Below are 110,355 nucleotides of genomic sequence, written 5' to 3'. Positions count from 1 at the left end.
GGCTGCCGCGCGACACCGCGCTGTTCGTGCCGGCCGGGCTCGGCGCCTGGTGCCGGCGTCGCGGGTTCCACCGCACCACCGAGCTCGACTGGTGGGAGGCCGTCGAACTGCCGGCGCCCGACGGCGCCGTCCGGCTGGACTTCGTGCCGGCCCACCACTGGTCCAAGCGGACCCTGACCGACACCTGCCGCACGCTGTGGGGCGGCTGGCTGCTCACCGACCCGGCGGGGCGCCGGGTCTACTTCGCCGGCGACACCGGCTACGGGCACTGGTTCGCGGAGATCGGCGCCCGCTTCCCCGGCATCGACGTGGCGCTGCTGCCGATCGGCGCCTACGACCCGCCCTGGCTGCTGCGGGCCGTGCACACCGACCCGGAGGAGGCGGTGCGCGCCTGCCGCGACGTCGGCGCGGCCCGGATGGCGCCGATGCACTGGGCCACCTTCGCGCTCTCGGCCGAGCCGCCGCTCGAACCGTTGACCAGGGTGCGGGCCGCCTGGCGGGACGCCGGCCGCCGCCCCGAGGACCTGTGGGACCTGCCCGTCGGCGGCTCCCGGGTGCTGGGCGGGACCGGCGACCAGTCGATCAGTTGAGCTTGGCCGGCGCCGGGTGGCCGCCGCGCGGGTGGCGCAGTCGGCGCCAGGCGGGCGGCGCGGCGGCGATCAGCAGCGTGAGGACGACCGCCGCGAGCACTCCCTGCCAGGGGTGCGGGAAGAGCGCCCCGCCCAGCATGCCGAGCAGCTGGTAGGTGGCCGCCCAGGCCAGCGCGGCCGGCAGGTCGGCCCGCAGGTAGGCGCGCATCGGCATCCTGGCCAGCAGGCAGGCCAGCATCACCGGTATCCGGCCGGCCGGGACCAGGCGGGACACCAGCAGCACCGTGGTGCTGCCGGCCGCGAGCCGCGCCCTGGCCCTGGCCAGACGCTCGGGCGCCACCTGCTGGTGCATCCGGTCCAGCCAGCGGGAGCCGTTGCGGGAGCGCACGCCACGCCGGCCGAGCCAGTACAGCAGCGCGTCGCCGAGGAAGGCGGCCGCCGTCGCCACCAGGAACACCAGCAGCGTCGGCAGCGCGGGCCGCGGGTGGTGCAGGGCCACGGCGGCGGCCGAGCTGACGAGCGCCCCGGTGGGCACGACCGGCAGCAGCGCGCCGAGCAGCACGAGCAGGAACAGCGAGGGGTAGCCCACCACCTGCGGGGCGGGGTTGGTGGAGACGGCCTCGGTGGCGGCGGCCGTCGCGGCTATCGCGCTCACCGGCCGGTCACCGCCAGCCGGACGCTCTCGCCGTGGCCGAGCCGGTGCACCCGCACCCCGGGCGCCAGCCGCGCCGCGTGCCGCACGAACTCGTCCCCCGGCGAGTGGAACTCGTACGCCCGCACCGCCGCCATGCCCACCGGCCAGAACGTGCCGTAGTGCACCGGCACGGCGCTGTGCGGGCGCAGCGCGACCAGCGCCTCGGCCGCCCGCTCCGCGTTCAGATGGCCGTGCCCGAGGCGCGGCCCCCAGCCGCCCACCGGCAGCAGCGCCGTGTCGACCGGGCCCGTCTCCGCGGCCATGGCCTCGTACAGGTCGGTGTCGCCCGCGTAGTACGTCCTCGCCTCCCCCTCGATCACATAGCCGAGCGGCTGGACCCGGCGCGGGAGGAACGGCAGCCGCCGCCCGTCGTGCGCGGCCGGCACCGCCCGCACCGTCACCCCGCCCACCGGGACGCTGTCCCCCGGGGTCAGCTCGCACACCTCGAGCCCCGCGGCAAGCCGCCGCAGGCGCGGCACCGCGCGCAGCGCGCCGCGCGGCAGCACGAGCAGCGCGCCGGCGGCGACCCGGGAGAGCGAGCGCAGGTGCAGGTGGTCGGCGTGCAGGTGGGAGACGAGCACCGCGTCCGCGCGGTGCGCGGCCGGCGGCGGCAGGGCGCCGCGGCGCCGCCACAGGTGGGCGCAGCGCAGCGTGAGCACCGGGTCGGTCAGCACCGTAGTCCCGGAGTCCCGCACCGTCGCGGTGGCGTGGCCCCACCAGGTGATCTCCACCGGCATCAGGAACTCCTCCCGGCCGCCGGACGCTCCTCGGACGGCCGTCGCCTTCCAGGATGCCAGGCCGCCACGCGGCCCCGGCCGGGGCCGCGTCGACGGTCCGCGGTCGGTCGGCGAGGCCACCGTGCCCGGTGGGGCGAAGGGGACGCCAGGGGACGATTTGGCGGGGCAGGGAGAATGGGAGAGCGGTCGTCGAAGCCAGCAAGGGAGGAGGCGTGATGCCGGTCACGGCCTGGCGCGCGGGTGCCGCGCTGCTGCGGGTGCTCGCGGTCTGGGCGGTCAGCACGCTCACGATGGTGCTGCTCGCGCTGCTGCTGCCCGGTTTCCGCCTCCAGTCGGCCGACGGCGACAGCCTGACCCGGCTCGGCCTCACCGCCGCGCTCGGCGCCGGCTTCTTCGGCCTGCTCAACGCGCTGGTGTGGCCCTGGCTGGTGCGCGCCCTGCTGCTCGTGCCGGCGCTGGTGCTCGGCCTGCTGGTCTTCCTGCTCAACGGCTCCCTGCTGCTGCTCGCGCTCAGCGCGGTCCCCGAGGGGCGGGGCGCCGCCAGCCCCGCCGTCGCCGCCGTGGTGGCGGCCGTGATGTCCATCGCCTCCTCCGGCACCAGCACCCTGCTCGCCGTCCGCGACACCGGCGCGCAGCGCCGCAGGATGCGCCGGCTCGCCGGCTGGCGCGCCACCCGGGGCCAGCCCGCGCCCTCCTCCGGCACCCCCGGAACCCCCGGGACCGTCTTCCTCCAGCTCGACGGCGTCGGCTACGAGCTGCTGTGCGAGGCCGTCGCCGGCGAGCGCCCCCTGATGCCGACGCTCGCCGCCATGTGCGGCACCACCCACCGGCTCACGCCCTGGCGCACCGACTGGTCGAGCCAGACCGGCGCCTCCCAGCTCGCCATCCTGCACGGCAGCAACGAGGACGTGCCCGCCTTCCGCTGGTACGAGAAGGAGACCGGCGAGCTGATCGTCAGCAACCGGCCGTCGAGCGCCGCCGAGCTCCAGCGCCGTGCCACCGCGCGCAGCGGCCACCCCGGGCTGCTCGCCCACGACGGCGCCAGCCGCGGCAACCTGTTCAGCGGCGGCGCCGACCAGGTGGCGCTGGTGCTCTCGGTGGCCAGGCGCGGCCCGGGGCAGCGCTCCCGCGCCGGCTACTTCGCCTACTTCTCCGACCCGGCGCACGCCGCCCGCACCGCGCTCTCCTTCCTCGCCGAGCTGGTGCGCGAGGTCGGCCAGTCGCTCGGCGCCCGGCTGCGCGGCGAGCGCCCCCGCGTCGCCAGGGGCGGCCTCTACCCGCTGATCAGGGCCTTCGCCACGGTCGTCCAGCGGGACGTGGTCACCGCCGCCGTAGCCGGCGACGTCATCAACGGGCGCACCGCCGTCTACGCCGACCTCGTCGCCTACGACGAGGTCGCCCACCACTCGGGCCCGCGCGGCCGGGACACCCGGCAGGTGCTGGCCGGCATCGACCGGTGCGTGGCCGCGATAGCCCAGGCCATCAGGTACGCGCCGCGCCCCTACCACCTGGTGCTGCTCTCCGACCACGGACAGAGCCAGGGCGAGACCTTCAGGTCCAGGTACGGCCTCTCGCTCGAGGAACTGGTGCGCGCCGGCTGCGGCCGGCCCCCCGTGCCGCGCCAGGCGTGCAGGACCGGCGCCGCCGGGGAGCGCGAGCCGGCGGGCGCCGAGGCGCGCGGGGTGGCCAGGGCCGCGCTGCACCGCCCGGAGGAGCCGCCCGAGCCGCCCGGCGGGCCGGCGCGCGGGCGCGGCGCGCCCATCGTGCTCGGCTCGGGGAACCTCGGCCTGATCTCCCTCCCCGACCTGCCAGGACGGGCCTCCGCCGAGGCGATCACCGCCCGCTACCCCGACCTGCTGCGCACCCTCGCCGACCACCGGGGGATCGGCTTCCTGCTGGTGCACAGCGAGCGGCACGGGCCCGTGGTGCTGGGCGCCGGCGGCGCCCAGCACCGGCTCGCCACCGGCGAGGTGCTCGGCGCCGACCCCCTCGCGCCCTTCGGCCCCGGTGCGGCCGACGCCGTCCGCCGCACCGCCGGCTTCCCGCACGCCGCCGACATCATGGTGAACTCCGCCGTAGACCCGGACACCGGCGAGGTGCACGCCTTCGAGGACCAGCTCGGCTCACACGGCGGCCTCGGCGGCGAACAGAGCCGGGCCTTCCTGATGTCGCCCCTCGCGCTGTCCCCGCCCGACGCCGAGCTGGTGGGCGCCGAGGCCGTCCACCGCGTGCTGCGCCGCTGGCTCGCCGAGGCGGCGGCCCACCCCGCCGAACCCCGCCCGCGGGCGACGACCGGCACGCCGTCCTAGGCTGGTCACCGGCGTCCGACGCGGAGGAGGGACACACCATGGCACCGCAGCCGTTGACGGAGCTGGAGATCGCCGAGTGCCTGAGCGGCCTGCCCGGCTGGACCGTGCGCGACGACCGGCTGGAGCGCGACTACACGCTCGCCGGCCACCTGCCGGCCGTCGCGCTGCTCACGCACGTCGCCGCCGTGCAGGAGGAGCTGAACCACCACGCCGAGCTGACCGTCACCTACAACCGGCTCCACGTCGCCGTCAACACCCACAGCGTCGGCGGCAGGGTGACCGAACTCGACGTCCAGCTGGCCCGCCGCATCGAGGAGATCGCGCCCGCGCACGGCGTGCGACCCTAGGCCCTGTCGGGCCGATCTTTCCGGGGCCGCGACGCCATACACGGCACCTCGCTGCGTTACCGAATCGCGCGAATACGGCCAAGTATGAGCTGCGATCCGGCGCCTTGCGACGCACCGCGTCTGACGCCGCGGCCTGATCCGAAAAGATCGACCGGACAGGACCTAGGCCTTCTGCCTCGTGCCGGAGGCGAGGTCGGCGCGGACTTCGAAGACGAGTTCGCGGCCGTCCTCCTCGTCCCACTGCTCACCGACCTCGACGAAGCCGAACCCGGCGATCGTGGCCAGGGACGCCACGTTGTCGGGACTGATCGTCGCCCGCACGGTCGTGACCACGGATTCGCCGGCGGCCCGGCGCAGCAACTCGACCAGCATCGCCCGGGCATAGCCCCGGCGGCGGAAGTCAGGCGCGACCGAGTAACCGATCTCGACCATGCCCGCCTCGTCGGGCGGCCCGTGGAACCCGCAGTGCCCGACGACGACACCTTCCTCCCCGATCACCGCCTGCCGCGCCATCCACCGCGCGTGACCGGGGTCCGCGGCGATCTGGCCGAGCCGGAACCGCCACAGCCAGCGAGCCCTGTCGGTCACGAAGTAATCGCTCAGGGGAACTCCCGCCGCCCTGCCGGCCGCGGACAGGTCCCCTTCGAGCAGCGCGGACATCGCTCCGCCGGACAGTTCCACGAAGCGCACTCGTGCGTCCTGGTGGTCGGCTTCATCTTTCACCGTGCAGATGGTCACGGATCAACCGGCAGGCGTCCAGCGGATTTGCCCCGGCCCTTCTCGTCAGCTCCAGTCGAAGGTGTCCGGATCGGGGCCGAAGCGGGTGCCCCGGTCCAGGGTCGCGAACGCGGCCAGGTCGTCCTCGTCGAGGTCGAAGTCGAAGACGTCGATGTTCTCCCTGATCCGGGACGGCGTCACGGACTTGGGGATCACCACGTTGCCGATCCGCAGGTGCCAGCGGAGCACCACCTGGGCCGGGGTCCGGCCGTGCTTCTCGGCGATCCGGCCGATCACGGCGTCGTCGAGCAGCCCCTTGCCCTGGCCGAGCGGCGACCACGCCTCGGTGGCGATGCCGAGCTCCGCGTGCAGGGCGCGCAGCTCGGACTGCTGGAGGTAGGGGTGCAGCTCGATCTGGTTGACCGCCGGCACCACGCCCGTCTCCTCCACCACCCGCCGCAGCTGCGGCGGGTGGAAGTTGGAGGTGCCGACCGCCCTGGCGCGGCCGGTCTCGGCCAGCTCGCCGAAGGCCCGGAGGATGGTCACGTAGTCGTCGCGCATCGCGCGCGGCCAGTGGACGAGGTAGAGGTCGACGTAGTCGAGCCCGAGGCGGGCCAGGGAGGCGTCGAACTCCCGCAGCACGGCGTCCCGGGTCCAGGTCTCCGACGCGCTGTTCCACAGCTTGGTGGTGACGAACAGCTCGCCACGGTCCACCCCCGAGGCGGCCAGCGCCCGCCCCGTGCCCTCCTCGTTCCCGTAGATCTGCGCCGTGTCGATGCTGCGGTAGCCGGCGGCCAGGGCCTGGGCCACGGCCGTCTCCGCCTGGTCGTCCGGGACCTGCCAGACGCCGAAGCCGAGTTGCGGCATCGCCACACCGTTGCCGAGGGTCACGTTCGGGACGCTGCTCACGGGGTACCTCTGTCCTTTTCGTGCGAGTTGGTGCGAACTTCCGGTGGGATCTCTCGGCCCATCGTCCCCGACCGGCCCCCGCGCCGCATCACGCGGGCCGAGGAGAGACAATGGCGAACGTGCGCAGACTGGCCCGAATGATCGACCCCTTCATCGTGCTGCTGTTCGCGACGGTCGGGCTGGCCGCGTTGTTCCCCGCCAGCGGCCGGGTCGCGGACGGCGTGGACGACGCGACCGTCGGCATCATCGGGCTCCTCTTCTTCCTCTACGGCACCCGGCTCTCCACCCGCGAGGCCATGGACGGGCTGCGTCACTGGCGGCTCCACCTGACGATCATCGCCTGCACCTTCGTCGTCTTCCCGCTGCTCGGCCTCGCCGCGCGCGGCCTGGTGCCGTGGCTGGTCAGCGACCCCCTCTACCCGGGCCTGCTGTTCCTGTGCCTGGTGCCCTCCACGGTCCAGTCCTCCATCGCCTTCACCTCCATCGCCCGGGGCAACGTCGCGGGCGCCATCGCCGCCGGCTCCTTCTCCAGCCTGCTCGGCGTGATCGTGACACCGCTGCTCGCCGCCGGCCTGATCGGCGCCAGCGGCGGCTTCTCCCCGGACACGCTGCTGGCCATCGGCGGGCAGCTGCTGCTGCCCTTCGTGCTCGGCCAGCTGCTGCGCCGCTGGATCGGCGGCTTCGTCAAACGGCACCGGCGGGTGCTGTCCCTGGTGGACCGTGGCTCGGTGCTGGTCGTCGTCTACGCGGCGTTCAGCGAGGGCATGACGCAGGGCGTCTGGGGGGAGGTCAGCTGGCGGCGTCTGGTCGCGCTGTTCGGCGTGCTGGTGGTGCTGCTCGCGGTGATGCTGCTGCTGACCACCTGGGGCTCGCGGCGGCTGGGCTTCGAGCGGGACGACCGGGTGGCGATCGTCTTCGCCGGCTCGAAGAAGTCGCTGGCGGCCGGCCTCCCGATGGCCGGCGTGATCTTCCAGGGTCAGGCGGCGATGGCGGTGCTGCCGCTGATGATCTTCCACCAGCTCCAGCTGATCGTGTGCGCGTTCATCGCCCGCCGCTGGGCGCGCCTGCCGGCGCCCGGCTCGAAGGAACCCCGGCCGACGACGACCGTGGTCGCCCAGGAACCGGCCCACCGCTGAGTGGCGCTACCGCTCCACGGCGCTGAGGATGCGGTCCGCCACCAGGGCCGGTTCGTCGGTCGGCAACGCGTGCCCGGCCCGGGGCACGATCTCGACCCGGGCGGCGGGCACGGTCCTGCCGAGGCGGTCGGCGACCTCGCGCGAGTCGTGCATGGCGCTGCGTGCCCCGAGCAGGAAGAGCGCCGGGGCGCGCACCAGGCGTAGTTCCTCGTCCGAGAAGACCGGTGGCACGGGAAGCGCACGGCGGAACCCCCGCGAGGCGCGCATCAGGCCCATGAGTTCACGCTCCAGGATGGCGGAGTTGCCGACCAGGCGTGCCAGACGCGGGCGCAGTGGTCGCGGTGCCGTCGCGGCGAGACCGCCGGCGATCAGCCAGGCGTAGAAGCGCGGGCCGAAGTCGGCGAAGCCCGCCGGGTCCACCAGGGTGAGGCCGCCCGCGTGGTCGGGGTGGTGGATCTGGTGGTTGAGGGCGAGCCAGCCGCCGTAGGAGCAGCCGACGATGTGGGGAGCCGTGGCCTCCGTCGCGACCAGGAGTTCGTCCAGCCAGGCCGCGCCGTCCCGACCGCCCTCGATCGGGGCGGTCTGCGTGCTCGCGCCCGGTTCGCCGAGGGTGTCGACGGCGATGACCGGATGGCGTCGGGCCAGCACCTCGACGTACCGGTGCCACATCAGCGCGTTGCCCCCCGATCCCGGGAGCAGCACGATCGGCTCGCCGTGCCGGGGGCCGGTCCGGTAGACGCGGGTGGTGCCGAAGGCGGTCGGGATGTCGAGCGCGGTGCGCGGCCCCGGCCACAGGCGGGCCAGGGCTCGCTCGTAGGCGCCGTGGTAGCGGGCCCTGGCCTTCTCGTCCTTGAACTCGCTCAGCTTCATGATACAGGTGTATCACATTTTATGATACGGGTGTACCGCGAGGGAGGTGGGCGCCGTGCCCGTCCGGGTCGATCACGAGGAGCGCAGGCGGCAGATCGCCGAGGCGCTGCTGCGCATCGCCGACACGCAGGGCCTGCAGTCGGCCAGCATGCGGGCCGTCGCCGCGGAGGCCGGCGTCTCGCTGCGGCTGGTGCAGTACTACTTCACCACCAAGGAGGCGCTGCTGCTTGACGCGCTGGACAGGCTCGGCGGCCAACTCCGGGCCCGCATGGAGAGGTGGATCGCCGCGGCGGGGGCCCCGGCCACGCCGCGCGGCGTCGTGACCGCGGTCCTGTCGAGCATCCTGCCGACCGACCAGGAGAGCCGCCGGATCACCAGGACCTACGCCGCCTACTACACGCTGGTCCTCAGCGATCCCGAACTGACGGGGAGGCGCGGCACCGCCCAGCCCGACCTGCTGGAGTCCTTCCTGGTCAAGCAGGTCCGCGCGGCACAACAGGCCGGGGAGATCGACGCGGGCAGGGACCCCGAGATGACCGCCGCCGGCTTGCTGGCCATGGTCAACGGCCTGGGCTCGAGCGTGCTGGGCGGCCAGCGCTCCGGCGAGTCGGCGCTGACGATCCTCACCCGTCATCTGGACGAGCTGTTCCGATCGCCGTGACGGCGACCCGTCAGACCGCGGCGGCCTCCGGGAGGATCACACGGTCCGCGCCCGCGTAGACGTTCATGGACGTGCCGCGCAGGAAGCCGACGAGGGTGAGTCCTGACTCCTCGGCCAGGTCGACGGCGAGGGAGGACGGCGCCGAGACGGCGGCGAGGGCCGGGATGCCGGCCATCACCGCCTTCTGGACCAGTTCGAAGGAGGCCCGGCCGGAGACCAGCAGCACCGTGTCGGTGAGTGGCAGCAGCCCCTGTTCCAGGGCGCGGCCGACCACCTTGTCGACCGCGTTGTGGCGGCCCACGTCCTCCCGGACGTCGAGGAGTCGGCCGTCGGCCGCGAAGAGGGCGGCGGCGTGCAGGCCGCCGGTGCGGTCGAAGACGCGCTGCGCGGACCGCAGCCGGTCGGGGAGCTCGGCCAGCAGGCCCGGGTCGAGGCGCGGGCCGCCGGTCAGCGGCAGCGGCCAGCGGGCCGTGGTCCGCACCGCGTCCAGGCTGGCCTTGCCGCAGACGCCGCAGGACGAGGTCGTGTAGACGTTCCGCTCCAGCGTGATGTCCGGCAGCGGGACGCCGTCCGCGAGGCGGACGTCCAGCACGTTGTAGGTGTTGCCGCTGCCGTCCGGGCCCTGGGCGCCGGCGCAGTAGGTGATGCGGGCCAGCTCCTCGGGCCGGCCCAACACCCCTTCGCTGACGAGGAATCCGGCGGCGAGCGCGAAGTCGTCGCCCGGCGTGCGCATGGTGACGGCGATGGCGCGTCCGTTGACCCGGATCTCCAGGGGCTCCTCACCCACCAGGGTGTCGGCCCGCCGGCTGACGGCACCGTCCCGGATCCGGACGACGCGGCGGCGTTCGGTGACTCGTCCCATGGGTTCATCATGCCCCGAAGCGAGCCGGAAAGCGCCCGCTGTGTACGGGATACCGTCGACAATCGACCGAAACGCGTCAGCCGTCGGCGCGTCTGCTCTCCGGCGGGCCCAGGTAGCTGGGGCGCAGCCCGCCCGTGTCGACGACCAGTTTCTGCAGCACCACAGTCGGGTCCACCATCCAGAACCGCAGCACGTGCCGCCCCGGCTCCGCGATGGTGTGCTCGGTGGTGGTGATCCGGACGTTGTCCGAAGTACCGTGCTCCCACTGCCGGTTCATGGAGGTGTCGTCCGCGCCGCTGACCGCCGTGACGTTCACCGGGACCGGAGCGGCGCCGTCGAACGAGACCGCGTAGCTCAGGCCGTCCGTCGGCAGCACGTTGTTGCGCGGCGAGAGGTAGGCGAGCACCCGCACCCGGCCCGCCGTGAACAGGGTCAGGTCGTACTCGAGTCGCGGGCCGCGGCCGCCCGGGGTCTGGCGGTCCGCGGTGACCGGGAACGGCGTGACGCCGTCGCCGGTGCGGCCCAGGTCGGGGACGCGCTGCCAGCGGACTCCGGCGCCGCCCACCGCCCGGTCGAAGTGCCCGGCCTCGATGGAGACGTAGCCGTTGGCCTCGACGAAGCCGGCGAGCCGGCGCAGCGGCACGCCCGGGTTGGTGACCACCGCCGTCACCTCGACGCTCGCGCCGCCGGGCCCGGTGACGGTCAGCGGCACCCGGGTGGTGCCCAGCGGAGCCGCGCCGAAGTCCACCGTGACCTCGGCCCGCACCTGGCTGGTGACGGTGCCGGCGGCGGGGGAGACCCGCAGCCACGGCACGCCGGGTTCGATCCGGAAGTCGAACGGCTGCCGGCCCCGGTTGAACACCTCGACATACTGGGCGGGTTGCGACTGGTAGGGGCTGAACTCGGGGAGCACGGCCGGGCCCTGGGCGGCCGGCCACCACTCGGCAGAGCCGTCGATCGCCACGCCGAGCTCGGCGCCGGCCGGCGGGTCGATCCTGCGCACCGGCGGGAACACCTCGTCCGGCAGCGCCACGTGGTCGGGGGTCTGCGGCTGCTGCCACGGCGCGTCCTGCCCGTAGCGGGCGACGTCGCCGTAGCCGATCTTCGGCTGCGTCTGGAAGCCGGCCCACTTCCCGTCCCGCAGCGTGTTGTTGTAGTAGTCCGACATCGCCTGGTCATCGGCGAACCTGGCGTCCGTGTCGTCGGCGAGCTGGTTGGCGGCGGCTCTGCCCTGCCGCGCGTAGTGCAGGTTGGTGAACTCGGCGGCCCGCAGGGCGTAGAGGTTGGCGGTCGCCTCCACCTGGTACTGCACCAACTGGTAGTACGCGTCGTGGTACTCGACGGGCAGTGCCTCACCGATCCGCTGCGCCCGCGCGTCCAGCTCCTCCCACTCGGCGGTGACCCGCTCCAGCTCCCGGTAGTCGGTGAGGCTGAACGGCGTCGCCTGGTCGTCGTAGACGATCGCGGAGGCGTCGGTGGCCGGGTCCTTCGTCGGGTCGACGGTGATCCGCCGGTTGAGCAACTCCGGCTTGCGGCGCGCCTGGAGGACGCCGTAGTCGTGCAGGACCCCGGCGATGGCCTCGGCGTGCCGGCGGCCGAAGTTCTGCTCCGCGTACTGGCGTTCCCACTCGCCGAGCCGCTCGATCGGCCAACGCTCCGGGTCCCAGGCGTAGTCCAGGAAGAACTGCAAAGGCAGCTCCTCCGCCTTCAGGTCGCCGACGTTGACCACCCAGAGGCGGTCGATGCCGTACCGGTACGACAGGTGTAACTGTTCCCAGGTGGAGGCGAGGTTGACGGTGTCGACCCACTTGTAGTTGCGGCCGCCGCCTACGTAGTCGAAGTGGTAGTAGAGGCCGTAGCCGCCGGACCGCTCCGGCAGCCGGGGGTCGGGGACCTTGCGCATGTTGCCCCAGTTGTCGTCGCAGAAGACGACGGTCACGTCGTCCGGCGGGCGAAGACCCTGGTCCCAGTAGCGCTGCACCTCCTTGTAGAGCGTCTGCACCTGGGGGATGGCGGTCAGGTCCTCGGCGCCGGTCACCTCGGCCAGGATCTCGCGCTGCGCGGCCAGGATGGACTCCATGAGTTCGATGCCGTCCCCGTCGGGCAGGCTGACGTCGCCGTTGCCGCGCATGCCGAGCGTGACCACGCCCTCGAAGTCCTCCTCGACCATGCGGCGCACGCCGTCCGCCCAGTAGCGCCTGATGGCCTCGCCGTTGCGGCGGAAGCTCCACTCGCCGGTGCCGCCGTACGGGTCGCTCCCGGGGGTGACGACGTTCCCGGCCGCGTCGCGCCGGGCCGGGACCGCGTGCCGGTTCCACTCCTCGATGCCGCGCATCATGGGAGCCTCGTGCGAGGTGCCCATGACGACGCCGTACTCCCTGGCGGTCGCGTGGTTGGCCGGATCGTCCTCGGCGAAGGCGCGGCCCCAGACGGCGGGCCACAGGTAGTTGGCCCGCAGCCGCAGCATCACCTCGAACACCCGGGCGTAGAAGGCGCTGTTGAAGCCGTTGGGGAAGTCGGGGGCGTGGCCCGGGCCGAAGAACGCCGGGGCCCAGGTGCCGAGCGCCGGGTTCTCGTCGTTGATGAAGAAGCCGCGGTACTTCACGGCTGGGGTGCCCTGGGTGAACCGGCCGGGCAGCAGGTAGACCCGCTCGTGGCGGGGGACCGGCACGTCGTCCCACCAGTGCCACGGCGAGACGCCGAGCTGGCGCGAGGTCTCGTAGACGCCGTAGATGGTGCCGCGCTGGTCGCTCCCGGCGATCACGAACGCGCGCCGCACCCCGGGCAGCGGATTGTGCACGAGCTGCTCGCGGGTGGTCTCCCACTTCCCGGCGATGCCGGCGATGTCCACCTTCCCGGCGGCGACCAGCTGGTCGATCAGCGGGCTGCGGCCGATGGTGCCGACGATGACGAGCTCGTCCTGGCCGGCCGGCGCCCGGTCGTGGCTGATCTCGGGGGCGGCACCGGTGACCCGTTCGAGGTCGGTCCGCAGGTCGCGCACCGCCCGCAGCACGCCCGGGTGGTCGGCCGAACTCACGACGATCGGGACGGTCCTGCCGTCGGTCGACAGGGGCAGGCTGCCCGGCTGCCAGACGGTGGAGACGAAGGTGCTGCGCCGCTCTGTCGCCGGCGGGGTGGCGACCGCGCCGGCGGGGGCGGCCGCGGCGACGGTGGGTGCGGTGCCGGCCGCCGTCACCGTGAGCGGCAGGAGACCGAGGAATGCGCGACGGCTCGTCATGATCAATCTCCGTGCGGGGATCCGATAATTCTCGGGATGGTTCCGGAAGATGCTGGCCGTGACTCCGGACGAAGCTAACGACGGGGCATGCCCAGGTCAATACTCGGTTCCCGACTGTCATGGCGGTGGTCCCGAAAGGGAGTTGGGGTCATGCCGGGCGGCACGCGCACCCCTCCGAGGTCTGAAAACCTTTCGGGCCGCCCGCGGCGGCCGGGTCCACATCCCGACCACCTGGTTGACGCCCACGTCGGGCGCTGTTCCACTGAGAGCATGAGCGGCGAGCGGCGCCTGACCACCCGCGACCACATCGACTTCGGTCGCGTGTGGTCCGCCGCGTGTCGCCGCGCCTGACGCGGCCGACCGCCCCCGCCCTGCCCGGCGTGGCCGCCTGACCGGTCGATCCCCGCCGCCCCGCGCGGCCCGGCCGTCCCTCCCCAGCGCATCCGCCCTGTCGCATCCCGCCTTCGAAGGGGCCCATCGCCATGCCCGTCGAATTCCTCGGTATCGCCGCCACCAACGACGGCTCGGAGACCACCGCGCGCTCCGGCGCCGCGTTCGACCCGGGCTACACCCTCCGCCTCGCCCGCGCCCACGAGGACCACGGCTGGGACCGGGTGCTGTTCGCCTACGGATCCGGCTCCCCCGACCCGGCCACCGCGGCCGCGTTCCTGGCCGCCCGGATGGAGCGGCTGAACATCCTGCTCGCCCACCGGCCCAACGTCTCCTATCCGACGTTCGCCGCCCGCTCCTTCGCCACCCTCGACCAGATCAGTGGCGGCCGCCTCACCGTCCACTTCATCACCGGCGGCAACGACCACGAACAGCGGCGGGAGGGCGACACCCTCACCAAGGACCAGCGGTACTCCCGCACCCGCGAGTACATCCAGATCGTCAAGAAGATCTGGACCAGCCACGAGCCCTTCGACCACGAGGGCGAGCACTACACCTTCCACGACTACGTGAGCGACGTCTTCCCCGTCCAACAGCCGCGCCCCGGCGTCTCGTTCGGCGGCTCCTCGGCCGCCGCCCTCGCGGCCGGCGGCGCGGAGGCCGACATCTACTGCCTGTGGGGCGAGCCGCTGGCCGAGACCGCCCAGCAGATCGAGGCGGTGCGGCAGGCCGCTGCCGCCGCCGGCCGCCGCGAAGTACCGCGCATCCAGGTCGCGTTCCGGCCCATCATCGCCCCGACCGAGGAACTCGCCTGGGAGAAGGCGTACCGCACGGTCGGCGCGATCAGGCAACGGCGCGGCGGGGACGGCGGGTTCGCCCCCGAGAACACCGGATCGCAGCGACTGCTGGCCATCGCGGAGCGGGGCGAACGCTACGACCGCGCGCTGTGGACCCCGACCGCGGCCGCCACCGGCGGCGCGGGCAACTCCAACGCCCTGGTCGGGACCCCGGAGACGGTCGCCGCAGCGCTGTTGGATTACTACGACCTCGGAGTGGACATCATCTCGGCGCGGGGTTACGACCTGCTCGGCGACGCCATCGACTTCGGGCGACACGTCATCCCCCTCGTCCGCGAGGAGGTGGCCAGGCGCGACGCGGAGTTGGCGGCCCGGCGCGCGCCGGCCGCCGCGGCCGGATGAGGCGCCCGGGGGCCGCGCGAGCGGACGTGACCGGCGCATGCTGACGGGCACCGAAAGACCGAGGGGCGGCGGGCAGGATGGGTGACGGAGGTCTCGCGACCGACTGTCCCGCCCCGCCGCCGCCCGCCCCGACCGAACCCCCGGTCGCCCCGGCTTCCGCCGCGTGGCTCCCCGTCCCGCCCGGCTGGCTGTTGACGTCCCGGCTCCACATCGATCTGCTCCGGGTCTGCAGCTCCTACCAACGAGGTTGATCGACCGCGGCGACCCGCCGCGAGCCGTCGCTCCCGCCTGCCCGGGCGAACCCCTCCCGCCGCTCGCCCGGCCGGCGACCTCCCGCCCGTTCCCGTCCGCGCCCGCGAGGGAGAACCATGTCCACGTCCCGTTCCACGACGTCGTCGCGGCCCGTCTGTCCGCCCGAGCCCGCCATCAGGGGCCGGATCGGTCCCGACGCCGACCACGGCTTCTACCCGGTGGCCCACCGCTACCACCTGTACCTGTCGCTCTCCTGTCCCGGCTGTCTGCGCATCGCCGTCACCCACGCCCTGCTCGGCCTCGACGACCGGATCTCCCGCACCCTGCTGCCGCCCGTGCCCGACGGCCCGGGCGCCGGCTACGCGGCGCTGCGCGCGCCCTACGAGGCGACCGCCCACGGCTACCGCGGGGCCGCCAGGGCCCCGGTGCTGGCCGACCGTTGGACCGGCCGCGTGGTCAGCAACCACACCCCCGACATCCTGCGCGACCTCTGCCTGCGGTTCGGCGGCGCGGGCGGGCCCGACCTCTACCCGGCGACGGCCGAGCGGGAGATCCGGGAACTCGACCTGCTCTGCGAGCGGGACATCGGCGCGGCGGCGCAGCGCGCCGGGCAGGCCGGCGGCGACGACGCGAGCCGGGCCGCGGCGCTCGATATCCTGCTGGGCGCGCTCGGCGCGCTGGAGGAACGGCTCGCGACCGGGCCCCACCTGGTCGGCGACGCGCTGACCGCCGCCGACGTCCACCTGTGGGTGACGCTGGTGCAGTTGGACACGGTGCACCGCTGGCACCTGGACGCGGAGGCGGTGCACCGGATCGCCGCGCACCCGCGGCTGTGGGCGTTCGCCCGCCGGCTGCTGGCGAACCCGGCCTTCGCCAGGCAGCTGCGTCTCGAGGAGATCGAGCGCCGCCACCACCACGACTGCCGGGGTCTCGAGGCCGCCGGCGCGGCCGTCCAGATCATCGACTGGACGGCCACCGACGACCTGCTGGCCTCGCCGGCCAGGCAGCGCCACCCGCGCTGAGCACTCCGGCCGAAGCCGGCGCCGGTCCGCGCCTCTCGGGGGGAGCCGCGGTGATCGCGGGGCGGCTCCACGGGGGGCGCGCCAACGGCCACGGCCGGCCGGCGGTCGCCCCTCCCCGCGCGGTCCGGCGAAGCGCTCAGCGCCCCGGCATCTCGGCCGGTTCGAGCAGGCGGCTGGTGGAGCCGTCCGGGGCCACCGGCAGCTCGCCGTCCACGGTGATCCGACGCAGCGAGCGCTGGTGGCCGTCCGAGTCGTCGACGGCGTAGTGCTGGGTGGCGCGGTTGTCCCACATGGCCACGTCCCCGGCCCGCCACTGCCAGCGGACCGTGTTCTCCGGGCGCTCGATGTGCCCCTGGAACAGCTCGAACAGCAACTGGGAGTCCCTGGCCCGCACTCCCGCCAGGCGCTGCACGAAGTTGCCGAGCAGCAGGGTGCGCTCACCGGTCTCCGGGTGCACCCGCACCACCGGGTGCTCGGTGCGGAACCGGGTGGCCGCGAACACCTCGCGGAACCGGGCCAGTTGCTTGGCGTCGGCCTCCGGTCGGACGGCGGCGTAGTCGAACTCGTTGGTGTGGATGGCCCGCAGGCCGTCGGCGAGCGCCCGCAGCGGCTCGGGCAGGCCGGCGTAGGCGGCGGCCGTGTTGGCCCAGACGGTGTTGCCCCCGTAGGGCGGGATGGTGATCGCCCGCAGGATGGAGAACGCCGGGTAGGCCGGCACGAAGGTGACGTCCGTGTGCCAGCGGTTGGCCCGGTCGCCGTGCTCGGAGTCGACGGGGAACGCGTAACGCCCGTCGGCCGCCGGCACGGTGGGGTGCGCGAAGAGCGGGCCGAAGAGCCGCCCGAACGCCTCGTGTCCCTCCTCGTCCAACTCGTGCTGGTCGCGGAAGAAGATCACCTTGTGGGCCAGCGCGGCGGCCCTGATCTCGGCCACGGTCGCGGGCGTCAGGTCGCCGCCGAGCCGGACGCCCTCGACGACGGCGCCTATCCGGCCGCCGAGGCGGGTGATGCGAAGAGTGGGGGGTGCGGTGGTCATGCGCGGGCCCTTCGTGCGGAGGTGCGACTCTGCCTCGATCTTGTAAAACGCGTGGCGCGATAAACCCGTTTCCGGCGTCGGGGAATTCACTTCCCGGTCCCTCGCCGGCGCGGCCCCGGTCCGGTACCGTGACGGGTTGAATCCATTCAGCCGGAGAGCGTGGAGTGCGCCATGCCCCGCACGCCCAACCGCAGAAGCGTGATCCAGACCGCCATCGGCGCCGCCGCCCTCGGCGGACTCGCCGCCGGCCGCGCCGGCGCCGCGGCGGCCGCAGGACCGTCCGTCACCGTGCGCGGCAGCACCCTGCTCGACGCGACGGCCCTCTACTTCGTCTCCTACGACGGCCTGGTCAACAACAACGCCTTCCAGAAGCACGGGCTGCTCACCCACAACGGCCACCAGTACGCCGTCTGGTACGCCGCCGACCGCCAGGCCACCGTCGCCCGACGCGCCCTGACGTCCACCACCTGGTCGAAGACCACCGTCGGCCACGCGCTCACGGCAAACGACTCGCACAACGTCATCTCGGCCGGCGTCTCGCCGGCCGACGGCCGGCTCCACCTCGTGATGGACTCGCACAGCGGCGGCTACTTCTACGTCAAGTCGGTGGCGGGCCTCGCCGGTTCACCGGCCGCCCACCCCTGGCGGGCCGACCGCTTCGGCCCCGTCCAGACCAGTATGGACGGCACCGCCCTCACCGCCACCCTCACGTACCCGCAGTTCCTCGTCTCGCCGGCCGGCCGGCTCCAACTCAGCTACCGCACAGGCTACTCGGGCAACGGTCAGGCCGCGCTCGCCGAGTACGACGGCACCCGCTGGACCAACCTCGGCGCCTGGTCGAGCGCCACCGGCACCTACACCACGGGGTACGGCAGCAGCGGCTCCCGCAACCTCTACCTCCACGGCCTCGACTACGGCCGCGACGGCCGGCTGCACGTCTTCGGCACCTGGCGCGAACAGTCGACCGCCGTGACCTGCGGCGCCAACCTCACCAACCATGACACGGTCTACCTGCGCAGCGCCGACGCCGGCCGCACCTGGACCAACGCGACGGGCGCGGTCGTCGGCACCACGGGCGCCCAGCTCGTCTCCGTCAACTCACCCGGCCTGGTGGTCGATCCACTGAGCCCCGACCACGCGCTGATGAACCAGGAGTCCCAGGCCGTCGACTCGGCCGGCCGGCCGCACGCGCTGATCAGCTACGTCCCGGGACGATTCGGGCAGTGCGTTCGCGACTACGTGGCCGGGCGGATCGCCAACGCCTACAACTTCCACGTCCACCAGGACGCGGCCGGCGCCTGGCACAAACGTGAGATCCCGGTCCCGCTGCGGTCGAGCCAGCGCTCCCAGTTGGTGTTCGACGCCTTCGACAACGCCTACGTCGTCATGCCGTACGTCCGGGTCGTCGCCGCCTCGGCCGCCAGCGGCTGGACCGACTGGACCCTGCTCCACGACGGAACCTCGACGCTCAACGCCTTCGGCGAGGTCGTCGTCGACTCGACCCGCGTCCCCGTCGACGGCGTGCTCTCCGTGCTCTACCAGGAGCGCTCCACCGGCACCACGCCCTCGCCGCTGCGCGTCATCGACTTCCAACTCCCGCGCGGCTGATACGTCCGTTCGCATTGAGCGGCCGGCTCAGGCCCGGCTCCGCACGAGCAGCCGGTCGGAGAGGCCGAGGCGCGCCGTGAGCGCCGCACGGCCCGCGGCCGTGACGAGCACCGCGCGGGTCGAGCCCACCCGGGAGACCCAACCGGCGTCGAACGCGTGTCGGCACAGCGCGGCGCCCACCGCGCCCGCCAGGTGCGGGCGGCGCTCCGTCCAGTCCAGGCAGGGCCGGACGGCGGGGCGACGGCCGCCGGCCGGGACCGTGACGCCAAGATCCCCGAGCCAGTCGTGTCCCGCGGCGGTGAGGCCGAGCCCGTGCGCCAGGTCCAGCAGGCCCCGCTCGACCATCGCGTCGGCGATCGCCACCCCGACCGTGCCCGCCAGGTGGTCGTAGCAGGTGCGGGCGTGCGCCAGCGCGTCGCGCCGGCCGGCGGCCGACAGGGTCGCGGGCCGCTCGGCGCGCCGGGGCGCGAGCGCCGCCAGGTCCTCGACGAGCTGGGCCACCTCGGGGCCGGCGAGCCGGACGTACCGGTGCCGCCCCTGCCGCTCCTCGGCGAGCAGGCCCCCACCCACCAGCGCGTGCAGGTGCTCGGTCGCGGTGGAGGCGGCGACGCCCATGTGCCGTGCCAGCTCCGTCGCGGTCCACGCCCGGCCGTCCAGCAGCGCCAGGCAGAAGCCGGCGCGGGTGCCGTCGGCCAGCAGCCTGGCCACGGCGGCCAGGTCGGGGCCCGAGGCGCGGGCCTGCGTGGTGTCCATGAGGCCATTGTCGCCGACGACGCTTCGGCGGCGGCCGAAGCGACCCAGGCCCCAGCGTTCCGGGCCATGAACGTCGCGCCACGGGACGCCCCCCACGTCACGATCGAGCCGAGCATCCTCTACTTCGGGACGCCGGTCGTCCTGCTGTCCACGGAGAACGAGGACGCCTCGGTCAACCTCGCCCCGATGTCGTCCGCCTGGGCCCTGGGGCGCCAGCCTCGCCGCCGAGTACCTGGCCGCCTACCCGACCGGGTCGCCGCCATGGTCCTCACCTCGCCCGGCACGCTCTGGGCCCCCGTGGCGAGGTCGACATCTGGGACCGCCTTACCGCCGAACAGGAGCGCCGCATCGAGGAGTTGGAGAACAACCCGCGACTGGTCGCCTGGTCGCTGCTGACCGGGGTCAACCCACGGGCCGCCCACGCGCTCGTCCCGGACGCCGAGATCGACCCGCTCTTCGCCGAACTCCTCGACATCGCCGCCCCGGCCGCCGCCTGCGACCCCACCCGGCCGCCGACGGTCACCTCCGCCGCCCTGCCCGGCTTCTACGCCAACCAACTCGTCAGCGCCGACCAGTCGACGGTCCCCGACCCGCGCCCCGCGCTGCGCTCCAGCCACGTCCCCACCCTGGTGCTGCGCGGCGACTGCGACTACAAGCGACCCGAGATCGCCGCCGAGTACGCCGAAGTCCTCCCGGAGGCCCGGCTGGTGACCATCCCCGACGCCGGCCACGTCATCGAGTCCGACCAGCCCGACGCCTACCGCGAGGCCATCCTGGGCTTCCTGACGCCCCGCCAGTGAGCGTGCCGGCGGCTCCTATTCGAGATGCGGGGCGGAGCGCGCCATGACATTCTCCGCCCCATGGACCGGGAACAGATCTCCAGGCTCGCCCACGCCGACCATCCGGTCGCGGCGCCGCTCGACGACGACGCCGTGCGTGGCCTCCTCGACCACGGCATCCGGCGCGGCGACGAGCGCGTCCTCGACCTCGGCTGCGGCCGCGGCGAATGGCTGCTGCGCGCCCTCGCCGCGCACCCCGGACTGCGCGCCGAGGGCGTGGACACGGCTGAGAGCGCGCTGGCCGAGGCCCGCGCCGCCGCCCGGCGGCTCGGCGTCGACGACCGCCTCACCCTCCACCACCGGGACGCCGCCGACTTCCCCGCCTCGCACGCGTTCGACGTGGTGCTGTGCGTCGGCGCCACCCACGCCTTCGGCGGCCTGCTCCCCACGCTGGCCGCCGCCCGCTCCCACCTCACGCCGGGCGGCCGGGTCCTGGTGGGCGACGGCTACTGGGCGCACCGGCCCACGCCCGAGGCCGTCGAGATACTCGGCGACCTCGCCGACCTGCCGACCACCGTCGACACGGTCACCGCGGACGGCTGGACCCCCGTCCACGGCCACCTCAGCACCCGCCGGGAACTCGACGGCTACGAGTGGTCCTGGACCGGCTCCCTCGCCTCCTGGGCCCTCGACCACCCCGACGACCCGGGCGCCGCGACCGCCCTGACCCGCGCCACCACCCACCGCGACCAGTGGCTGCGCGGCTACCGCGACGCGTTCGGCTTCGTCTGCCTGGTGCTGCGGCCGACGAACGGCTGACCGGAGCGGGGCCTGGCCTTGGTGGCGTGGCGGGCGGCCTTGTAGGTCTCGGGCAGGAAGCGGTGCTCGATGGCGGCGCGCTTGGTGGCGGCGTCGCCGCCGACGATCTCGGCGCGGCCCTTCATCATGGCGACGAAGCCCTGGCGGGCGACTTCCCGGCGGCTGTTCTTCTTCATGCCGGGCCCGAACGCGGTGTTGTCCATGCCGGCTCGCGCGTGGAAGTCGCTGTCGGTGGCGCCGGGCATGAGCGTGGTGACGGTGACGCCGTGGTCCTTCAGTTCCTCGCGCAGGCCGAGGGCGAACATGCGGGTGAAGGCGCGGGAGGGCCCGTACACGGTCTCGTAGGGGGTGGGCAGGGTCGCGGACAGCGACGAGGTGATGAGGATCCTGCCCTCGTGGTGGGCGGCCATGTGCCGCGCGACGTGCTTGGCGAGGTGGACGACCGAGGTGACGTTCAGGGAGATCAGCGAGAGTTCGTCGTCCAGATCGGTGTCGAGGAACCCACCGCCGATGCTGCGTCCGGCGTTGAGCACCGCGGCGGCCAGCGGCCGGCCGGTCTCCTCCACGGCCCGCCACACCGTCTCGACTCCGTGCGCCTCGGCGAGGTCGGCGCGGACGGGGACGACCTGGGCGCCGTCGCGGGTGAACTGCTTGGCGGCCTCCTCGATCCTCGCACTGCGGCCGGTGGCGACCAGGTCGAAGCCGCCCCGGGCGCACAGGCGGGCGATCTCGTAGCCGATGCCGTTGGAGGCGCCGGTGACCAGGGCCAGCGGGCGGGGGGAGGGGGTGCTCACAGGCTGCTCCTGTCGTCGGAGGGGGAGGGCGGACGGGGGGCGCCGTCCGGCTCGGGGCGGTGGGGGGCGGGAGTGTTCCAGTCGGCGAGCAGGCGCCATGCCTCCTGGGAGGCGCGGTCGGGGGCGGGCATGTAGAGGAAGAGGGTCTGGTCCTCCTCGCCGGGCGGGACGAGGGCCTGGTAGTCGATGGTCAGCGCACCGACCGTCGGGTGGTTGAAGCGCTTCTGGCCGTGGGTGCGGGTGAGGACCCGGTGGTCGTCCCACCAGCGGCGGAAGTGCTCGCTCTTCATCGTCAGCTCACCGACCAGTTCGGCGGTGCGGGCGTCGTCCGGGTACCGGCCGGCGTCCAGGCGCAGGATCGCCGTCATCTCCGCGGCCAGCCGCGCCCAGTCCACGTACAGCTCGCGGGCCTCCGGCGACAGGACGATCCAGCGGGTGAGGTTGCGCTCCCGGTAGGGCATCGCGTCGAAGTCGGCGATCAGGATCCGGCACAGGTGGTTGGTGGCCAGGATGTCGCCGCGTCGGCCGAGGACGAAGGCGGCGTGCTCGTGGAAGGAGTCCACGAACCGCCGCAGACCGGGGCGGGCGCGCTGCACGCTGGGCGGCGCGCGCCGGGCGCGGCGCCCGGGCCGGACCTTGACCAGGTCGTGCAGGTGCGACCGCTCCGCCTCGTCCAGACGCAGCGCCTGGGCGACCGCGTCGAGGACGTCGTCGGAGGGGGTGATGTCACGGCCCTGCTCCAGGCGGGTGTAGTAGTCGGCGCTCACCCCGGCGAGCTGGGCGACCTCCTCGCGGCGCAGTCCCGGCACGCGGCGGTAGGCACCGCTGGGCGGGAGGCCCACCGACTCGGGGTCGACACGGTCCCGGCAGCGGCGCAGGAACTGGGAGAGGTCCACGTTGCCGGCCATGGAACCATCGTCCCGCCGCGGTGGGGGCGCGGCGAGCGTGGTGGGTGGGTCGGCTTGTCCCAGGAAGCCGCGTCCCGGGAAGCCGCGTCCCTGGGGCGAAGCGGCCCTGGAATCGCGGGCCGAAGGCCGTTCCGGTGGTGATTTCGTGGCTGAGGCGCCCGGTGGACCGGGCCCGACCGGGCTCGACCCGGCGCCGACTCTCCGAGATCGACCACGACGCAAGGACCTCTCTCATGACCACTTGGCTGATCACCGGCTGCTCCACGGGCTTCGGCCGCCAGCTGGCCGCCACCGTGCTGGCCCGCGGCGACCGGGCCGTCGTCACCGCACGCCGCCCCGAGCAGGTCGAGGACCTGGTCGACGCCGCGCCCGACCGGGCCCTCGGCCTGGCCCTGGACGTCACAGAGCCCGCCCGGATCCAGGCCGCCGTCGCCGCGGCCGAAGACCGCTTCGGTGGCGTCGACGTGCTGGTCAACAACGCGGGCATCGGCTACTTCGCCGCGGTGGAGGAGAGCACCGACGACGAGGTCCGCCGCATGTTCGAGGTCAATGTCTTCGGCCTGTCCGCGATGGTCCGGGCCGTGCTGCCCGGCATGCGGGCCCGCCGCAGCGGCACCATCGTCAACTTCTCCTCGATCGGCGGCCTGCGGTCCTTCCCGGCCGTCGGCTACTACAACGCGACCAAGTTCGCCGTCGAAGGGCTTTCCGAGGCCCTGTGGCAGGAGGTCGAACCGCTCGGCATCAGGGTGCTGCTGGCCGAGCCAGGACCGTTCCGCACCGACTGGGCCGGCCGCTCCGCGAACGAGACCCCGCCCGAGCACGAGATCGCCGACTACGCCGCCACAGCGGGTGCCGCGCGTGCCTCCTTCCGCGAGAACACCGGCCGCGAGCCCGGCGACCCGGCCCGCGCCGCCGAGGCGATCGTCACCGCGGTCACCGCCGACAACCCGCCACACCGGCTCCTGCTCGGCAGCCCCGCCTACGACATGGCGCTGGAGAAACTCGACAAGCTGCGCGCCGAGTTCACCGCCTGGGAGGACCTCGCCCGCGGCGCGGACTTCCCCGCCCAGCGCTAGGGCCAGCCTCCCGTTCGCCCCGCCAGGTCCTCGACTCGTCGGTACGGCGGGCGGCGGGCGGCGGGCGGCGGGCGGGGGCCCAACGGCCCCCGGCCACCGCCCGCCGGCCCTCGGCGGCGCGGGTCAGTCGAACAACCGCTCGGCGGCGCGCAGGGTGTGTGCCGCGACCGTCCGGCCGAGCCGGACACCGGCCTCGTCCGCCGTCCTGGTGTGGATGCCGGAGAACACCCGGGCGTCGATGTTCTCCCGCGACAGCTGCCGCCAGGTGGTGTAGGTGCGGGTCACGCCCGGCGCGGTCGGGCTGGTCAGCTCGAACGGCGCGGTGCGGGCGCCGACCAGCGCGGTGAGCACGCCCTCGGCCGCGCCCGAGTAGGTGCCGTGGCCGCTCGGGTAGTCCGGGTGGGACGGCGTGACGTGCAGCGGGGTCCAGTCGGCGTCGCCCGCCGCGCGCAGCGCGGTGACCGGGCGCCAGGCCAGGTAGGCGTACTTGCTGTCGGACGTGGCGATCGCGGTGTCCACCAGCGCCACGTGGAACAGCGCCACCAACTCGGCCCGCTCACCGAGGTCTTCCGCCGACCGGCTGAGCGCGACCCGCAGCGGCTCCGTGTAGAGGGTCAGCGAGGAGCCGTACCAGAACGCGGCGGTCTCCGTCTGGTGCTCGGTGCGCACCGTGCTGTCCGCCGAGCCGTAGGCCGCGACCTCGGCCAGGTCGGCCCGGTGGCGTGCCGAGTCGACGGTGGGCGGCGGCGCGAGCCGGTACTGGTCGCCGTCCGACAGCAGGAAGGGCCGCGCGTTCCTGGTGCCGGCCTGGAGCGCGGGGCCGAAGGCCGGCGGCGTCGGCTGCCAGACGCCGGGCGCCGGCTGCGGCACGGGGAAGGTCACGTTGACCGAGGCCGGGTCGAGGCCGTCGCCCTCGCGGTCGGCCAACAGCGCCCGGGCCTCGGCGCGACCGGCCGCCAGGCCGGCGTCCTCGGCCGGGCCGTCGGGCACCCGGTCCAGGGTCTCCGCCAGCGCGGCGTCCAACTCGGTGGCGCGCGCGGGGGCGAGGGCGCTCAGCGCCTCGTGCACCGCGCCGGCCAGGGCGGCCTCCTGGAACTCGGCCCGGCCGTCACCGCGGAGCGCCCGCGCGGCGGCCGTCCAACCGATGGCCCAGGTGCGGTTGTTGGTGACCTGGGTGGACGCGCCGGCGGCGGCGACGGTGTCCGCCGTCACGTCGTACCACTCGACGGCGACGTCCACCGGCTCCTCGGCCGCGGTGGCGGCGCCGGACGGCAGGGCCAGGGCGCCGACGGCGGCCAACGCGAGGGCCGCGGGGAGGCGTACGGGCAGGCGTGCGGGAGTTCTGCTCAACGAAGGCTCCAGAGACGGAGATTGACGAGGGGGACGGCGGCCACCGCGCTCGTCATCGTCGCACCCCGATATTGCGCGGTCCTGGCCTCGCGTGACGCCGCCATTGCGGTTCGCGGCATCTGTGATTGGCTGGCCCCCGACTCGAACCGATGATCGTGAACGAAGGTACGTGATCCCCATGCCCCGTGTCGCCGTCACCGGCGGGAGCGGCAAGCTCGGCCGCGCCGTCGTCAGGGAGTTGCTCGACCACGGCTGGGACGTGGTCAACCTCGACCGGGCGGCCCCGGCCGAGCCGCTGTGCCCGTTCGTCCGGGTCGACCTGACCGACTACGGTCAGGTCGTGGGGGCCCTCACGGCCGTGGACGACCGCTACGACCGCGTCGACGCCGTGGCCCATCTCGCGGCGGTCCCGGCGCCGGGCCTGGTCCCGAACACGGCCGTCTTCGGCAACAACATCACGTCCACCTACCACGTCTTCACCGCCGCCCGGCTCGCCGGCATCCGCAACGTGGTGTGGGCGTCCAGCGAGACGGTGCTCGGACTGCCCTTCGACACCCCGCCGCCCTACCTCCCGGTGGACGAGGAGTACCCGGCCCGGCCGGAGAGCAACTACTCGCTCGCCAAGCACCTCGAGGAACAGCTGGCCGCGCAACTCTGCCGCTGGGACCCGACGTTGACGATGGTCGGCCTGCGTTTCTCCAACGTGATGGACGTGTCGGACTACGCCCGCTTCCCCTCCTTCGACGCGGACCCTGGGCTGCGCCGCTGGAACCTGTGGTCCTACATCGACGCCAGGGACGGCGCCCAGGCCGTCCGCAGGGGCCTGGAGTACCGGACGCCGGGCGCCGAGGTCTTTGTGATCGCCAGCCCCGACACGGTGATGTCCACCCCCTCGGCGGAGCTGGCCGCCGCCGGGTTCCCGGACGTCGAGGTCAGGACCGAACTCGGCCGCCACGAGTCGCTGATGTCCACGGCCAAGGCCCGCCGCCTGCTGGGCTACGCGCCGTCGCACAGCTGGCGCGACCACGTGTAGACGAGTAAGTCTGATCTCCGGTCAGTGGTCATATGCGATCAGTGACCGGGTGATCGGGGCCTTGGTTGCGTTGCTGTGCCACATCACGGCGGCCATCGCGAGGATGCGCTGAGCAACGCGAATCGCGACTCCGGCGCAGCTGCGGCCGCCATGGTCTTCGAGGTCGAGCTGGCCTGTGAGGGGGGCGTTCACCGACTCGATCAGTTGCCGCGCCTTCTTGAGCATCGGTTCGCCGTAGCGGGCCTTCTCGTCCTTGCGGGACGGTCGCAGGAGCGTGACGCCATGCTCCCCCCAGCAGCGTCTCGAAGGCTCGTCCGGCGAGGCCCTTGTCACTGATCAGCAGGATGCCATCGTGCTCGGCGACCACGTCTGCCTCGACTTCGAGCATCGAGGCCAGCACCTCGCGCTCGCCAATCTTCGGATCGGCCAAAGCCCACAGGATCGGCATCCCGGACGGAGTGCACACTCAGCCCCCAGTAGAACCGCGAGTGGCTGGCGCAGTACCCATAGCCCGCCCATCCGGCCAGGTCCGAGCGTTTCACCGTTGGCCGCGACATCCCGCAGGGCCCGGGGTGGAGTCCACGATCCAGCAGTCGTCCAGCCAGAAATCGCTCGACTTCGACAGCATCCGGATGACCCGCTTGACCCAGGCCGAGCGCGGACCGCAGCCGCTTGTCGTAGCCGGACTGCTGAGGGAGGTACGGGAACATCCCGGTGAGGTGCTTGCCGGCGTAGCGCAGCCAGTGCGTCTCGGACGTGAAGCCGAGCAGCGACTGGGCGAGCGCGAGGCACACAAGCTCGGAGTCGGTCAACACCGAGGGCCTGCCCAGCCGTCGTGGTCCCGCCAGCTCGTCGTCGATCTTCACGTACAGGGCGGTCAGAAGGGTCTCGATGTCGTTCGTCACACAACGATCAACGAGACCCTTCTCCTTTGCGCCCGCAGGACTTCAGACCTACTCGTCCAGCCCTACCAACCGAGGCGGGGAGGGGCCGCTCAGCATTCGTTACGGCGCGGGAGCGGCCCCCGCTCACAACCGGCGGGTGAACTCCTGGCGGTCGGCGAAGTTCTCGTAGCCTGCCCGTTCGAAAGCCATGATCATGGCGGTGTTGGCCGCGTCGCAGTCGCCGCGGATCTCCTCGGCGCCCGCTTCGACCAGCAGCCGCGTGCCGCGCGCCACCACCGCCGTCGCGTAGCCGTTGCCGCGGCAGGCGGGAGACACAGCCACCAGGCCGATCACCGCGGTCGAGGCGTTTCGGGCGGGGAGGCTGAGGGCAGCCGGCGTGCCGTCCGGAGCGTAGCCGAGTTCCCACCACGAGGGCTCGTACGAGAACTCCTCCATGTCCGCGAAGAGGCTCTCCGCCGCACGCCGGGCGCCATGCCGGGCGACCCTGGCAGCGAGTTGGGCGTCGGCGCTGGTCGGCAGCGCCTCGGCGAGGAGAGCGATGAACGGTTCACGGCCCAGACTGGGCAGGGAACGCCAGGTCAATCGGTCATCATGCGAAGTGAGTTCTACCCCGGAGCGGTGGCGGAAGCGGCGACCGTCACGGGCCCGCTCGAAGCCCGCCAGACGGAGAAGCTCGGCGCGCCGTTCCGGCTCCGCCTGGTACTGCGGCGGCTGCGTCGGCGAGTCGATGACGTGCTCCAGCTCCGTGGCGCCGAGCGAGTCGGCCAGGGCGACGGCCTCGGCCAGCAGCGCCTGGCCGGTGGCCAGGCCGGGTTCGTCCCACGGTGTCTCAAGGAGCACCAGGGCCATCGGGACGTCGTTCCCGGGGAGGGTCCATAGCGCGGTGGCCGCGGTGAGCCGACCGGCCTCGTCATCCGCGACCAGGCACCACTCCGGCCGGGTGCACTTCTTGGCAAGTAAGTCGGTGAGGTAGGCGGCCGTCCCGGCATTGCGCTCGGGCTGGTCGGAGTGCTGGACGAGGGCAGGTAGTTCGTCTGGGCGCGCTATACGTATAGGCATGTACTGGGATCATCCTGTCTCTCGATGACGTAGCTGGCTTTGCATGAAATCGCCACCCAGTGGCACCGGCAGGCCTGGCTGTTCCTGCCCTTGTCAGACCGACCATCAGACCCGGGCCTACGGACTGGATACTGTCGGCCTCCTGCCGCGGCGGTGGATCCCACGGCCGATCGGCGGTGGTCGTGGCCTGGCGCAGGGCGGTGCGGCGTGGGCATCTCATTCCACCGGGTAGCGCACCACCAACACCCCCTCCACATCCCTCTCCACCGCCTCGTACTGATGCGGTACATCCGCCGCCCACCGGGCGTGGCCGCCCGGGCCCACCTCGAGCGGGGCGGAGGCGGGACCAACCCGCGCCGTGCCGCTGAAGACCAGCAAGTGCTCCTCCGTGCCCGGCACATGAGCGGCCGAGCGCTGCACCGCGCCGCTCTGAATGCGGATGCGATACACCTCCGACACCGCAGCCGCGTCCTGCACGCGGTCCGTCAGCACCGCGTGCACCGCCGCGCCCTGCACCGGGGCGGGGCCGACGACCGCGCTCAGCGGCGCATCGAGGGCCGTGGTCAGCGCGTACAGCGTCTCCAGGGTCGGATTGCGCTGGCCGGTCTCCAGTTCCGAGAGCGTGCCCTTGCCGACGCCGGAGCGGCGGGCCAGTTCCGACAGCGACAGGCCGCCGTCCTGGCGCAGACGGCGCAGCCGCTCGCCCACCTCTTGGGCCAGTTCCATAGCTTTCCGCCCCTACCGCGCCGGTGATGCATTGTCGTGACGCGACTAGCGTTCCACAAACAGAACGTTCTGTAAATGGAACGATCGTGGCGATGCGCACGCACCGCGGCTCAGGCGGGGTTCGCACTTACTCGTCCAGCCGCCCCGCCCCTACTGTGACCGAGGGGCCGGGACGGCCCGCTCCGCCGCGCGGCTCACCGACTCCCAGCCGGCCCAGGTCTCCATGCGCTGCCTGGAGATGGCGAAGGCCACGTCGTAGACCATGCTGCCGAGCAGGAGCCGCAGCGGCGGTTCCTCGCTGGCGACCAGCTTCATCAACGCCTCGGCGGCCAGCCGTGGTTCGCTGTCCACCGACCCCTCGGCCCACTGCTTCTCCAGCTCCGCGCGCAGCTCGTCGTAGTGGGGATCCGGTTGGGTGGCCGTGGTGTTGGCGTAGAGGTCCGTCCAGTAGCCGCCCGGTTGGACGATGGTGACCCTGACGCCGAACCGGGCGGCCTCGGCGGCCAGCGCCTCGCTCATGCCCTCGAGGGCGAACTTGCTCGCGCTGTAGAGACCGGTGCTGGGGAAGCCGCCGAGCGCGCCGATGCTGGAGATCTGCACGATGTGCCCGCTGCCCTGGGCCCGCAGGTGGGGCAGCACGGCCTGGCCGACCCAGAGCGGGCCGAAGAAGTTGACGTCGAGCTGGGCGCGCGCCTGCGCCTCGGTGAACTCCTCCACCATGCCGGCGAAGAGTGCCCCTGCGTTGTTCACGACGAGGTCGAGCCGCCCGAAGTGCGCGACGGCCTCGCCGACGACGTCGAAGACCGCCTGCCGGTCGGTGACGTCGAGCCGCAGCGCGAGCAGGCGGCCAGGGTGCCGGGCGGCGAGCTCGTCGAGCGGCGAGATGTCGCGGGCCGTGCCGACCACGCGGTCGCCCGCGTCGAGCGCGGCCTCGGTGAAGGCGCGGCCGAGGCCGCGGCTCGCCCCGGTGATGAACCAGACCCGGGAGGAGGCGGCGGTGTTCGGGGTTTCCATGGTGTTCCCTTCTTGCGAGACGGTCCGTTCCGTCTCGCTGATGTGAACCATAGGTCGCCGAGCGCCTCCCGTCAAGACGGACCGTCTCGTCTCATGCATTGCTAGGGTGGACCCATGTCCAAGAAGGCCGCCCCCGACCCCAGCCGCCGCAGCGAGACCGCGCGGCGCGCCATCCTCACCGCCGCCCTCGACCTCGTCGGAGAGGTGGGATACGCGAAGCTCAGCATCGAGGGCATCGCCGCCGCCGCCGGCGTCGGCAAGCAGACGATCTACCGCTGGTGGCCCTCGAAGGGTGCGCTGCTCTTCGACGCCTTCCTCACCCTCGCCGGTGAGGGTGACGACGGGCAGAGCGCGGCCCTGCCCGACACCGGCGACCTCGCCGCCGACCTGAAGCTGGTGCTGCGGGCCACCGTCGAGGAGCTCAACGACCCGCGCTACGACCAGCCCATGCGCGCCCTGCACACGGAGATCGTCCACGACCCCGCCCTCGCCGCCGACTACGCGAAGCGGTTGGACGAGCCGATGCGGGAGTTGAAGAAGGAGCGCCTGCGATCGGCACGGGACGCGGGGCAGTTGGCGGCGGACGTCGACCTGGACGTGGCCGTCGACCTGCTGTTCGGCCCCGTCCTCAACCGCTGGCTCCAGCGCACCGGACCCCTCACCGCCGAGTACGCCGACCAGGTCGTCGACACGGCGCTGCGCGGCCTCCGGCCGCGTGAGCCGTAGGACGCGCAGCGGGGTGGTCGGTCAGCCCGTCGCGCAGGCCGAGCCGTTGAGGGCGAAGGCGGTCGGGCCTGACGCGTCGCCGGTGTGGGTGGCCTGGAAGCCGATGGAGACGCTGGCTCCCGGTGCGATGGTGCCGTTGTAGGCGGCGTTGGTCGCGGTGACCGCGCCGCTGCTCGGACTGTAGGTGGCGTTCCAGCCCGAGGTGATGCGCTGCCCGCCGGCGAGCGTGAAGCCGAGTGACCAGCCGTTGACGGTCGTGGTGCCGGTGTTGGTGACGCTGATGGACGCCGTCAGGCCGGTGTTCCAGCTGTTGGTGGTGACGGCGACGCGGCAGGCGCCGGTGCCCGGCTCCGGGCCGGGTCCCGGGCCCGGATCGGTGCCGCCCTCGCCGAGCGCCGCGGCCAGCGCCGGGTACCAGCGGCTCTCCAGCTTCTGGATGCCCGTCGTCTCGTTGGGGTGCACGCCGTCGGTGGTGTCGGCCGCGGTGTCGAAGCCCGTCCACTGGTCGACCACGGTGATCAGTGAGCGCTCGGTGCTGTGCGCGGCGGCCCAGCCCGGGATGGCGTTGTTGAGGTTCACCGCGCCCTGGGCACAGTCGGCGCAGCCGCCCGGGTTCATCGGCGGAATCTGCGCCACGATCAGCCTCATGTCCGGGTTCTGGGCCCGCATCTGGCCCAGCAGCGTGCTGTAGGCGTCCAGGATGGTGGCCGGCGGCAGGTGGCTCCACACGTCGTTGGTGCCGAGCATCATCAGCACGATGTCCGGCTGGGTGGCGGAGAGCCAGCCCGGCAGCTGGTTGTTGTTGGCGATGCCGGTGGCCAGGAAGCCGCCGTGCCCCTCGTTGTCGACGTCGAAGGAGCCCTGGCAGTAGGGGTTCTGGAGGGTGCCGACGAAGTCGACGTTCGTGTGGCCGGTGGACTGCAGGTGCTGCCAGAGCAGCGCGCGCCAGCAGCCGTTGTTGCCGGTGATGGAGTCGCCGAGCAGCATGACCCGGGTGGGCGCGGCGGCCGCGGCGGGCTGCGCCGCGAGGCCGGTGCCGGCCGCGAGCAGCAGGGTGAGCAGCAGCGTCAGGAGCCGACCGAGTCGGCGCCGTGGTGAGGCGGACATGAACGCTCCTCGGAGTCGGGGACAGGGGTTTGGGAGCGCTCCCAAGGCGGACTATCGAGCCACCCGTGAAGCTCGTCAATCCCCGCCGCGTCCCCGGTCTCCGGTCACTCGGTGAGCGCCGCCGCGAACCGCTGCCGGTTCCCGGCGAGCCAGGACCGCAGCCGGTCCCAGCGAGCCCAGCCGCCGTTCCTGGCGAGAGCCGCCAGGTAGACGGGGTCACCCCGCTCGACCCGGGCGGCGACGAAGGCCCGGCAGACGTCCGTCGCCTGCTCGATCACCAGCGGCAGCTCGGCGCGCTCCGGCCAGGAGAGCCCGTAGGCGTCCGCGAGCAGCCGCAGCCGGGCGAAGGGTTCCAGCTGTCGGGGAAAGGCGGAGGTCGCGGAGTCCGGGGCGAGCATGGGCACCCAGTAGCGGGCGGTCATGGCCAGGTCCCAGATCGGGCGTCCCGGGGCGGCCAGGTCGAAGTCGATCAGGGCGGCGGCCCGGCCGTCGGTGAAGACGACGTTCTCCGGGCAGACGTCGTTGTGGCAGAGCAGCGGCCCGCCCTCGGGGTCGGAGAGCTCGCGCGACCAGTCGGCCGAGGCGTCGACGGGGACGGTCGCGCTCACGTCGTGCAGGCGCCGCAGCAGCCGGCCCACCGACTCCAGGGCGGTGTCCGTCAACACCCAGTCGGGGAACGGCGGCAGGGCGACGTCTCCCGGGACGAAGGACAGCTCCTCCTGTCCGTCGTCGGTGAGCCGGACGGGGGTCGGGACGCCGTCGAAACCGGCCCGGCGCAGGGCGTGGAGGTGAGTGTGGAGCGCCCGCGCGCCCGGTGGGGCGGGGCGGACGACCACGTCGCCCCGCCGTCGTACCGCGCCCGCGTTGGCCATGCCGCCCGGCAGCGGCTCCCCGTCCGTCGTCACGGCGGTCACGTTACCGGCGGCAACCGGGCCTCGATGCCGTCGAGTACGAGGTCGAGCCCCAGCTCGAAGGAGCCGTCGAAGTCGGCGTACTCGACCTGGGCGTGGCCCGCCAGCGTCGGGTACCGGTCGGCGTGCCGGGTCAGGTGGTCCTGGACCCGGCGGCGCAGGGCGGCCTCCCGCTCCGGGGCGCGGACGGTGGCGCGCCAGACGTTCTCGGCGGCCGAGTGGCCGTGGGCGTAGGAGGTCAGCACGTTGACGGCGGCGATCAGGCCGGGGCCCGTGAGCCCCGCCCCGGCCAGCGCGGCGTAGAAGCACTCGGAGTGGGCGAGCGCGATCGGGCCGAGCAGCGGCCGGGTGGCGCGCAGCTCAGGCACCCAGGGGTGGCGGCGCATCGTCCGCCGGCTCGCCACGAGTTGCTCGGTGAGCACGGCCCGCCACGGCGTGCCGGGCACCGGCAGCGGGATCTCGTCGAAGACCGCGTCCAGGGCCAGGTCGAGGACGTCCTCGCGGCTGCCGACGTGGCTGTAGAGGGACATCGTGCCGGCGTCGAGGCGGGCGGCCAGGCGGCGCATGGAGAAGCCGGCGACGCCCTCCGCGTCCAAGAGGGCGACGGCCGCCACCACGATCCGCTCCCTGGAGAGCCGAGGCCGGGGCGGTCGGTCGTCCTCCTCGCGCAGCCACAGGCTGTCGGTCGTCATCCGTACAGTGTACGGAAAACCCGTACACCTAGCGTCGACCGTATGGATGAGCGAACGGTGCGGGACGAATGGGTGCGTGGCTACGCGCTGTTGGCGCTGCGGGTGGCGCGGCGCCTGGGTGGCATGGTGATCTACCGGGGCCCGGCAGCCTGGGAGCGGGAGGTGGCGGCGGAGGAGGAGCCGCCGGCCGGGCGGTTGGTGGCGGACGCGGAACGTCTGCTCGACGGGCTGCCGTTCGGCCCGCCGCGGGCCCGCTACCTGGCCGCGCAGGTCCGTGCGCTGCGCGCGGTGGCGCGGACCCTGGACGGGACGGTGCCGCCGCTCGCCGAGTACGCGCGGGAGACGCTGGGCGTCGTCGCGGACCCGGTGGACGAGTCGGTGCTCGGCGTGGCGCACGACGCGCTGGACGCCGCGCTGCCGCGCGGCTCGGGGGCGTTGGCCGATCGGCTGCGCGCCTGGGAGGCCGCCCACGCCCTGCCCGAGGCGCGCCGCGCCGACCTCCCGGGGCTGGTCCGGCTGGCCGTGGCCGAGACGCGCGCCCGCACCGGGGCGTTCGTGTCGCTGCCGAGCGACGAGCGGGTCGGCGTGCGGCTGGTGGACCAGGCGCACTTCCTGGCCGCCGGCTCCTACGACGGCGGGTCGCGCTCGACGATCCACATCAACCGGAGCCTGCCGTTCAACCTGGCCGACCTGCTCTACGTCGTCGCCCACGAGGGGCATCCCGGCCACATCGCCGAATCGCTGCTCAAGGAGATCCACCTCCTGGAGCGGCGCGGCTGGACGGACCAGTGGGTGCGGTTCATGCTCTCGCCCTCGTTCGTGGTCAGCGAGGGGCTCGGACTGCACGCCCAGGAGATCGTGTTCCCCGGCGACGAGGCCCGACGCTGGCTGGCGGACCGGGTGTTCCCGAGCTACGGCATAGCCCGGGACGGCGCGGACCTGGCCGCCGTGCACCGGGCGCGCAACGTGCTCTGGGGCGCCTGGGCCAACGCGGCGCTGCTGGCCGCCGAGGGCAGGCCCGAGGCCGAGGTCGCCGGCTACCTCGGCCGTTGGGCGCTGCTCGACGAGGCCGGCGTCGCGGCCGCGTTGACCTCCCTGCGGGCACCCGGCATGGGCCTGTACGTGCTGGGCTACCACCACGGGCACCGGGTGGTGGGGGAGTACCTGGGGCGCGGCGGGGACCGGGCGGCGCGGGTGCGGCGGCTGCTCACCGAGCAGGTGCTGCCGGCGGACCTGACCGGCGGGCAGCTCACACGGTGAGGATGACGTTGACCACGACGGCCACGGCGAGCGCGGCCAGCAGGAGCCAGGGCCACAGGGGGCGTTCCTTCGGGGGTTGCCAGGACACGGGGCGTTCCTCTCTCGGTTTTCCGGGGTTGTCGGGTCAGTCGGGGAGGCCCATGGCGCGGATCGGGTCGGCGCGCAGGGCGAGCCGGGCCGGCACCAGCAGGGAGGCCGTGCCGACGGCGGCGGCCGTGCCGGTGACGGCGAGGTAGAGCGCCGGCGGCATGGCGGGCACGGGATGGCCGGTGAGGCCGTAGCCGATGGTGACCAGCGGCAGCAGGGGGACGAGCGTGCCCACCAGGACGGCGCCGCCGACGAGCAGCACGGCCTCCGCGTGGAACATGCGCAGTACCTGCCGTGGGGTGGCGCCGGCCAGCCGCAGTAGGGCCAGCTCGCGGGCGCGCCCGCTGACGGTGGCCACCAGGGTGTTGGCGACGGCGAGCGCCAGATAGCCGTACACCAGGATCAGCGGCAGGGCGCTGGTGAACAGGACCAGGGCGAAGGTGGACCGCTGGGCGGCCGCGTAGCCGCTCGCGTCCGAGACCAGGAGCCCGGGGTGGTGGCGCGTCAGCTCGGTCAGGGCGGTGCGCAGCGCGTCCGGGGCGCTGTCGGGCCGCGCCGCGACCAGCAGGCTCTCGGTGCGGTGGTCGGTCGTGTGGGCGACGACGGTGTCGTGGGGGAGCAGGACGTCGCCGAAGCCGAGACCGCGGTCGTAGACGGCCACGACCCGGCTCCGGAGCGCGGTGCCGTCCCCCAGGTACAGGTCGACGCTGTCGCCGACGCCGGCGCCCAGGGTGCCGGCGGCCGTTCGGCTCAGGGCGACGCCCCGGTCGTCCAGCTCGGTCAGGTCGCCGGCGCGGACGCCGAGGTCGAGGGTGCCGTCGACTCCCGCCGGGTCGACGCCGAGCGCCGGATAGTCGAAGACCTCCGGATCGCCGAGCATGTCGGTGACCGCGTACACCGTGGTGGTCGTGGCGCGCGTGACGGCGCGGACGGCGGGCAGGTCGGCGACGCGGTCCACGACGGTCGCGGGGACGCCGGTCCGGCCGCCGGTGAGGACGTGGTCGGCCAGCACACCGCGGTCGACGTCGCGGGCGGCGCCGGCCGACATGGTGGCGGGGATGAAGAGTTGGACGCAGGAGAAGCCGATCGCCAGGAAGAGCGGTGCGGTCGCGGCGGCCAGTCGGCGCACGTCGCCCAGCGCGCCCGCGACCGCCAGGTGCCCCGGCCCGCCGAAGTGGCGCCGGACGGGCGTGGCCAGCACTCGGGTGGTGGCCAGGACCGCGCTCCGGCCGAGCAGCACGACGGCGATCACCATCACCAGACCGCCGGTGCCGGCTCCGACGACGGCGAAGACGGTGTCGAACGCCAACGGCAGGAACGACGCCGCCGTGCCCAGCAGCAGGAGCACGGTGCCCAGCACCGTGCGCCCCCGCCCGGCGTTCTGCCCCTCCGCCGCGCCGGCCGCGTCGCGCAGGGCGTCGGCCGGGCGGAGGCGGGCGGTGCGGCGGACGGCCGCCCAGGCGGCCAGCTCGGCGACCGCCAGGCACCCCGCGACCGCGACCACCAGGGGCAGCGGCCCGACGGTGAACGTCAGGTCGCCCGGGATCAGGCCCACTGCCGCGAGCGCCCAGCGCAACGCCCGTGCCAGCAGCACGCCGGGCAGCAGCCCCACCAGACCGGCGGCCGCGGCGACGACCGCGACCTCCCCGGCGACCAGCTTGGCGATCTGCCGGGGCGTCGCCGCGACGGCCCGCAACACGGCCAGTTCCCGGCGCCGTTGGTGCAGCGCCAGGCTGAGGGTGCCGGCGACCACCAGCGTCGTGATCAGGACCACGGCCGCGCCCAACGTGCCGGCCAGTTCCGTCAGATCGCCCCGCGCCCGGCCGAGGTCGGGGAACTCGGCGCGGGCCACGCCGCCGCCCGTGGCGACGGTGGCGTTCTCCCCTTCCACCGCGGCGGTCAGCCGGTCGGCGAGGGCGCCGGTATCGGTGCCGGGCTCGCCGAGTACGCCGATGGCGTCCACCTGGCCCGGCGTGCCGTTCAGCCGCTCGGCCTCGGCGTCGGGGAAGAACAGGGCGGCCTGCCGGGCCAGCGTCCCCTCGGCGGGGGCGACCAGGCCGACGACCGTGTAGCGGCCGGCGCCGGGGCCAGCCGCGACGGTCACCCGGTCACCCGGTCGCCGACGCCGGCGCCGGCCCGTTCCGCCAGACCCCGGTCGAGGACGACCTCGCCCGTGGCGCGTGGCTCCCGACCGGACGTCGGGGTGAAGGGCGCGAGGGCGGCCGACGACCAGCCGTGCCCCAGGGAGGGATGGCCGTCGGGCCCGGCCAGCGGTCTCCCGTCCGGGCCCACCACCTCGGCGGGGAAGGTGAGTTCGGCGACGGCGGCCGCGACGCCCGGCAGCTCGCCCAGGCGGTCGACCAACTCGAAGGGCAGCTCGACCTGTTCGGTGGCGGGCTCGGCCTGGGTCTCGCCGCCACGCCCGACCTCGATCGTGCGGTCGGCGGTGACCACGGCCGACGCCGAGGCATGGCGCTCGGCCTCGGCGTGCGCGGTGAGTCCCGTCTGGAGGACGACGCCCAGCGCGGTGAGCAGCGCGGAGGCGCCGACGAGCGCGACGAACGAGGCGGCGAGTCCACCGAGGTGGCCCCGGAGCAGTCGGGGGACGAGGTGGCGCACCGGGTCATGCCTCCAGCCGGGTCATGACGGAGGCGACCCGCTCGGTCGTGGGTGCCGGCATCCGGTGGCGCAGCCGTCCGTCGGCGAGGAAGAGCACCTCGTCGGCCCTGGCCGCGGCGGCCGGGTCGTGGGTGACCATGACCACGGTCTGGCCGAGTCGCTCCACGGAATCGCGCAGCAGGTCGAGCACCCGCCGCCCGGTCCGCAGGTCGAGCGCGCCGGTGGGTTCGTCGGCGAACACCACGGCGGGGCGGGTGATCAGGGCGCGGGCGATGGCGACGCGCTGCTGCTGGCCGCCGGAGAGACGGGCGGGGCGCAGCTGGAGCCGGTCGGCGAGCCCCACATGGGCCGCGGTCTCGCGGAGGTGGTCGGGGTCGATAGGCCGGTCGGCGAGCCGCAGGGGCAGGGTGATGTTGTCGGCCACGGTCAGCGACGGCAGCAGGTTGTACGACTGGAACACGAAGCCGACCAACTCACGGCGCAGTGACGTCAGTTGGGCCTCGTCGAGCTCGGTGAGGTCGACGTCGTCGATGCGGACCGTGCCGCGCGTGGGCCGGTCGAGTCCGGCGGCGCAGTGCAGCAGGGTGCTCTTACCGGAGCCCGAGGGGCCCATGATCGCCGTGAAGCCGCCCCTGGGGAAGGCGAGGGTCACGTCGTCCAGTACGGCGACCGGGTGGCCGCCGCCGTCATACGTCTTGGTCACCGAGTCCAGGGTGGCCGCCGCCGGGTTCATCGCGCTCCGCCTGTGGTTGGTCGATTGCGGGTTCCCACGCTAGAAACCGCAGGTCGGCGAGCACATCCCACAGGTGGGCCTCTCGCCGGTGGCACCGGTGGGAGCCCCGGGGGTGGTGCCGGCACCACCCCCGGGCGGGGCGCGGCGGCCGCGGGTAGGCTCCCTCGGCGTGACCTCAGCCCCGCCCCGCTCCCTCGCCGAGGCCAGGCGTGTCGGGGCCGCGCTGGCGCGGGGCGGTGCCACGGCGCTGGGCGCGCTGCTCGCGCTGCCCCTGCTGCTGGCGACCGGACTGCTGTGCCTGGTCGGCCTCGGGCTGCCGCTGCTGCCGGAGGCGGCCCGTGCGGTACGGCGGCTGGCCGGCGCCGAGCGACGGCGGGTGGACCGGGCGCTGGGCACCACCACGGCGGCCCGCTACCGGCCGCTCGACGGCCCGCTGCCGGAGCGGCTGCGCGTCGCCGTGTCCGACCGGGCCGGGTGGCGTGACCTGCGGTGGTTGCCGGTGCATGGCCTCAGCGGGCTGCTCGCCGCGTTCCTCGGCCTCGGCCTGCCGCTGGCCGCCCTCAACAACCTGACCATGCCGCTGTGGTGGTGGGCGGTGCCCGGTGCGCCGCCCTCCAGCGTCGGCTTCCCCGTGGACTCGTGGGCCAGGGCGGCCGTGATGCCGCTCTTCGGCGCGCTGCTCGCGGCCGTCTCCTGGCTGTTGGCGCCCCGGCTGCTGACCGGCCAGGCCCGGCTGAGCCGGGCGCTGCTCCTGCCGCCGGCCGGGGTGTCCCTCGCCGAACGGCTGGCGGAGGTCACGGCGAGCCGGGCCGCGGCGCTGGAGGCGCACGGCGCGGAACTGCGGCGGATCGAGCGGGACCTGCACGACGGCACGCAGAACCGGCTGGTCGCCGTCGTGATGCGCGTCGGACTGCTCGAACGCGCCCTGCTGCGGGGCGCCCCGGAGGAGGCGCTGCCGCTGGCCCTGGGCGCCAGGCAGGCCGCCACCGAGGCGCTCGACGAACTCCGTGACGTGCTCCGCGGGATCTACCCGCCGGTCCTCGACGAGCGGGGCCTCGACGGCGCGGTCGCCGCCCTCGCCGCCCGCTGCCCCGTGCCGTGCGTCGTGGAGACCGAGGGGCTCCGCCGTGGCCCGGCGGCCGTCGAGACGGCCGCATACTTCGTCACCGCCGAGGCGTTGAACAATGTGGCCAAGCACAGCCGCGCCACCCTGGCCAGGGTGCGCCTGACCTCCGAGGAGAGCCTGCTGGTGATCGAGGTGACCGACGACGGCGTCGGCGGCGCGGAGGAGCGGGCCGGCACCGGCCTCGCCGGGATGCGCCGCCGGGCCGCCGCCCTGGACGGGCGCCTGCGGGTGGACAGCCCGCCCGGTGGCCCGACCCGGCTGCGCGTGGAGCTGCCGTGCGGGTGGTGATCGCCGAGGACGACGCGCTGCTGCGTGAGGGCCTGACCCTCATCCTGGCGGGGGAGGGCCTCGACGTGGTGGCCGCCGTGGACACCGCCGAGGCGTTCCTGGTCGCCGTGGCCGAGCACCGCCCCGACGCGACCGTCGTCGACGTGCGGCTGCCGCCGGGATTCAGCGACGAGGGGCTGCGGGCGGCCCTGGAGGTGCGGCGCCGCCATCCCGGCCTGCCGGTGCTGGTGCTCTCCTCCTACGTGGAGGACCGCTACGCCGCCGAGCTGCTCGCGGACGGCGCCGGGGCGACGGGCTACCTGCTCAAGCAACGGGTCGGCGAGGTGACGGAGTTCACCGAGGCCCTGCGCCGGGTCGCGGCCGGCGGCACGGCCATGGACCCCGAGGTCGTGGCCCAACTCCTCACCCGCCGACGCGCCGACGACCCGCTGCGCACGCTCACCGACCGGGAGCGGCAGGTGTTGGCCCTGATGGCCGAGGGCCGGGCCAACGCCGAGATCGCCGAGCTGCTCGTGGTGAGCGAGGGCGCGGTCAACAAGCACGTCCGCAGCGTCTTCGCCAAGCTCCACCTGGCACCGGGCGACAGCGGCCACCGCCGGGTCCTCGCCGTCCTCGCCTACCTCAACCGATGACCCCGGTGCCGGTGCCGGCACCGTCAGCCCGACGTGACAGGGGCGTCGGTCGTCGTCGACGGCGCCTCGCGATGGGCCGCGAGTCGCGGCAGCAGGAAACTGGCCGCGAACGCGACGATCATCATGCCGATGGGCAGCAGCAGAGTGAGCTGGAACGCCCGGCTCGAGTCGTCCGCCCACCCCGCCGGTGTGGGTTCGGCCGGCAGCAGACCGAAGAAGAGCGCGCCGATGGCGGAGACCCCGATCGCGGCGCCGGTCTGCTGCAGGGCGTTCAGCACGCCGGACGCCGAACCGGCCTCGGTGACCGGGACGTCGGAGAGCGCGAAGTCCATCACGATCGAGATGGAGAAGCCCATGCCGGCCCCGCCGACGAGGAGCGGCAACGCAAGCGCCACCGCGCCCGCGTCCGGGCCCTGTTGCCGGACCACCAGCAGCATGGCCAGCAGGCCGAGCGTGGTCACCACGAGCCCCACCTGGACGATCCGTCGCCCGAACCGCCGGGCCAGGACGTTGATGGCAAGACCGGCGAACACCGCCGCCGCCAGCCCCCACCAGATCCCGGCGACGCCGGCCCGCATGATGCTGTAGCCGAGCCCGTTCTGCAGGTAGACGGTGAAGGTCAGGAAGAAGCCGAACACCGCGCCGAAGCCCAGCAGCAGGATCGCCATCCCGCCGGTGAACGAGCGGTGCCGGAACAGCGACACCGGCAGCAGGGGAGAGGACGCCCGCTGCCGCTGGTGGACCACGAAGAGGGCGAGGGCCGGCACCGAGAGCGCCAGGCTGACGAACGTCCAGGCCGGCCAGTTCTCCTGGTGCCCCACCGCCAGCGGACAGAGCAGGAGCAGCAGCCCGGTCGCCACCAGGACCATGCCCATGATGTCGAGCCTGGTCGCGGTCGTCGACCGCGACTCCGGCAGCAGGAGGTGGGCGGCCACCAGCGTCAGCAGGCCGACCGGCACGTTCACCAGGAAGATCAGCCGCCAGCCGAGTCCGGCGATGTCGCTCTCGGTCAGGAGCGCGCCCACGACGGGGCCGCCCACCGAACTGACCGCGTACATCGCGCCGGCCGCGGTGAGCGGCCTGGCCCGCTCGTGCGGGGCGTACATGACCTGGATGGTGGCGATCACCTGGGGCACCATCAGCGCGGCGGCCAGGCCCTGGGCCACCCGGAAGGCGACGAGCTGGCCGCCGGTCTGGGCCACCGAGCACAGCAGCGAGGTGAGCACGAAGAGACCCATGCCGGCCGTGAAGACCCGCTTGCGGCCGTAGAGGTCGCCCAGGCGCCCGCCGGTGATCAGGCCGACGGCGAACGGCAGCGAGTAGCCGGCGATCAGCCACTGGAGCGCGGCGCCGCTCGCGTTGAGGTCCTCCTGGACGGGTGGGAGCGCCACGTTGACGATCCCCGTGTCGAGCAGGTCCATCAGCATGCCGACGAGGAGCACGCTGAGCGCGGCCGTGCGTCGTCGCGGCTCCGGTGTGTGCGCTTCCGCTTCTTTCACGGTCGTCTCCCGCCGCTCTTCCGCGGTCCGTCCTCCGGGTAGCGACCGGAACATCCGCCCGCGCCAGAGAGGTTGACGGCGTCAACCTAGCGCTCGGGGTGTACACCGTCAACCCGAGGTCCCCCAAGAGGGGTGCGCGGTATAGTCGAAATGTGGCCCCCCATACGCGTGAACTGCTGCTATCCGCAGCGGCCGAGCTGCTCGATGCCGGCGGGCGCGAGGCCGTGACCCTGCGCGAGGTGGGGCGCCGTGCCGGTGTGTCACACAACGCCCCGTACAAGCACTTCGCCAACAAGGAGGCGCTGCTGGCCGGCGTCGCCGCACGCGAACTCACCCGACTCGGCGCGTCGTTGGCCGCCCTCCCGGAGCGGGACCTGCCCGCGGGCGCGGTGTTGCGCGCGGCCCTGCGGGAGTACGTGGGTTGGGCACTGGCCTACCCCGCCCGTTTCGCGCTGGTCTTCGGCGTCTGGACCACCGAGTTCGGTGATCTGGCCACCGCCGCCGACTCCAGCCGGAGCACGCTGCTCGGCATCGTCGAGGCCGCCCAACGGGCGGGACAGCTCCCCCCGGGCGACACCGAGCGGATGACGGGCCTGCTCCAGGCCGTCGTCCACGGTGGCGTCGGCCTGGCCGTGACAGGGCACCTGGCGGTCGGCGGCAAGGGAAACGCCGACCCGGACGGCCTCGTCGACGACCTCCTCGGCCATCTGTGCGCGGTCCCGACCGGTTGAGGGCGCCGTGGCGGCTCAGCGTCCGGCGTAGAGCTTCGCTATCTCGTCCGCGAACGCCTCGGCGACCGCCTGCCGTTTGACCTTCATCGAGGGGGTCAGCATGCCGTTGGCCTCGCTGAACTCGCCCTCGACCAGGGCGAAGGCGCGGATCGACTCGGCGCGGGAGACGGCCTCGTTGGCGTGGTCCACGGCGCGTCGGACGTCGGCCAGGAGCTCGGGGTCGTCGCGCAGCTCGGCGAACGGCGTGTCGCGTGGCCGCTTGTGGACCGTGAGCCAGTGGGCGAGTTGGTCGGCCTCCAGGGTGATCAACGCCGCCACGAAGGGGCGTTGGTCGCCGACCACCAGGCACTGGCCGATCAGCGGGCGGCCGCGCAGCCGGTCCTCCAGCACGCTGGGGGAGACGTTCTTGCCGCCGGTGGTGATGAGGATGTCCTTCTTGCGTCCGGTGATGCGCAGATAGCCGTCCTCGTCGAGGGAACCGAGATCGCCGGTGGCGAGCCAGGAACCGGGCTCCGTGGCGCCGGCGGCGACCGTGCCGCCGCGCACCAGCACCTCGCCGTCGTCCGCGATCCGCACCGCCGCGCCCGGCACCGGGTGGCCCACCGTGCCGGGGCGCGGCGCGAGCGGCGGGATCAGGGTGGCGGCCGAGGTGGTCTCGGTCAGGCCGTAGCCCTCGTAGACCACGATGCCGCAGCCGTAGAAGAAGAGGTTGAGGCGGCGGTCGAGCGGTGAGCCGCCGCTGATGGCGTAGCGCAGCCGGCCGCCGAGCGCCGCCCTGATCCGCCGGTAGACCAGCAGGTCGTACAGGCCCTTGGCGAGCCGCAGCCCGAGCCCGGGCCCCCTTCCCGTGCCGAGGTGGGCGGCGAGCGCCGCCTCGCCGTAGGCCACGGCGATCCGGTCGGCGCGCTCGAACGAGGCGCCCCGGCCGAGCCGTTCGGCCGTCGCGCGGCCCGTGTGGTGGATCTTCTCGAAGAGATACGGCACCCCGACGATGAACGTGGGGCGGAAGGAGGCGAGTTCGGGCCGCAGGTCGTCCGGTCTGACGCTCGGACAGTGGCCGATGACGATGCGCGCCGACACGCAGGCGATCTGGATGGTGCGGCCGAGGATGTGGGCGAGCGGCAGGAAGACCAGGGTCTCCGGGGTCTGCCGGGTGATCTCCTCGAACACCGGCTTGAGCAGGGCGACCAGGTTGGCGGTCTGGGCGTGCAGGTTGGCGTGGCTGATGGCGCAGCCGCGCGGTCGGCCCGTGGTGCCCGAGGTGTAGACGACGGTGGCGATCGTGTCCGGGGTGAGCGCGGCACGGCGCGCCGTCACCTCGGCCGCCGGGATCCGCTCGCCGGCCGAGGTCAGCCGCGCCACGCAGCCCTCGTCGATGACCAACAGGTCGGGCGCGTCGTCGAGTTCGGCGAACGCCGCCCGTGCCACCTCGGCGTGCTCGGCGGTCTCAACGACGAGCAGGCTCGCGCCCGAGTCCCGCAGGATCCACTCGACCTGGGCGGTGGAGGAGGTGGCGTACACGGGCACGCTCTGGCCGCCGGCCGCCCAGATCGCGAAGTCGAACAGGGTCCACTCGTAACGGGTGCTCGACATCAGCGCGACCCGGTCGCCGGCGCCGAGGCCGGCGGCGATCAGCCCCCTGGCCAGTCCTGACACCTCCGCGGCGAAGGCAGCCGCGGTGACCGGCCGCCAGCCGTCCGGTGTCCTGCGGCGCAGCACCACCGCGTCCGGCGCCTCGGCCGCGTTGTCGAACGGCAGGTCGGCGGTACTGCCCGCGCGCGGCGGCGGCACCAGCGGCGCCACCCGGACCTCGCGCACCACGCCGTCCTCCGTGACCACCTCGGCGGGCGCGCGCGCTTCGCGCGCGGCCTGTGCCCTGGCCCTCCTGAGATCCCCACGAGCACCCATGTCGGCTGTCAGCTCCCTTGCTGGTCTTCCCGTGGACGTTCGAGGACGGCGGTCACGCCCTGGCCGCCGGCGGCGCACACCGAGATCAGGCCGTGCCCGTGGCCGCGCTCGCGCAGCAGCGCGGCGAGGGTGGCCACGATACGGCCGCCGGTGGCGGCGAAGGGGTGTCCGGTGGCGAGCGAGGAGCCGACCACGTTGAGCCGGTCGCGGTCCACGATGCCCAACGGCTTGTCGAGGCCGAGCCGGCTCTCGCAGAACCCCGGGTCGGCCCAGGCGGCGAGGGTGGCCAGCACCTGCGCCGCGAACGCCTCGTGGATCTCGACGAAGTCCAGGTCCGCCAGGGTGAGTCCGGCGTCGGCCAGCAGCCGGGGGACGGCGAAGACCGGCGCGGTCAGCAGGCCGTCCTCGGCCCCCTGCGCTCCTCCTTCGGGCCCCTCGGGGCCCGGGACGAAGTCCACGGCGGCGGTGCGGGCGTGGGTGAGGTAGGCCAGCACCGGCAGCCCGCGGGCCGCCGCCCACTCCTCGGTGGCCAGCAGCACGACGGCCGCGCCGTCGGTGAGCGGCGTCGAATTGTCCGCCGTCATGGTGGGTTCGGCCAGCTCCCGGCCGAACACCGGGCGCAGGCGTGCCAGTTGCTCGACGGTGCTGTCGGGGCGCAGGTTCTGGTCCCGCTCCAGGCCGCGGAACGGGGTGACCAACTCCTCGAAGAAGCCCCGGTCGTAGGCGGCGGCGAGCCGACGGTGGCTGGCGGCGGCCAGCGCGTCCTGGTCGGCCCTGGTGATGCCCCACCGGGCGGCGGTGAGCGCGGCGTGGTCGCCCATCGAGAGGCCGGTGCGCGGCTCGGCGTTGCGCGGGATCTCCGGCAGCAGGTGGCTCGGCCGCGCGCCCGCCAGGGCGCGCAGCCTGCCCGGCAGGGTGCGGGCGCGGCGGGCCCGCAGCAGGGTGCGGCGCATCCGGTCGTCGAGCGCGAGCGGCACGTCGCTCGCGGTGTCGACGCCGCCCGCGATGCCGCAGTCGACCTGGCCGAGCGCGATCTTGTTGGCCACCTGGATGACCGCCTCCAGGCCCGTGCCGCAGGCCCGCTGCAGGTCGAGCGCCGGGGTGCGGTGGTCGAGCGCGCTGCCGAGCACGGTCTCCCTGGCCAGGTTGAAGTCGCGGCTGTGCTTGAGCACCGCGCCGGCCGCGAACTCGCCGACCAACTCGCCACGCAGCCCGAACCGGTCCACGAGGCCGGCCAGCGCGGCCGACAGCATCTCCTGGTTGGAGGCGGTGGCATAGGGACCGTCGGCCCTGGCGAACGGGATGCGGTTGCCCCCGAGGATCGCCACCCGGCGCGTCGTCGTCATCTGCCACCTCTCGTCGTACCGCGCTTGTCTTACTTTTCAGTAGACTTACCCCGCAGTAGGGAGGAAATCAATGGCCGATCGCTATCTCTCCTTCGCCACCAGCCGGGCCGGCGCCGCGCTCGTCGGCCGGCTCGGCCTGCCCAGGCCGGCCCGCCTCGTCCGGCACCGTCCCGGGCTCCCGGTGGCGCGCGGGCCCGTGCTGCTCGGCGAGTCGGACGGCGGCCGGCTCGGTGGGGCGCTGCGCGCCGCCCTCGACTCCTGCGGCGCCGAGCTGGCGCCACACGCCGAGGCGCCGGCCGCCCTGGTCTTCGACGCGACCGGCATCCGCGAAACCGGCCGGCTCGACCAGGTGCACGCGTTCCTCCACCCCAGGATCCGCGCCCTGACCCCCTGCGGCCGGCTGCTCGTGCTCGGCACCCCGCCCGAACTGGCCGCGTCGCCGGGCGAGTCGGCGGCCCAGCGGGCGCTCGACGGGTTCGTGCGCTCCGTCGCCAAGGAACTGCGCGCCGGAGCCACCGCCCACCTGCTGCTCGTCGCCCCCGGCGCCGAGGACGCCATCGAGTCCACCGTGCGCTTCGCGCTCTCGGCCCGCTCCGCCTATGTCTCGGGCCAGGCCGTGCGGATCGGCCCCGGCGGGCGGGCCACGGTCCCCGAGGACTGGGAGCGCCCGCTGGCCGGCCGTACCGCGCTGGTCACCGGCGCGGCCCGGGGCATCGGGGCGACCGTGGCCGAGGTGCTGCACCGCGACGGAGCCCGGGTGATCGGCGTGGACGTGCCGGCGAGGGGCGCCGAACTGCGCGCCACCATGCAGCCGTTGGCCGGCACCGCGGTGGAGCTGGACATCACGGCGGCCGACGCGCCCGACCGGCTCGCCGAGCGGGTCGCAGGCCTCGACGTCCTGGTGCACAACGCCGGGATCACCAGGGACCGCACGCTGGGCCGGATGGCCGCCGACCGCTGGCGCGCCGTCCTCGACGTCAACCTGGTCGCCGTGGAACGGCTCACCGAGCGGCTGGCCCCGGTGCTGCCGGAGGGCGGCCGGATCGTGTTCACCTCCTCCATCAGCGGCATCGCGGGCAACGTCGGACAGACCAACTACGCGGCCAGCAAGGCCGGGTTGATCGGCCTGACCCAGGCACTCGCCCCCGTGCTCGCCGACCGCGCCGTCACCGTCAACGCCGTCGCCCCCGGCTTCATCGAGACCCGGATGACCGCCGCCGTCCCGTTCCCGGTCCGGACGGCCGGCCGCCGGCTCAACTCCCTGAGCCAGGGCGGACTGCCCGTCGACGTCGCCGAGGCCGTCGCCTACCTGGCCTCCCCGGGCAGCGGCGCCGTCACCGGCCAGCTGTTGCGGGTCTGCGGCCAGGCCCTGCTGGGGGCCTGAAGTGCTGGCCAGCTACGCCAGGGCGCTGCTCCCCAGGCGACCGGCCAGAACCGGCGTCGTCCCCGAACGCCAACTCGTCGTGCCGGCCGCGCCCCAGGACCCGCTGCGGATCGCCCGCTACGCCGAGCTCTGCGGCTTCCCGCCGGAACCGGCCGCGCTGCCCGCCACCTACCCGCACCTGCTGGCGTTCCCGCACACGCTCGCCCTGCTCACCCGCCGCGACTTCCCGTTCCCCGCGCTCGGTCTCGTCCATCTGGCCAACCGGATCGAGCGGACCAGGCCGATCGGCGCCGACGAACCGCTGGGGCTGCGCGTGGCGCTCACCGCGGCCCGGCCGCACCGCAGGGGCAGCGCCTTCGACGTGGTCGCCGAGGCCACTGCTGGTGGAAGCGAGCCGGTCTGGCGGTCCGTCAGCACCTACCTGCACCGCGACCGGCAGGCCGCGCCCGGCCCGCGACCACGCCCCGAGCAGCCCCAACCCGGCCCGCTGACCGAGCGGTTGACCGCGCCGGCCGGCGTCGGCCGCCGCTACGCCGCCGTGTCGGGCGACCGCAACCCGATCCACCTCCACCCGCTGACCGCCCGCCCCTTCGGCTTCCGGCGCGCCATCGCGCACGGCATGTGGGCCAAGGCCCGCTGCCTCGCCCTCCTCGCCGGGGCCGAGCCGCTGCCCGACGCGTTCGCCGTGTCCGTCACCTTCCACGCCCCACTGCCGCTGCCGTCCCGCGCCGAACTGCGCGCCGGGCCGCGCGACGCGGGCCGCGCCTTCGAGCTACGCGCCGCCGACGCCGGCCGCGTCCACCTGCGGGGCCTCGTCGAGCCCCTAGCCCTCCGGTCGTGACCAGACCTCGCCGGCCAGCACGTTCCGCATGCCGACCCACATCACGTTCATCAGCCGCACCGTGACCGCCTCGGGCGACTCGCCGGGGTGGCGCTCCATCCAGTCCGTCAACGAGTCGGCCGCGCCCACCAGCGCGTGCGCCACGAACTCCGCGTCCTCGGTGCCGAGCCTGACCGGGCCGCCGCCGCCCTCGGCGATGCCGGCGCCGACCAGGCCGGTCACCTCCGCCATCACCGAGCGCCTGGCCGCCGCCAGCTCGCCCGCGATCTCCTCGCCCTGCTCGGGCGCCTGCCGGTGCATCACCACCCAGCTGTCCCGGTGCTCGGCCACGTAGCCGAAGAACGCCGCGAGCCCGGCCCACAGCCGGCCCTCGGGCGGGCCGCCGGCGTCCGCCGCCTCCCGGAACGCCGCCACCAGGCGGGCCGACTCCCGCCTGACGCAGGCGACGAACAGGCCCTCCTTGGAGCCCAGGTAGAGGTACACCATCGGCTTGGAGATCCCGGCCAGCTCGGCGATCTCGTCCACCACGGCGGCGCGGTAGCCGCGCTTGGAGAAGACCTGGACCGCGGCGTCCAGGATCTCCTGCTCGCGCACGCTCCTGGGGAGTCGGCGTCTCGGCTTGTCCGGCTTGTCGTCTGGCTTGTCGGTCACCTTGCCACACTACCCAGTGGCTCACTTACCCTACTCGTCAGTAAGTCTACTTCGGAGTAAGCTAACGGTGTCCGTGCCCCGTTGGTCAGAGAGTGAGATGAGCGCCGTGGCCGAGCCCACGCAGAACCTGGAGGACCACGACTTCTCCAGCGTCACCCCGGAGGACTTCGCCGCCCTGGTGAAGCAGTCGTCGGCCAGGGAGCTCGACGAGCTGATGCGCGGCGAGCTGCGCCAGCGGGTGCTCGCCGAGATCTTCAGCCGGATGACCCGTCAGTTCCGGCCGGAGAGCGCAGGCTCACTCACCGCCCTCATCCGCTGGGAGCTCACCGGCGGCAAGGGCGAGCCCACGGCTGTCTACGACGTGTCCGTCGCCGACGGCGCCTGCACCGCCACCCCGGGCCCCACGGACGCCACCCCGCGCGTCACCCTCGCCCTCAGCGACGCCGACTTCCTCCGGCTGGTCTCCGGCAACGCGAGCCCCGTGCTGATGTTCATGACCCGCAAGCTCAGGGCCACCGGCGACGTCGCGCTCGCCTCCGGGCTCGCCCGCCTCTTCGACATCCCCAAGCCCACGAAGAACTGACGGAGGACCGGAGCGAGATGAGCGGCTTCTCCCTCGACCTCACCGAGGAACAACGCGACCTGCGGGACTGGGTGCACGGCTTCGCCGCCGAGGTGGTGCGCCCGGCCGCCGCCGAATGGGACGACCGCGAGGAGACCCCCTGGCCCGTCATCAGGGAGGCGGCCAGGATCGGCCTCTACGGCTTCGAGTCGCTGGCCGAGATGTACGGCGACCCCACCGGACTCTCCCTCCAACTCGCCAACGAGGAGCTGTTCTGGGGCGACGCCGGCATCGGCATGGCCGTCTTCGGCACCCACCTCGCCGTCGCCGGCATCTTCGCCGCCGGCACCCCCGACCAGCTGGCCGAGTGGGTCCCGCAGTGCTTCGGCGACGCGGAAGAACCGAAGGTGGCCGCGTTCTGCGTCTCCGAGCCCGAGGCCGGCTCCGACGTCTCGGCGATGCGCACCAGGGCCCGCTACGACGAGGCGCGCGACGAGTGGGTGCTGAACGGCCAGAAGGCGTGGATAACCAACGGCGGCATCGCCGACGTCCACGTCGTCGTCGCCGCCGTCGACCCGGCGCTCGGCGCCCGCGGTCAGGCCGCGTTCGTCGTCCCACCAGGCACCAGGGGGCTCACCGGCAACCGCAAGATCAGGAAGCTCGGGCTGCGCGCCTCGCACACCGCCGACGTCTTCCTCGACGACGTCCGCGTCCCAGGACACTGCCTGCTCGGCGGCCGCGAGCGCCTCGAACACCGCCTGGCCCGCGCCCGCGAGGGCGGCCAGGCCAAGGGCCAGGCGGCGATGGCCACCTTCGAGGTCTCCCGCCCCACCGTCGCCGCCCAGGCCCTCGGCATCGCCCGCGCCGCCTACGAGTACGCCCTCGACTACGCGGGCCAACGCGAGGCGTTCGGCCGCCCCGTCGTCGAGAACCAGGCCATCGCCTTCACCCTCGCCGACCTGCGCACCGAGATCGACGCGGTCCGCCTCCTCATCTGGCGCGCCGCCTGGATGGGCCGCAACGAGAAGCCGTTCACCGCGGCCGAGGGCTCGATGTCCAAGCTCCGCGCCGGCGAACTCGCCGTCCGCGCCACCGAGCAGGCCGTCCAGATCCTCGGCGGCGCCGGCTACAGCCGGGACCACCCGGTGGAGCGGATGTACCGGGACGCCAAGATCTACACCATCTTCGAGGGCACCAGCGAGATCCAACGCCTCGTCATAGCCCGCGCCATCACCGGGCGGCAGATCCGCTGAGGGGTCCGTGACGGCCGTCAACTCCTGTTGTGACCAGCGGCTTTGTCAGTGCCCGCCGGTAAACTGGAAGCAGTGTTCGAGAGAGCCTCCGGAGCGATCCTGAGGCTCTCGACGACGAACGGGAGGACCCCTGTGACGGCTTCCGCACCCACTCCGACGCCCGTGCTCTTCGATCTTCCGTACGCGCCGCTCGCGAAGGCGCCGCTGCCGGCCGGGCAGCCGCGGGAGTGGTACATCGCGCACAACCGCAGGCTGAAGGCCATGCGGCTCACCATCGCCCTGCTCGACGCGGGCGTCCGCACCCCGATCCAGGCGCGGGACCGCGTCATACGGGACATGGCCGCGCGCATCGGCATCCACCCACCGTCCGCCGCCACCTGCCACATGGTGCGTGCCCTGATGTGCTACACGCGTTAGCGCTCACGGCCGCCGTCTATAGGATCAACCCGCCCCGGACAGTGGGGTGTTGCCGCATGAGAGGTGGGTTACCCATGGACGACTTCCTGGAGGACGTGGTCGGCGAGGTCCTCGACGAGACGGAGGACGCCCTGGAGGAGGTCGGCGTCGACGTGGAGATCGACGGCGACTGAGCCCGTCCGGCCGGTAGGCCCCTCGCCGCGGCACGCGGCCGGGGGGCCGACCACCGTCACGCCCAGGCGCCCGCCGCGGCGGTCTCGGTCGCGTAGGCGGCGAAGTCGACCGGTTCCCGGCCCAGCAGGCGCCGCACCCCGTCGACCGGCTCGGCGACATGGCCGGCGCGCATGTTGGCGTACATCTCGTCCAGATCCCGGACGACCTCCTCCGGGAGGCCCTCGGCCAGCAGTTCCGCCCGGTACTCCGCGGGGTCGAGTTCCACGAACTCGATCTCCCGGCCGGCGGCCTCTGCGATGGTCCGCACCGCGTCAGCGAAGGTGAGCGCCCGGGGCCCCGACAGCTCGTGGACCTGCCCGTGGTGGCCGTCCGTCGTGAGCAGGGCCGCGGCCACGTCGGCGATGTCCCGGGTGTCCACGAACGGCTCGGGCGTGGCGCCGATCGGCAGGGCGAGTCGGCCGGCCAACAGCGGGGCGCGCCAGGCGGCGTCGTCGTCGAAGTTCTGGTTGAAGTTGTTCGGGCGGATGACGCTCCACTCCACGCCGGAGTCGCGCACGGCCCGCTCCGCCGCCGCCATGCCCTGGAAGGCGTCGGCCGGCAGCCGCTCGATGCCCCGCCCGGAGAGCGCCACGAAGCGGCGGACACCCGCCTCGGTCGCCTGCTTCACGAAGGCGTCGACCGGCGCCGGGTCCTCGGGGGCCACGAGGTAGACGGCCGAGGCCCCGTCCAGGGCGGCGGCCCAGGTGTCCTGGTCCGACCAGTCGAAGCGCGTCTCGGCGGAGCGGGACGCGGCACGGACGCGGCGGCCAGCCGCCCGCAGCGCGCCGACCAGGAGGCGCCCGGTCTTGCCCGTCGCGCCGAGAACCAGGATGTCGTCGTCGTGTGTCGTCATGCCGTTCAGTCAACCCGCGACGCGGGGTGGCGGACATGGCCGCCCGTACGCGGGCCATGTCCGATCGTCCGGCCGCCAGGCCCTGTCCGGCCGATCTTTCCTGACCCGAAAAGATGACCGGACAGGACCTAGAGTGAAGAGCATGGACCCGTTCGACGAACTGCTGCGCGGTGTCCGCGCCGACAGCACCGGCTTCCGCCGGGCCGATCTCGCGCCGCCCTGGTCGTTGCGCGCCACCGACGGCGCGCCGCTCACGCTGTACGCGCCGCTGCGCGGCGAGGCATGGGCGTCCCCGGGACCGGGCGAGGAGGCGCGTGCGGTGCGGGTCGGCGACGCCGTGCTCGTGCGCGGCTCGGCGCCGTTCGTGCTCTCCGACCCGCCCGGCGCCACCGAGCCGGTGGCGCTGCTGGTCGCGGCGTACCACGTGCGGGGCCGGGCCGCCCGGCGGCTGCTCGACGTGCTGCCGTCGGTGCTCGTGGTGCCGGGCGGCGACGACTGCGCGGCGCTGACCGACGCCCTCGACACCCAGCTCGCCGCGTGCCCGCCGGAGCGGCAGGTGGTGCTCGACCGGCTGCTCGACTGGCTTCTGGTGTGCACGCTGCGGGCCTGGTTCGACGAGCCGGACGCCCTGTCGCCCGGCTGGGCGCGGGCGCTGGGCGACGAGGTGATCGGGCCCGTGCTGCGCGCCATACACACCGCGCCCGAACGCCCCTGGACGCTGGCCACCCTGGCCCGCGAGGCGGGGGTGTCGCGCACCACGCTGGCCAGCCGCTTCACCAGGCTGGTCGGCGAGCCGCCGCTCACCTACCTGACGACGTGGCGCATGACCGTCGCCGCCGAACTGCTGACCGAGACCGCCGACACGGTCGGCGCGGTGGCGCGCCAGGTCGGCTACGCGGACGCGTTCGGCTTCAGCGCCGCCTTCAAGCGGGTCCACGGGGTGAGCCCGAGCGAGTACCGCGCCTGCCGGGAGCCGGAGCGGGAGTGCGCGCCGGTCTAGGGCCGGCCACGCCGGCCGCGCTGGCGCGCGGCCTCGTAGAGGACGACCGTGGCGGCGCTGGCCGCGTTGAGCGAGCTCGCCGAGCCGGTCATCGGGATTCGCAGCACCGCGTCGCACCGCTCGCGCCAGCCGGCGCTCAGCCCGACCGTCTCGTTGCCGACCGCGAGCAGCACGGGACCCGTCAGGTCGAAGTCGGCGACGTCGGCCTCGCCGTCCTCGTCGAGGCCGACCACGGTGACCGGCGTGCCGACACCGGCCAGCCAGGCCGACACCTCGCGGTGTCCCGGGGAGCGCACCACCGGAAGCGCGAACAGCGAACCCGTGCTCGCCCGGACCGACTTGGGGTCGTAAACGTCGGCCGCGTGGCCCGTCACCACCAGGCCGTGCGCGCCGAAGGAGTCCGCCGAGCGGACGATGGTGCCGATGTTGCCCGGGCTCGTCGGGCGGTCGAAGAGCACCCCGAGGAAGTCGGGGCCGACCGGAATGCGGGACAGCTCGTCGGCCGGCAGCTCGGCGACGGCGACCAGCTCGGGCGCGCCCTCGTCCTTCTCGCCGAGCTCCGCGAGGAGTTCGGCGGACATCGCGACCTTCTCGGCCCGCGCCTCGGCCAGCAACTCCTTGGCCCACCGTGAGAGTTGCCGGTCCGCGTCGAACAGCAGCGCCCTGATCGGCCAGCCGTGGGCCACGGCCTGGCTGATCGGCCGCACCCCCTGCACCAGGAACTCCCGCGCCCGCTGCCGCTTGCTCCGGTTCGCCAGCTGTGCCTGCCACTGCTGGAACCGGGCGTTCCGCGTCGTGATCCGCAACCCCGCCACCTGCGCTCCTGCTCCGTTCCGTCCGCTCGGTCTCCGCCGGCCAGCAGGCTATCCCGGCGGGCGGGTTCCGCCGCGCGGCCGCTCAGTCCGAGGATGCCGGGACGCGCACCCGGTCGCTCTCGCCTTCCGAGAGGAAGGCGGCCAACTCCCGTCCCTCCTCGGCGACCTCGGCACGCTCGGCCTTCGAGAGGCGGCGCAGCGGGGCGACCGTCACGGTGCCCGCCTCGACCTTCCAGGTCGCGGCGACCCGGCCGTCGACCAGCACGACGCGCTCCCCGGCGACGGACAGGCCGCGGTGCGCGTCGTCGATGATCCGGCCGCGGTCGTGGTAGCCGAGGATCGCGTTGTCGAACGCCGGCAGGAACCGCACCGGCGCCGGCGTGTCCGGGGCGGGGCGTGGCGCGTCCGGGAGGTCGACCAGTTCGCGGCCGCTCTCGTCGCGGAAGGTCACGAGCTCCGCGCGGATCGCCTTCACCGCGGCCTGCAGCCCGGCGAGGCCCGACCAGGCGCGCACGTCGGCGACGGCGGCCGGGCCGTACGCGGCCAGGTAGCGCCGCACCAGCGCCCGGCCTACCGCGTCGGTGCCGTCCGGGGCAGGCGGGGCGAGCTCACGGCCGAGCCAGGTGGCGAGCGGCAGGTAGCGCGCCCCGCCCCGGGCGCGCCACAGGCCGCGCGGTGGCAGCTGCGCCATTGGGACGAGCGCGGCGACCAGGACCTCCCCGAGGCCGCGCGGCCCTGCCTCCGGCCAGCGTTCGGCGAGCGCCCGCCCGAGCTCGGGCATCGACCTGGGCTCGCCGTCCGCGACCAAGGCCCGGCCCGCCGCGGCGAGTTCGTCGAGGTCGACGCCGGCGATCTCGCGCCGGAAGGCGCTGGTCACGCGCTGCCGCAGCATCGCGTCGTGCCGGGCCCGCCAGGCCAACGCGTCGTCCGCGGTGAGGAGATGGACGGTGCCGCGCATGACGCGGGTGCGCACCACGCGCCGCCCGGTCAGCAGCTCCGAGAGGACCGCCGGGTCGAACGCGCGCAGCCGCGACCAGAGTCCGACGAACGGCTCCTGCGGCTCCTGGGCCTGGAGGCCGCCGAGGTGGGCGACGGCGTCGGGCACCGGCAGGTCGGCGCGGTCCAGCAGCAGCTGCCGGGCGAGCGTGGCGCGGTTGAGCGCCCGGGTGTCGAGCACGGGCGACATGGTCGTGGTGGTCACGGCGGGTGGGCCTTCCGGGAGTTCGCTTCGTCGGGCACCACCCAGGATCGCAGCAGAAGCGGACAGAAGGTGTCCGCTTCTCCGGGCAGAATCGGGGCCATGCCGAAGACCTCAGCGCGGCTCCTGTCGCTGCTCTCACTGCTCCAGGCCCGCCGGGACTGGCCGGGGGCGGTGTTGGCCGAGCGGCTCGACGTCAGCCCGCGCACCGTGCGTCGCGACGTCGACCGCCTGCGCGAGCTCGGCTACCCGATCGTGGCCGTGAAGGGGCCCGACGGCGGGTACCGGCTGGACGCCGGCACCCGGTTGCCGCCGCTGCTCTTCGACGACGAGCAGGCCGTCGCGCTCGCCGTCGCGCTCGGGATCGCCACCACCACGGGCGCCGGCATCGAGGAGGCCGCGGCGCGCGCGTTGCACACGGTGCGGCAGGTCATGCCGGCCCGGCTGCGGCATCGGGTGGACGCCCTCCGGGTCACGGCCGTCGAACACCCCGGTGACCGGGCGCGCCCCCAGGCCGACCCCCGGGTGCTGACGGCGGTCGGCGATGCCGTTCAGGCCCGCGAGGTGCTGCGCTTCGACTATGCCCCGGGCTCCGGGGCGGACGCCGCCGGGGCGGAACCGGCGCCGCCGCGCCGGGCGGAGCCGCACCACCTCGTCACCCGGGGCGGGCGGTGGTATCTCGTCGCCTGGGACCTCGACCGGGCCGACTGGCGCACCTTCCGGGTCGACCGGATCGCCCCGCGCGTCCCCACCGGGCCCCGCTTCGCGCCGCGCGAGCTGCCCGGCGGCGAGGTGGCCGCCTTCGTCGCCGGCAGGTTCCGGGGCTCCGCCGGTGCCGGCGACTGGCCCTGCCACGGCGAGGTGATCCTGGACCTGCCGGCCTCCGAGGTGTCCGCGTTCGTCGGGGACGGGGTGGTGGAGGAGCTCGGCCCGCGCCGCTGCCGACTCACCATCGGGGCGTGGTCGTGGCCGGCCCTCGCGGCCACCATCGGCAAGTTCGACGCGGACGTCGAGGTCGTCGGCCCCGGCGAGCTCAGGGACGCCTTCGCACGCCTGGCCGGCCGCTTCGCCAGGGCCGCGGGGGAGTAGCCCGGCCGGGCGCGCGGGTGGCGGCGCTCACCCCCTGGTGGCCGGCGTCGGGACGGTTCAGCTCTCGTACCCCTCGACCTCCCAGGCCGGCCGCTCGGTCGCGCCGGCCGGGTCCTCGCCGAACTCCAGGCGGGCGCGGCGCTGGCGCAGCAGGTCCCAGCACTGGTCGAGTCTGGCCTCGACGTCGGTCAGCCGGATCCGCTCGCCCTCCTGGAGCCCGTGGCCGACGGAACGCTCGCGCAGCGCGCGCTCCTCGGCCACGAGCTCACCGACACGGGCAAGGATGTCCTTGTCGTCCATTGAGTCAGATTAGGTGCGAAAAGGGCACCGGGCCACCGGGCCGCCGGGCCACCGGGCCGCCGGGCCGCCGGGCCGCCGGGCGGGGGCCAGCCGGGGCCGGCGTCCCGGCCGTCACCGCGGCGCCGCGTCGAGCAGCCGGGAGACGTAGGCGTTGCGGAACCGGCCGCCGGGGTCGTGGTCGAGCACCAGCCGGCGGAAGTCGGCGAACCGCTCGTAGCCGGCCACGACCACGGCCGGCGCGGCCGCCGTCACCTTGCCCCAGTGCGGGCGGGCGCCGAGTGGCAGCAGCCGCTCCTCGATGGCCGCGACCACCTCCAGCACCGCCTCGGGCCTGCGGTGCCAGGTGAAGTGGAAGGCCACCGAGTCGCGGCCCTGGGTGGGGGAGAGCCACAGCTCGTCGGCGGCGATGGTGCGGACCTCGGAGACGTACAGCAGGGGCGCGATCCGGTCGCCGAGCTCGCGTAGCGCCGCGAACGCCTCGCGCACGGCGGACCTCGGCAGGAACAGCTCGGACTGGATCTCGTCGCCCTCGCGCTGGAAGAAGGCCAGCCGGAAGTGCGGCAGCCGGTCGTACCAGGGGCCAGGCACGCCCAGCTGCGGGGTGCAGGTCTCGGGCGGCATGCCGGGGATGGGGTGGAGGGCGGTCTCGGACAGTCGGCCGCCGTGCCAGTCGGGCCCCGGGTGGCCGGCACCCTGCCGGTCGACCCGGCGCTTGAGCCAGATGCCACCCTCGCCGCCGCGCCAGTCGGTGAAGGTGCTGACGCTGTGACCGGCGCCGCTGATGTCGTCGAACTCGGCGGCCACCGTGTCCAGCGGGACGCCGGTGTAGACCCACTGAGCCACGTCGTAGGTCGGTTCCAGGTCCAGGGTGAGCGCGGTGACGGGGCCGAGCGCCCCCAGGTTCACCACCGCGCCGGCGAAGCGCTCCGGGTCCTCGGCCCGGCTCAGCCGCAGCGGGTCGCCCTCGGGACCGATGAGCTCGATCGCCGCCACCGAACTGGCGAGGCCGCGCAGTTCGTTTCCCGAGCCGTGGGTGCCGGTGGCCACGGCGCCGGCGACGGTGATGTGCGGGAGCGAGGCCAGGTTGGGCAGCGCGAAACCGGCGGCGTGCACCTCGGCGCAGAAGTCGGCGTACCGCAGCCCGCCACCCACGGTCACGGTGGCGGCGTCCCGGTCGATCTCCACGCGCCGCGGCAGGCCGTCGAGCCGCACCTGGTCCTCGGTGGTGTCCGCGATGTCGCTGAAGGAGTGGCCGGCCCCCAGGACCCGCACGCTCCGCGCCGTGGCGACGACGCGCCGCAGTTCGTCGATGGTGCTCGGGCGGTGCGACCGCGCGGCGCCGAAGGTGATGTTCCCCGCCCAGTTGCGCGCGGGCGTCCCGGTTGTCAGCATGCGGCGACCGTAATACGAATCCCTGTGCGACGGGTAGCGGTCACCGCCGGTCAGCGGCGGGCGCCGTCGCGCACCGGTGCGCGACGTCAATGCGGCGCCCGCGCGGTTCATGCGATCGGGTGGCCCGATCCGAGTGGCGGAACGATTTGGCGGCGTGCGAACCGGCCAGTTTCCCCGGCCCCGCCGCCCCGCCCCGCGGGCCCCGGTGGGCCTTCGGGGCGCCCGGAGGACGGAAAAGCATCACCCCCCGTCGATCGGACGGTCTGCTTACCGTTGATCGGTAGATCACAAACCCCGCTGGGCGACTTGTCCGAAAAGCTGCTGAGAGTGCTGCGTTCGGCGACGTTTCTGCGCTCTGATATGCGGAGGCGCGAGCGGTGGGAGCGCGCGCCGACCACGTCCTGGCAGGGCCGCGTTCAGGTCGTTGAGCGACGTCCGGGAGACCCCGCGGAGCCCGCGGGCACGAAGCGAGAGGCTGACATGAACGAGGCTGCGCCGACAGCCACGGCGGCCGCCGGGGGAGCGCGCCGTCACAGCCGCGCCCCAGCCGGCGGCGCTCGCCCACCCCTGCCCGCTCGCCGTCCACGCGCCGGCTTATCCGCGCCGGCCGGGTAGCCGGCGCCCGCGCACCCGCCTCCCCCTCCCTCTCCCGAGCCCCCTCCGGCCACCACGGAGGGCGCCGTCTCCGTGCCGGCGCACGCCCAGCGCCCGGTCGGACCGTTCCCCCGCGCAGGTCGGTGCCGCCCCACGGGCGCGGCCCCGGTCGACAGCGGCCGGGGACGCCCCGGCCCGGAGGCGGCTTGGCCGGTCGGCCTCGCGCTCCGAACGAGCGGCCACGGGCGCGAGGCCCGGCCGTCCGACCCCACACGCCCCGGACCACCGCACACCGCGAGCGAAGGAAAGCGACCCCTCCATGACCGACCAAGCCGCTCCCACGGCCCCGGCCGACACCGACCGCTGGATCCGCCGCTACCACCCCCAGCCGGACAGCCCCGTCCGGCTGGTCTGCCTGCCGCACGCGGGCGGCTCGGCCAGCTTCTACTTCTCGATGTCCCGGGCGCTCGCCGGCACGGCCGAGGTGCTGGCGGTCCAGTACCCGGGCCGCCAGGACCGGCTCAAGGAGCCGCCGTTGGAGACCGTCCAGCAGCTGGCCGACGCCGTCTACGCGGCCCTGCTGCCCTGGGCCGACCGCCCGCTCGCCTTCTTCGGCCACAGCATGGGCGCCGTCGTCGCCTTCGAGACGGCCCGCCGGCTGGAGCGCGAGAAGGGCCTGGTCGCACCGGCGCTCTTCGCCTCGGGGCGCCGCGCGCCCGCCACCCGGCGCGCCGAGACGGTCCACCACCGCGACGACGAGGGTCTGGTGGCCGAGCTGCGGAACCTGAGCGGCACCAACTCCCAGCTCCTCGCCGACAGCGAGATCATGCGCATGGTGCTGCCCGCCATCCGCGCCGACTACCGGGCCATCGAGACCTATGTCCGGCCCCCGGGCCCGGGACTGCGCTGCCCGCTCCACGTGCTGACCGGCGACGCCGACCCCAAGGTCACCGAGGCCGAGGCCGAGGCGTGGCGGGAGGAGACCGAGGGCCCCTTCGACCTGCGGGTCTTCCCCGGAGGCCACTTCTACCTGACGGAACACCAGGAGGCGGTCACCGCCACGGTCGCCGCCACCCTGCGGTCCGCGCCGGCGTGAGCGGGAGCCGGCTCCCGGCGCCATGTCGTGATCCACGCCCACCGGGTAGCGTGCCGTCCCGGGGGTGATCCATGCGGCCGGAGCGGGAGACCACGCTGGACACGGACGTCACACGACTCACCGGGGTTCCCGACCGGCGCTCGGCCGGCCGGTACCTGTGGTGGCTGGCCCGCCGGCAACGCGGCCGGGTGGCCGCCGGGATGCTGTTCGGCTCCTCCTGGATGGCGGGCCTCACGCTGGCGCCGCTGGTGCTCGCCCGCGCCATCGACGAAGGACTGGTCCCGGGCCGTCCCGGCGTGCTCGCGGGCTGGTGCGCGGCGCTGTTCGGCATCAACGGGCTGAGCGCCTGGTGCGGCATGATGCGGCACCGCACCATGACCAAGGTCAGGATGGACGCCGCCTTCCGCACCGCGCGGCTGGTGAACGACCAGGCCACCCGGCTCGGCGCCACGCTGCCGCGCCGGGTGACCGCGGGCGAGGTGGTCACCATCGGGATGCGCGACGTCGGCGTCGCCGGCCAGGCCCTGACCATGGCCAGCTCCGGCGCCTCCGGGGTGCTCGCCTTCGGCGCGGTGGCCGTGCTGCTGCTGACCGTCTCGCCACCGCTCGCCGCCGTGGTGCTGCTCGGGGTGCCGGTGCTCGCGCTGCTCGTCGGGCCGCTGCTCGGACCGCTGCGTGGCTCCGAGGCCGCCTACCGGGAGCGGGAGAGCGGCCTCACGGCGCGGGTGCTCGACATCGTCGGCGGGCTGCGCGTGCTGGGCGGGCTCGGCGGCAAGGACGTGCACGCCGAGCGCTTCCGGCGCGACTCGGCGCGGCTGCGCGCCGAGGGCTACCGGGTCGCCGCGGTCACCAGCTGGATCCAGGCGCTCGCCGGCGGCCTGCCGGTGCTGTTCCTGGCCGTCGTGACCTGGCTGGCCGCCAGGCTGGCGGCCCAGGGCTCCATCACGGTGGGCGAACTCGTCGCCGTCTACGGCTACGTGGCGGTGCTCTCCATCCCCGTCAACTACCTGATCGAGGGCGCGTACGACGTCAGCCGTGGCCTCGTCGCGGCCCGCCGGATCATCCGCTTCCTCGACCTGGAGCCGGAGGGCACCACCACAGGGCCCGGCCTGGCCCCGCCACCCGCCGACACCCCGCTGCACGACCCGGACTCCGGGGTCAGGGTCGCGCCGGGACTGCTGACCGCGCTGGTCAGCGCCAGGACCGCCGAGACCGGCGCGGTGCTGACGCGGCTCGCCGGATTCGCGCCCTCGGCGGTGACCTGGGGCGGCGTCCGGCTCGACGGCATCGCGCGGGCGCGGGTCCTGGACCGGATCCTGCTCGCGGAGAACGAGGCCGACCTCTTCGCCGGCCCGCTGCGCGCCGTGCTCTCCGGCCGCCGGCGGCCCGACGACGCGGCGATCGCCGACGCCGTGCGGGCGGCCGCCGCCGAGGACGTGGTGCGCGGCCTGCCGGCCGGGCTCGACACCCCGCTGTTGGCCCAGGCCAGGAACCTCTCGGGCGGCCAACGGCAGCGAATCAGGCTGGCCAGGGCGCTGCTCGCCGACCCCGAGGTGCTGCTCGCGGCCGAACCCACCTCGGCCGTCGACGCGCACACCGAGGCCGCCATGGCCGCCGGGCTAAGCGCCGCGCGCGCCGGCCGCACCACCGTGGTCGGCACCGCGTCGCCGCTGCTGCTCGACCGGGCGGACACCGTGTACCTCCTGGTCGACGGCCGGGTCGCGGCCGTCGGGACGCACCGTGAACTGCTGGCCGGCGAACCCGAGTACCGGCGTCTCGTGGCGCGGGGCGAGGACCCGGCGGACGGCGAGGACGACCTCGGACGCGGTGACCTCGACGGAGACGACGCGCCGGCCCAGGGGGTCCTCCGATGAGCGCCGGTGCCGGTGCCGGCGTCGGCGGCGACGCCGCCCCCGGGCTGCCGGTCGCCGAGCCCGCCGCCGTCGCCCGGGCCGCGGTCGGCCTGATCCGCCGGGACGGCCGTGCCTTCGCCGCTCTGCTCGGGCTCAACGCGCTGGCCGCCGGCGCCGGCCTGGTCGCCCCCTGGCTGCTCGGCCGCGTCATCGACGAGGTCGGCGCCGGCGCCGGGGTGGCGACCGTCGACCGGCTGGCGCTGGCCATCCTGCTGTGCGGGCTCGCGCAGCTGCTGCTGATCCGCTGGGCGCGCCTGGTCGGACACCGGTTCGGCGAGCGGACCCTGGCCCGGGTGCGCGAGGGGTACGTGACGCGGGCCCTGGCGCTGCCGCCCTCGGTCGTGGAGCGCGCCGGCCAGGGCGACCTGGCGGCGCGCGGCACCACCGACGTCTCGGCGGTGGGCGGCACGCTGCGGGACGCCGCGCCCGACGTGCTGATCGCCGCGCTCCAGGCGCTGTTCGTGCTGGGCGCGGTCTTCGCCCTCGACCCGCGGCTCGGTGCCTGCGGCCTGCTCGGCCTGGTCGGCTGCTGGTTCTCGCTGCGCTGGTACCTGCGCCGGGCGCGCACCGCCTACCTCGCCGAGGGCGCGGCCAACTCGGAGCTGGCCGAGCTGCTCGCCGCCACCGCCTCGGGCGCCCGCACCGTCGAGGCGCTCGGGCTGCGCGAACAGCGCCTCGCCGCCTGCGAGGCGGCCGTCGAGCGGTGCCGGACCACCAGGATGCGCACGCTGTTCCTGCGCGGCGTGCTGTTCCCCACCACCGACCTGTCGTTCGTGGTGCCGGTGGTCGCGGTGCTGCTGGTGGGCGGCGCGCTGCACGCGCGGGACGCGGTGAGCCTCGGCACGGTCGTGGCCGCCGCCCTCTACCTCCAGCAACTCGCCAACCCGCTCGAGGTCATCCTGATGTGGGCCGAACAACTGCAGAGCAGCGGCGCCTCCTTCGCCCGGGTCGAGGGCGTCGGCCTCGCCGCGGGGCCGCCCCCGGCGGCCGGCGGTCGCGCCCCGGACGGCGACCTGATCGAGCTGACGGGCGTGGGCTACGCGTACGGCACGGGGCGGGACGTGCTGCGCGACCTCGACCTGACCGTGCGTCCTGGCGAGCGGCTGGCCGTGGTGGGCCCCTCGGGCGCGGGCAAGACGACGCTGAGCCGGCTGCTCGCCGGCGTCGACGCGCCGCGCACCGGCAGCGTGACGGTGGGCGGGGTGCCGGTCGCCGAGCTCGCCCCCGACCAGCTGCGCCGACAGATCCTGCTCGTCACGCAGGAGCACCACGTCTTCCTCGGCACCGTCCGGGACAACCTGCTGATCGCCGCCCCGACCGCCGGGGACGGCGAGCTGTGGGCGGCGCTTGAGACGGTCGGCGCCGACTGGGTCGCCGAGCTGCCGGCCGGCCTCGACACCGGTCTCGGGGCCACCGGGCACCGCGCCGACGCCGCGCAGGCCCAACAACTCGCCCTTGCGCGCGTGGTGTTGGCCGATCCCCACACGCTGGTGCTGGACGAGGCGACCGCCCTGCTCGACCCGGCGACCGCACGGCACACGGAGCGCGCGCTGGCCGCCGTGCTGCGGGGCCGCACGGTCGTCGCCATCGCGCACCGGCTGCACACCGCCCACGACGCGGACCGGGTCGCGGTGCTCCAGGACGGCCGGCTGACCGAGCTCGGCCCGCACCATGAACTGGTGGCGGCGGACGGGGCCTACGCCGCGCTCTGGCGGTCCTGGCACGGCCGCTGACGACCCCTCGCACCGGCGGCCGGTCGTCTCGGATGACGAACCGGGCATTGACGGTCAGGGGTGGTCATGCTTGCATCGAACCATGTCCGGTGCCCGGATCCTGACCCGCCGCCGCTGCGTGGACTTCCTCCGCGTCGCCGCCGCGATCTGTCGCGCTTCCAGCTGACGCCTCCGCGCCGCGCGCACTGCGCGCCCTCGCGCCCGGCGCGTCCGTGACCACGCTCCGACCGGCCGTCCCGCCCCACCTACCGCTCGCTCCCGCCGAGCGCGTTCCCGCCTGCCCGCGCGCCGCCGCCGGCCGGGCGGTCCGCCGTGCCCGCGCGCCGCCGCATCCCCCTTCCGTAAGGAGACCGCATGCCGGGGTCCGCCCCCGCCGCCGCCCATGTGATCGAGGACGACACCGAGGCGCTGAAGGTCGCGGCCGAACTCGCCGACGCCTTCCGGGCCGGTGCCGCCCACCGGGACGCCGAGCGCGAACTGCCGCGCGCCGAGCTCGACCGGCTCTCGGCGAGCGGCCTGCTCGCGGTCACGGTGCCGGCCGAGCACGGCGGGGCCGACGTCACCGCCGTCACCCTCGCCGAGACCTTCCGGCTCCTGGCCACCGCCGACGCCAGCCTCGCCCAGATCCCGCAGAGCCACTTCGTCTACGTCAACGTGCTGCGCCGGCAGGGCACCCCGGAGCAGCGGGCGTTCCTCCTCGGCGAGGTGCTGGCGGGCCGGCGGTTCGGCAACGCCCAGTCGGAGGCCGGCACCCGGCACGTCCAGGACTTCCGCACCCGCCTCGAACCCGAGCCGGACGGCGACGGCTACACGCTGACCGGCGTCAAGCACTACGCGACCGGCGCGCTGTTCGCGGACTGGATCCCGGTGCTGGCCAAGGCGGCCCACGACGGCGACCGGCTGCACGTGGCGTACGTGCCGCGCGACGAGCCCGGGGTGACCGTCGTCGACGACTGGGACGGCATGGGCCAGCGCACCACCGCGAGCGGCACCGTCCGCCTCGACCGGGTGCACGTGCCCGCCGACCGCGTGGTGCCCCACCACCTCACCTTCACCGGGCCGCAGCTGCACGGCGCCACGGCCCAGTTGCTGCACGCAGCGATCGACGTCGGGATCGCCGGCGGGGCGCTGGCCGAGGCCGCCGAGTTCGTCCGCACCAGGAGCCGCCCCTGGTTCGAGAGCGGGTTCGAACGGGCCGCCGACGACCCGCTGCTGATCCAGCGGTTCGGCGAACTCGCCGTCCAGCTGCGGGCGGCCGAGGCGCTGCTCACCACGGCCGCGCGCGCCGTGGACGTGGCGCGCGCCGGGCTCACCGACGGCAGCGCCGCCGAGGCGTCGATCGCGGTCGCCGCCGCCAAGACGTTCTCCGCCACCGCGGCCGTCGAGATCTCCTCCGCGCTCTTCGAGGTCGCCGGCACCCGCGCGGCGCTGAACGGCCTCAACCTGCACCGCCACTGGCGCGACGCCCGCACCCACACCCTGCACGATCCGGCCCGCTGGAAGGTGCAGCACATCGGCCGCCACCTGCTCAACGGCACGCCGCCGCCCCGGCACGGCCTGTTGTGACGCCCCCTCGCCGACCACGCCCTGCCGACCACCTTGCTGACAACGCCCGCGAAAGAACGGAGAGTTCCGTGCCCCTCACCTTCCACTGGTTCCTGCCGACCAACGGCGACAGCCGGCACGTCGTGGGCGGCGGCCACGGCGCCGCCGTCACGGCCGCCGGGCGCGACCGGCCGCCGACGGTCGGTTACCTCGGTCAGATCGCCCGCGCCGCCGAGCAGTTGGGCTTCGTCGGCGCGCTGACCCCGACCGGCGCCTGGTGCGAGGACGCGTGGCTCACCACCGCGATGATCAGCCAGCACACCGAACGCCTCAAGTTCCTGGTCGCGTTCCGGCCCGGCTTCGTGTCACCGACGCTCGCCGCCCAGATGGCGAGCACCTACCAACGGCACACCGGCGGGCGGCTGTTGCTGAACATCGTGACCGGCGGCGAGAGCGCCGAGCAGCGCGCCTACGGCGACTTCCTCGACAAGGACGCGCGCTACGAGCGGACCGGCGAGTTCCTGCACGTGGTCCGGCAGTTGTGGGACGGCAAGACCGTCGACCTGGCCGGCGAGCGGCTGAGCGTGGAGGGCGCGCGCCTGACCCGGCTGCCGGAACCGGTGCCCGAGGTCTACTTCGGCGGCTCCTCGCCCGCCGCCCTCGAGGTCGCCGCCCGACACGTCGACGTGTACCTCACCTGGGGCGAACCGCCCGCCCAGGTCGCGCGGAAGGTCGCCCGGGTGCGGGAGCTGGCCGCCGCGCACGGCCGCACCCCGCGCTTCGGCATCCGGCTGCACGTCATCAACCGCGACACCTCGGAGGAGGCGTGGGCCGAGGCACGACGGCTGCTCGACGGCTTCGACCCGGCGACCGTGGCGGCCGTCCAGGAGGGCCTCGGCCGCAGCGAGTCCGAGGGGCAGCGTCGCATGCTGGCGCTGCACGGCGGCAGCCGCGACGGCCTGGAGATCCACCCCAACCTGTGGGCCGGGATCGGGCTGGTGCGCGGCGGCGCGGGCACCGCGCTGGTCGGCAGCCACGAGGAGGTCGTCGAGCGGATCCTCGAGTACCACGCGCTCGGCATCGAGGAGTTCGTGCTCTCCGGCTACCCCCACCTGGAGGCCGCGTACTGGTTCGGCGAGGGGGTGCTTCCCGTGCTCGAACGCCGTGGCCTGTGGCGGCACCCGGCCCGCCCCACCGGTGAACCCGTGACCGCCCAGGTCCCGTTCGCCGCCGCCCGACCCTGACCCGACACCGCGAGGTAGAACCATGGCCGTCGTCCTGTCCGTATCCGGAAGCCCCTCACCCACCTCCCGCACCGCCCGCCTCCTGCGCCACCTGGACGCGCGCCTCGCACTCCAGGGCCACGACGTGATCCCGCTCGACGTCCGCACCCTGCCGGCCGAGGCCCTGCTCGGCGCGGACCTCGCGCACCCGGCGATCACCGAGGTCGCCGAACTCCTCGCCCGCGCCGACGGGGTGGTCATCGGCACCCCCGTCTACAAGGCCGCCTACTCCGGGCTGCTGAAGACCCTGCTCGACCTGCTGCCGCAGTACGCGCTGGCCGGCAAGACCGTGCTGCCGCTGGCCACCGGCGGCAGCACCGCCCACGTGCTGGCCATCGACTACGCGCTGCGCCCCGTGCTCTCCTCGATGGGCGCCACCCACATCACCCCCGGCTGGTTCGTCCTCGACCGCCACATCCTGACCGCCGACGACGGCTCGCTCACCCTCGACCCCACGGCCGCCGAGCCGTTGACCCAGGTCGTCGACCAGTTCTCCCTCCACCTCGGGGCCCGGCTGCTGCGCCGCGTCTCCTGAACCTCCCGAGTCCTCCGAGTCCCCTGGCGACGACCGCGCGGGCCGGCGCGCGGCGCCGGCGGTCGCCGTCCGTGTGCGCGCCGTTCCGCCGCGTGGTGGCCCGTGTCACACTCCGTGGTATGCGACGTGCGGACGTGGTGGTGGTCGGCAGTGGGCACAACGCGCTGGTCGCGGCGGCCTACCTGGCCAGGGCCGGCCGGGAGGTCGTCGTGCTGGAGGGGAACGACCGGGCCGGCGGTCTGGTGCGCACCGACGAACTCACCCTGCCCGGCTTCCTGCACGACACCTACTCCTCGCTCCACCCGCTGTTCGTCTCCGGCCCCGCCTACGCCGAACTGGGCCCGGAGCTCGCCCGGTTCGGCCTGACGTACCGCGGCTTCCGCCACAGCTTCGGCGTCTCGCTGCCCGGCGCGGGCGGCAGCGCCGTCCTGTCCACCGACGCGGCCGAGAACGTGGCGGAGTTCGAGCGGCTCGCCCCCGGCGACGGCGCCGCGCTCACCGAGCTGCTGGCCGACTTCGAGCCCCATGTCGGCCCGGTCTTCGGTCTCTTCGGGGCCGAGTTGGCCGGCCGCGAGTCGGCTCGCGTCATCCACGACCTGATGCACGAAGGACGCACGTACTCCACGTTCGCCCGCGACTTCCTGCGCACCGCCCGCGACCTGCTCGAACACCGCTTCCGCTCACCGGTGTCGCGCGCCCTGCTGGCGCCGTGGACGCTGCACCTCGGCCGCGGCCCCGACGAGGTGAACAGCGCCTTCTGGGTGCTGCTCGTGCTGATCGCGGAGACCTCGGTCGGCTCGCCCACGCCCGAGGGCGGCGGCGAGCGGCTGGTGCGGGCGCTGGTCGCGCTGGCCGAGGCGCACGGCGGGCGGGTGGAGACCGGGCGCCGGGTCGACCGGATCCTGCTGCGGAACGGCCGGGCCGCCGGGGCGCGGACGGCGGACGGCGAGGTGGTGGCGGCCCGGCACGCGGTCGTCGCCTCGGTCAACCCCGACCAGCTGTACCTGCGGCTGCTCGCCCACGAGCCCGACGCCGTCCCGCCGCTGCTCCGGCGCCAGGCGGGCGAGTTCCGGTACGGGCGCGGCTGCGTGCAGATCCACCTGGCGCTGTCCGAGCCGCCACGGTTCGCCGACGAGCGGCTCGCCGCCGCCGGCCTCAACCACCTGACCGCCGGCCTCGACGGGGTGTCCCGCTCGGTCAACGAGGCCGCCAGGGCACTGCTGCCGGCCGAGCCGACGATCTCCCTCGACACCCCCTCCGTCGCCGACCCGTCCCGCTGCCCACCGGGAGCGGCGGTGGCGCGCCTGCAGATCCTCGACGTGCCGCTGCGCCCGCGCGGCGACGCGGCGGGCGAGATCGAGGTGGGCGACGCGGGCTGGACGACCGGGATCAAGGAGGCGTTCGCCGACCGGGTGATCGCGCAGGCCGGCCGGCACGCGCCGAACCTGCCGGGCGCGATCCTCGGCCGGTACGTGATCGGGCCCGACGACCTGGCCCGCTTCAACCCGAACTGCGGCCCCGGCGACCCCTACGGGGGCAGCCACGAACTGGCCCAGAGCTACCTGCTGCGGCCCCTGCCCGCCCAGCCCTCGCACCGCACGGTGGTGCCGAACCTCTACACCCTCGGCGCCGCCACCTGGCCGGGCCACGGCGTCAACGGCGCCTCGGGCTACATCGTGGCGCGCGAACTGCTGCGGACCGCCTGACCGACCGGTGCGCTCTTGTCCGTACGGCCCCACGGCGCCTACGGCGGTTGACACCTAGTCAGGTACATGATCGCGAAGCGGCCTGGGGGGGCATGGCATGGCGCGACCTTCCGACTGGAGTCCGGTCGACATGGACTCCGACCCGACCCCGGGGAACCCCGACGAGGTCCGGCAACTGGCGGACGAGTTACGGACCTTCGCGGTCGACGTGGGCGAGGCGCTTGGCCGGGTACGTGGGATGGTCGAGGACCGGGCGGTGATGGACTGGGCCGGCCTGTCGGCCGAGGCGTTCCGCTCGGAGTTCGACGGCGTGCCGGGCAACCTGGAGAAGCTCCAGACCTCGTACGACATGGCCGCCCAGGCTTTGCAGACCTACTGGCCGAAGCTGGAGACCGCCCAGGGCATGGCGGACCGCGCCCTGGACCGCGCGATCGCCGCCCAGGCCGACCTCTCCTCGGCGCAGGCGGCGCTCTCCGACGCCCAGGACTGGCTCTCCCGGGCCGGCGAGGAGGCCGAACGCCTGGAACGTGAGGGCGAAGGCGAGAACGTCGAACCGCCCTCGGAGGCCGAGGTCCGCGCCGCCACCCGTGACCGCACCGCCGCCGACGAGGCGGCGAGTTCGGCCCAGGGCCGGGTCGACGCGGCCGAGGAGGCGCTGACCGCGGCCCGCGAACTCGCCCGGCAGGCCAAGGAGTTACGCGAGGAGGCGGCCCGGCTCAGTGCCTCCGAGATCGACGAGGCGTCGGACGCCGGTATCCAGAACCGGCGGTGGTGGGAGGACGCGATTCACTGGGTGTCGGAGAACTGGGACACCGTCGTCGAGGTCTACAAGGTCGTCGTCGCCGTCCTCGGCATCGTCGTGATGATCATCGGCGGCCCGCTGGCCTGGGTGGTCCTCGCCGCAGCCCTCGTCGTCCTCGCCGACACGCTCTACCGCTACGCCAACGGCGAGGCGTCGCTCTGGGACGTCGCCTTCGCGGCGCTCGACTGCATACCGGTACTACGACCCCGCGATCGGCCGCTACCTCTCACCCGACCCGCTCGGGCTCGAACCGGCGCCGAATCCGTACGCCTACCCCGGCAACCCCCTCCTCTTCATCGACCCACTCGGCCTCGCGTCATACGGCGGAGGGGGGGTGATGCGGGGCCTGGACGACGGTCAACTTCTCGAGGCCATCAACGACCCTGACGACATCGGCTCGGTCGTCACCATTCATAACGACTCCGTAATGCAGGGTAATCATCGCATCAGCGAAGCGTTGTCCCGTATGAACGACCCGAACCACCCCGGAATCACGCCGGACACCGAGATTCTGGTCCTTGGCAGCCGGTAAGAAGGGGCATCATGAGACTTCGCCGGCTCCGCACACGCTTCGAACGGCGGATCCTCTCCCCCCTCGGCTGGCGGGTACCGGCAAGCGCACGGCGAGCCACTCCACAGGACATGGCAGAGCTGATCGAGGCGGCGCGGACCCGGGGATACAGCAGGACCGCCAAGGGCTGCGAACCGAACGACGGCCCGGACGCGTGGTGTGTGATCGTCGCCGTCCTGTACGAGGCCGTGCCCGAACCAGCCTGGATATGCCTCGTGTGGCAACCCAGCGGTTCGCGCGGCTACCGCCTGGATACCGCCCTGCATGACTTCGCCGGTCTCGGCAGGCTCCGCGCCGCGCAGAAGGACCGGGTGATCCAGGAGCTCATCACGGCAAGCACGGGAAGGACCGGCACAGAGGGATGAACCGTGGCCGGGGTGCGACCTCGGCCGTCAGCGCCTCGCCCGGGCCCCGTCGTGAAGGCCGGCCATCAGACCGGCGCCGCGCTCACGCGCCCAGCTCCGCCCACGCCGACGCCAGCAGCTCGTAGGAGCGCACCCGGTCGCGGTGGTCGTGGGTGATGGTGGTGACCAGCAGTTCGTCGGCCTCGGTGGCGTCGCGCAGCTCCCGCAGCAGCCCCGCGACCCGCTCCGGGGAGCCGACGAACTGGGTGTCGACGCGGTCGGCGACCAGCGCCCGGTCCGCTTCCGTCCACGGCTCGTCGCCGACCTCGCCGGGGGCCGGGAACGGGCGCGCGCCGCCACCGGCGCGGATGCTCCGCACCCAGGGGCCGTAGCCGGCGGCCAGCTCACGCGCGGTGGGGTCGTCCGGCGCCACCACCACGTCGGCCGAGACCTGCACGTGCGGCCGGTCGAGATCGGCCGAGGGGCGGAACGCCGCCCGGTAGGCGGCCACCGTCTCCAGCACGGTGCCGGGGCTGACGTGGTAGTTGGCGGCGAAGCGCAGCCCGCGCTCGCCGGCCACCCGGGCGCTCTCGCCGGCGCTGCTGCCCAGGATCCACAGCTGCACCTCCGCGCCCTCGCCGGGCACGGCGTGCGCGTCCAGGCCCTCGGGGGAGCGGTAGTCGCCGGCCAGCAGGGCCCGGATGTCGTCCACCTGCGCGGCGTAGTCCCGGGGTTCCGCGCCCGGCGGGAAGAGCAACTCCTGGTGGAGCCGGAAGCGGGGCGAGTCGAGCAGCCCGGCCGGGTTGAAGGGCCTCGGGATCAGCAGCGTGCCGACGCGGCGGGCCTCGGCCCGGGCGGCCGGGGGCGCCGGCGGGCGGGCGGCGTTCGACGGCGGCTTGCGGTGTCCGGAACGGCCGAGCCCCAGGTCGATGCGCCCCGGGTGCAGCGCGTCGACGAGGCCGAACTGCTCGACGACCGACAGCGCGGTCTGGTGGCCGAGCTGCACGGCGCCCGAGCCGACCCTGATCCGCCGCGTCGCGCCGGCGACCAGCGCGATCACCAGCGCCGGCTGGGAGCCGGCCACCCCTGGCGCCAGGTGGTGCTCGGCGATCCAGTACCTGTGGTAGCCGAACTCCTCGGCGCGGCGCGCCAGATCGACCGTGTTGGCGAGGGCCGCCGCGGCCGTGGAGCCGGAGCTGATCGGCACCAGGTCGAGGACGGACAGTGGCACGGGCCGCGCGGACATGGCACACCCTTTCGCTGCGTCGGATGAGTGGGCGGCCGGCACACCGGAGGGGATCGGTGGCCGGCCGCCGGCCCGGGCGGTCGTCCGCCGCCCGGGTCGGTCAGGGCGCGGGCGCCGCCGTGGTCGACAGTGGCGCGCGCCGGCCGGCGAACGTGCTGCGCGGCCGGGGGAGGCCGTAGTGGTCGCGCAGCGTCGTGCCGGTGTACTCGGTGCGGAACAGGCCCCGGCGGCGCAGGATCGGCACCACCTCGTCGGCGAACACGTCGAAGCCGCCGCTGAGCCAGGGCGGCATGACGTTGAAGCCGTCGGCGGCGCTGCCGGTGAACCACTCCTCGATCCGGTCGGCGACCTGCTCGGGCGTGCCGGCCACCACCCAGTGGCCGCGCGCCCCCGCGAGCCGGTGCAACAGCTGCCGCAGCGTTGGGCGTTCACGCTCGATGACGTCGACGATCAGCTGGAAGCGGCTGGACGCGCCGCGCTCCCCGCCGGTGTCGATCGCCTCGCGCGGCACCGGCCGGTCCAGGTCGGCGACGTCGAACCTGACGCCGAGCAGCCGTTCGAGGAGTTGCAGCGAGTACTCGGGTTGGGTCAGCTCGTTGAACTCGTCCCGCAGCGCCCGCGCCTCCGCCTCCGTCGAGCCGATGAACGGACTGATGCCCGGCAGCACCAGCACCCGGTCGGGGTCGCGACCGAGCGCCGCCGCGCGGCGCTTGAGGTCGGCGTAGAAGTCCCGCGCCGAACCGAGCGTCTGGTGCGCGGTGAACACCGCCTCCGCGTAGCGGGCCGCGAAGCCGCGGCCGTCCTCCGAGGAGCCGGCCTGCACGTAGACCGGGCGGCCCTGCGGGGTGCGCGGCGTGTTGAGCGGGCCCCGCACCCTCAGGTGCCGGCCCTCGTGGTCGATCGGGTGGATGCGGTCGGTGTCGGCGAAGATCCCGGACGCCTGGTCGGCGATCAGCGCCTCGTCCTCCCAGCTGTCCCACAGCTTCGTCACCACGTCGACGAACTCCCGTGCCCGGTCGTACCGTTCGGCGTGCACCGGGTGCGCGTCGAGGCCGAAGTTCCCCGCCGCCTGCGGGGCGCCCGTGGTGACGATGTTCCAGCCGGCGCGGCCCCGGCTCAGGTGGTCGAGGGAGGCGAAGAGCCGGGCCAGGTTGTACGGCTCGGAGTAGGTGGTGGAGGCGGTGGCGATCAGCCCGATCCTGCTGGTGACGGCCGCCACCGCGGCCAGCCAGGTGAACGGCTCCAGGCGGAACCGGCTGGCGTAGCGCACGTTGTCCGGCAGCGAGGGCCCGTCGGCGAGGAACACCGCGTCCAGCTTGGCGGCCTCGGCGCGGCGGGCCAGCTCCTGGTAGAGACCGATGTCCAGGAGCCGGTCGGGACGCGAGCCGTGGTAACGCCAGGCCGCCTCGTGGTGGCCGCCCGGATAGATGAACAGGTTGAGCCGCAACCGGCGTTCGGCGGACCCGGTCATGGTGTCCCGCCCTCCGCCGGCTCGACGGCGCCCTGGTCCGCGTTCGGCCCGTCGGCGTTCTGCGTGTCGGTGTCGACCCCGAGGCGGGCCAGCAGGTCGGCACGGAGCGCCGCGTACGCGGGGCTGCCCGGCGTGCGCGGCGCGGGCAGCGTGATCGGCAGGTCGGCGGCGATCCGGCCCGCGTCCAGCACCACGACCCGGTCGGCGAGCGCGATCGCCTCGTCCACGTCGTGCGTGACCAGCAGCACCGCGGGGCGGTGCGCCTCGTACAGCCGCCGCAGCAGCGCGTGCATCCGGATCCTGGTCAGCGCGTCCAGCGCGCCGAACGGCTCGTCGGCCAGCAGCAGTTCCGGCTCCCGCACCAGCGAGCGGGCCAGCGCCACGCGCTGCTGCTCGCCACCCGACAACTCGACCGGCCAGGCGCGCTCCCGGCCGGCGAGGCCCACCTCGGCCAGCGCGGTGCGGCCCCGCCGGGTCGCGTCAGGACCGTCGAGGCCCAGCGTCACGTTCTCCAACAGCCGTTTCCACGGCAGCAGTCGGGCGTCCTGGAAGACCACCGAGACGTTCTCGGGCGCGTCGAGACGCTCGTAGCCGGTCACGTCGTGGTCGATGCCGGCCAGCACCCGCAGCAGGGTGCTCTTGCCCGAGCCGCTGCGCCCGATCAGGGCCACGAACTCGCCCGGCGCGACGGTCAGGTCGAGCGCGTCGAGCACCCGCCGGTCCCCGAACGCCCGGACCAGGCCCTCGATCCGGACCGCGGCCCCGGTCGTCAGGCCGCCCTTCAGGCCGTCCTTCAGCCCGCCAGCGTGCGTCGCCATGACAGCGCCCTCCTCTGCACGAGCCGCACCAGGCCGTCGGAGACGAGCCCGAGCAGGCCGTAGACCACCAGGCCCACGATGATCACGTCGGTCTGTCCGTAGGTACGCGCCAGCTCCATCATGTAGCCGATGCCGCTGGTGGCGTTGACCTGCTCGACCACCACCAGGGCGAGCCAGGCGTTGGTGACGGCGAACCGCATGCCGAGCAGGAAGCCCGGCAGCGCGCCCGGCAGCACCACGTGCCGCAGGAACGCGACCCGGCCAAGGCGCACGGTCTCGGCCAGCTCGACATAGCGACTGTCGATCGTCCGCAGCCCGTTGTGGGTGTGGACGTAGATCGGGACCAGCACGCCGAGGGTGATGGTGACGATCTTCATGGTCTCGCCGATGCCGAACCACAGGATCAGCAGCGGGATGAGGGCCAGCGACGGGATGGACCGCTTGATCTGCACGGGGCCGTCGATCACCCCCTCGCCGAACCGGCTCAACCCGGCGATCACGGCCAGCACCAGGCCGGCCGCCACCCCGAACCCGAGCCCGGCCAGGGCGCGTTGCGCGGACGTCCACAGGTTCTCCTGGAGCCGGCCGTCCTCGATCAGCTCCTGGGCGGTCGTCACCACCTCCCAGGGCGCCGACAGGTTCCGCTCGTCGATCCACCCCGCGGCCGAGCCGACCGACCAGACCAGGAGCAGCAGCAGTGGTCCGATGGCCCAGCCGTAGCGGATGGGCCGCCCGGGCCCGAGCCGCCGCCTGCGCCGCCGGGGCGCCGGGGGCGGCTCGACCACCCGCGGCGTGGCCAACGGGGTCTCGGTCGCCGTCACGACCCACCACCCTCCGCCTCGGCGACGGCCTCGGCCGCCACCGTCTCGTAGCGTCGGTCGAACAGGGTCTCGGCGTCGAACGTCTCGCGGTCGAGCTCGGCGGCCAGCAGCTCGATGGTCTGTTGCTGCCGCTCGATGGCGTCCGACCAGTCGGCCGGGAAATCCGGGTGCCCGTTCTGCTCGACCAGGTACTCGCCGTCCTCGACGCTCAGCCCCTGGTCCTCGACGTAGAAGCCCTGGATCCACTCCTCGGGATGCTCGTCGGCCCAGGTCAGCGCGCGCGCCCAGAGACCGATGAACTCCCGGATCGCCGCCGCCTTCTGGGGATCGGACACAGCGGCCGTCGGCACCCACAGGTGCCCCGGGTCGTCCCGCAGCCCGTGGTGGATGGTGGTGCCGCCCTCGGGGCCGTACTGCTCCACATACCGCCGGATGTTGACGTTGCCGAGCGGCGCCACGTCCACCTCGCCGTTGCCCAGCGCCGTCGGATAGACGTCGCCGGTACTGGGGATCTCGACCAGCTCCACGTCGTCCGTGGTGAGCCCCGCCGCGTCCAACACCCGGAGGATCAACGCACCCTGCGCCTGGCCCGGGCTGAACGCGATCCGCTTTCCGCGCAGGTCCTCCAGCGACTGGACGTCCACGCCGGGCGCCACGCCGAGTTGGTAGATCGGGTGGTCGACCGGGTCCTGGCGGAGCTGCGTCGCCACCAGCTTGGTGTCCAGCCCCGTCCAGTGCGCGTGGATCGACGGGATCTCGGCCGCCGAGCACACGTCGAGCGCGTTGGCCCGGAACGCCTCGGAGCACTGCGGCCCGCCGCTGATGTTGGCCCACTCCACGTTGAACGGGATCTCGTCGATCAGCCCGGACAGTTCGAGCGCGACCTGAGCGTCCGGCGTGCCGATCGTCAGGGTTGTGTCGGGATCGACGGTCGCCGGTATCTCCGCCGCGGCCAACTCCTCGTCGCTGGCGCCGCCTTCCGCGTCGTCGGTGGCGCAACCGGCGAGCAGCAGCGGGGCGACGAGGGCGGCGGCGAGCGCGAGGTGTCCAAATCTGGGCATGGTGGTTCCCGGAAATCGTGTGCGTGAACAGCGGAACGCCGGCGAGAACGCGGCGGAAATGCGGCGTCGCCGGAAAGGGGGGATCCGTGGGGGGAAATACGCGGAGGAGAAAGATCAGCGACACATGGCGGTGGCGACGCGCATCAGATCGATGGCGCGCCGCTGGCTGAGCTGGGCGAAGGTCCGCATGTCCGAGAAAGTAGCGAACACCTGGGCGAACGGTCAACGACGTGTACGGTCGGGAGTTTCCGGCGCGCGACCGATGTAACACGGCTTCATATTACGAAGTCGGTATCCCGATGTCAGAAGCCTGATGAACGCGCGCGAACGCGGGATGAATTTCGCCGTCACGGCCCCAGGTGGACCTGGCAGGCCCACAGGCTCGGGGTCATCGGGTAGTCGGCGCGCGGCGTCCGCACCGCGGCGTGCACGGCCTCGTCGGCGAGTTCGGGCGTGGTGCGCGGGGTGTCGCAGGCGGACAGGTGGGCGAGCCGGACGCCGGGCAGTCGGAGCCGCGCCAGGTCGCGTACGGCCAGCGGGCGTTCGGCGTGGTCGTGGAGGACCAGACGGTTGCCGGAGGGCCGGTGCGGGTCGCCCAGCGCGTGGCAGGCGAAGACGCGAACTCGCCACGCGGGTCGGACTCGTCCCGGCGGACGCGCCCGGCCGGCTCCGCCGGGACACGGACAACGACCTGTCCGAGCTGTTCAGGAAGGCCGACTAGCGTCGACCAGCGAGGCCGGGCGGGAGAGGGGCCAGCGCGGCCAGGGCTGCGCGCTCCGGTCCCGCGGCCGCCAGCGCCTCGCGGTGCGCGTCGGCCAGGAGTTCGGCCACCAGCACGCGGCGGTCGGTGCGGGCGGAGAGCACGGCCGCGTCGACCATGGCGAGGCTCAGCAGGTTCTCGTGGATCTCGCCGCGCGGCGTGGTGCCGGTGCGCAGGGCGTGGACGAAGGCGGCGAGCGCGCCGGCGATGCCGCCAGGCGCCCCGTCGTCGGCCGGTTCCGGCGCCGGGTCGAGCGACGACAGGGGCGGTCCCTCACCGTCCCAGGTGGCGGTGCCGTGGGCGCCGCTGAGGCGCCAGCCCCCGTTCCACGAGGTTTCGAGCCCCGGGCTGCACCAACTGCCGGTGTAGACGTAGCGGACGCCGCCGGTCATCTCGAAGACGGCGGTGGCGGCCGCGTCACCCGCGTACCAGCTCCAGGACGGGTTGTACTCCTGGCAGTAGACCGAGACGGGCTCGGCGTCGAGGACGTAGCGGGCGGCGTCGAAGGGGTGGATCGCCATGTCGAGGAGCAGCGGGTGCGCCATGGCGTCGCGGAAGCCGCCGAAGCGCGGGGCGAGGAAGAACTCCGTGGTGAGGACGCCGAGCGGGCCGAGCCGGCGGGCCTGGTCGCGGAAGCGCCGCAGGTGGCGGTCGTGGCTGCGGGACTGACTCACCATGAACAGCTGGCCGGCGAGCTCGGCCGCCGCCGCGAGCCGGAGCGCCTCGGCGACCGAGGCGGCGGCCGGCTTCTCGCCCAGCACGGGCAGGCCGAGCCCGAGGGCCTGGAGGGTGACCGGCAGGTGGGCGGCCGGGGTCGTCACGTTGATGACGGCCTGCGCGCCGGACGCGGCGGCCACCGCCGCCAGATCGGTGCCGGCGACGGCGCCCGGCACGCCATCGGCCGCCGCCGTGGCCGCGTCCGGGTCGAGGTCGACGACGCCGACCAGCGTGACGTCGGGCGAGGCGGCGACGGCGCCCAGCCAGGCCCGGCCCATCCCGCCGGCGCCGACGAGGAGAACCCGCAGCGGGTCGCCGTCGGCCGGGAGGGCGCGGAAGCGGGGCACGCTCATGCGGGGCTGCCCTCGGCCTCGAACCAGCCGGTCTCGCTGCGGACCAGCGTCGGGGTGGTGCGGGCCGCGGCCGGCGCGGCCCAGGTGACGGCGTTGGCGATGACGCGGCGCACGTCCGGATGGTGGTAGACGGGGTAGTCCTGGTCGCCGGGGCTGAAATAGAAGATCTTCCCGTGGCCGCGCCGGAACGTGCAGCCGCTGCGGAACACCTCGCCGCCGGAGAAGGAGCTCACGAACACCAGCTCGTCGGGGGCCGGGATGTCGAAGAACTCCCCGTACATCTCCTGCTCCTCGATGACGATCGGGTGCGGCACGCCAGCGGCGATGGGGTGCGAGGGGGCGACCGTCCACACCAGCTCGCGGTCCCTGCCGTTGCGCCAGCGCAGCGTGCAGGTGGTGCCCATCAGCCGGGTGAAGATCTTCGACCAGTGCCCCGAGTGCAGCACGATCAGGCCCATCCCGGCCAGCACGTGCCGGTGCACCCGGTCCACGACCTCGTCCGCCACCTCGCCGTGGGCCACGTGCCCCCACCAGGTCAGCACGTCGGTCTCGGCCAACACCTCCTCGGTCAGGCCGTGTTCCGGCTCGTCCAGGGTGGCGGTGCGCACCGTGGCCGCGGCGCCGAGGTGCTCGGTCACGCCCTCGGCGACGGCCGCGTGCATGCCCTTCGGGTACAGGCGGGCGACCTTCTCGTCCCGCTGCTCGTGGCGGCCCTCGCTCCAGACGGTGACCCGCAGGGGGGAGACGGGCGACGACATGGCCTCACTCCGGTCCTGCCCGGGCCGCCGAAAAAACTTTCGCCAAACCGGGCCTAGTTTTCGCAACAAACGGCAGCCAAGCTAGGTCGCGGGGCGCGGCCTGTCAAGGGAGCCTGGGGGCGGGGCGAGTGGCCGAAAGGGCGTGAGGCTCTAGGGTGGGTGTTTCGAAAACTGTCGGCACCCAGCGGAGGCGGACTCATGACCGATGGCCGGGCGGCGCGCCTCACTCTCGCCCAGATCGCCGAGACGGCCGGGGTGTCGGTCTCCACCGTCTCCAAGGTCCTCAACGGCCGGGACGACGTCTCCGCCGACACCCGCGCCCGGGTCGACGCCGTGCTCCGCAGGAACCGGTACGTGCGCCGCGGCGCGCCCGCCACCGAGCCGGCGGCGCCCGGCCCCCGCACCGTGGACCTCGTGCTCGGCGGGATCGACGGCTCCTGGCCGGCGAGCGTCGCCAGCGGCATGGAGGCCGCGGCCCACGACGCCGGACTGCACGTGGTGATCTCCGTCGCCCGCGCGAACGGCCGCGGCCCCGACTGGGTGGACCGCGCGCTGGAGCGGGGCAGCTCCGGCGTGGTCGTCGGCCTCGCCGAGCCGACCGAGGACCAGCTGCGGCGTCTTGCGCGGGCCCGGATCCCCTGCGTCGTCATCGACCCGCTCAGCGACCCGCCGCCCGGCGTGTGGTCCGTCGGCACCACCAACTGGTCGGGCGCGTACGAGGCGACCAGCCACCTGCTCGACCAGGGCCACCGGCGGATCGGCCTGGTCACCGGCCCTCCCGGCCACCTCTTCGCCCGGGCCCGCATCGCCGGCTACCGCTCCGCGATGTCGGCGGCCGGCGTGGACGCCCCACCCGCACTGCTGCGACACGGCACCTACGACCGGGCCAGCGGCCGCGCCCAGGTGCGGGCGCTCATCGAACTGCCGGAACCGCCGACCGCGGTGTTCGTCTGCTCCGACCACATGGCGATCGGCGGCTACGAGGCCCTCGCCGAGGCGGGTCTCCGGGTGCCGGACGACGTCAGTGTCGTCGGCTTCGACGACCTGCCGGAGGCCCGCTGGGTCACCCCGCCCCTGACGACGGTGCGCCAACCCCTCAAGGAGATGGGGGGCGCGGCCCTCCGCACCCTCGCCCGCCTGATCGCGGGTGAGGACGTCGAGAGCCCGCGAACCGAGCTGGCCACCACGCTGGTGCCACGCGGCAGCACGGCGAAACGGCGCGAGCCAACGCGCGGCGCCGGCCTGCGAAGCGGCGGCGGGCACGGTTCGGCGGGCGCCGAACCGTTCGGTGCCTAGCGTCGGGGCATGACAGGCGGAGTGCACGAGATCCATGACCACGCGGGCGTGTCGGCGGCGCTCGCCGACCCGGCGCTGGTGCCCGAACGGCCCGCGGGTGAGGGGACGGTCGGGGCGAGCGTCGGCTGGTTGCGGGCCACGGTGGCCAGGTTCGCCTCGGGCGAGGCGCACCTGCGGCGGCGCGCCCTGGTGGCGGCGGAGCTGGCCCGGGTCGAGCCCGCCGCGCTGCTGCGGGCCGCGGCGGCGGAGCAGGGGGCGGGGGAGACCCGCGTCCGGGTGGTGCGGGTGCTCGCCCGGGCCCTCGGCATGCCGGATCCCGAGGCGGTGGCCGAGGACGTGGTCGCGGTGGCCGCGAGCTACTTCGGCGGGGAGGACCAGGCCGCCGACGAGGCGGTTGGCCGGCTGGTGGACCGGTTGGCCCCCGAGGCGGCGGACGAAGCCGACCTGGAGGCCGTGGCCAACCGCGTCGGGCTGCTGGTCCAGGCGTGCGAGGCGACGGCCGCGCTGGTCGAGGCCGCGGCCGGCGGCGACGTGCCGCTGGCCCGGGTCCTCGGGGACACCCCGCCGGTGCGGACCATGCGGCGCGTCGCCGCCCGGGCCACCCGGGTCGCGGGCCGCGAGATCGCCGAGGGCGACGTGGTGCTCCTCGACCTCGCGACCGCCAACCGCGCGCACCCCGTGCCGCTCACCTTCGGCGGCCCGCCCCGCGTCTGCCCTGGCCGGGCCCACGCCCTCGCGCTGGCCCACGGCCTGACGCGCCGCCCGATGACCGCTTTCGCCCGCCTGCACCACCTTCAGGCGCCGCTGCTGCTGCCCAACGCCTGGGACCACGCCTCGGCCGCCGCGTTGGCGGCACGCGGGTTCGCCGCCGTCGGCACCACCAGTCTCGGGGTGGCCGCGGCGGCCGGGCTGCCGGACGGGTCGGGCGCCACCGCCGAGGAGACCCTGGCGCTGGCCCGGCGCCTCGGCCGCGGCTCGTTCCTGTTCACCGTGGACGTCGAGGGCGGCTTCAGCGACGACCCCCAGGAGGTCGCCGAGCTGGCGCGGAGGCTGGGCGAGGCCGGTGCCGCCGGGATCAACATCGAGGACGGCCGCCCCGACGGCACGCTCGCCCCCGTGGCCTCGCACGCGGCGAAGATCGCCGCCGTCAAGGCCGCCGTGCCCGAGCTCTTCGTGAACGCCAGGACCGACACCCACTGGCTCGGCCGCCAGCGGGCGGAGACCGCGACCCGCCTCGCGGTCTACGAACAGGCCGGCGCGGACGGCGTGTTCGTGCCGGGTCTGGTGGACCGGGACGGGATCGCCGCGCTGACGTCCCTCCTCGTCACCCCGTTGAACGTCCTGTACGTGCCGACCGGCCCGAGCGTCGCCGAGTTGGCGGCCCTCGGCGTGCGCCGGATCAGCCTCGGCTCGCTGCTCTACCGAACCGCCCTCGGCGCGGCCGTGGACGCCGCGACCGCCGTCCGGGACGGCCGGCGGCCGGCCGGTCCCGGCGTGCCGTCGTACGCCGAGGTGCGGCGACTCGGGCGGTGACTCGGGCGGTGACTCGGCCGGTGGTCGGCAGGGAAGGATCTTCGACGGCGGCGGGGGATTGTCAGCAGCGGTAAATCGATTCATCCTCGTGAAGGACGCAGATCGGACGCCTCGAAAGGCACTCCAAACATGGCAACACCACTGGGTGTTCAGCTCTACACGGTGCGCGACGCGCTCGCCGCCGACCGGGACGGCGTGCTCGCGCGGCTCGCCGGGATCGGCTACACGGCGGTCGAGCCCTTCAACCCCACCGACGACCCCGAGGGCTTCCGGCGGGTCGCCGACGACCTCGGGCTCGCCGTGTCGGGGTCGCACGCCATCCAGCTACTCGACGGGGAGACGGGACCGGTCTTCGAGGCGGTGGCCACCCTCGGCACCGACCTGGCCATCCTGCCGGCCGGCATCCCGCAGGAGGACTTCGCCGGTCGCGACGGGATAGCCAGGGCCGCCGACCTGCTCAACGGGCTCGCGGAGGACGCGGCCAAGCACGGGCTGCGGATCGGCTACCACAACCACTGGTGGGAGATAGAGCCGGTCTTCGACGGCCGGCACGCCATCGAGCTGCTGGCCGAACTCCTCGCCCCCGAGGTGGAGCTGGAGATCGACACCTACTGGGCCGCGGTCGGCGGCGCCGACGTGCCGGCGCTGCTCGGCCGGCTCGGGAGCCGGGTGACGGCGCTGCACGTCAAGGACGGTCCCGCGGTGAAGGACGAGCCGCACGTGGCCGTGGGGGCCGGGGTGATGCCGGTGCCCGAGGTGCTGGCCGCGGCTCCGGGCGCGCAGCGGATCGTGGAGCTCGACTCCTGCGCCACCGACCTGTTCGACGCGCTGGCCGCCAGCCGCGCCTACCTCGCCGGGCTGGGGGAGGCATGACCGGAGGCCCCGTGGGCGTCGCCGTCGTCGGCGCCGGCAACATCAGCGGACAGTACCTCCGCACCCTCGGCAGCTTCCCCGACGTCCGGGTGCTCGGCGTCGCGGACCTGGACGCGGAGCGTGCGCGGGCGGCCGCCGCCGAGCACGGCGTCCCGGTGGCCGGCGACCTCGACACGGTGCTCGCGGTGAACGAGGTGGAGATCGTCGTCAACCTGACCGTGCCCGTGGCGCACGCCCAGGTGGCCACGGCGGCACTGCGCGCCGGCAAGCACGTCTACGGCGAGAAGCCGTTCACCGCGACGCCCGCCGAGGGCGAGAAGGTGTTCGCCGAGGCGGCCGAGCGCGGGCTGCTGCTCGGCGGCGCGCCGGACACCTTCCTCGGCGCCGGCATCCAGTCCGCGCTGCGCGCCGTGCGGGAGGGGAGGATCGGCACGCCGGTCGGCGTGGCGACCGCCACCCAGAGCCTGGGCCCCGAGGGCTGGCACCCCGATCCGGCCTTCTTCTACCAGCCGGGCGCCGGGCCGCTGTTCGACATCGGCCCCTACTACCTGACCGCGCTGGTGGCGCTGTTCGGCCCGGTCTCCGAGGTGTACGCGACCGGGGCGCGGGGGCGGGCGGTGCGCGTCGTCGGCTCCGGGCCCAAGGCCGGGCAGGAGTTCCCGGTGGACGTGCCCACCCACGTGCAGGCGCTCCTCACGTTCGCCTCCGGGGTCACCGCCAGCTCGCTGTTCAGCTTCGACTCCTCGATCTGGCGGACCTCCATCGAGATCGTCGGCAGCGAGGGCGCGTTGGCCCTGCCCGACCCCAACACGTTCGACGGGCCGCTGCGGTTGCTGACCAACGGCACCAAGGAGTGGGTGGAGCTCCCGGTGGAGGGTTCGACGGCCGGCCGTGGGCTCGGCGTTCTCGACATGGCGCGGGCGCTGCGTCGGGGCGTGCCGCACCGGGCCTCGGGGGCGCTGGCGCTGCACGTGCTCAAGGTGATGGCGGCGATCGCGGACGCGGCGGAGAGCGGTGAGCCGCGCCGGCTCGACGCGGCCGGCGCGGCCCTGCTGACGGCCCCCGAGCCGCTGCCGGCCGGCTGGGACCCGTACGCGGCCGAGCTGTAGGCGGGCTCAGGTCGTGAGCGCGCGACGGGCCGCCGTCCGGAGGGACGGCGGCCCGTCGACCGCTGAGCGGTCCTCCTCCCGCTACCTCGGGTCACGCTCGAACAGCGACCTGGACCAGCGGTGGCCTGGCACGGGCCGGCGCCGTTCGGTCCGAGCAGGGCGAACACGGACCCGGCCGGGATGCGCGGATCGATGCCGTCGAGCACGGTCTTGGCCCCGTACGACGTGCGCGTGACGCGCGTCGACGGCGCGTGCGGGTTCGGGCGCCCGGATGCGGGGGGCGTGCCGTGCGCCACCCGGGGCCCGCGTCGATGTCATGCCGCCGGCCCTGGCGAGACGCCGCCGTTCCGGCGGGCGTCGGCCGCCGAGGCGGTGTCACTCGCAGAAGACCCGCACCGTGGTGTCGGGGTCGTCGACGTCGACGGTGAGCTCGTCGAGCTGGTCGACGAGATCCTCGAGGTGCTGCGGCTTGAGCTCGGTGAGGTCGATCGGCACCCCCGCCTTGTGCAACTCCGCGTTGGCCTTGCTGAGCGCCTGCGGAGGGACGAGGCTCGTCAGCCGGACCCCGGCGCGCAGCAGTTGTAGTGGGACCCGGACGTTGATCCGGCTCGACCCGTCGCCGCCCGAGTCGTCCGCCGCGTTCACCACCACGCGCAGGTACTTGGGTCGGGCTTTCGAGCGGGACGCGGCTCGCGGTGACGACTCCGGCTGCTCGCGCTCGACCGCGTCGATCAGCCGCTCGGCCTCGTCCGCGGTGATCTTGCCCTCGGCCAGCATCTCGAGGATCTGGCGGCGCTGCTCATTCACTGTCCACTCCTGCTCTCCGACTCATCTGACGCACACCAGCAGGGCCGTTCGGCCCTGCTCGAACTCGACCCGCGTGCCGGGCAGCGCCCACAACAACCGCCCGGCGCCGCCTAGCGCGCCCACCGGGCTGATCCGGAAGACGAGACAGGCGACCAACCCGCCCAGCACGGCGAGCAACAGCAGCGGTGACAGCACCAACAGCACCGGCGGAACGGGGACATGAAGCCGCCGCCAGCGCCCGTCGGGCCGGCGACGGCGCACCGTCACCAGGTACGGGATCACCGGGGGCCCTCCAACTCGGCCAGCGCCTCCCGGGCGCTGATCTCCCCCCGCCGCAGGCGGTCGACGACATCGGCGGCGCCGGTGGGCGCCGGGTCCGTGTCCACGAAGTCGAGCTGCTCGGCGATCCGCTTCAGCCGGGACTTGACCGTCGGATAGCTCACCCCGAAGATCCGCTCCATCTCCTTGATCGAACCGTGCGACCGCACGAACGCGGCGACGAACACCTGGTCGTCGGCGCTGAGTTGAGCCAACTGCGGTGGCTCGAACTCCCCCTCGACCGCGACGCCACTGCCGACGAGCCGGACTCGCTCGACCACGAACGGCTGCCCACGCGTCAGATCCGTCAGCTCCTGCCAGTCCACCCTGGCCCCCTTGCTCTCGGCGACGAGCCCATAATTCATTTGTATCTTGATTTTCTTAATCGGTCAACGCAGTGATCTTGATTTTCTTGATTTCGGCTTCGGTGTGCGGATCGGTCCGGCCGGCCCGGGCGGGATGGACAAGCCCGAAGTGCCCTTGTTAGCTTCGACGTCACGACGCTCGGCGAGCCCCGCCGGGCGCGCCGCGTTCCGGGTGAGGAGGCACGCCATGCACGGGCCCACTCCGGCGACGGCGTCGCTCGTCCGGCGCCTCCCCATCGATCTGCGTCGCTCCGCCAGCTCCCTCTGTAGCTGAGCCCGCCGCACCCGTTCCCCACCGCCGTGCCCGGCGGCCTCCCGGCCTGCCCGCCGGCCCTCTTCCCGCGTTTCCGCACTCGCGTTCCCCTCCCGACCAGGAAGCGAGACCTCGCCATGACCACCGCACGCCACCTGCACCTGGCCGTCGCCCTGGACGGCGCCGGCTGGCACCCCGCCGCCTGGCGCGAGCCGACGGCCCGCCCCGAGGAGCTGCTCACCGCCCGCTACTGGGCCGACCTGGTCGCCACGGCCGAGTCGGGGCTGCTCGACTTCGTCACCTTCGAGGACGCGCTGGCCCTCCAGTCCACCGGCTTCAACCGGCACGACGACCGCGTCGACCAGGTGCGCGGCCGGCTCGACGCCGTCCTCATCGCCTCCCGCGTGGCGCCGCTGACCCGCCACCTCGGTCTTGTGCCGACCGCCACCACCACCCACACCGAGCCCTTCCACGTCTCCAAGGCGATCGCCACCCTCGACTTCGTCAGCGAGGGCAGGGCCGGCTGGCGCGCGCAGCTCTCGAAGCCGCTGGAGAACCCGCACTTCGGCCGGCGCCAGGTCCCGCCGCTCCCCGAGCCAGGGCCCGACGGCCTCCCGTCGCCGGACGAGATCGCCGAGGCCTTCGCCGACGCGTTCGCCGAGGCCGAGGACTTCGTCACCGTGGTGCGGCGGCTGTGGGACAGTTGGGAGGACGACGCCGAGATCCGCGACGCCGCCACCGAACGGTTCGTCGACCGCGACAAGCTGCACTACGTCGACTTCGTCGGCCGCTGGTTCAGCGTGCGCGGCCCCTCCATCGTGCCCCGCCCGCCGCAGGGGCAGCCGCTGGTCACCGCGCTCGGCCACGCCTCCGTGCCCTACCGGTTCGGTGCCAGGTCCGCCGACGTCGTCTACGTCACCCCACGGGACGCCGACCACGCCCGCGCCGTCGTCGGTGAGATCCGCGCCGCGCGGCAGGCCGCCGGGCGTGACGAGGAGACCGTGCACGTCTTCGGCGACCTGGTGGTGCTCCTCGGTGCCACCCAGGCCGCGGCCGAGGACCGCAGGGCCAGGCTCGACGGTCTGGCCGGCGCCGAGTTCACCAGCGACGCCCCGATCCTCACCGGCACCGCAGCCCAACTCGCCGACCGCCTCCTGGAGTTGCACGAGGCCGGGCTCACCGGCTTCCGGCTGCGCCCCGCCACGCTCCCCGACGACCTGGGCACCGTCGTCGACGCGTTGGTGCCCGAACTGCAACGCCGCGGCGCCTTCCGCACCGCCTACGAGGCGGACACCCTGCGCGGTCTGCTCGGCCTCTGCCGCCCCGCCAACCGCTACGCCGCCGCCCGCTCCTAGAACGGAGAACCCCGTGAGCACCCCAGCGAAGCCCCGGAAGCAGGTCATACTCGGCGCCTATGTCGGCGGCGTCAACCACCACACCCTCTGGTCGGACCCGGCGGCCGGCAGCCAGATCGCGTTCTCCACCTTCCGGCACGTCGCCCAGACCGCCGAACGCGGCCGGTTCGACTTCTTCTTCCTCGCCGAGGGCCTGGCGCTGCGCGAGCGCCAGGGCCGGATCTTCGACCAGGACATCGTCGGCCGCCCCGACACCCTCCCGATGCTGGCCGCGCTCGCCGCCGTCACCGAACACCTGGGTCTGGTCGGCACCCTCAACGCCACGTTCAACGAGCCGTACGAGCTGGCCCGCCAACTCGCCTCGCTGGACCATCTGTCGGGCGGCCGGGCCGGCTGGAACGTCGTCACCTCCTTCGACGCGTTCACCGGCCGCAACTTCCGGCGCGGCGGCTTCCTGGCCCGCGAGCAACGCTACGAGCGCGCCGGGGAGTTCCTGGCCGCCGTCCGCCGCCTGTGGGACTCCTGGCCGGCCGACGCGATTGCCGCCGACCGGGACGGCGGCAGCTTCCTGCGCCATCCGGACGCCGGCTCCTTCGCTTTCTCCGGCCAACAGTTCGACATCCAGGGCCGGTTCACCACCCCGCGCAGCCCGCAGGGCCACCCGGTGATCCTGCAGGCCGGCGTCTCGCCCCAGGGACGCGACTTCGCCGCCGGCGGCGCCGACGCGATCTTCTCCCCCTACCGGACGCTGGCCGAGGCCCAGCCGTTCTACCGCGACATCCAGGCCAGGGCCACCCGCCTCGGTCGGCCGCCGGGCTCCGTGAAGGTGCTCCCCTCGGCGTCCTTCGTGCTCGGCGACACGGAGGCCGAGGCCGTCGAACGGCACCGGGACATCGCCCGCCGGCAGGTCACGGGACAGACCGCCCAGATCCTGCTGGAGTCCGTGTGGAACCGCGACCTGTCCGGCTACGACCCGGAAGGACCGCTGCCCGACATCGACCCGGACCCGGCCGGTCCCCGCGTGATCCAGGGCCGGGCCGTCCTGCACCAGGACCCGTTCGCCACCGTCGCCGAGTGGCGCGAACTCGCCGCCGCGCGCGGCTACTCGCTGCGCGAGCTGGCCATCCACGTCTTCGGTAGGACCGAGTTCGTCGGCACCCCGACCCAGGTGGCCGACCGCATCGACGCGTTCGTGCAGCAGGACGGCTCCGACGGCTTCATCCTCGGCTCCCACCTGGTGCCGAGCGGCCTCGACGAGTTCGTCGACAAGGTGGTGCCGCTCCTCCAGGAACGCGGCTCGCTGCGCGCCGAGTACGAGGGCCACACGCTCCGGGACAACCTGGGCATCCCGACACCGACGGTCCACGCCTCCGCGGCGAGCCCCCCGCTGGCGCGCGCCTGACCGCAACTGCCGCCGTGCCGCCTGGGCGTCGGTGCCGTCGCCCGGGGCCGGTGCCGGGTACGCGGATGGTGACGTCGGCCAGGGGCTCGACGCCCGCGCGGTCGAGCCCCCGCAGGCCGCGCACCGGGCCCCACGTCACCTTCCCGGCGCGTCCGGAGCCGTGGTCAGCCCATCGGCCTCTTAGGCCGGATCTGCCGTCGGTTCGAGCGCCTTCGCCAGGAGGCTCGCCAGGTTGAGCAGGTCGTCGGTGTCCAGTCGGGCGAAGGGGCTCAGGGCCAGTGTTGCCTCGATCACCGCGGACCGTACCCGTCGGCCGTCCTCCGTCAGTGCTACGACGCGTGAGCGGCGGTCGGCGGGGTCGGCGGAACGTTCGACGAGTCCCCGAGCGGTGAGTTGGTTCATGACGAAGCTGAGGTTGGGCGCGTTGCAGTACAGGCGGCCGGCCAACTCCTTCATCGAGGGCGGGGCCTCGGCCGGGTCGATCGCCCAGAGTGCGTGAGCGGTTGCGTGGGTCAGGCCGTGTTGGGCCAGGACGCTCTCGATCCGGTCGCCGGTCCGCATGAAGATCTCGTGGTTCGCCACCACCACTGCCTCGAGGGTGCTTCGCGTCATGGCCTGACCCTAACCTTTTTACTTCGAGCCTCGAAGTGTTCTTTCGTTCGAGGCTCGAAGTATCTTGCAACCTCAACCGGAGGGCCGGGTTCGACGACGTGAGCGACCTCGATCCCGCCGCCTCGTGACGCCGGAACAGGCGTCAGGTCAACGGAACCGACAGCCCCCGCCAAGGCCGCGCAGAACCGACGGCATGGGAGAAGAGATGGCCACGTTGAACGAGCCGCTGCACCTGGGTAATGGCAGCTCCGCTGCCCAACAGGATCGCGAAGGCCGCGATGGAGGAGCTGCTCGCCGCGCCGGGGCAGCTGCCGGGTGACGAACTCCGCACGCTCTACCGCCGTTGGGCCGCGGGAGGTGCCGGGCTCCTGATCACCGGACACGTCATGATCGACCGCGGAGCGGTCGCCCAGCCCGGCGACGTCGTCCTGGAACGGGACACGCCGCTGGAGCCGTTCCAGCACTGGGCGGCGGCCGGGAGATCGGCGGGCGGACGGATCTGGATGCAGATCAACCATCCCGGGCGCGTCATCCCCAAGGACCTCGCCGACACCACCTGGGCTCCCTCCGCGGTGCCGATCGACGTCGGCGGCCTCTCCGGCATGTACCCGACACCCCGGCCGATGACCGCCCAGGAGATCGACGAGACGGTGGAACGCTTCGCCGTGACCGCGCGGCGGGCTCAGCAGGCCGGCTTCGACGAAGTCGAGATCCACGCCGCCCACGGCTACCTCCTCTCCCAGTTCCTCTCCCCCCTGGTGAACCGGCGCGACGACCGCTGGGGCGGCAGCCTGCGCAACCGCGCCCGCCTGCTGCTCGATGTCGTGGGCGCGGTCCGCGAGCGCGTCGGCAGGGGTTTCGCGGTGGCGGTGAAACTGAACTCGGCGGACTTCCAGCGCGGTGGATTCGACACCGACGACGCACGTGACGTGATCAAGCTGCTCGCCGATGTGGGGGCTGACCTGGTCGAGCTGTCCGGCGGCAGCATCGAGAGCCTGGCCACGGCTGGCTTCCCCGCGGACGGCCGCACCCTCGCACGCGAGGCGTACTTCCTCGAACTCGCCGAGCGACTCGTCGCCACCTCGCCGCTGCCGCTTCTGCTGACCGGAGGGATACGCCGACGCGCGGTCGCCCAACAGGTGATCGACTCCGGAGTCGCCATGGCGGGCATGGCCACGGCGCTGGCGATCGACCCCACGCTGCCGGGGCAGTGGCTTGCCGGCGGTGACGCGCGGGTCCGCCCGCCCCGCACCCGGTTCCGGAACAAGATGCTGGCAGCGGCGGCCGTCCAGGCCGTCACGTCGCGGCAGCTCGCCCGTCTCGGTGCGGGCAAGCCGTCGAAGACGCCCTACCCTCCGGCCGTCGCCCTCCTCCTCGAACGGCTCGTCCGCGCCCGGCGCCGCCGCGACTATCTGACGTGGCGCACCGCCGCCTGAGGCCGAACCGCATCGGATCGGGGCGGATCCCGCGAGCCGCGATGAGTCCTACGTCCCCGGCGGTCGTGCCGTCGAACCCGTTACCGAGGAGGGCTGCTGATGCGGCCACCTGTTGGGACAACGTCTGTACGAGACGATGCCGTACTGGGAGGCCCCCGCCCAGCATCCATCGAGGCTGGCCGCGGGCCCCGAGCCTATGTGTAGCGACGCTAACTTCCGTTGCCCTTTCTGTGAGAGCTGATCTATCGTTGCTACATGAGGGAAGCTTCACCTGCCCAACGAACCCGCGCGCTGATCATCGACGCGGCCGCCGATCTTCTGGCGGCATCGGCCAGTGGGGAGTTCTCGACCCGCGAGGTGTGCGACGCGGCCGGCGTCACAGCGCCGACCCTGTACCACCACTTCGGCGACAAGGACGGACTGCTGCGAGAGGTGGCGGCGGACAGGTTCAGCCGCTACCTGACCCGCAAGCAGGCCCTGGTGACGACCGGGGATCCGGTCGGGGACTTTCTTCGCGGCTGGGACCTGCACGTGGAGTTCGGGGTGACCAACCCGGCGCTCTACACCATCATGTACGGCCGCCCGATGGACGGCGGTACGACTCCGGCGGATCGCGCCTACGCCGCACTCGTGGCGATGATGGGCGACCTGGAGCGAGCCGGACGGCTGCGCATGCCGATCGGGACGGCCGCGGATCTGGTGGCCTCGGCCGCGGTAGGGGTCACCTTGCATCTGATCCGCACCCGCGCGGCAGCCGGCGACCACCTGTCAGCCCTCGTGCGTGATGCCGTCACCGCGGCCGTCATCAGCCCGCCGGTCGCCCCCGGGGCGGCTTCGGTGACGCCGCGGCTCGCGCGAGCCGCCGCGCGACTGGAAGCGGAGATGCCGCATGGCCCCGTCGGCACGCTACGCGCCTCGGAAACCACGCTGCTGCGCGAATGGCTGGCCCAGCTGTCCGTGGCCAGCCCCGCCGCAGACGGCGCCCCCTCCTGAGGGGGCGTGCTCTCCAGGGCGACGGGCCACCCAACCGGCAGGTCCCCTCGACCCGCGGACCCGACATGAAGGAGATTCCCGCATGAGCACCATCCACCAGGAACGGGCTCCTGGCGAAGAGGAGATCCAGCGCATCCTGGACGGCATCGCGCAAGGCTTCGGCCACCCCATGCGCTCGCCGATCCTCAAGACCCCGGGCGACTACGGCCTGGCCTATCAGGATGTGTCCTTCCCCTCCATGGACGGCGTGCCGCTGGAAGCCTGGTACATCCCCCGTGATGGATCGGACAAGCTGATCATCGCCAACCACCCCCTGTGGTTCAACCGCTACGGCTTTCCCGCCCACCTGGAGCCGTGGAAGTCGATCGGCGCGAGCACCGGCAACGACTTCGAGGTCGACTTCGTGCCCGACTACCGCATCCTGCACGAGGCCGGATACAACGTCCTCACCTACGACATGCGCAACCTCGGCCACAGCGGAACCGGCAACGGCGGCATCGGCAGCGGCGGCCGCTTCGAAGCCCGCGACGTCGTCGGCTCTCTGCAGTACGTGCGCGCCCGCGAAGACCTCAAGGACATGACCGTCGGCCTGTTCAGCCGTTGCCAGGGCTCGAACGCGACCATGTTCGCCATGCAGATGTACCCCGAGCACTTCGAAGGCGTGCGCTGCGTCGTTTCCCCGCAGCCGCTGTCGGTCGGCGTCACCATGCAGCGCACTCTGGAGATGCTGGGAATGCCCGAGCGCATCGCCGAGCTGGAGGAAAAGGTCCGCCGGATCGTCAGCTTCCCCTTCTCCGAGATGTCACCGGTCGAGGCGGCCAAGAGCGTCACCATCCCCACCTTCCTCTACCAGGTCCACGACGACCTGATGACGCGCCCCGACGATGTCCAGGCGATGTTCGACAACATCCCGATCGAGGACAAGAAACTCGTCTGGGTCCACGGAACCACCGCCCGCTGGGACGGCTACCTGCACTTCCAGCGTGAGCCCAGGGAAATGCTGGACTGGTTCGCCACCCACATGAAGTAGCCGCAGCCTCCACCGTCTCCGGGGTTTTGCGCCCTCCGGTGCAGGGCTGCCCCGGAGTCACGCCACGAGATCCGCCGGCGGGACAGCTCGCGCATCCCAGTCAGCGGTCGAGTCGTCGCGGGGTGCCAGGCGCCCAATCTCCTCGAGCCATGAACGCGGCGACCACATGACAGCCACACCCGACACCCCTCGGTGCCCCGAACTCACGAATGACCGGAACCAACCCACGACGAAAGGTACGGAGACACATGGCCGATATGCCCGAAGACGGGGAGCCGCAGATACACGAGGGCAAGCAGGCGATAGTCACCGGCGGGACCCGTGGCATCGGGGAGGCCATCGTCCGCCGGCTCGCCGCCCAGGGGATGAGCGTGGTCATGGTCGGCCGCAGCGACACGACACTGCGGCAGGCCGCCGACCGAATCCGCTCGGCGGTCCCCGGCGCCGAACTGCGCCTGGAGCGCGCGGACCTGTCCCTGCTCCGGGACGTCCGGGCACTGGCCGACCGGCTCGCCGTCAGCACATCCCCCAGCGTGGTCATCAACAACGCCGCGGTCTCGGCCGACATCCGTGCGCGCACCGAGGAGGGCATCCAGCTCACCCTGGCCACCAACCACCTGGCGCCCTATGTGCTGATGCGCACCCTCGCCGCGTCTCTCAAGAAGGGCCCCGCCCGGTTCGTGGTGGTCGGTGCCAATCCCACCGTGCTGAAGACCTTCCCGGTGGACCTGGACGATCTCGACGCGCGGGACGCCCGCGCACTCAGTCGCTTCCCCAGCCTGAGGCCCTTCGCCGCCTACGCACGCACCAAGAACATGAACACGATGTTCGTCTACAGCCTGGCACGTCGGCTGACGGACACCGGCATCACCGTCAACGGGGCCCACCCCGGGATCATTGCCCAGACCGGCCTGTCCCGCGACGCGCGCGGACTGGAGAAGGCGCTGGCCACGATGGTGGCGCTCAACCCCTTCAAAAAGATGCCCGACCAGGGGGCGGACAACCCCGTGTGGGTGGCGACCGCTCCCGGCCTGGACTGCGTGAACGGACGCTTCTTCGTGGACCGCAAGGAGGCCACCACCCCCGACCACACGCTCTCCCCTGACCGCTGTGAGGCCCTGTGGGAGCGCAGCGCGGAACTGGTCGGCATGGAGCCCTAGCCCCAGCGCTGGTCGTCCTTCGGAACGCTGCCGCCTCAGCTCGTCATTCCGGCAGGGGCACCTCGCTCAGCAGGCCGTCGGGCCAGCGCAGCGTCACCGTGTCGTCGGGGCCGACCGCGATCTCGGGGGCGGAGGGAGGGCGAGCGCCCGGGCGGTCCAGGACCACCAGGGCGGCGAGCACCTCGCCGGGGGCCGGCGGGCCGGCGGTGGCCAGCCACGGTACGGCGGTGTGGCGGCCGAGCGGCGTCACGTCCGTCAACGACGTGACGCCCGACCGGTCGAGGCCACGCAGGCCGCGCACCGTGGAGCGCAGGCCGCCGCCGACGGCCTGCCCGGCCGTCGCGTCGGGCGGCTCGTCGGCCGTCACCGGCCAGCCGCCCAGGCGGAGGCGGAGGGCTCCGCCCTCGCCCGCGACGCGGGCGAGCCGTACCTCGACGCCGTCGCGGAGCACCGAGGCGACCGTCAGCACCGGGCCTGCGACCACCTCGCCGGCGCGGCCCGAGCCGTGGTCGGGACTTTCGTCGGCGCTGGCGTCCACCCAGTGGACCCGGCCGCCGGAGGCGGCGGCCAGCACTCCGCCGGGGAGTTGGCGCGCGTAGTGCGTGACGAAGCCGGCCCGGTGGGTGGCGCGGCCGGCGTGGTCGAGGAGCACCACCGCGTTGTCCAGCGGCTGGGCGGCGGCCGGCCCGACCAGCGGCGGCGCGGTGGCCGTGGAGTAGCCGAGTCTGGCATAGAGCGGGGCGTCGGCCGTCGTCGCGCCCGGCGCGGCGTGGTCGGTGCCGTGGTTGAGGACGAGCGCGATGCCGCTGTCCCGGCGGGCCGAGGCGAGCCAGCCGGGGGCCACGATCAGCCGGGACTGGTCGCCGGTCTCGATCGGCAGTGGTTCCTCCCGTGCCGTCCACACCGGATGGTCGGCGGGCAGGGCGAGGCCGAGCATGCCCTTGGCCGCCCAGTAGGGCGATCCCGGGCCCGAGTACGCCTGCCGCATCGCCGGCCACGCGTGGTGCCAGCCGATGGTCAGCAGTCCGCGCCCGTCCGGCGCGCCGTGGTCGGCGAAGTGCCGCAGGACGCCGCTCGCCGCGCGCCGTAGCTGTCCGGGTGGCAGGGCGTCCACGCCGGTCAGCGCCGCGGTCCAGAACGGGGCGGCGGCCGCGAACCGGTAGATCAGGCTGCGGCCCTGGAGCAGCGGCGAGCCGTCGGCGCCGAGCAGCCGGACGGCGTCCCGCAGGTAGTGGCCGAGGTCGGCCGCCCAGCGGTCGCGCAGCTCCGGCGGGCACAGGCTGCCGGTGACGTCGAAGAGTTCGGTCCACAGCAGCGGGTAGAGGTGCAGCGCCCAGCCGGTGTAGTGGTCGTAGGCGCGTTCGTCGGCGCCGTCCGAGAGCCAGCCGCCGGGGCGGCGCAGGGTGGCGTGGACGGCCAGGTCCTCCTCGATGTCGGCGGTCGACCAGGGGCCGCCGGCCTCGCGCACGAAGGACTCCACGACGATCCGGAACCACACCCAGTTGATGGGCGGGTAGGGCTGGCCGACGACGGTGGCCAGCCAGTCCACCGTGCGCTCGCGCACCCCGTCGTCCAGCGCGTCCCACAGCCAGGGGCGGGTGAGTTGGAGGATCAGCGCGATGGAGGCCGCCTCGACCTTGGCCTGGCCGAGCCGGTCGGGGCGCGGCCAGCGCTCGGGGTGGTGCGGGTCGGTGCCCGCGGCCAGGCCGGCCGCGTACCGCTCGATCAACGCGGCCTGGCCGGCGCCGTGTTCGCCTGCGATCCGGAAGCCGGCCAGCAGGAAGGAGCGGGCGAAGCCCTCGAGACCGTCCGAGTCCGGGCCGTAGCGGCTGGCCGGGCCCGGCAGGTCGACCCGGGCGAGCCCTGGGGAGCGGTACGGGTCGAGGGCCGCCAGCATCCGGTCGGCGTGCGCGGCCCAGTGCGCCCTGGCCCAGCCGGTGTGCGGGGAGCGCGCCCTGTCCTCCGGCGGGAGATCGGGAAACCCGGTCATGCCTGCACCGCCAGCGACTCCCTGGTGACCGGGTCGAGCGGCGACAACCCCCGTGCGTAGCGGTCGAGTTCGTCGAGGGCGGCGGCCGTCATCCGGCGGGTCTCGGAGCCGAGCGAGCCGGCGATGTGCGGGGTGAGCACCACGTTGGGCAGGTCGTAGAGCGGCGAGGCGTCGGGCAACGGCTCGGGCTCGGTGACGTCCAGGATGGCGTGCAACGCGCCTGCGGAGCAGGCGCGTTCGAGCGCGGCGGTGTCGACGAGCGCGCCCCGTGCGGTGTTGATCAGCACCGACTCGGGCGGCAGCGCGGCGAGTTCGGCGGCGCCGATGAGGTGACGGGTCTCCGGCAGCGCGGGCGCGTGCAGGCTGAGCACGTCGGCCCTGGGCAACGCGTCGGCCAGGGTGGCGGGTTCGGCGCCGGCCGCGCGGATGGCGGCCGGTTCCGCGACCGGGTCGACGACCAGCACCCGGGCCACGCCGAGCCGCACCAGCAGCTCGGTGACCCGGCGGCCGACCCGGGAGAAGCCGACCAGCACCACCGTGCGGTCCCGGCCGCTCAGCTCGCCGTGGGTGTCGCGGTAGCTCCAGTCGGTGCGGAACCGGCGTGCCTCGGCGGCCAGGAACGGCACCTTCTTGAACGCCCACAGCACCGCGGCCAGCGTGTACTGGGCGACCGGCTCGGCGTTGGCCTCGGCGGCGGTGGTGACCAGGATGCCGCGGTCGAACACGGCGTCCGTGACGTGCGGCCGCACCGTGCCGGCCGCGTGCAGCACGGCCCGCAGCCGGGGCGCGGCGGCCAGCACCTCCGGGTCGAGCCGTGGGCAGCCCCACGAGGTGAGCAGCACCTCGGCGGTCGCGAGCCGGCGGCGCGCGGCCGGGGAGCTCAACTCGTGGGCGGCCAGCGGCTCCCCGAGGGTGGCGAGCTCGCCCAGCCTGGCCAGCTCGGCCTCGCCGAACAGGGTGCCGAGCCAGCCGGCGTCCATCACCAGCAGCGTGTCAGGGCGGCGGGGCCGCTCCGGCAGCGTCACCGCACGCTCCCCGCGGCAAGGCCTGAACGCCACTGGCGTTGCAGCACGACGAACGCCACCACCAGGGGGACGACGGCGAGCAGCGATCCGGTGACGACGAGGGGGGTGTACTGCGGGAACTGGGTCACGCGCGCGCTCCACTGGAAGAGGCCGAGGGTCATCGGGAACAGCTTGGGATCCGTCAGCATGACGAGGGGCAGGAAGAAGTTGTTCCAGATGCCCACGAACTGGAACAGCAGGATGGTCACCACGCCGGGCCGCATCATGGGCAGCGCGATGGTGAAGAAGGTGCGCAGCTCGCTCGAGCCGTCCATCCTGGCGGCCTCCAGCACCTCGTCGGGCACCGCGGCCTCGGCGTAGGCGCGGGCCAGGTAGACGCCGAAGGGGTTGGTGAGCAGCGGGATGAACACCGCCCAGAAGGTGTTGACCACGCGCAGTTCCGAGGCCATCAGGTAGAGCGGCAGGGCGAGCGCGGTGGTGGGCACCAGCACCCCGGCGAGGGTGACGGCGAACAGGGCGCGGCGGCCCGGGAAGTCGAGCTTGGCGATGGCGTATCCGCAGGCGGCGCAGATCAGCGCGCCCAGCAGGGAGCCGAGGCCGGCGTAGAGCAGGGAGTTGCGGGCCCAGTCGAGGAAGACGCCGTCCTCCTCGGCGAACAGGTCGCCCAGGTTGGTCCACAGGTTCCAGTCGCCGAGCTCGAAGGCGCCGGTGGTGGAGAAGTCGCCCACCGACTTGGTGGCCGAGGTGACCAGCCAGACCAGCGGCAGCACGCTGTAGAGGGCCGCGATCAGCAGCAGGGCGTGCACCGCGCCCCGGGACATCCAGCGCGACGAAGACGACGTTCTCATCGGGTCCTCCGGGCGGACAGGCGCATCACCAGCGCCGAGAGCAGGGCCGAGGCGACCGCGAGCAGCAACGAGGCGGCGGCGGCCCGGCCGTAGTCGTTGCTGATGAAGGCGGCCTCGTAGACGTAGAGGCTGGGGGTCCAGGTGCTGGTGACCGAGGGGGTGAAGTTGCGCAGCACCAGCGGCTCGGTGAAGAGCTGGAGCGAGCCGATGACGGTGAAGACCAGGGCGACGAACATGGTGGGCCTGATCATCGGGACCTTGATGCCGAGCGCGGTGCGGACGGCGCCCGCGCCGTCCACCCGGGCGGCCTCCAGCACCTCGCGGGGCACGGTGCGCAGCGCGGTGTAGAAGATGATCATGTTGTAGCCCATCCACTGCCAGGTGGCCATGTTGACGATGGAGGGCAGCACGCCGTCGCTGCCCAGCGGGTCCCAGGGCAGCAGGTCGTTGAGCGGGCCGATGTTGGGGCTGTAGAGGTAGGCCCAGACCAGGCCCGCGATCACGCCGGGGACGGCGTAGGGCAGGAAGACGGCGAGCGACCAGACCTGGCGGAGCCGGACGGTGGCGGCGTCGAGCAGCAGGGCGAGCAGCAGCGCGCCGCCGAGCATCAGCGGCACATGGATCAGCGCGTAGAGCGCGACGTTGGCGATGCTGTCGTGGAAGGCGGCGTCGCCGAGCACGTCCCCGTAGTTCTCCAGCCAGACGAAGACGTCGTGCGGCCCGTCGAAGCCGAGCCCGGAGAGGCGCTCGGTGAACAGGCTGAGGTAGAGCGCGTAGCCGACCGGCACCAGCACGGTGCCGGTGAGCAGCAGCGCGAAGGGGGCCACCAGCAGCAGGGTGGCGGGCGAGGTGCGCCGGCGGCGCGGCGCGCCGGGCGCGGGGGAGCCGCCGGTGGACTCGGGTGCGCGGGCGGGCGTGACGACGGTCATGCGGGGCTCCCCTCGCGGACGGACAGGCCCCGCCCGCGCATGCTGGAGACGGCGGCGGCCTGCACCTCGCGGACCGCGTCGGGGATGGTGGTGCCGCCGGTGCTCACCCGGCCGAGGGCGTCGGCGACGGTGGAGAACAGGCCGAGCGCGTTGGGCCCCCACGTCCAGTCCGGGACCCGGGCCGAGGCCTCGTCGAGCACGTCGTAGACGTCGTCGCCGACGAAGAAGTCGTTGGAGACCACCTCGCGGGCGACGTTCCTGATGGGCTGGTAGGCGGGGAACGGCGAGGTGAAGGTGGCGCCGATGCGCGGGTAGTCCTCGCCGGTGCACAGCCAGCGCAGGAAGGTGAGGGCCGCCTCCGGGACCGGGCTCTCCTCGGAGACGCCGAACGCGCTGCCGCCCTGCATCCCGTTGGCCGGCTCGCCGCCCCAGGTCGGCATGGTGGCCACGGCCCAACGCCCGGTGTCGTCGGGTATGGACCGCTTGAGCGTGCCGACGCTCCAGGCCGCGCCGAGCAGCCCCCAGAGCCGGCCCTCGTGCATGCCGGCGATCCAGTCCTGGGTGCCGGTTCCGCCGAAGCCGACCAGGTCGGCGGCTATCAGGTCCTGCCAGTAGGCGGCGGTGCGCAGGGTGCCCTCGCTGGCGACGTCGACCAGCCAGGTGTCGCCCTCGATCCGCCACCACGGGTCGCCGGCGCCCCAGCACATGCCGGCGAAGAAGGAGCCGTCGTTGAGCGGGAAGGTGGTGATCCTGGCGGCCGGGTCGGCCGCCCTGACGGCCTCGGCGGCGACGGCGAACTCGTCCCAGGTGCGCGGCACCGCGATGCCGTGCTCGTCGAAGAGGTCCTTGCGGTAGTAGAAGGCCATCGGGGCGAGGTCCATCGGCACGGCCCAGGTGCGGCCGTCGGGCCGCACCGCGCGCCATGCGGCGGGGGAGTAGCCGTCGCCCAGGTCGGCGACGTCGTCGGTGATCTCGCGCAGTCCGCCGGTGGCCAGGACCTGGATCAGGCCCTGGTACTCGACGTGCAGGATGTCCGGGGCGTTGTGCGCGCGGATCGCGTTGGTCTGCTGCGCGTAGCCGCCGGAGAGGCCGCCGGCGATGACGTTGAGCTCGACGTGCACGTCCCGCTGGGCGGCGTTGAACGCGGCCACGTACTGGTCCATGCCGGTCAGCCAGGACCAGATGGTGACGCGGGTGGCCCCCGAGGCCGTCGTCCGCGACGAACAGCCCGCCAGGGCGGTACCGCCCGCGGCGAGCGCCGCGGCGCCGGCCGAGGCGCGCAGCAGCGCGCGTCGCGACCAGCCGGTGTGAAGCGTCATTACTCCATCCCTCCGACGATCCCGCCCGACGGTCCCCGCCAGACGTCACTCCGCCCCTTGGGAGTGGTGCCGGACACTTCAACCTGTGCGATAGTTCGAGGTCAATCATCCAGAACCGAATCGATCAGAATCGATCAGAAGCGAAGGTGGAGATGGAGGCGGGCGACGGTACGCCGGGGCCCGGCGGTCTTGCCTGGGAGCGGCAGGAGCACATCCTGGCCGCCGTCCGGCGCGCGGGTACCGTGCGCCTGTCAGAGCTCGTGCGGCGGCTCGGCGTCTCGGCCGTGACCGTGCGGCGCGACGTCACCGCGCTCGCCGACCGCGGCCTGGTCCGCCGCGTGCACGGCGGCATCACCCTGCCCTACCGCGGCCTCGGCGAGCCGAACCGGGGTGGGCCGCCGGCGGTCTTCGTCGGCATGGTCGTGCCCTCCGCCGAGTACTACTGGCCCGAGGTGATCCAGGGCGCCCAGGCCGCCGTCTCCGCCGAGGGCGGCCGCCTGGTGATGCGCGCCTCCAGCTACGACCCGACCGACGACCGCCGCCAGGTGACCGCCCTGCTGGACCGCGGCATCCAGACGCTGCTGGTCGCGCCGACCATCGCCGGCGCCGCCGGCCTGGAACTGCTGCGCTGGCTCGGCTCCCTGCCCATCCCGGTGGTGCTGGTGGAGCGGCTGCCGCCGCCCGCCCTGCCCACCCTGGCGCTCGACGCCGCCACCACCGCGCACGCGCTGGGCGCCGGGCTCGCCGTGCGGCACCTGGTCACCCTCGGACACCGGCTGATCGCCCTGATCACCTCGCGCTCCAGCCCCACCAGCCGCGCGCTGCGGGCCGGATGGCGCGAGACCACCGCCTCCCTCGACCTGCCGCCCCACGGCCACCTGGACGTCGACGTGCCCACCTACGGCACCCCCGGCTGGGTCGACGCCTACGACGAGGTGCTGGCCCGCTGCCGGGAGCGCGGGGTGCGGGCGCTGCTCGTGCACTCCGACCGGGAGGCGATCGGCATGGTGGAGCGCGCCCGCGACTCGGGTCTCCGGGTGCCGGAGGAACTGGCCGTCGTCTCCTACGACGACGAGGTCGCCGCCGCCTCCGACCCGCCGCTCACCGCCGTGCGCCCGCAGAAGCACCGGCTCGGCGCGCTGGCCGCGGAGCTGGCCCTGGCCCGCTTCGCCGACACCGGCGAACGCCCGGTGCACCGCGTCCAGTTGTGGCCCACCCTGATCGTCAGGGAGTCCTGCGGCGGCCAGCAGGCCGAGCCGGTGCCGATCGCCTAACCGATGCCGGTCAGCTCCACCATCAGCGGCAGGCCCAGGATGATCACCACCGCGCCCAGCACGTCGAAGCAGAAGCCGGAGCGGATCATGGTGGTGATCGGCACCACGCCAGAGCCGTAGGCGATCGCGTTCTGCGGCGTGGAGACCGGCAGCATGAAGCCGAACGACGCCGCGAACGTCGCCGCGAGCGCCGGCACGAACGGGTCGACGTCCGCCGCCATCGCGATCGGCAGCACGATCGGCACCACCACCGCGGCCGACGCCGTGTTGCTGGTGGTCTCGGACACCAGGATCGCCAGGGCCACCGCGAAGGCGGTGATCCAGAACGAACTGCTCAACCCCAGCGCGTCGTTGGCCTCCGTGCCGATGGTCAGGGCCAGGCCCGTGGACTCCAGCAGCGAGCCGAAGATGATGCCGGTGCCGAACAGCAGGACGGTGCCCCAGTCGATCCGCGCCGCGTCGCTCCAGTTGAGCGTCGCCTCCCGGCGCGCGAAGTTCGTCGGCAGCAGGAACAGCAGCGACGCGCCGAGCACCGCCACGATCCCCTCGTTCAGCCGGCCGCTGACCGTCTCGTACACCGACGAGTCGGTGCCGGCGACCAGCGCCACCACGCCCGGCGTCACCCACAGCACCACCGTGATCCCGAAGGCGATCAGGGTGTTCCACTCAGCCCTGGACAGCCGCCCCAACGCCGCCCGCTGCTCCGCCACGTACTCCTCGATGCCCTCGATCCGACGGATCTCAGGGCGGTTGACGAGCAGCAGTACCACCGCGAGGACCACGAACATCAGCGCGCAGATCGGCAGCGCCGTCGCCATCCACTGGGCGAAGGAGATCCGCTCCCCGGTGGCCTCCTCGATCAGCCCGCGACCGATGAGGTTCGGCGGCGAGCCCACCGGCGTCAGCAGCCCGCCCACGCTCGCGCCGTACGCCAGCATCAGCACCAGCGCCGCGCCCACCCGCAGCCGGGTCGGGTCGAAGTCAGGCTCGACCAGGCCCCGGTCCTGCAGCAGCTTCGCGATCACCGTCAGGATGCCGAGCGCCGTGGGCATCAGCATCGCCACGGTCGCCGTGTTGGACACGAAGGCCGACAGCACGCAGGTGATCGCGCCGAAGGCGACGATCACGCCCACCGTGGACCTGCCGACGCCGGGCAGTGCCAGGATCCGGAACGCGAACCGCCGCGCGAGGCCGTGCTTGAGCATGGCCTGGGCCAGGATGAACGCCCCGATGAACGTGAAGACGGTGGACGAACCGAACGGCGCCAGCGCCTCGTCCGACGGCACCACGCCGAGCAGCACGACGCAGCCGACGCCGATCAGCCCGCCCACGGGTATCGGCACCGGCTCGGTGACCCACAGCACCACCACGCCGAGCAGGATCCCGGCCAGGGTCTGCTGGCTCGGCGCCATGTCGAGCGGCAGCGCCAGGAACACCAGCGCGACCAGCGGGGCAAGCCAGAGCCCCGTGGTTCTCCTGGCCCGCTCGAACCGCTCCTCGGCCGGCGAGAGCCGCTGCTCGCCGAGGCTCCGATAGGTCGCGTGGCCCAGCAGGGCCTGCTGTACGTCCGTCCTGGCCTTGGAACCGCTGTCGCCGGTTGTCATGGCGCCACCTCCCAGCTTCGTGCCCGCCTCGTCGCGGGACACCAAGCAACCTGCCCGCGTTCCGCGCCGGCGTACAGGGGTGGCGCGTGAGAAAGGTGTGCCGCTGCGTCGAGCGCGCAGTGGAGCTGGCGCGTTTCGCGCGCCGCTGGCTAGAGTTCGGGCCACGCGCCCAGCACGGGCTCACGCGGCCGAGAGCCGAGAGAGAGCCGAGAGAGAGCCGAGAGAGAGCGAGGACGGTCGGTTCGATGGCGACCCCAGGCAGCCGCGGCACGCTCAGGTCCCGCGAGCGGCGGGAACAGATCATCAGCCTGGCGACGGACGCCGGGCTGGCGAGCGTGGAGGAGCTGGCCGCCCGCTTCGGCGTCACGGCCTCCACCATCCGCCGCGATCTGACCCAGCTCAGCGCGAGCGGCCGTCTTGCCCGCACCTACGGCGGCGCGATCGCCGTCCCGCACCGTGGCGAGGCGTCGCTCGACCAGCGCGACAGCGAGGCGTTCGAGCCCAAGCGGGCCATCGCCCGTTGGGCCGCCGACCGTGTCGAGACCGGGCAGTCGCTGCTGCTCGACGCCGGCACCACGGTCGCCCTGCTGGCCCGTGCCCTGCCCGCCGGCGCGGCGCTGACCGTCACCACCGCCAGCCTGCCGGTGCTCCACCACGTACAGCACCGCGACGACGTCACCACGCTCTGCCTGGGCGGCCGGCTGCGGGCCCTCAGCGACGCCTTCGTCGGGCCGCTGGCCGAGGCCGCGCTGGAGCGGATGAGCTTCGACGTCGCCTTCCTCGGCGCCGACGGTGTCACCAGCGACGGCGGTCTGTGCGAGGCCGAACTGGAGCAGACCCGGCTCAAGGAGCTGATGGCCCGCCGCTCCCGCCGGGTCTACGTGCTGGTGCACGCCGCCAAGCTCAACCACCGGCCGTTCCGCGCCTGGGCCCGGCTGGAGACCGACTGGACCCTGGTCACCGACGACGGTGCCCCGCCGTCGGTCGTCGAGGAGTTCAGGGCCGCCGGCCGCGACGTGGTGGTCGTGCCGACCGGCAGGGGCTCCACCGGCGCCGGTTGAGCGCACCGGCTCGGCAACTCCCACGCAATCGTGTCCTTTTGCAAGATTCGAGGAGATGCGCCGTTCTCCTCGTTTGTCCTCCGGCGCGTCGGGCACGCGAAACCTCGTGCCGCTGACCGCAGGCACGTGAGCGGGGACCATGGCATCCGGCGGTCAGGCCAGGGCCCCCGCGTCGACAAATCGACGAAGATGAGGGGAGCTGCGACCATGCCCGTCACCCGCGCACGTGCCGGAACCGCGCGCCGAGCCCATCCCCACCACGACGCCCCGGACACCGCCGCCGCCTTCCGCAGGCTCGCGGTGCTGCCGGCCGGGCCGCGACACGACCGGCTGCGCGACGAGATCGTCCGCGCCTGGATGCCGATGGCGACCCGGCTCGCCCGCCGCTACCGCGACCGCGGCGAGTCGCTGGAGGACCTGGTGCAGGTCGCCCACCTCGGCCTGGTGAAGGCCGTCCACCGCTACGACCCGGACCGCGGCTGCGCTTTCGAGAGCTACGCCGTCCCCACCATCGTGGGCGAGGTGAAGCGGCACTTCCGCGACCACCTCTGGGGCGTGCACGTGCCGCGCCGGGTGCAGGAACTGCGCAACCGGGTCCGCGTCGCCCGCCGCGAGCTGGGCCAGGGACCGGGCGGCCGGGAGCCCACGGTCGAGGAGATCGCCGAGCGGGCCAGGCTGACCCCCGACGAGGTCCGCACCGGCCTGGAGGCCATGGACTCCTTCACGGTGCTCTCGCTCGACGCCGAGATCGCCGGCACCGAGGAGGGCCCGGCGCTGGTGGACACCCTGGGCCGGCACGAGAGCGGCTTCGACCGGGTGGTCGACCGGGAGTCCGTGCGCTGCCGGCTGCGCGAGCTGCCCGAGCGCGAGCGGTACATCCTCTACCTGCGCTTCTTCCGGGGCATGACGCAGAGCGGGATAGCCGAGCGGGTCGGCGTCTCCCAGATGCACGTCTCCCGGCTGCTGGACCGCACCTGCTCGCGCCTGCGTGAACAGGTGGTGGGCCGCGGTGCAGGATGACCGCATGCCAAGCGCGCACGCCAGGCACGAGACCCCGATGGAGCGGGCCGACCGCAACTTCACGGAGCTGCTGCAGGAACTCCGGGTGACGCAGACGGGGGTGCAGATCCTCTTCGCCTTCCTGCTCACCCTGGCCTTCACCCAGCGCTTCGCCGAGCTGGACGACTTCGCCCGCGCGACCTACGTGACCACGCTGGTGTTCGCGCTCAGCGCGACCGCCCTGTTCACGGCGCCCGCCGCGCTGCACCGCGTGCTGTTCCAGCGCGGCGCCAAGCGGCTGATCGTGGTGGTGTCGTCCCGGCTGGCCGCGGCGGGCCTCGTGATGCTCGCCCTGTCGTTCACGGGTGCCCTGCTGCTCGTGGTCGACGTGGTGCTGGGCAGGACAGCCGGCATCGTGGCCGGCAGCGGGGCCTTCCTGCTCTGCCTCGCGCTGTGGGGCGTGCTGCCCCGCGTGCTGCGCGGACGTGTCGGGTCCCGGCACCGCTGAGGCGGTCCGGGACCGGGCCGGCGCCCGCCGCCGCTATCGGCAGCGGGCACCGGCGTCGGCCGCGGCGCCGGGCTCCCGCTCGGGCTCCCCGTCGGTGCCCTCGACCTCCGCCCTGATCCGCTCGCAGGCACGGCTGAGCAGCCGGGACACGTGCATCTGCGAGATGCCGAGCCGGTGCGCTATGTGGCTCTGGGTCATGCCGTGGAAGTACCGCAGGTAGAGGATGTGCCGCTCGCGCTCCGGCAGGGCCCGCAGCGGGTCCCGCACGGACTCCCGGTCGACCACCCGGTCGAAGCCCGGCTCCGGCTCGCCCAGCGTGTCGAGCAGCGAGTAGTCGCCGTCCGAGCCGGGTAGTTCCGCGTTCAACGACAGCGTGCTGTAGCTCTCCAACGCCTGCATGCCGGTCCTGACCTCCTCCTCGGTCAGGCCGCTGTGCTCGGCGATCTGCGCCACACTCGGCCCCCGGTCGTCGAGCCGGTAGCTGAGCTGCCGGGTCGCGGCCCGCACCTGGTTGCGCAACTCCTGGGTACGCCGCGGCACATGCAGGCTCCAGAGGTGGTCGCGGAAGTGCCGCTTCACCTCGCCGACGATGGTCGGCACCGCGTAGCTCTCGAAGGGCCGGCCCCGGCTCGGGTCGTAGCGGTGGACGGCCTTCACCAGGCCGAGCGCGGCGACCTGCTCCAGGTCCTCCAGCGCCTCGCCGCGGTCACGGAACGTGCGCGCGAGCCGGTCGGCCATGGGGATCCAGGCCCGCACCACCTCGTCGCACAGCTCGTCCCGCTCGGGGCACGGCGGCAACTCCGCGATGCGTGCGAACTCCCTGCTGGTGTCTGGCGCGTCGTCGTGCGGGTGGCGACGGCGTTTTCGGGGCTGTGCGGGTGAGTTCATGTGTGCTCTCCCCGGAGAGGTTGGGCGAACGATTCCGCTCTGTGCTCGCCACGGAAGAGACCTTCTCCACCAGTCTGCCCGCATTTGCGGTCGCGCACATCTCGGCATGAATCGCCCACTAAAGAGTCAAAACGGAGGGCCGTCCCCGCCCGGCAGTAGAACAAGCCGCGCACCCAACGCACACGCACCGTGACCGGGAGGACGCCCATGGCGACGCTGACGGACACCAGGGACGCGGCACCCGCCCCGCACCGCAGGAGCCCGGGGCGGATCGTCGTCGCCTGGCTGACCACCACCGACCACAAGCGGATCGGAACCCTCTACCTGGTCACGTCCTTCCTCTTCTTCCTGCTCGCCGGCGCCCTCGCCATGGTGATGCGGGCCGAACTCGCCAGACCGGGACTCCAACTCGTGACCGCCGAGCAGTACAACCAGGCGTTCACCATGCACGGCACGATCATGATGCTGCTCTTCGCCACCCCGCTCTTCGCCGGGTTCGCGAACTGGATCATGCCGCTCCAGCTCGGCGCCCCCGACGTCGCCTTCCCCCGCCTCAACGCGCTCGCCTACTGGATGTACCTCTTCGGCGGACTCCTGGTGGCCGGCTCGCTGCTCACCCCGCAGGGCGCCGCCGCCTTCGGCTGGTTCGCCTACGCGCCGCTGACCGACAGGACCCACTCGCCGGGCGTGGGACCCGACATGTGGATCATGGGGCTCGCGTTCTCCGGCTTCGGCACGATCATGGGCGCGGTCAACTTCGTCACCACCATCGCCTGCATGCGCGCCCCCGGCATGACCCTCTTCCGCATGCCCATCTTCACCTGGAACATCCTGCTGACCAGCGTGATGGTGCTGCTCGCCTTCCCGGTGCTCGCCGGCGCCCTGTTCTGCCTCGCCGCCGACCGGGTCTTCGGCGCCCACGTCTTCGACCCGGCGAACGGCGGCGCGCTGCTGTGGCAGCACCTCTTCTGGTTCTTCGGCCACCCCGAGGTGTACATCATCGCGCTGCCGTTCTTCGGCATCGTCACCGAGGTCATCCCGGTCTTCAGCCGCAAACCGATCTTCGGCTACCTCGGCCTGATCGGCGCCACCATCGCCATCACCGCTCTGTCGATGACCGTGTGGGCCCACCACATGTTCGCCACCGGCGCCGTGCTGCTGCCGTTCTTCTCCGGCCTGTCGTTCCTCATCGCCGTGCCCACCGGCGTCAAGTTCTTCAACTGGATCGGCACCATGTGGCACGGCTCGCTGTCCTTCGAGACGCCGATGCTGTGGGCCGTCGGCTTCCTCGTCACCTTCCTCTTCGGCGGCCTCACCGGCGTCATCCTCGCCGCCCCGCCCCTCGACTTCCACGTCACCGACACCTACTTCGTCGTCGGCCACTTCCACTACGTGGTCTTCGGCACCGTCGTCTTCGCGATGTTCGCCGGCTTCCACTTCTGGTGGCCCAAGTGGACCGGCAGGATGCTGGACGAACGGCTCGGGAAGATCCACTTCTGGACGCTGTTCGTCGGCTTCCACGGCACCTTCCTGGTCCACCACTGGCTGGGCGCCCAAGGCATGCCGCGCCGCTACGCCGACTACCTGGCGGCCGACGGCTACACCACGCTCAACACCATCTCCACCGTCGGCGCCTTCCTGCTCGGCCTGTCCACGCTGCCGTTCCTCTACAACGTGTGGCACACCGCGCGGCACGGCACCCGCGTCACGGGCGACGACCCCTGGGGGTACGGCCGCTCCCTGGAATGGGCCACCTCCTGCCCGCCGCCCCGGCACAACTTCCACGCCCTGCCCAGGATCCGCTCCGAGTCGCCCGCCTTCGACCACCACCACCCCGACATCGCCGGCATGATCCAGGGGCGCGCCAAGGAGCCCGGCGGCCACCGGAAGCCCCCGCGCCCCGAGACACACCCCGGGGACGACACCGGGCGACGCTGACCAGGCCCTGTCCGGGCGACGGCTCACTCCACGCCCGGTCCCACCAGCTCCACCAGCACGTCTTCCATGGTCACGAAGCCCAGCAGCCGGCCCTTGGCGCTGACCACCGCCGCCAGGTGCGTGACCGCCCGCCGCATCGCCGTCAGCGCGTCGTCCAGCGGGGTGTCGAGACGGATCTGCACCACGGGATGCGTCGCGTCCCGTGGGAAGGGCCGGTTCCGCGCGGTGGCCGCGAGAGCGTCCTTGACGTGCAGATAGCCGAGCACCGTGTTGCCCGGGCCGGTCACCGGAAACCGGGAGTAGCCGGAGGAGGCCGCCACCCGCTCCAACTGGCGCGGCGTCACCAGGTGGTCGACGGTCACCATCCGCGCCACCGGCACCACGATCTCCGCCACCGTCCTGGTGCCCAACTCCAGCGCGTCCCGCAGCCGTTCGCTCTCCTCCGCCGCCAACAGACCCGCGTCGCTCGAGTCCTGCACGAGCCGCACCAGCTCGTCGTCCGTGAACACCGAGGCCACCTCGTCCCGTGGCGTCACCCGCACCAGGCGCAGCAGCGCGTTGGCGATCTCGTTGATCCCGAAGATCACCGGCCGCAGCGCGCGGGTGAGGCCGACCAGCGGCGGCCCCAGCAGCAGCGCCGTCCGCTCGGGCGCGGCCAGCGCGATGTTCTTGGGCACCATCTCGCCCACCAGCATGTGGAGATAGGTCGCCACCGAGAGGGCGATCGCGAAGGCGATCGGATGCACCAGGCCGTACGGCACCCCGATCGCGTCGAACAGCGGCTCGAGCAGGTGCGCCATGGCCGGCTCGGCCACCGCGCCGAGCACCAGCGAGGACGCCGTGATGCCCAACTGCGCGGTGGCCATCTCCGCCGACAGGTGCTGCAACGCCCACAGCACGGTGCGCGCCCCACGCTCGCCGCGCTCCGCGCGCGGCTCGATCTGGTCGCGGCGCACCGAGATCAGCGCGAACTCGGCCCCCACGAAGAAGGCGTTGGTGACCAGGGTCAGGGCCCCGATGCCGAGCTGCCAGAAGGTCATCGGGCCTCCTCGCCGGTGGCCTCGCCCGGCGCCGGCGGCGCCGTGATCCGCACCCGCTCGGCTCGGTGCCGCGCGGTGGCCAGTACTTCGAGCCGCCAGCCACCCACCTCCACCCGGTCCCCGGCGGCCGGGATCCGGCCCAGCTCCGTGGCCACCAGGCCGGCCAGCGTCTCGTACGGCCCCTCGGGGAACGGCAGGCCGGCCGCCGCCAGCTGGTCGGTCCGCGCGCCGCCGCCCGCCTCCCAGACGCCGGGCCCCGTCCTGGCCAGCTCGGGCACCTCCTCGGGATCGTGCTCGTCCCTGACCTCGCCCACCACCTCCTCCACGATGTCCTCCAGCGTGACCACCCCGGCCGTGCCGCCGTACTCGTCCACCACCACCGCCATGGAGCGCCGCCCCCGCAGCTCCGCGAGCAGCCGGTCCACCGGCAGGCTGTCCGGCACCAGCGGCGCCTCGGTGGCCAGCTCGGCCACCGGGACGGCGGCCCGCCGCGCCTCGTCCACCGCCAGCACGTCCTTGATGTGCACCATCCCCACCACGTCGTCCAGGCCCTCGTTGTAGACCGGGAACCGGGAGAGCCCCGTGGCCAGCGTCAGGTTCGCGGCGTCGGCCGCGCTCGCCGTGCGGCGCAGCGCGTGCACCGCCACCCGCGGCGTCATCACGCTCTGCGCCGTCAGCTCGCCCAGGTGCAGGGTGCGCACGAACAGCTCGGCCGAGTCCCGGGGCAGCACCCCCTCGGCCGCCGAGTGCCGGGCCAGTGCCACCAGCTCGGGCGGGGTGCGCGCCGAGGCCAGCTCCTCGGTGGGTTCGAGACCGAACCAGCGCACGATGCGGTTGGCCGTCTCGTTGAGATGCCTGATCAGCGGCGCGAACGTCGCCGTGAAGCCCCGTTGCAGCGGCGACACCGCCCGCGCCACCCGCATCGGGTGGGTGATCGCCCAGTTCTTCGGCATCAGCTCGCCCAGCACCATCAGCACCACCGTGGAGAGCGCGACGCCGAGCCCCACGGCCAACGAGGACGCCGTCGCCTCCGGCAGCCCGGCCGACCGCAGCGGGCCGCGCAGCAGCGCCGCCAGCGACGGCTCGGCCAGCATGCCGATCACCAGCGACGTCACCGTGATGCCCAGCTGGGCCCCGGAGAGCTGGAACGTCAGCCGGCGCACCGCCTTCAACACGCCCTCGGCCCCCGGCTCGCCGGCCGCCGCCGCCCGCTCGAGCTCGCCGCGCTCCAGCGTGGTCAGCGAGAACTCGGCGGCCACGAAGACCGAGCAGGTCAGTGTCAACAGCAACGCGACGAGCAGTAGCAGCAGTTCGGTCAGCATGTCGCCCCCCGTCCGAGGTCCGGGAACACTCCCGCGGTCACCTTCTGTGATCGGCCGTGCGAGCCGTGGCCTTGAGTCGTTTGTCCGGTGCCCCCGCGGGTACCCGGCGCCGGCGGATCTGTCACCCGGTGACCGCGAGCCAGGACGGAAGGTCAGTACGGGCAGGTCGGGACGGAAGGAGAGCCGAGATGGAACCGGGCACCGACCCCTATGTCGCCGCCGAGCCGGCCCCCGAGGGCGACGGGGTGCTCCGGGTCACCCTCGGCTCCGGGCGGACCCTGGACTTCGTCTGCGGCGTCCCCGTGGAGGGCGTGCTGCGGCTGCGGCTCACCAGCCCGTTCGGCGACGGGCCGCGCGCCGCCGACTCCGTCCTGCTCGACCTGCCCGACCGGCCCGCGACCCTCACCCGGGTGCCGGGCGGCACCACCATCACCGGGCCCGGCGTGGAGGCGTTCTGGGAGTCCGGCGACCCCACCGCGGTGGGCAACGGCGAGGGCGCCCCGCAGGCCCTGCGCCTCGGCACCTTCGCCCGCTTCTCCGAGCCGGAGGGCGCCACGCTGCCCTTCCAGGCCGGCTACCGCCCGGCGTCCGGGGGGCGCCCCGCCGCCTGGGTGGAGACCATCCACCTCGCGCCCGACGCGGCCGTCTACGGCGGCGGCGAGAGCTACCAGGGCATCGACCTGCGCGGCCGGCACCGCCGGCTCCGCAACATCGAGGAGAACCGGGCCGCCGGCCGCGACTCCGCCTACCTGAACGTGCCGCTGCTGTGGTCCGACGCCGGCTGGGGCATCTTCGCGCACACCGGCGAGCCGGTGGACGCCGACATCGGCGCCACCCACTCCGAGGCCGCGCGCTTCCAGATCGGCGGCGACGACCTCGACCTCTTCCTGATCACCGGCGACGCGCCCACCATCCTCGACCGCTACCACGCCCTCACCGGCCAACCCCGCGCGCTGCCGAAGTGGGCCTTCGGGGTGTGGATGAGCCGCTCCTCCTACTTCACCGCCGACGAGATGGTGCGCACCGTCGACGAACTGGCCGCCGCGGACTGCCCGGTGGACGTCATCCACGTCGACGAGTGGCTCGACGAGAAGGTGCTCGAGGACGCCTGCTGGACCGCGGGCCCCGACCGCCGCCGCTTCCCCGCCGGCTGGTCCCGGCCCCTGGCCGAACGCGGCGTCCGCACCAGCCTGTGGATCAACCCCTACGTCAAGCGCGGCACCCCGCTGGCCGACTGGCTCGGCGACCGCGGCTACCTGGTGCGCCGCGCCGACGGCAGCCCGGCCGCCACCGCGGACAACCCGGACTCGCTGCCCGTCGACTTCACCAACCCCGAGGCCCGCGCCTGGTGGCGGGAGCGGCTCGCCGACACCTTCCGAGAGGAGGGCAACTCGGCGCTGCTCTCCGACTTCGGCGAGGAGATCGCCGACGACGCGATCTTCGCCGACGGCACCACCGGTCCTGAGCGCCGCAACTCCTACGGGCTGCTCTACCAGGACGTGGTGCGGGAGGCCGGCA

Annotated in this window: 101 protein-coding genes and 4 pseudogenes (2 of these 105 running past the window's edge); 51 read left to right on the top strand and 54 right to left on the bottom strand. The window is 73.8% G+C overall.

Annotated features, from left to right (window positions below):
• On the top strand, nt 1-590 hold the 3' portion of the coding sequence (locus ACFWI8_RS02505; protein ID WP_387084685.1) for an MBL fold metallo-hydrolase. The gene continues 454 nt to the left of window position 1, outside the view; only the last 590 of its 1,044 coding nucleotides appear in the window; its start codon lies off the left edge, out of view; its stop codon occupies nt 588-590.
• Here the strand turns inward: ACFWI8_RS02505 and ACFWI8_RS02500 are convergent.
• Both ACFWI8_RS02500 and ACFWI8_RS02495 read right to left on the bottom strand, forming a co-directional pair.
• Entirely contained in the window at nt 583-1,236 is a 654-nt protein-coding gene (locus ACFWI8_RS02500) for a DedA family protein (protein ID WP_387084801.1), read from the bottom strand. The genes ACFWI8_RS02505 and ACFWI8_RS02500 overlap by 8 nt on opposite strands.
• 5 nt (nt 1,237-1,241) lie before the next feature.
• On the bottom strand, nt 1,242-2,021 hold the full coding sequence (locus ACFWI8_RS02495; RefSeq protein WP_387084683.1) for an MBL fold metallo-hydrolase: 780 nt from the start codon (nt 2,019-2,021) through the stop codon (nt 1,242-1,244).
• 215 nt (nt 2,022-2,236) lie between these two features.
• On the opposite strand from ACFWI8_RS02495, the gene ACFWI8_RS02490 reads away from it, so the two are divergent.
• Nucleotides 2,237-4,330 (top strand): phage holin family protein, encoded by a 2,094-nt coding sequence (locus ACFWI8_RS02490; RefSeq protein WP_387084681.1) that lies wholly within the window; start codon nt 2,237-2,239, stop codon nt 4,328-4,330.
• Between the two features lie 38 nt (nt 4,331-4,368).
• Nucleotides 4,369-4,677, top strand: coding sequence for a 4a-hydroxytetrahydrobiopterin dehydratase (locus tag ACFWI8_RS02485; RefSeq protein WP_387084679.1), 309 nt, complete (start codon nt 4,369-4,371; stop codon nt 4,675-4,677).
• A gap of 162 nt (nt 4,678-4,839) precedes the next feature.
• Here ACFWI8_RS02485 and ACFWI8_RS02480 read toward each other — a convergent pair whose 3' ends face one another.
• Both ACFWI8_RS02480 and ACFWI8_RS02475 read right to left on the bottom strand, forming a co-directional pair.
• The gene (locus tag ACFWI8_RS02480; protein ID WP_387084800.1) at nt 4,840-5,337 is read right to left on the bottom strand and encodes a GNAT family N-acetyltransferase; all 498 of its coding nucleotides are present in this window, start codon (nt 5,335-5,337) and stop codon (nt 4,840-4,842) included.
• Between the two features lie 123 nt (nt 5,338-5,460).
• Nucleotides 5,461-6,303 (bottom strand): aldo/keto reductase, encoded by an 843-nt coding sequence (locus ACFWI8_RS02475; protein ID WP_387084677.1) that lies wholly within the window; start codon nt 6,301-6,303, stop codon nt 5,461-5,463.
• A gap of 137 nt (nt 6,304-6,440) precedes the next feature.
• Here ACFWI8_RS02475 and ACFWI8_RS02470 point away from each other — a divergent pair, with 137 nt between their 5' ends.
• Nucleotides 6,441-7,439 carry a bile acid:sodium symporter family protein gene (locus ACFWI8_RS02470; RefSeq protein ID WP_387084675.1) on the top strand — a complete coding sequence of 333 codons (999 nt, stop codon included), beginning with the start codon at nt 6,441-6,443 and terminating at the stop codon, nt 7,437-7,439.
• A gap of 6 nt (nt 7,440-7,445) precedes the next feature.
• Here ACFWI8_RS02470 and ACFWI8_RS02465 read toward each other — a convergent pair whose 3' ends face one another.
• Nucleotides 7,446-8,309 (bottom strand): alpha/beta fold hydrolase, encoded by an 864-nt coding sequence (locus tag ACFWI8_RS02465; protein ID WP_387084673.1) that lies wholly within the window; start codon nt 8,307-8,309, stop codon nt 7,446-7,448.
• A 55-nt stretch (nt 8,310-8,364) separates the two neighbouring features.
• Between ACFWI8_RS02465 and ACFWI8_RS02460 the strand changes: the two genes are divergently transcribed.
• Nucleotides 8,365-8,970 (top strand): TetR/AcrR family transcriptional regulator, encoded by a 606-nt coding sequence (locus tag ACFWI8_RS02460; protein ID WP_387084671.1) that lies wholly within the window; start codon nt 8,365-8,367, stop codon nt 8,968-8,970.
• Nucleotides 8,971-8,980: 10 nt separating this feature from the next.
• Here ACFWI8_RS02460 and fdhD read toward each other — a convergent pair whose 3' ends face one another.
• On the bottom strand, nt 8,981-9,832 hold the full coding sequence (gene fdhD, locus ACFWI8_RS02455) for a formate dehydrogenase accessory sulfurtransferase FdhD (RefSeq protein ID WP_387084669.1): 852 nt from the start codon (nt 9,830-9,832) through the stop codon (nt 8,981-8,983).
• 76 nt (nt 9,833-9,908) lie between these two features.
• Nucleotides 9,909-13,070 carry a glycosyl hydrolase 115 family protein gene (locus ACFWI8_RS02450; RefSeq protein WP_387084667.1) on the bottom strand — a complete coding sequence of 1,054 codons (3,162 nt, stop codon included), beginning with the start codon at nt 13,068-13,070 and terminating at the stop codon, nt 9,909-9,911.
• Nucleotides 13,071-13,552: 482 nt separating this feature from the next.
• Here ACFWI8_RS02450 and ACFWI8_RS02445 point away from each other — a divergent pair, with 482 nt between their 5' ends.
• Both ACFWI8_RS02445 and ACFWI8_RS02440 read left to right on the top strand, forming a co-directional pair.
• On the top strand, nt 13,553-14,659 hold the full coding sequence (locus ACFWI8_RS02445) for an LLM class flavin-dependent oxidoreductase (protein ID WP_387084665.1): 1,107 nt from the start codon (nt 13,553-13,555) through the stop codon (nt 14,657-14,659).
• A 368-nt stretch (nt 14,660-15,027) separates the two neighbouring features.
• On the top strand, nt 15,028-15,933 hold the full coding sequence (locus ACFWI8_RS02440) for a glutathione S-transferase C-terminal domain-containing protein (RefSeq protein WP_387084663.1): 906 nt from the start codon (nt 15,028-15,030) through the stop codon (nt 15,931-15,933).
• A gap of 136 nt (nt 15,934-16,069) precedes the next feature.
• Here the strand turns inward: ACFWI8_RS02440 and ACFWI8_RS02435 are convergent, their stop codons facing one another.
• On the bottom strand, nt 16,070-16,966 hold the full coding sequence (locus ACFWI8_RS02435) for a TauD/TfdA dioxygenase family protein (protein ID WP_387084661.1): 897 nt from the start codon (nt 16,964-16,966) through the stop codon (nt 16,070-16,072).
• Nucleotides 16,967-17,137: 171 nt separating this feature from the next.
• On the opposite strand from ACFWI8_RS02435, the gene ACFWI8_RS02430 reads away from it, so the two are divergent.
• Nucleotides 17,138-18,574, top strand: a complete 1,437-nt coding sequence (locus tag ACFWI8_RS02430) for a BNR repeat-containing protein (RefSeq protein WP_387084659.1) — start codon at nt 17,138-17,140, stop codon at nt 18,572-18,574.
• A 27-nt stretch (nt 18,575-18,601) separates the two neighbouring features.
• Here the strand turns inward: ACFWI8_RS02430 and ACFWI8_RS02425 are convergent, their stop codons facing one another.
• The gene (locus ACFWI8_RS02425; RefSeq protein WP_387084657.1) at nt 18,602-19,327 is read right to left on the bottom strand and encodes an ArsR/SmtB family transcription factor; all 726 of its coding nucleotides are present in this window, start codon (nt 19,325-19,327) and stop codon (nt 18,602-18,604) included.
• A gap of 66 nt (nt 19,328-19,393) precedes the next feature.
• On the opposite strand from ACFWI8_RS02425, the pseudogene ACFWI8_RS02420 reads away from it, so the two are divergent.
• From ACFWI8_RS02420 to ACFWI8_RS02410, 3 genes and pseudogenes are all read left to right on the top strand, one after another.
• Nucleotides 19,394-19,540, top strand: a pseudogene (locus ACFWI8_RS02420) (flavin reductase family protein); the annotation flags it as partial.
• A gap of 143 nt (nt 19,541-19,683) precedes the next feature.
• Nucleotides 19,684-20,127 (top strand): alpha/beta fold hydrolase, encoded by a 444-nt coding sequence (locus tag ACFWI8_RS02415; protein ID WP_387084655.1) that lies wholly within the window; start codon nt 19,684-19,686, stop codon nt 20,125-20,127.
• A gap of 60 nt (nt 20,128-20,187) precedes the next feature.
• The gene (locus ACFWI8_RS02410) at nt 20,188-20,925 is read left to right on the top strand and encodes an SAM-dependent methyltransferase (protein ID WP_387084653.1); all 738 of its coding nucleotides are present in this window, start codon (nt 20,188-20,190) and stop codon (nt 20,923-20,925) included.
• Here ACFWI8_RS02410 and ACFWI8_RS02405 read toward each other — a convergent pair.
• Both ACFWI8_RS02405 and ACFWI8_RS02400 read right to left on the bottom strand, forming a co-directional pair.
• A complete protein-coding gene (locus ACFWI8_RS02405; protein WP_387084651.1) occupies nt 20,871-21,719 on the bottom strand; it encodes an SDR family NAD(P)-dependent oxidoreductase in 849 nt (282 codons plus the stop codon). The genes ACFWI8_RS02410 and ACFWI8_RS02405 overlap by 55 nt on opposite strands.
• Nucleotides 21,716-22,627, bottom strand: a complete 912-nt coding sequence (locus ACFWI8_RS02400; protein ID WP_387084649.1) for a helix-turn-helix transcriptional regulator — start codon at nt 22,625-22,627, stop codon at nt 21,716-21,718. The genes ACFWI8_RS02405 and ACFWI8_RS02400 overlap by 4 nt, the downstream gene beginning before the upstream one ends.
• A gap of 233 nt (nt 22,628-22,860) precedes the next feature.
• On the opposite strand from ACFWI8_RS02400, the gene ACFWI8_RS02395 reads away from it, so the two are divergent.
• Entirely contained in the window at nt 22,861-23,703 is an 843-nt protein-coding gene (locus ACFWI8_RS02395; RefSeq protein WP_387084647.1) for an oxidoreductase, read from the top strand.
• Between the two features lie 123 nt (nt 23,704-23,826).
• Here the strand turns inward: ACFWI8_RS02395 and ACFWI8_RS02390 are convergent, their stop codons facing one another.
• Entirely contained in the window at nt 23,827-25,053 is a 1,227-nt protein-coding gene (locus ACFWI8_RS02390) for a vanadium-dependent haloperoxidase (protein WP_387084645.1), read from the bottom strand.
• 178 nt (nt 25,054-25,231) lie between these two features.
• Here ACFWI8_RS02390 and ACFWI8_RS02385 point away from each other — a divergent pair, with 178 nt between their 5' ends.
• Nucleotides 25,232-26,086 carry an NAD-dependent epimerase/dehydratase family protein gene (locus tag ACFWI8_RS02385; protein WP_387084643.1) on the top strand — a complete coding sequence of 285 codons (855 nt, stop codon included), beginning with the start codon at nt 25,232-25,234 and terminating at the stop codon, nt 26,084-26,086.
• Between the two features lie 21 nt (nt 26,087-26,107).
• On the opposite strand, the pseudogene ACFWI8_RS02380 reads toward ACFWI8_RS02385, so the two are convergent.
• The 4 genes and pseudogenes from ACFWI8_RS02380 to ACFWI8_RS02365 all read right to left on the bottom strand — a co-directional run bounded on the left by ACFWI8_RS02380 (nt 26,108) and on the right by ACFWI8_RS02365 (nt 29,790).
• Nucleotides 26,108-26,991, bottom strand: a pseudogene (locus ACFWI8_RS02380) (IS982 family transposase).
• A gap of 123 nt (nt 26,992-27,114) precedes the next feature.
• Nucleotides 27,115-28,050 carry a GNAT family N-acetyltransferase gene (locus ACFWI8_RS02375; RefSeq protein ID WP_387084641.1) on the bottom strand — a complete coding sequence of 312 codons (936 nt, stop codon included), beginning with the start codon at nt 28,048-28,050 and terminating at the stop codon, nt 27,115-27,117.
• A 216-nt stretch (nt 28,051-28,266) separates the two neighbouring features.
• Nucleotides 28,267-28,776 (bottom strand): helix-turn-helix domain-containing protein, encoded by a 510-nt coding sequence (locus ACFWI8_RS02370; RefSeq protein WP_387084639.1) that lies wholly within the window; start codon nt 28,774-28,776, stop codon nt 28,267-28,269.
• 150 nt (nt 28,777-28,926) lie between these two features.
• Complete coding sequence (locus ACFWI8_RS02365) at nt 28,927-29,790, bottom strand: SDR family oxidoreductase (RefSeq protein WP_387084637.1); 864 nt, start codon at nt 29,788-29,790, stop codon at nt 28,927-28,929.
• Nucleotides 29,791-29,904: 114 nt separating this feature from the next.
• On the opposite strand from ACFWI8_RS02365, the gene ACFWI8_RS02360 reads away from it, so the two are divergent.
• Nucleotides 29,905-30,516 (top strand): TetR/AcrR family transcriptional regulator, encoded by a 612-nt coding sequence (locus tag ACFWI8_RS02360; RefSeq protein ID WP_311595002.1) that lies wholly within the window; start codon nt 29,905-29,907, stop codon nt 30,514-30,516.
• 21 nt (nt 30,517-30,537) lie between these two features.
• Here the strand turns inward: ACFWI8_RS02360 and ACFWI8_RS02355 are convergent, their stop codons facing one another.
• The 3 genes from ACFWI8_RS02355 to ACFWI8_RS02345 all read right to left on the bottom strand — a co-directional run bounded on the left by ACFWI8_RS02355 (nt 30,538) and on the right by ACFWI8_RS02345 (nt 33,226).
• A complete protein-coding gene (locus ACFWI8_RS02355; protein WP_387084634.1) occupies nt 30,538-31,623 on the bottom strand; it encodes a cellulose binding domain-containing protein in 1,086 nt (361 codons plus the stop codon).
• A gap of 104 nt (nt 31,624-31,727) precedes the next feature.
• Nucleotides 31,728-32,528, bottom strand: coding sequence for a phosphotransferase (locus ACFWI8_RS02350; protein WP_387084632.1), 801 nt, complete (start codon nt 32,526-32,528; stop codon nt 31,728-31,730).
• 5 nt (nt 32,529-32,533) lie between these two features.
• Nucleotides 32,534-33,226, bottom strand: a complete 693-nt coding sequence (locus ACFWI8_RS02345) for a TetR/AcrR family transcriptional regulator (protein WP_387084630.1) — start codon at nt 33,224-33,226, stop codon at nt 32,534-32,536.
• A gap of 42 nt (nt 33,227-33,268) precedes the next feature.
• Between ACFWI8_RS02345 and ACFWI8_RS02340 the strand changes: the two genes are divergently transcribed.
• The gene (locus ACFWI8_RS02340; protein ID WP_387084628.1) at nt 33,269-34,486 is read left to right on the top strand and encodes a hypothetical protein; all 1,218 of its coding nucleotides are present in this window, start codon (nt 33,269-33,271) and stop codon (nt 34,484-34,486) included.
• A 124-nt stretch (nt 34,487-34,610) separates the two neighbouring features.
• Here ACFWI8_RS02340 and ACFWI8_RS02335 read toward each other — a convergent pair whose 3' ends face one another.
• The 3 genes from ACFWI8_RS02335 to ACFWI8_RS02325 are packed head-to-tail and all read right to left on the bottom strand — an operon-like array spanning nt 34,611 to nt 37,925.
• Nucleotides 34,611-36,677: an FtsX-like permease family protein gene (locus ACFWI8_RS02335; RefSeq protein WP_387084626.1), complete on the bottom strand. Its 2,067-nt coding sequence runs from the start codon at nt 36,675-36,677 to the stop codon at nt 34,611-34,613.
• Nucleotides 36,674-37,192 carry an ABC transporter permease gene (locus tag ACFWI8_RS02330; protein WP_387084624.1) on the bottom strand — a complete coding sequence of 173 codons (519 nt, stop codon included), beginning with the start codon at nt 37,190-37,192 and terminating at the stop codon, nt 36,674-36,676. Before ACFWI8_RS02330 ends, ACFWI8_RS02335 begins: the two co-directional genes overlap by 4 nt.
• A gap of 4 nt (nt 37,193-37,196) precedes the next feature.
• Nucleotides 37,197-37,925 (bottom strand): ABC transporter ATP-binding protein, encoded by a 729-nt coding sequence (locus ACFWI8_RS02325; protein ID WP_387084622.1) that lies wholly within the window; start codon nt 37,923-37,925, stop codon nt 37,197-37,199.
• Nucleotides 37,926-38,094: 169 nt separating this feature from the next.
• On the opposite strand from ACFWI8_RS02325, the gene ACFWI8_RS02320 reads away from it, so the two are divergent.
• Nucleotides 38,095-39,339, top strand: a complete 1,245-nt coding sequence (locus tag ACFWI8_RS02320) for a sensor histidine kinase (protein ID WP_387084620.1) — start codon at nt 38,095-38,097, stop codon at nt 39,337-39,339.
• Complete coding sequence (locus ACFWI8_RS02315) at nt 39,327-39,971, top strand: response regulator (protein ID WP_387084618.1); 645 nt, start codon at nt 39,327-39,329, stop codon at nt 39,969-39,971. The genes ACFWI8_RS02320 and ACFWI8_RS02315 overlap by 13 nt, the downstream gene beginning before the upstream one ends.
• 23 nt (nt 39,972-39,994) lie before the next feature.
• Here the strand turns inward: ACFWI8_RS02315 and ACFWI8_RS02310 are convergent, their stop codons facing one another.
• Nucleotides 39,995-41,470, bottom strand: a complete 1,476-nt coding sequence (locus ACFWI8_RS02310) for an MFS transporter (protein WP_387084616.1) — start codon at nt 41,468-41,470, stop codon at nt 39,995-39,997.
• A gap of 152 nt (nt 41,471-41,622) precedes the next feature.
• Between ACFWI8_RS02310 and ACFWI8_RS02305 the strand changes: the two genes are divergently transcribed.
• Entirely contained in the window at nt 41,623-42,201 is a 579-nt protein-coding gene (locus ACFWI8_RS02305; protein WP_387084614.1) for a TetR/AcrR family transcriptional regulator, read from the top strand.
• Nucleotides 42,202-42,216: 15 nt separating this feature from the next.
• On the opposite strand, the gene ACFWI8_RS02300 is transcribed toward ACFWI8_RS02305, so the two are convergent.
• Both ACFWI8_RS02300 and ACFWI8_RS02295 read right to left on the bottom strand, forming a co-directional pair.
• The gene (locus ACFWI8_RS02300) at nt 42,217-44,109 is read right to left on the bottom strand and encodes an AMP-dependent synthetase/ligase (RefSeq protein WP_387084612.1); all 1,893 of its coding nucleotides are present in this window, start codon (nt 44,107-44,109) and stop codon (nt 42,217-42,219) included.
• Nucleotides 44,110-44,117: 8 nt separating this feature from the next.
• A complete protein-coding gene (locus ACFWI8_RS02295) occupies nt 44,118-45,455 on the bottom strand; it encodes an acetyl-CoA C-acetyltransferase (protein WP_387084610.1) in 1,338 nt (445 codons plus the stop codon).
• 70 nt (nt 45,456-45,525) lie between these two features.
• Between ACFWI8_RS02295 and ACFWI8_RS02290 the strand changes: the two genes are divergently transcribed.
• On the top strand, nt 45,526-46,839 hold the full coding sequence (locus ACFWI8_RS02290) for a 3-oxoacyl-ACP reductase (RefSeq protein ID WP_387084608.1): 1,314 nt from the start codon (nt 45,526-45,528) through the stop codon (nt 46,837-46,839).
• Between the two features lies 1 nt (nt 46,840).
• Nucleotides 46,841-47,680 (top strand): MaoC family dehydratase, encoded by an 840-nt coding sequence (locus ACFWI8_RS02285; protein WP_387084606.1) that lies wholly within the window; start codon nt 46,841-46,843, stop codon nt 47,678-47,680.
• Here the strand turns inward: ACFWI8_RS02285 and ACFWI8_RS02280 are convergent.
• A complete protein-coding gene (locus ACFWI8_RS02280) occupies nt 47,663-48,331 on the bottom strand; it encodes a TetR/AcrR family transcriptional regulator (RefSeq protein ID WP_387084604.1) in 669 nt (222 codons plus the stop codon). The genes ACFWI8_RS02285 and ACFWI8_RS02280 overlap by 18 nt on opposite strands.
• A 106-nt stretch (nt 48,332-48,437) precedes the next feature.
• On the opposite strand from ACFWI8_RS02280, the gene ACFWI8_RS02275 reads away from it, so the two are divergent.
• The 3 genes from ACFWI8_RS02275 (at nt 48,438) to ACFWI8_RS02265 (ending at nt 50,563) form a co-directional block, all read left to right on the top strand.
• Nucleotides 48,438-48,914, top strand: a complete 477-nt coding sequence (locus ACFWI8_RS02275) for an SCP2 sterol-binding domain-containing protein (protein ID WP_387084602.1) — start codon at nt 48,438-48,440, stop codon at nt 48,912-48,914.
• 17 nt (nt 48,915-48,931) lie between these two features.
• Nucleotides 48,932-50,146: an acyl-CoA dehydrogenase family protein gene (locus tag ACFWI8_RS02270; RefSeq protein ID WP_387084600.1), complete on the top strand. Its 1,215-nt coding sequence runs from the start codon at nt 48,932-48,934 to the stop codon at nt 50,144-50,146.
• Between the two features lie 132 nt (nt 50,147-50,278).
• Complete coding sequence (locus ACFWI8_RS02265; protein ID WP_387084598.1) at nt 50,279-50,563, top strand: hypothetical protein; 285 nt, start codon at nt 50,279-50,281, stop codon at nt 50,561-50,563.
• A gap of 229 nt (nt 50,564-50,792) precedes the next feature.
• Here the strand turns inward: ACFWI8_RS02265 and ACFWI8_RS02260 are convergent, their stop codons facing one another.
• A complete protein-coding gene (locus ACFWI8_RS02260; RefSeq protein WP_387084596.1) occupies nt 50,793-51,629 on the bottom strand; it encodes an NAD(P)H-binding protein in 837 nt (278 codons plus the stop codon).
• Between the two features lie 142 nt (nt 51,630-51,771).
• Here ACFWI8_RS02260 and ACFWI8_RS02255 point away from each other — a divergent pair, with 142 nt between their 5' ends.
• Complete coding sequence (locus tag ACFWI8_RS02255) at nt 51,772-52,629, top strand: AraC family transcriptional regulator (RefSeq protein ID WP_387084594.1); 858 nt, start codon at nt 51,772-51,774, stop codon at nt 52,627-52,629.
• Here ACFWI8_RS02255 and ACFWI8_RS02250 read toward each other — a convergent pair.
• Nucleotides 52,626-53,444: a TrmH family RNA methyltransferase gene (locus ACFWI8_RS02250; RefSeq protein ID WP_387084592.1), complete on the bottom strand. Its 819-nt coding sequence runs from the start codon at nt 53,442-53,444 to the stop codon at nt 52,626-52,628. The genes ACFWI8_RS02255 and ACFWI8_RS02250 overlap by 4 nt on opposite strands.
• 82 nt (nt 53,445-53,526) lie before the next feature.
• A complete protein-coding gene (locus ACFWI8_RS02245) occupies nt 53,527-54,630 on the bottom strand; it encodes a winged helix DNA-binding domain-containing protein (RefSeq protein WP_387084798.1) in 1,104 nt (367 codons plus the stop codon).
• 114 nt (nt 54,631-54,744) lie between these two features.
• Between ACFWI8_RS02245 and ACFWI8_RS02240 the strand changes: the two genes are divergently transcribed.
• Nucleotides 54,745-55,731: a helix-turn-helix transcriptional regulator gene (locus tag ACFWI8_RS02240; RefSeq protein WP_387084590.1), complete on the top strand. Its 987-nt coding sequence runs from the start codon at nt 54,745-54,747 to the stop codon at nt 55,729-55,731.
• Nucleotides 55,732-55,788: 57 nt separating this feature from the next.
• Here the strand turns inward: ACFWI8_RS02240 and ACFWI8_RS02235 are convergent, their stop codons facing one another.
• Nucleotides 55,789-56,031 carry a DUF2630 family protein gene (locus ACFWI8_RS02235; protein WP_311595073.1) on the bottom strand — a complete coding sequence of 81 codons (243 nt, stop codon included), beginning with the start codon at nt 56,029-56,031 and terminating at the stop codon, nt 55,789-55,791.
• Nucleotides 56,032-56,142: 111 nt separating this feature from the next.
• Nucleotides 56,143-57,423 carry an FAD-binding protein gene (locus tag ACFWI8_RS02230; RefSeq protein WP_387084588.1) on the bottom strand — a complete coding sequence of 427 codons (1,281 nt, stop codon included), beginning with the start codon at nt 57,421-57,423 and terminating at the stop codon, nt 56,143-56,145.
• A 913-nt stretch (nt 57,424-58,336) separates the two neighbouring features.
• Between ACFWI8_RS02230 and ACFWI8_RS02225 the strand changes: the two genes are divergently transcribed.
• The 10 genes and pseudogenes from ACFWI8_RS02225 to ACFWI8_RS02180 all read left to right on the top strand — a co-directional run bounded on the left by ACFWI8_RS02225 (nt 58,337) and on the right by ACFWI8_RS02180 (nt 69,566).
• Nucleotides 58,337-59,113, top strand: coding sequence for a thioesterase II family protein (locus ACFWI8_RS02225; RefSeq protein WP_387084586.1), 777 nt, complete (start codon nt 58,337-58,339; stop codon nt 59,111-59,113).
• Between the two features lie 71 nt (nt 59,114-59,184).
• Nucleotides 59,185-60,987, top strand: coding sequence for an ABC transporter transmembrane domain-containing protein (locus tag ACFWI8_RS02220; RefSeq protein ID WP_387084584.1), 1,803 nt, complete (start codon nt 59,185-59,187; stop codon nt 60,985-60,987).
• Nucleotides 60,984-62,759, top strand: a complete 1,776-nt coding sequence (locus tag ACFWI8_RS02215) for an ABC transporter ATP-binding protein (RefSeq protein ID WP_387084582.1) — start codon at nt 60,984-60,986, stop codon at nt 62,757-62,759. The genes ACFWI8_RS02220 and ACFWI8_RS02215 overlap by 4 nt, the downstream gene beginning before the upstream one ends.
• Nucleotides 62,760-63,113: 354 nt before the next feature.
• Nucleotides 63,114-64,325 (top strand): SfnB family sulfur acquisition oxidoreductase, encoded by a 1,212-nt coding sequence (locus ACFWI8_RS02210; protein ID WP_387084580.1) that lies wholly within the window; start codon nt 63,114-63,116, stop codon nt 64,323-64,325.
• 68 nt (nt 64,326-64,393) lie between these two features.
• Entirely contained in the window at nt 64,394-65,548 is a 1,155-nt protein-coding gene (locus tag ACFWI8_RS02205; RefSeq protein ID WP_387084578.1) for an LLM class flavin-dependent oxidoreductase, read from the top strand.
• A 22-nt stretch (nt 65,549-65,570) separates the two neighbouring features.
• Complete coding sequence (gene ssuE / locus ACFWI8_RS02200; protein WP_311595083.1) at nt 65,571-66,122, top strand: NADPH-dependent FMN reductase; 552 nt, start codon at nt 65,571-65,573, stop codon at nt 66,120-66,122.
• Between the two features lie 119 nt (nt 66,123-66,241).
• Nucleotides 66,242-67,828 carry a phytoene desaturase family protein gene (locus tag ACFWI8_RS02195; RefSeq protein ID WP_387084575.1) on the top strand — a complete coding sequence of 529 codons (1,587 nt, stop codon included), beginning with the start codon at nt 66,242-66,244 and terminating at the stop codon, nt 67,826-67,828.
• Nucleotides 67,829-67,925: 97 nt separating this feature from the next.
• Nucleotides 67,926-68,468, top strand: a pseudogene (locus ACFWI8_RS02190) (putative T7SS-secreted protein); the annotation flags it as partial.
• A 373-nt stretch (nt 68,469-68,841) separates the two neighbouring features.
• Entirely contained in the window at nt 68,842-69,162 is a 321-nt protein-coding gene (locus ACFWI8_RS02185) for a hypothetical protein (protein WP_387084796.1), read from the top strand.
• A gap of 110 nt (nt 69,163-69,272) precedes the next feature.
• Nucleotides 69,273-69,566 (top strand): hypothetical protein, encoded by a 294-nt coding sequence (locus tag ACFWI8_RS02180; RefSeq protein WP_387084573.1) that lies wholly within the window; start codon nt 69,273-69,275, stop codon nt 69,564-69,566.
• A gap of 82 nt (nt 69,567-69,648) precedes the next feature.
• Here the strand turns inward: ACFWI8_RS02180 and ACFWI8_RS02175 are convergent, their stop codons facing one another.
• From ACFWI8_RS02175 to ACFWI8_RS02135, 9 genes are all read right to left on the bottom strand, one after another.
• Entirely contained in the window at nt 69,649-70,791 is a 1,143-nt protein-coding gene (locus ACFWI8_RS02175; RefSeq protein ID WP_387084572.1) for an LLM class flavin-dependent oxidoreductase, read from the bottom strand.
• Nucleotides 70,792-70,891: 100 nt separating this feature from the next.
• Nucleotides 70,892-72,262, bottom strand: a complete 1,371-nt coding sequence (locus ACFWI8_RS02170; protein ID WP_387084570.1) for an LLM class flavin-dependent oxidoreductase — start codon at nt 72,260-72,262, stop codon at nt 70,892-70,894.
• The gene (locus ACFWI8_RS02165) at nt 72,259-73,080 is read right to left on the bottom strand and encodes an ABC transporter ATP-binding protein (RefSeq protein ID WP_387084567.1); all 822 of its coding nucleotides are present in this window, start codon (nt 73,078-73,080) and stop codon (nt 72,259-72,261) included. Before ACFWI8_RS02165 ends, ACFWI8_RS02170 begins: the two co-directional genes overlap by 4 nt.
• A complete protein-coding gene (locus ACFWI8_RS02160) occupies nt 73,056-73,901 on the bottom strand; it encodes an ABC transporter permease (protein ID WP_387084565.1) in 846 nt (281 codons plus the stop codon). Before ACFWI8_RS02160 ends, ACFWI8_RS02165 begins: the two co-directional genes overlap by 25 nt.
• Complete coding sequence (locus ACFWI8_RS02155) at nt 73,898-74,962, bottom strand: ABC transporter substrate-binding protein (protein WP_387084563.1); 1,065 nt, start codon at nt 74,960-74,962, stop codon at nt 73,898-73,900. The genes ACFWI8_RS02160 and ACFWI8_RS02155 overlap by 4 nt, the downstream gene beginning before the upstream one ends.
• A 114-nt stretch (nt 74,963-75,076) precedes the next feature.
• The gene (locus ACFWI8_RS02150) at nt 75,077-75,151 is read right to left on the bottom strand and encodes a putative leader peptide (RefSeq protein ID WP_387084794.1); all 75 of its coding nucleotides are present in this window, start codon (nt 75,149-75,151) and stop codon (nt 75,077-75,079) included.
• A gap of 158 nt (nt 75,152-75,309) precedes the next feature.
• Nucleotides 75,310-75,561 (bottom strand): CHAT domain-containing protein, encoded by a 252-nt coding sequence (locus tag ACFWI8_RS02145; RefSeq protein ID WP_387084792.1) that lies wholly within the window; start codon nt 75,559-75,561, stop codon nt 75,310-75,312.
• A gap of 118 nt (nt 75,562-75,679) precedes the next feature.
• Complete coding sequence (locus ACFWI8_RS02140) at nt 75,680-76,792, bottom strand: Gfo/Idh/MocA family protein (protein WP_387084561.1); 1,113 nt, start codon at nt 76,790-76,792, stop codon at nt 75,680-75,682.
• Complete coding sequence (locus tag ACFWI8_RS02135) at nt 76,789-77,550, bottom strand: ThuA domain-containing protein (RefSeq protein WP_387084559.1); 762 nt, start codon at nt 77,548-77,550, stop codon at nt 76,789-76,791. The genes ACFWI8_RS02140 and ACFWI8_RS02135 overlap by 4 nt, the downstream gene beginning before the upstream one ends.
• Nucleotides 77,551-77,748: 198 nt before the next feature.
• Here ACFWI8_RS02135 and ACFWI8_RS02130 point away from each other — a divergent pair, with 198 nt between their 5' ends.
• From ACFWI8_RS02130 to ACFWI8_RS02115, 4 genes are all read left to right on the top strand, one after another.
• Nucleotides 77,749-78,846 carry a LacI family DNA-binding transcriptional regulator gene (locus ACFWI8_RS02130; protein ID WP_387084557.1) on the top strand — a complete coding sequence of 366 codons (1,098 nt, stop codon included), beginning with the start codon at nt 77,749-77,751 and terminating at the stop codon, nt 78,844-78,846.
• A 9-nt stretch (nt 78,847-78,855) separates the two neighbouring features.
• Nucleotides 78,856-80,379 carry an isocitrate lyase/phosphoenolpyruvate mutase family protein gene (locus tag ACFWI8_RS02125; RefSeq protein ID WP_387084555.1) on the top strand — a complete coding sequence of 508 codons (1,524 nt, stop codon included), beginning with the start codon at nt 78,856-78,858 and terminating at the stop codon, nt 80,377-80,379.
• A gap of 129 nt (nt 80,380-80,508) precedes the next feature.
• Nucleotides 80,509-81,252, top strand: coding sequence for a sugar phosphate isomerase/epimerase family protein (locus ACFWI8_RS02120; protein ID WP_387084553.1), 744 nt, complete (start codon nt 80,509-80,511; stop codon nt 81,250-81,252).
• Entirely contained in the window at nt 81,249-82,361 is a 1,113-nt protein-coding gene (locus ACFWI8_RS02115) for a Gfo/Idh/MocA family protein (protein WP_387084551.1), read from the top strand. Before ACFWI8_RS02120 ends, ACFWI8_RS02115 begins: the two co-directional genes overlap by 4 nt.
• A 134-nt stretch (nt 82,362-82,495) precedes the next feature.
• Here ACFWI8_RS02115 and ACFWI8_RS02110 read toward each other — a convergent pair.
• The 4 genes and pseudogenes from ACFWI8_RS02110 to ACFWI8_RS02095 all read right to left on the bottom strand — a co-directional run.
• Nucleotides 82,496-82,657 (bottom strand): annotated as a pseudogene (locus tag ACFWI8_RS02110) (ABC transporter); the annotation flags it as partial.
• Nucleotides 82,658-82,736: 79 nt separating this feature from the next.
• Nucleotides 82,737-83,168, bottom strand: a complete 432-nt coding sequence (locus ACFWI8_RS02105) for a hypothetical protein (RefSeq protein WP_387084549.1) — start codon at nt 83,166-83,168, stop codon at nt 82,737-82,739.
• A gap of 21 nt (nt 83,169-83,189) precedes the next feature.
• The gene (locus ACFWI8_RS02100; RefSeq protein ID WP_387084547.1) at nt 83,190-83,450 is read right to left on the bottom strand and encodes a hypothetical protein; all 261 of its coding nucleotides are present in this window, start codon (nt 83,448-83,450) and stop codon (nt 83,190-83,192) included.
• Nucleotides 83,447-83,851, bottom strand: a complete 405-nt coding sequence (locus ACFWI8_RS02095; RefSeq protein ID WP_387084545.1) for a DUF2089 domain-containing protein — start codon at nt 83,849-83,851, stop codon at nt 83,447-83,449. Before ACFWI8_RS02095 ends, ACFWI8_RS02100 begins: the two co-directional genes overlap by 4 nt.
• Nucleotides 83,852-84,241: 390 nt before the next feature.
• Between ACFWI8_RS02095 and ACFWI8_RS02090 the strand changes: the two genes are divergently transcribed.
• Entirely contained in the window at nt 84,242-85,459 is a 1,218-nt protein-coding gene (locus ACFWI8_RS02090) for an LLM class flavin-dependent oxidoreductase (protein WP_387084543.1), read from the top strand.
• A gap of 13 nt (nt 85,460-85,472) precedes the next feature.
• A complete protein-coding gene (locus tag ACFWI8_RS02085; protein ID WP_387084541.1) occupies nt 85,473-86,861 on the top strand; it encodes an NtaA/DmoA family FMN-dependent monooxygenase in 1,389 nt (462 codons plus the stop codon).
• A 180-nt stretch (nt 86,862-87,041) separates the two neighbouring features.
• Here ACFWI8_RS02085 and ACFWI8_RS02080 read toward each other — a convergent pair whose 3' ends face one another.
• On the bottom strand, nt 87,042-87,473 hold the full coding sequence (locus ACFWI8_RS02080) for a MarR family winged helix-turn-helix transcriptional regulator (RefSeq protein WP_387084539.1): 432 nt from the start codon (nt 87,471-87,473) through the stop codon (nt 87,042-87,044).
• 239 nt (nt 87,474-87,712) lie between these two features.
• On the opposite strand from ACFWI8_RS02080, the gene ACFWI8_RS02075 reads away from it, so the two are divergent.
• The 4 genes from ACFWI8_RS02075 to ACFWI8_RS02060 all read left to right on the top strand — a co-directional run bounded on the left by ACFWI8_RS02075 (nt 87,713) and on the right by ACFWI8_RS02060 (nt 92,092).
• Nucleotides 87,713-88,909: an NADH:flavin oxidoreductase/NADH oxidase family protein gene (locus ACFWI8_RS02075; protein ID WP_387084537.1), complete on the top strand. Its 1,197-nt coding sequence runs from the start codon at nt 87,713-87,715 to the stop codon at nt 88,907-88,909.
• A gap of 255 nt (nt 88,910-89,164) precedes the next feature.
• The gene (locus ACFWI8_RS02070) at nt 89,165-89,902 is read left to right on the top strand and encodes a TetR/AcrR family transcriptional regulator (protein ID WP_387084535.1); all 738 of its coding nucleotides are present in this window, start codon (nt 89,165-89,167) and stop codon (nt 89,900-89,902) included.
• An 82-nt stretch (nt 89,903-89,984) separates the two neighbouring features.
• On the top strand, nt 89,985-90,932 hold the full coding sequence (locus ACFWI8_RS02065) for an alpha/beta hydrolase family protein (protein ID WP_387084533.1): 948 nt from the start codon (nt 89,985-89,987) through the stop codon (nt 90,930-90,932).
• Between the two features lie 248 nt (nt 90,933-91,180).
• Nucleotides 91,181-92,092, top strand: a complete 912-nt coding sequence (locus tag ACFWI8_RS02060; protein WP_387084531.1) for an SDR family NAD(P)-dependent oxidoreductase — start codon at nt 91,181-91,183, stop codon at nt 92,090-92,092.
• A gap of 43 nt (nt 92,093-92,135) precedes the next feature.
• On the opposite strand, the gene ACFWI8_RS02055 is transcribed toward ACFWI8_RS02060, so the two are convergent.
• The 5 genes from ACFWI8_RS02055 to ACFWI8_RS02035 are packed head-to-tail and all read right to left on the bottom strand — an operon-like array spanning nt 92,136 to nt 98,203.
• A complete protein-coding gene (locus ACFWI8_RS02055; protein ID WP_387084529.1) occupies nt 92,136-94,082 on the bottom strand; it encodes a DUF2264 domain-containing protein in 1,947 nt (648 codons plus the stop codon).
• Nucleotides 94,079-95,062 carry a hydroxyacid dehydrogenase gene (locus ACFWI8_RS02050; RefSeq protein WP_387084790.1) on the bottom strand — a complete coding sequence of 328 codons (984 nt, stop codon included), beginning with the start codon at nt 95,060-95,062 and terminating at the stop codon, nt 94,079-94,081. The genes ACFWI8_RS02055 and ACFWI8_RS02050 overlap by 4 nt, the downstream gene beginning before the upstream one ends.
• A gap of 41 nt (nt 95,063-95,103) precedes the next feature.
• Nucleotides 95,104-95,955, bottom strand: coding sequence for a carbohydrate ABC transporter permease (locus ACFWI8_RS02045; RefSeq protein ID WP_387084527.1), 852 nt, complete (start codon nt 95,953-95,955; stop codon nt 95,104-95,106).
• On the bottom strand, nt 95,952-96,884 hold the full coding sequence (locus tag ACFWI8_RS02040) for a carbohydrate ABC transporter permease (protein WP_387084525.1): 933 nt from the start codon (nt 96,882-96,884) through the stop codon (nt 95,952-95,954). The genes ACFWI8_RS02045 and ACFWI8_RS02040 overlap by 4 nt, the downstream gene beginning before the upstream one ends.
• Complete coding sequence (locus tag ACFWI8_RS02035) at nt 96,881-98,203, bottom strand: ABC transporter substrate-binding protein (RefSeq protein ID WP_387084523.1); 1,323 nt, start codon at nt 98,201-98,203, stop codon at nt 96,881-96,883. The genes ACFWI8_RS02040 and ACFWI8_RS02035 overlap by 4 nt, the downstream gene beginning before the upstream one ends.
• Before the next feature lie 152 nt (nt 98,204-98,355).
• On the opposite strand from ACFWI8_RS02035, the gene ACFWI8_RS02030 reads away from it, so the two are divergent.
• Nucleotides 98,356-99,477, top strand: coding sequence for a substrate-binding domain-containing protein (locus ACFWI8_RS02030; RefSeq protein ID WP_387084521.1), 1,122 nt, complete (start codon nt 98,356-98,358; stop codon nt 99,475-99,477).
• Here ACFWI8_RS02030 and ACFWI8_RS02025 read toward each other — a convergent pair.
• Nucleotides 99,474-101,081: an SLC13 family permease gene (locus tag ACFWI8_RS02025; RefSeq protein WP_387084519.1), complete on the bottom strand. Its 1,608-nt coding sequence runs from the start codon at nt 101,079-101,081 to the stop codon at nt 99,474-99,476. The genes ACFWI8_RS02030 and ACFWI8_RS02025 overlap by 4 nt on opposite strands.
• Nucleotides 101,082-101,326: 245 nt before the next feature.
• On the opposite strand from ACFWI8_RS02025, the gene ACFWI8_RS02020 reads away from it, so the two are divergent.
• The 3 genes from ACFWI8_RS02020 (at nt 101,327) to ACFWI8_RS02010 (ending at nt 103,649) form a co-directional block, all read left to right on the top strand.
• Nucleotides 101,327-102,142, top strand: coding sequence for a DeoR/GlpR family DNA-binding transcription regulator (locus tag ACFWI8_RS02020; protein ID WP_387084517.1), 816 nt, complete (start codon nt 101,327-101,329; stop codon nt 102,140-102,142).
• 207 nt (nt 102,143-102,349) lie between these two features.
• Nucleotides 102,350-103,162, top strand: coding sequence for a SigB/SigF/SigG family RNA polymerase sigma factor (locus ACFWI8_RS02015; protein ID WP_387084515.1), 813 nt, complete (start codon nt 102,350-102,352; stop codon nt 103,160-103,162).
• Between the two features lie 4 nt (nt 103,163-103,166).
• A complete protein-coding gene (locus ACFWI8_RS02010; RefSeq protein WP_387084513.1) occupies nt 103,167-103,649 on the top strand; it encodes a DUF6328 family protein in 483 nt (160 codons plus the stop codon).
• A 33-nt stretch (nt 103,650-103,682) separates the two neighbouring features.
• Here ACFWI8_RS02010 and ACFWI8_RS02005 read toward each other — a convergent pair whose 3' ends face one another.
• Nucleotides 103,683-104,537 (bottom strand): SigB/SigF/SigG family RNA polymerase sigma factor, encoded by an 855-nt coding sequence (locus ACFWI8_RS02005; protein ID WP_387084511.1) that lies wholly within the window; start codon nt 104,535-104,537, stop codon nt 103,683-103,685.
• A gap of 207 nt (nt 104,538-104,744) precedes the next feature.
• On the opposite strand from ACFWI8_RS02005, the gene ctaD reads away from it, so the two are divergent.
• Nucleotides 104,745-106,475, top strand: a complete 1,731-nt coding sequence (gene ctaD, locus ACFWI8_RS02000) for a cytochrome c oxidase subunit I (protein WP_387084509.1) — start codon at nt 104,745-104,747, stop codon at nt 106,473-106,475.
• 23 nt (nt 106,476-106,498) lie between these two features.
• Here ctaD and ACFWI8_RS01995 read toward each other — a convergent pair whose 3' ends face one another.
• Both ACFWI8_RS01995 and ACFWI8_RS01990 read right to left on the bottom strand, forming a co-directional pair.
• Entirely contained in the window at nt 106,499-107,515 is a 1,017-nt protein-coding gene (locus ACFWI8_RS01995) for a hemolysin family protein (RefSeq protein WP_387084507.1), read from the bottom strand.
• Complete coding sequence (locus ACFWI8_RS01990) at nt 107,512-108,834, bottom strand: hemolysin family protein (protein WP_387084788.1); 1,323 nt, start codon at nt 108,832-108,834, stop codon at nt 107,512-107,514. The genes ACFWI8_RS01995 and ACFWI8_RS01990 overlap by 4 nt, the downstream gene beginning before the upstream one ends.
• Before the next feature lie 191 nt (nt 108,835-109,025).
• On the opposite strand from ACFWI8_RS01990, the gene ACFWI8_RS01985 reads away from it, so the two are divergent.
• Nucleotides 109,026-110,355, top strand: the 5' portion of a protein-coding gene (locus tag ACFWI8_RS01985; RefSeq protein WP_387084505.1) for a glycoside hydrolase family 31 protein. The gene runs 725 nt beyond the window's last position; only the first 1,330 of its 2,055 coding nucleotides appear in the window; its start codon is at nt 109,026-109,028; its stop codon lies off the right edge, out of view.

It is taken from the genome of Streptomyces sp. NPDC127098, assembly GCF_042722465.1.
GTDB classification, from domain to species: domain Bacteria; phylum Actinomycetota; class Actinomycetes; order Streptomycetales; family Streptomycetaceae; genus Streptomyces; species Streptomyces millisiae.
The sequence above is the reverse complement of the archived record's forward strand: the minus strand, read 5'-3'. Positions and strand labels throughout refer to the sequence as shown.

What these genes read in the sequence shown, in the direction of transcription:
- ACFWI8_RS02430 (WP_387084659.1), top strand. Translation starts at nt 17,138, where the DNA reads ATGCCCCGCACGCCCAACCGCAGAAGCGTGATCCAGACCGCCATCGGC.
- ACFWI8_RS02020 (WP_387084517.1), top strand. Translation starts at nt 101,327, where the DNA reads ATGGCGACCCCAGGCAGCCGCGGCACGCTCAGGTCCCGCGAGCGGCGG.
- ACFWI8_RS02410 (WP_387084653.1), top strand. Translation starts at nt 20,188, where the DNA reads ATGGACCGGGAACAGATCTCCAGGCTCGCCCACGCCGACCATCCGGTC.
- ACFWI8_RS02485 (WP_387084679.1), top strand. Translation starts at nt 4,369, where the DNA reads ATGGCACCGCAGCCGTTGACGGAGCTGGAGATCGCCGAGTGCCTGAGC.
- ACFWI8_RS02490 (WP_387084681.1), top strand. Translation starts at nt 2,237, where the DNA reads ATGCCGGTCACGGCCTGGCGCGCGGGTGCCGCGCTGCTGCGGGTGCTC.
- ACFWI8_RS01995 (WP_387084507.1), bottom strand. Translation starts at nt 107,515, where the DNA reads ATGACCTTCTGGCAGCTCGGCATCGGGGCCCTGACCCTGGTCACCAAC.
- ACFWI8_RS02260 (WP_387084596.1), bottom strand. Translation starts at nt 51,629, where the DNA reads ATGACGACACACGACGACGACATCCTGGTTCTCGGCGCGACGGGCAAG.
- ACFWI8_RS02355 (WP_387084634.1), bottom strand. Translation starts at nt 31,623, where the DNA reads ATGTCCGCCTCACCACGGCGCCGACTCGGTCGGCTCCTGACGCTGCTG.
- ACFWI8_RS02395 (WP_387084647.1), top strand. Translation starts at nt 22,861, where the DNA reads ATGACCACTTGGCTGATCACCGGCTGCTCCACGGGCTTCGGCCGCCAG.
- ssuE (WP_311595083.1), top strand. Translation starts at nt 65,571, where the DNA reads ATGGCCGTCGTCCTGTCCGTATCCGGAAGCCCCTCACCCACCTCCCGC.
- ACFWI8_RS02450 (WP_387084667.1), bottom strand. Translation starts at nt 13,070, where the DNA reads ATGACGAGCCGTCGCGCATTCCTCGGTCTCCTGCCGCTCACGGTGACG.
- ACFWI8_RS02075 (WP_387084537.1), top strand. Translation starts at nt 87,713, where the DNA reads ATGGCAGCTCCGCTGCCCAACAGGATCGCGAAGGCCGCGATGGAGGAG.
- ACFWI8_RS02360 (WP_311595002.1), top strand. Translation starts at nt 29,905, where the DNA reads ATGTCCAAGAAGGCCGCCCCCGACCCCAGCCGCCGCAGCGAGACCGCG.
- ACFWI8_RS02495 (WP_387084683.1), bottom strand. Translation starts at nt 2,021, where the DNA reads ATGCCGGTGGAGATCACCTGGTGGGGCCACGCCACCGCGACGGTGCGG.
- ACFWI8_RS02245 (WP_387084798.1), bottom strand. Translation starts at nt 54,630, where the DNA reads ATGTCGCCCGTGCTCGACACCCGGGCGCTCAACCGCGCCACGCTCGCC.
- ACFWI8_RS02270 (WP_387084600.1), top strand. Translation starts at nt 48,932, where the DNA reads ATGAGCGGCTTCTCCCTCGACCTCACCGAGGAACAACGCGACCTGCGG.
- ACFWI8_RS02045 (WP_387084527.1), bottom strand. Translation starts at nt 95,955, where the DNA reads ATGAGAACGTCGTCTTCGTCGCGCTGGATGTCCCGGGGCGCGGTGCAC.
- ACFWI8_RS02035 (WP_387084523.1), bottom strand. Translation starts at nt 98,203, where the DNA reads ATGACGCTTCACACCGGCTGGTCGCGACGCGCGCTGCTGCGCGCCTCG.
- ACFWI8_RS02180 (WP_387084573.1), top strand. Translation starts at nt 69,273, where the DNA reads ATGGCAGAGCTGATCGAGGCGGCGCGGACCCGGGGATACAGCAGGACC.
- ACFWI8_RS02125 (WP_387084555.1), top strand. Translation starts at nt 78,856, where the DNA reads ATGACAGGCGGAGTGCACGAGATCCATGACCACGCGGGCGTGTCGGCG.
- ACFWI8_RS02470 (WP_387084675.1), top strand. Translation starts at nt 6,441, where the DNA reads ATGATCGACCCCTTCATCGTGCTGCTGTTCGCGACGGTCGGGCTGGCC.
- ACFWI8_RS02155 (WP_387084563.1), bottom strand. Translation starts at nt 74,962, where the DNA reads ATGCCCAGATTTGGACACCTCGCGCTCGCCGCCGCCCTCGTCGCCCCG.
- ACFWI8_RS02230 (WP_387084588.1), bottom strand. Translation starts at nt 57,423, where the DNA reads ATGCTGACAACCGGGACGCCCGCGCGCAACTGGGCGGGGAACATCACC.
- ACFWI8_RS02170 (WP_387084570.1), bottom strand. Translation starts at nt 72,262, where the DNA reads ATGACCGGGTCCGCCGAACGCCGGTTGCGGCTCAACCTGTTCATCTAT.
- ACFWI8_RS02195 (WP_387084575.1), top strand. Translation starts at nt 66,242, where the DNA reads ATGCGACGTGCGGACGTGGTGGTGGTCGGCAGTGGGCACAACGCGCTG.
- ACFWI8_RS02005 (WP_387084511.1), bottom strand. Translation starts at nt 104,537, where the DNA reads ATGAACTCACCCGCACAGCCCCGAAAACGCCGTCGCCACCCGCACGAC.
- ACFWI8_RS02375 (WP_387084641.1), bottom strand. Translation starts at nt 28,050, where the DNA reads ATGCCTATACGTATAGCGCGCCCAGACGAACTACCTGCCCTCGTCCAG.
- ACFWI8_RS02425 (WP_387084657.1), bottom strand. Translation starts at nt 19,327, where the DNA reads ATGGACACCACGCAGGCCCGCGCCTCGGGCCCCGACCTGGCCGCCGTG.
- ACFWI8_RS02040 (WP_387084525.1), bottom strand. Translation starts at nt 96,884, where the DNA reads ATGACCGTCGTCACGCCCGCCCGCGCACCCGAGTCCACCGGCGGCTCC.
- ACFWI8_RS02030 (WP_387084521.1), top strand. Translation starts at nt 98,356, where the DNA reads ATGGAGGCGGGCGACGGTACGCCGGGGCCCGGCGGTCTTGCCTGGGAG.
- ACFWI8_RS02435 (WP_387084661.1), bottom strand. Translation starts at nt 16,966, where the DNA reads ATGACCACCGCACCCCCCACTCTTCGCATCACCCGCCTCGGCGGCCGG.
- ACFWI8_RS02445 (WP_387084665.1), top strand. Translation starts at nt 13,553, where the DNA reads ATGCCCGTCGAATTCCTCGGTATCGCCGCCACCAACGACGGCTCGGAG.
- ACFWI8_RS02135 (WP_387084559.1), bottom strand. Translation starts at nt 77,550, where the DNA reads ATGTCGTCGCCCGTCTCCCCCCTGCGGGTCACCGTCTGGAGCGAGGGC.
- fdhD (WP_387084669.1), bottom strand. Translation starts at nt 9,832, where the DNA reads ATGGGACGAGTCACCGAACGCCGCCGCGTCGTCCGGATCCGGGACGGT.
- ACFWI8_RS02235 (WP_311595073.1), bottom strand. Translation starts at nt 56,031, where the DNA reads ATGGACGACAAGGACATCCTTGCCCGTGTCGGTGAGCTCGTGGCCGAG.
- ACFWI8_RS02090 (WP_387084543.1), top strand. Translation starts at nt 84,242, where the DNA reads ATGACCACCGCACGCCACCTGCACCTGGCCGTCGCCCTGGACGGCGCC.
- ACFWI8_RS02055 (WP_387084529.1), bottom strand. Translation starts at nt 94,082, where the DNA reads ATGACCGGGTTTCCCGATCTCCCGCCGGAGGACAGGGCGCGCTCCCCG.
- ACFWI8_RS02010 (WP_387084513.1), top strand. Translation starts at nt 103,167, where the DNA reads ATGCCAAGCGCGCACGCCAGGCACGAGACCCCGATGGAGCGGGCCGAC.
- ACFWI8_RS02480 (WP_387084800.1), bottom strand. Translation starts at nt 5,337, where the DNA reads ATGTCCGCGCTGCTCGAAGGGGACCTGTCCGCGGCCGGCAGGGCGGCG.
- ACFWI8_RS02210 (WP_387084580.1), top strand. Translation starts at nt 63,114, where the DNA reads ATGCCGGGGTCCGCCCCCGCCGCCGCCCATGTGATCGAGGACGACACC.
- ACFWI8_RS02365 (WP_387084637.1), bottom strand. Translation starts at nt 29,790, where the DNA reads ATGGAAACCCCGAACACCGCCGCCTCCTCCCGGGTCTGGTTCATCACC.
- ACFWI8_RS02465 (WP_387084673.1), bottom strand. Translation starts at nt 8,309, where the DNA reads ATGAAGCTGAGCGAGTTCAAGGACGAGAAGGCCAGGGCCCGCTACCAC.
- ACFWI8_RS02370 (WP_387084639.1), bottom strand. Translation starts at nt 28,776, where the DNA reads ATGGAACTGGCCCAAGAGGTGGGCGAGCGGCTGCGCCGTCTGCGCCAG.
- ACFWI8_RS02095 (WP_387084545.1), bottom strand. Translation starts at nt 83,851, where the DNA reads ATGAATTATGGGCTCGTCGCCGAGAGCAAGGGGGCCAGGGTGGACTGG.
- ACFWI8_RS02070 (WP_387084535.1), top strand. Translation starts at nt 89,165, where the DNA reads ATGAGGGAAGCTTCACCTGCCCAACGAACCCGCGCGCTGATCATCGAC.
- ACFWI8_RS02050 (WP_387084790.1), bottom strand. Translation starts at nt 95,062, where the DNA reads ATGGACGCCGGCTGGCTCGGCACCCTGTTCGGCGAGGCCGAGCTGGCC.
- ACFWI8_RS02290 (WP_387084608.1), top strand. Translation starts at nt 45,526, where the DNA reads ATGGCCGATCGCTATCTCTCCTTCGCCACCAGCCGGGCCGGCGCCGCG.
- ACFWI8_RS02120 (WP_387084553.1), top strand. Translation starts at nt 80,509, where the DNA reads ATGGCAACACCACTGGGTGTTCAGCTCTACACGGTGCGCGACGCGCTC.
- ACFWI8_RS02080 (WP_387084539.1), bottom strand. Translation starts at nt 87,473, where the DNA reads ATGACGCGAAGCACCCTCGAGGCAGTGGTGGTGGCGAACCACGAGATC.
- ACFWI8_RS02400 (WP_387084649.1), bottom strand. Translation starts at nt 22,627, where the DNA reads ATGGCCGGCAACGTGGACCTCTCCCAGTTCCTGCGCCGCTGCCGGGAC.
- ACFWI8_RS02440 (WP_387084663.1), top strand. Translation starts at nt 15,028, where the DNA reads ATGTCCACGTCCCGTTCCACGACGTCGTCGCGGCCCGTCTGTCCGCCC.
- ACFWI8_RS02340 (WP_387084628.1), top strand. Translation starts at nt 33,269, where the DNA reads ATGGATGAGCGAACGGTGCGGGACGAATGGGTGCGTGGCTACGCGCTG.
- ACFWI8_RS02025 (WP_387084519.1), bottom strand. Translation starts at nt 101,081, where the DNA reads ATGACAACCGGCGACAGCGGTTCCAAGGCCAGGACGGACGTACAGCAG.
- ACFWI8_RS02175 (WP_387084572.1), bottom strand. Translation starts at nt 70,791, where the DNA reads ATGTCCGCGCGGCCCGTGCCACTGTCCGTCCTCGACCTGGTGCCGATC.
- ACFWI8_RS02130 (WP_387084557.1), top strand. Translation starts at nt 77,749, where the DNA reads ATGACCGATGGCCGGGCGGCGCGCCTCACTCTCGCCCAGATCGCCGAG.
- ACFWI8_RS02325 (WP_387084622.1), bottom strand. Translation starts at nt 37,925, where the DNA reads ATGAACCCGGCGGCGGCCACCCTGGACTCGGTGACCAAGACGTATGAC.
- ACFWI8_RS02225 (WP_387084586.1), top strand. Translation starts at nt 58,337, where the DNA reads ATGACCGACCAAGCCGCTCCCACGGCCCCGGCCGACACCGACCGCTGG.
- ACFWI8_RS02385 (WP_387084643.1), top strand. Translation starts at nt 25,232, where the DNA reads ATGCCCCGTGTCGCCGTCACCGGCGGGAGCGGCAAGCTCGGCCGCGCC.
- ACFWI8_RS02240 (WP_387084590.1), top strand. Translation starts at nt 54,745, where the DNA reads ATGCCGAAGACCTCAGCGCGGCTCCTGTCGCTGCTCTCACTGCTCCAG.
- ACFWI8_RS02215 (WP_387084582.1), top strand. Translation starts at nt 60,984, where the DNA reads ATGAGCGCCGGTGCCGGTGCCGGCGTCGGCGGCGACGCCGCCCCCGGG.
- ACFWI8_RS02065 (WP_387084533.1), top strand. Translation starts at nt 89,985, where the DNA reads ATGAGCACCATCCACCAGGAACGGGCTCCTGGCGAAGAGGAGATCCAG.
- ACFWI8_RS02015 (WP_387084515.1), top strand. Translation starts at nt 102,350, where the DNA reads ATGCCCGTCACCCGCGCACGTGCCGGAACCGCGCGCCGAGCCCATCCC.
- ACFWI8_RS02140 (WP_387084561.1), bottom strand. Translation starts at nt 76,792, where the DNA reads ATGAGCGTGCCCCGCTTCCGCGCCCTCCCGGCCGACGGCGACCCGCTG.
- ACFWI8_RS02255 (WP_387084594.1), top strand. Translation starts at nt 51,772, where the DNA reads ATGGACCCGTTCGACGAACTGCTGCGCGGTGTCCGCGCCGACAGCACC.
- ACFWI8_RS02295 (WP_387084610.1), bottom strand. Translation starts at nt 45,455, where the DNA reads ATGACGACGACGCGCCGGGTGGCGATCCTCGGGGGCAACCGCATCCCG.
- ACFWI8_RS02220 (WP_387084584.1), top strand. Translation starts at nt 59,185, where the DNA reads ATGCGGCCGGAGCGGGAGACCACGCTGGACACGGACGTCACACGACTC.
- ACFWI8_RS02165 (WP_387084567.1), bottom strand. Translation starts at nt 73,080, where the DNA reads ATGGCGACGCACGCTGGCGGGCTGAAGGACGGCCTGAAGGGCGGCCTG.
- ACFWI8_RS02345 (WP_387084630.1), bottom strand. Translation starts at nt 33,226, where the DNA reads ATGACGACCGACAGCCTGTGGCTGCGCGAGGAGGACGACCGACCGCCC.
- ctaD (WP_387084509.1), top strand. Translation starts at nt 104,745, where the DNA reads ATGGCGACGCTGACGGACACCAGGGACGCGGCACCCGCCCCGCACCGC.
- ACFWI8_RS02300 (WP_387084612.1), bottom strand. Translation starts at nt 44,109, where the DNA reads ATGGGTGCTCGTGGGGATCTCAGGAGGGCCAGGGCACAGGCCGCGCGC.
- ACFWI8_RS02060 (WP_387084531.1), top strand. Translation starts at nt 91,181, where the DNA reads ATGGCCGATATGCCCGAAGACGGGGAGCCGCAGATACACGAGGGCAAG.
- ACFWI8_RS02115 (WP_387084551.1), top strand. Translation starts at nt 81,249, where the DNA reads ATGACCGGAGGCCCCGTGGGCGTCGCCGTCGTCGGCGCCGGCAACATC.